At 71.4% G+C, this 111363-nt stretch carries 113 protein-coding genes, 1 pseudogene and 2 riboswitches (2 of these 116 cut by a window edge); of the genes and pseudogenes, 51 read left to right on the forward strand and 63 right to left on the reverse strand.

Annotation, left to right across the window (positions count from 1 at the left end; all coding sequences use genetic code 11):
- From ACN28F_RS07345 to ACN28F_RS07370, 6 genes are all read right to left on the reverse strand, one after another.
- Positions 1-1633 carry the 5' portion of a cellulase family glycosylhydrolase gene (locus ACN28F_RS07345; protein ID WP_421357295.1) on the reverse strand. 380 nt of this gene lie to the left of the window's left edge, so 1633 of the gene's 2013 nt are visible here — the first part of the coding sequence; its start codon is at positions 1631-1633; its stop codon lies beyond the left edge, outside the window.
- Between the two features lie 33 nt (positions 1634-1666).
- Positions 1667-2599, reverse strand: a complete 933-nt coding sequence (locus tag ACN28F_RS07350) for an ROK family protein (protein ID WP_289207307.1) — start codon at positions 2597-2599, stop codon at positions 1667-1669.
- Entirely contained in the window at positions 2596-5172 is a 2577-nt protein-coding gene (locus tag ACN28F_RS07355) for a glycoside hydrolase family 2 protein (RefSeq protein WP_421357296.1), read from the reverse strand. The genes ACN28F_RS07350 and ACN28F_RS07355 overlap by 4 nt, the downstream gene beginning before the upstream one ends.
- Positions 5173-5317: 145 nt before the next feature.
- Positions 5318-6160, reverse strand: coding sequence for a carbohydrate ABC transporter permease (locus ACN28F_RS07360; protein ID WP_289211058.1), 843 nt, complete (start codon positions 6158-6160; stop codon positions 5318-5320).
- Positions 6161-6252: 92 nt separating this feature from the next.
- Positions 6253-7266: a carbohydrate ABC transporter permease gene (locus ACN28F_RS07365; protein ID WP_289207309.1), complete on the reverse strand. Its 1014-nt coding sequence runs from the start codon at positions 7264-7266 to the stop codon at positions 6253-6255.
- Positions 7267-7386: 120 nt separating this feature from the next.
- Positions 7387-8667, reverse strand: coding sequence for an extracellular solute-binding protein (locus ACN28F_RS07370; protein WP_421357297.1), 1281 nt, complete (start codon positions 8665-8667; stop codon positions 7387-7389).
- 484 nt (positions 8668-9151) lie between these two features.
- On the opposite strand from ACN28F_RS07370, the gene ACN28F_RS07375 reads away from it, so the two are divergent.
- Positions 9152-10168, forward strand: coding sequence for a LacI family DNA-binding transcriptional regulator (locus ACN28F_RS07375; RefSeq protein ID WP_421357298.1), 1017 nt, complete (start codon positions 9152-9154; stop codon positions 10166-10168).
- Between the two features lie 124 nt (positions 10169-10292).
- Positions 10293-10378: riboswitch (ZMP/ZTP riboswitch) on the forward strand.
- A 70-nt stretch (positions 10379-10448) separates the two neighbouring features.
- Positions 10449-11717 (forward strand): serine hydroxymethyltransferase, encoded by a 1269-nt coding sequence (glyA, locus tag ACN28F_RS07380; protein ID WP_421357299.1) that lies wholly within the window; start codon positions 10449-10451, stop codon positions 11715-11717.
- Between the two features lie 66 nt (positions 11718-11783).
- Here glyA and ACN28F_RS07385 read toward each other — a convergent pair whose 3' ends face one another.
- Positions 11784-14450 (reverse strand): EAL domain-containing protein, encoded by a 2667-nt coding sequence (locus ACN28F_RS07385; RefSeq protein ID WP_421357300.1) that lies wholly within the window; start codon positions 14448-14450, stop codon positions 11784-11786.
- Between the two features lie 196 nt (positions 14451-14646).
- Between ACN28F_RS07385 and ACN28F_RS07390 the strand changes: the two genes are divergently transcribed.
- A complete protein-coding gene (locus ACN28F_RS07390) occupies positions 14647-15033 on the forward strand; it encodes a PH domain-containing protein (RefSeq protein WP_289207314.1) in 387 nt (128 codons plus the stop codon).
- On the opposite strand, the gene ACN28F_RS07395 is transcribed toward ACN28F_RS07390, so the two are convergent.
- The gene (locus ACN28F_RS07395; RefSeq protein WP_289207315.1) at positions 15027-15953 is read right to left on the reverse strand and encodes a 2-hydroxyacid dehydrogenase; all 927 of its coding nucleotides are present in this window, start codon (positions 15951-15953) and stop codon (positions 15027-15029) included. The two genes, ACN28F_RS07390 and ACN28F_RS07395, sit on opposite strands and share 7 nt — an antisense overlap.
- 224 nt (positions 15954-16177) lie before the next feature.
- Between ACN28F_RS07395 and ACN28F_RS07400 the strand changes: the two genes are divergently transcribed.
- From ACN28F_RS07400 to ACN28F_RS07410, 3 genes are read left to right on the forward strand one after another with little or no spacing between them, the layout of a single operon-like run.
- Positions 16178-16678, forward strand: a complete 501-nt coding sequence (locus ACN28F_RS07400) for an RCC1 domain-containing protein (RefSeq protein ID WP_421357301.1) — start codon at positions 16178-16180, stop codon at positions 16676-16678.
- Positions 16675-17148: an RCC1 domain-containing protein gene (locus ACN28F_RS07405; protein WP_421357302.1), complete on the forward strand. Its 474-nt coding sequence runs from the start codon at positions 16675-16677 to the stop codon at positions 17146-17148. The genes ACN28F_RS07400 and ACN28F_RS07405 overlap by 4 nt, the downstream gene beginning before the upstream one ends.
- 11 nt (positions 17149-17159) lie before the next feature.
- Positions 17160-17678, forward strand: a complete 519-nt coding sequence (locus ACN28F_RS07410; RefSeq protein ID WP_421357303.1) for a GNAT family N-acetyltransferase — start codon at positions 17160-17162, stop codon at positions 17676-17678.
- A gap of 73 nt (positions 17679-17751) precedes the next feature.
- Here ACN28F_RS07410 and ACN28F_RS07415 read toward each other — a convergent pair whose 3' ends face one another.
- A complete protein-coding gene (locus tag ACN28F_RS07415; protein WP_282226093.1) occupies positions 17752-18051 on the reverse strand; it encodes a DUF1540 domain-containing protein in 300 nt (99 codons plus the stop codon).
- A 243-nt stretch (positions 18052-18294) separates the two neighbouring features.
- Here ACN28F_RS07415 and ACN28F_RS07420 point away from each other — a divergent pair, with 243 nt between their 5' ends.
- Together ACN28F_RS07420 and ACN28F_RS07425 are read left to right on the forward strand one after the other, a co-directional pair.
- Positions 18295-19509: a PQQ-dependent sugar dehydrogenase gene (locus ACN28F_RS07420; protein ID WP_421357304.1), complete on the forward strand. Its 1215-nt coding sequence runs from the start codon at positions 18295-18297 to the stop codon at positions 19507-19509.
- A 45-nt stretch (positions 19510-19554) separates the two neighbouring features.
- Positions 19555-21246, forward strand: coding sequence for a metallophosphoesterase family protein (locus ACN28F_RS07425; RefSeq protein ID WP_421357305.1), 1692 nt, complete (start codon positions 19555-19557; stop codon positions 21244-21246).
- 231 nt (positions 21247-21477) lie between these two features.
- Here ACN28F_RS07425 and ACN28F_RS07430 read toward each other — a convergent pair whose 3' ends face one another.
- A complete protein-coding gene (locus ACN28F_RS07430; protein WP_421357306.1) occupies positions 21478-21786 on the reverse strand; it encodes a hypothetical protein in 309 nt (102 codons plus the stop codon).
- Positions 21779-22090: a hypothetical protein gene (locus tag ACN28F_RS07435; RefSeq protein ID WP_421357307.1), complete on the reverse strand. Its 312-nt coding sequence runs from the start codon at positions 22088-22090 to the stop codon at positions 21779-21781. Before ACN28F_RS07435 ends, ACN28F_RS07430 begins: the two co-directional genes overlap by 8 nt.
- Positions 22091-22327: 237 nt before the next feature.
- On the opposite strand from ACN28F_RS07435, the gene ACN28F_RS07440 reads away from it, so the two are divergent.
- From ACN28F_RS07440 to ACN28F_RS07450, 3 genes are read left to right on the forward strand one after another with little or no spacing between them, the layout of a single operon-like run.
- Positions 22328-23119, forward strand: coding sequence for a helix-turn-helix domain-containing protein (locus ACN28F_RS07440; protein WP_289207318.1), 792 nt, complete (start codon positions 22328-22330; stop codon positions 23117-23119).
- Positions 23110-23304, forward strand: coding sequence for a DUF397 domain-containing protein (locus ACN28F_RS07445; protein WP_289207319.1), 195 nt, complete (start codon positions 23110-23112; stop codon positions 23302-23304). Before ACN28F_RS07440 ends, ACN28F_RS07445 begins: the two co-directional genes overlap by 10 nt.
- A 57-nt stretch (positions 23305-23361) precedes the next feature.
- The gene (locus ACN28F_RS07450) at positions 23362-24078 is read left to right on the forward strand and encodes a hypothetical protein (protein ID WP_421357308.1); all 717 of its coding nucleotides are present in this window, start codon (positions 23362-23364) and stop codon (positions 24076-24078) included.
- Positions 24079-24125: 47 nt separating this feature from the next.
- On the opposite strand, the gene ACN28F_RS07455 is transcribed toward ACN28F_RS07450, so the two are convergent.
- The 12 genes from ACN28F_RS07455 to ACN28F_RS07510 all read right to left on the reverse strand — a co-directional run bounded on the left by ACN28F_RS07455 (position 24126) and on the right by ACN28F_RS07510 (position 38244).
- Complete coding sequence (locus ACN28F_RS07455; protein WP_421357309.1) at positions 24126-24650, reverse strand: hypothetical protein; 525 nt, start codon at positions 24648-24650, stop codon at positions 24126-24128.
- Between the two features lie 85 nt (positions 24651-24735).
- Positions 24736-26241, reverse strand: a complete 1506-nt coding sequence (gatB, locus tag ACN28F_RS07460; RefSeq protein WP_289207322.1) for an Asp-tRNA(Asn)/Glu-tRNA(Gln) amidotransferase subunit GatB — start codon at positions 26239-26241, stop codon at positions 24736-24738.
- Positions 26242-26267: 26 nt separating this feature from the next.
- Entirely contained in the window at positions 26268-27761 is a 1494-nt protein-coding gene (gene gatA / locus ACN28F_RS07465; protein WP_421357310.1) for an Asp-tRNA(Asn)/Glu-tRNA(Gln) amidotransferase subunit GatA, read from the reverse strand.
- Between the two features lie 3 nt (positions 27762-27764).
- The gene (gatC, locus tag ACN28F_RS07470) at positions 27765-28064 is read right to left on the reverse strand and encodes an Asp-tRNA(Asn)/Glu-tRNA(Gln) amidotransferase subunit GatC (RefSeq protein WP_282226084.1); all 300 of its coding nucleotides are present in this window, start codon (positions 28062-28064) and stop codon (positions 27765-27767) included.
- Positions 28065-28145: 81 nt separating this feature from the next.
- Entirely contained in the window at positions 28146-30407 is a 2262-nt protein-coding gene (locus tag ACN28F_RS07475; RefSeq protein WP_421357311.1) for a putative bifunctional diguanylate cyclase/phosphodiesterase, read from the reverse strand.
- A gap of 239 nt (positions 30408-30646) precedes the next feature.
- Positions 30647-32830 (reverse strand): NAD-dependent DNA ligase LigA, encoded by a 2184-nt coding sequence (gene ligA, locus ACN28F_RS07480; protein WP_421357312.1) that lies wholly within the window; start codon positions 32828-32830, stop codon positions 30647-30649.
- A 72-nt stretch (positions 32831-32902) separates the two neighbouring features.
- Positions 32903-33061 (reverse strand): hypothetical protein, encoded by a 159-nt coding sequence (locus ACN28F_RS07485; protein ID WP_421357313.1) that lies wholly within the window; start codon positions 33059-33061, stop codon positions 32903-32905.
- Positions 33062-33142: 81 nt separating this feature from the next.
- The gene (locus ACN28F_RS07490; RefSeq protein ID WP_421357314.1) at positions 33143-34189 is read right to left on the reverse strand and encodes a methionine synthase; all 1047 of its coding nucleotides are present in this window, start codon (positions 34187-34189) and stop codon (positions 33143-33145) included.
- 152 nt (positions 34190-34341) lie between these two features.
- Positions 34342-35415 carry a tRNA 2-thiouridine(34) synthase MnmA gene (gene mnmA / locus ACN28F_RS07495; protein WP_421357315.1) on the reverse strand — a complete coding sequence of 358 codons (1074 nt, stop codon included), beginning with the start codon at positions 35413-35415 and terminating at the stop codon, positions 34342-34344.
- Positions 35416-35475: 60 nt separating this feature from the next.
- A complete protein-coding gene (locus tag ACN28F_RS07500) occupies positions 35476-36663 on the reverse strand; it encodes a cysteine desulfurase family protein (RefSeq protein ID WP_289207329.1) in 1188 nt (395 codons plus the stop codon).
- Positions 36664-36745: 82 nt separating this feature from the next.
- The gene (locus ACN28F_RS07505; protein WP_289207330.1) at positions 36746-37399 is read right to left on the reverse strand and encodes a class F sortase; all 654 of its coding nucleotides are present in this window, start codon (positions 37397-37399) and stop codon (positions 36746-36748) included.
- A complete protein-coding gene (locus ACN28F_RS07510; protein ID WP_289207331.1) occupies positions 37396-38244 on the reverse strand; it encodes a DUF4397 domain-containing protein in 849 nt (282 codons plus the stop codon). The genes ACN28F_RS07505 and ACN28F_RS07510 overlap by 4 nt, the downstream gene beginning before the upstream one ends.
- A gap of 284 nt (positions 38245-38528) precedes the next feature.
- On the opposite strand from ACN28F_RS07510, the gene ACN28F_RS07515 reads away from it, so the two are divergent.
- Together ACN28F_RS07515 and ACN28F_RS07520 are read left to right on the forward strand one after the other, a co-directional pair.
- A complete protein-coding gene (locus tag ACN28F_RS07515) occupies positions 38529-39176 on the forward strand; it encodes an RNA polymerase sigma factor (RefSeq protein ID WP_289211062.1) in 648 nt (215 codons plus the stop codon).
- The gene (locus ACN28F_RS07520) at positions 39130-39918 is read left to right on the forward strand and encodes an anti-sigma factor (protein ID WP_421357316.1); all 789 of its coding nucleotides are present in this window, start codon (positions 39130-39132) and stop codon (positions 39916-39918) included. The genes ACN28F_RS07515 and ACN28F_RS07520 overlap by 47 nt, the downstream gene beginning before the upstream one ends.
- 67 nt (positions 39919-39985) lie before the next feature.
- On the opposite strand, the gene ACN28F_RS07525 is transcribed toward ACN28F_RS07520, so the two are convergent.
- The 3 genes from ACN28F_RS07525 to ACN28F_RS07535 form a co-directional block, all read right to left on the reverse strand.
- Complete coding sequence (locus ACN28F_RS07525) at positions 39986-40948, reverse strand: electron transfer flavoprotein subunit alpha/FixB family protein (protein WP_421357317.1); 963 nt, start codon at positions 40946-40948, stop codon at positions 39986-39988.
- A 14-nt stretch (positions 40949-40962) separates the two neighbouring features.
- Positions 40963-41742 carry an electron transfer flavoprotein subunit beta/FixA family protein gene (locus ACN28F_RS07530; RefSeq protein ID WP_421357318.1) on the reverse strand — a complete coding sequence of 260 codons (780 nt, stop codon included), beginning with the start codon at positions 41740-41742 and terminating at the stop codon, positions 40963-40965.
- A 169-nt stretch (positions 41743-41911) separates the two neighbouring features.
- Positions 41912-42316 (reverse strand): hypothetical protein, encoded by a 405-nt coding sequence (locus ACN28F_RS07535; protein WP_421357319.1) that lies wholly within the window; start codon positions 42314-42316, stop codon positions 41912-41914.
- 33 nt (positions 42317-42349) lie between these two features.
- Here ACN28F_RS07535 and ACN28F_RS07540 point away from each other — a divergent pair, with 33 nt between their 5' ends.
- Genes ACN28F_RS07540 through ACN28F_RS07550 form a run of 3 tightly spaced genes read left to right on the forward strand, consistent with a single transcriptional unit; the run spans position 42350 to position 43538 of the window.
- Entirely contained in the window at positions 42350-42739 is a 390-nt protein-coding gene (locus ACN28F_RS07540; RefSeq protein WP_289207336.1) for a YidH family protein, read from the forward strand.
- Complete coding sequence (locus ACN28F_RS07545; protein ID WP_289207337.1) at positions 42732-43034, forward strand: DUF202 domain-containing protein; 303 nt, start codon at positions 42732-42734, stop codon at positions 43032-43034. Before ACN28F_RS07540 ends, ACN28F_RS07545 begins: the two co-directional genes overlap by 8 nt.
- Positions 43035-43070: 36 nt before the next feature.
- Positions 43071-43538: a PLD nuclease N-terminal domain-containing protein gene (locus ACN28F_RS07550; protein WP_289207338.1), complete on the forward strand. Its 468-nt coding sequence runs from the start codon at positions 43071-43073 to the stop codon at positions 43536-43538.
- 33 nt (positions 43539-43571) lie between these two features.
- On the opposite strand, the gene ACN28F_RS07555 is transcribed toward ACN28F_RS07550, so the two are convergent.
- From ACN28F_RS07555 to ACN28F_RS07570, 4 genes are all read right to left on the reverse strand, one after another.
- The gene (locus ACN28F_RS07555; protein WP_421357320.1) at positions 43572-44399 is read right to left on the reverse strand and encodes an ABC transporter permease; all 828 of its coding nucleotides are present in this window, start codon (positions 44397-44399) and stop codon (positions 43572-43574) included.
- Positions 44396-45433, reverse strand: a complete 1038-nt coding sequence (locus ACN28F_RS07560) for an ATP-binding cassette domain-containing protein (RefSeq protein ID WP_289207340.1) — start codon at positions 45431-45433, stop codon at positions 44396-44398. The genes ACN28F_RS07555 and ACN28F_RS07560 overlap by 4 nt, the downstream gene beginning before the upstream one ends.
- Before the next feature lie 90 nt (positions 45434-45523).
- Positions 45524-47146: an acetolactate synthase gene (locus ACN28F_RS07565; protein WP_421357321.1), complete on the reverse strand. Its 1623-nt coding sequence runs from the start codon at positions 47144-47146 to the stop codon at positions 45524-45526.
- 141 nt (positions 47147-47287) lie between these two features.
- Positions 47288-48055 (reverse strand): enoyl-CoA hydratase/isomerase family protein, encoded by a 768-nt coding sequence (locus ACN28F_RS07570; protein ID WP_289211063.1) that lies wholly within the window; start codon positions 48053-48055, stop codon positions 47288-47290.
- 73 nt (positions 48056-48128) lie between these two features.
- Between ACN28F_RS07570 and ACN28F_RS07575 the strand changes: the two genes are divergently transcribed.
- Both ACN28F_RS07575 and ACN28F_RS07580 read left to right on the forward strand, forming a co-directional pair.
- Positions 48129-48752 (forward strand): DUF6232 family protein, encoded by a 624-nt coding sequence (locus ACN28F_RS07575; protein WP_421357322.1) that lies wholly within the window; start codon positions 48129-48131, stop codon positions 48750-48752.
- A gap of 71 nt (positions 48753-48823) precedes the next feature.
- The gene (locus ACN28F_RS07580) at positions 48824-49624 is read left to right on the forward strand and encodes a hypothetical protein (RefSeq protein WP_421357323.1); all 801 of its coding nucleotides are present in this window, start codon (positions 48824-48826) and stop codon (positions 49622-49624) included.
- Between the two features lie 226 nt (positions 49625-49850).
- Here ACN28F_RS07580 and ACN28F_RS07585 read toward each other — a convergent pair whose 3' ends face one another.
- Positions 49851-50876 carry an RNA-guided endonuclease InsQ/TnpB family protein gene (locus tag ACN28F_RS07585; protein WP_421357324.1) on the reverse strand — a complete coding sequence of 342 codons (1026 nt, stop codon included), beginning with the start codon at positions 50874-50876 and terminating at the stop codon, positions 49851-49853.
- Positions 50877-51031: 155 nt separating this feature from the next.
- On the opposite strand from ACN28F_RS07585, the gene ACN28F_RS07590 reads away from it, so the two are divergent.
- A complete protein-coding gene (locus ACN28F_RS07590; protein WP_289207345.1) occupies positions 51032-51565 on the forward strand; it encodes a hypothetical protein in 534 nt (177 codons plus the stop codon).
- A 71-nt stretch (positions 51566-51636) separates the two neighbouring features.
- Here ACN28F_RS07590 and ACN28F_RS07595 read toward each other — a convergent pair whose 3' ends face one another.
- From ACN28F_RS07595 to ACN28F_RS07610, 4 genes are all read right to left on the reverse strand, one after another.
- A complete protein-coding gene (locus tag ACN28F_RS07595) occupies positions 51637-52044 on the reverse strand; it encodes a YccF domain-containing protein (protein WP_282226062.1) in 408 nt (135 codons plus the stop codon).
- 95 nt (positions 52045-52139) lie between these two features.
- A complete protein-coding gene (locus ACN28F_RS07600) occupies positions 52140-53030 on the reverse strand; it encodes a ribokinase (protein WP_289211064.1) in 891 nt (296 codons plus the stop codon).
- Positions 53031-53085: 55 nt separating this feature from the next.
- Positions 53086-53919, reverse strand: a complete 834-nt coding sequence (locus ACN28F_RS07605; RefSeq protein ID WP_289207346.1) for an ABC transporter ATP-binding protein — start codon at positions 53917-53919, stop codon at positions 53086-53088.
- 75 nt (positions 53920-53994) lie between these two features.
- Positions 53995-55170 (reverse strand): ROK family transcriptional regulator, encoded by a 1176-nt coding sequence (locus ACN28F_RS07610; RefSeq protein WP_289207347.1) that lies wholly within the window; start codon positions 55168-55170, stop codon positions 53995-53997.
- Between the two features lie 207 nt (positions 55171-55377).
- Between ACN28F_RS07610 and ACN28F_RS07615 the strand changes: the two genes are divergently transcribed.
- Positions 55378-56829 (forward strand): glycoside hydrolase family 3 N-terminal domain-containing protein, encoded by a 1452-nt coding sequence (locus ACN28F_RS07615; RefSeq protein WP_289211065.1) that lies wholly within the window; start codon positions 55378-55380, stop codon positions 56827-56829.
- Positions 56830-56942: 113 nt separating this feature from the next.
- Here ACN28F_RS07615 and ahcY read toward each other — a convergent pair whose 3' ends face one another.
- Positions 56943-58412, reverse strand: coding sequence for an adenosylhomocysteinase (gene ahcY, locus ACN28F_RS07620; protein WP_289207348.1), 1470 nt, complete (start codon positions 58410-58412; stop codon positions 56943-56945).
- 116 nt (positions 58413-58528) lie between these two features.
- Positions 58529-59242, reverse strand: coding sequence for an NADPH-dependent F420 reductase (locus tag ACN28F_RS07625; protein ID WP_421361304.1), 714 nt, complete (start codon positions 59240-59242; stop codon positions 58529-58531).
- A 41-nt stretch (positions 59243-59283) separates the two neighbouring features.
- Between ACN28F_RS07625 and ACN28F_RS07630 the strand changes: the two genes are divergently transcribed.
- From ACN28F_RS07630 to ACN28F_RS07640, 3 genes are read left to right on the forward strand one after another with little or no spacing between them, the layout of a single operon-like run.
- Positions 59284-59622, forward strand: a complete 339-nt coding sequence (locus tag ACN28F_RS07630; RefSeq protein WP_421357325.1) for a PadR family transcriptional regulator — start codon at positions 59284-59286, stop codon at positions 59620-59622.
- Positions 59619-60443, forward strand: a complete 825-nt coding sequence (locus tag ACN28F_RS07635) for an ATP-binding cassette domain-containing protein (protein WP_421357326.1) — start codon at positions 59619-59621, stop codon at positions 60441-60443. The genes ACN28F_RS07630 and ACN28F_RS07635 overlap by 4 nt, the downstream gene beginning before the upstream one ends.
- Positions 60440-61123, forward strand: coding sequence for an ABC transporter permease (locus ACN28F_RS07640; protein WP_421357327.1), 684 nt, complete (start codon positions 60440-60442; stop codon positions 61121-61123). Before ACN28F_RS07635 ends, ACN28F_RS07640 begins: the two co-directional genes overlap by 4 nt.
- 65 nt (positions 61124-61188) lie before the next feature.
- Here ACN28F_RS07640 and ACN28F_RS07645 read toward each other — a convergent pair whose 3' ends face one another.
- A complete protein-coding gene (locus ACN28F_RS07645; protein ID WP_289207353.1) occupies positions 61189-62496 on the reverse strand; it encodes an NAD(P)/FAD-dependent oxidoreductase in 1308 nt (435 codons plus the stop codon).
- A gap of 175 nt (positions 62497-62671) precedes the next feature.
- On the reverse strand, positions 62672-63088 hold the full coding sequence (locus ACN28F_RS07650) for a CBS domain-containing protein (protein ID WP_289207354.1): 417 nt from the start codon (positions 63086-63088) through the stop codon (positions 62672-62674).
- Between the two features lie 249 nt (positions 63089-63337).
- On the opposite strand from ACN28F_RS07650, the gene ACN28F_RS07655 reads away from it, so the two are divergent.
- Positions 63338-64465 carry a PP2C family protein-serine/threonine phosphatase gene (locus ACN28F_RS07655; RefSeq protein WP_289207355.1) on the forward strand — a complete coding sequence of 376 codons (1128 nt, stop codon included), beginning with the start codon at positions 63338-63340 and terminating at the stop codon, positions 64463-64465.
- A 10-nt stretch (positions 64466-64475) separates the two neighbouring features.
- Here ACN28F_RS07655 and ACN28F_RS07660 read toward each other — a convergent pair whose 3' ends face one another.
- The 3 genes from ACN28F_RS07660 to ACN28F_RS07670 all read right to left on the reverse strand — a co-directional run bounded on the left by ACN28F_RS07660 (position 64476) and on the right by ACN28F_RS07670 (position 66711).
- The gene (locus ACN28F_RS07660; protein ID WP_289207356.1) at positions 64476-65501 is read right to left on the reverse strand and encodes an aspartate-semialdehyde dehydrogenase; all 1026 of its coding nucleotides are present in this window, start codon (positions 65499-65501) and stop codon (positions 64476-64478) included.
- Between the two features lie 110 nt (positions 65502-65611).
- Positions 65612-66235 carry a GNAT family N-acetyltransferase gene (locus ACN28F_RS07665; RefSeq protein WP_421357328.1) on the reverse strand — a complete coding sequence of 208 codons (624 nt, stop codon included), beginning with the start codon at positions 66233-66235 and terminating at the stop codon, positions 65612-65614.
- A 167-nt stretch (positions 66236-66402) separates the two neighbouring features.
- Positions 66403-66711 carry a TraR/DksA family transcriptional regulator gene (locus tag ACN28F_RS07670; RefSeq protein WP_289207358.1) on the reverse strand — a complete coding sequence of 103 codons (309 nt, stop codon included), beginning with the start codon at positions 66709-66711 and terminating at the stop codon, positions 66403-66405.
- A 390-nt stretch (positions 66712-67101) separates the two neighbouring features.
- Between ACN28F_RS07670 and ACN28F_RS07675 the strand changes: the two genes are divergently transcribed.
- The 3 genes from ACN28F_RS07675 to ACN28F_RS07685 all read left to right on the forward strand — a co-directional run bounded on the left by ACN28F_RS07675 (position 67102) and on the right by ACN28F_RS07685 (position 71354).
- Entirely contained in the window at positions 67102-67515 is a 414-nt protein-coding gene (locus ACN28F_RS07675; protein ID WP_289207359.1) for a PadR family transcriptional regulator, read from the forward strand.
- Positions 67499-68692, forward strand: coding sequence for a hypothetical protein (locus ACN28F_RS07680; RefSeq protein ID WP_421357329.1), 1194 nt, complete (start codon positions 67499-67501; stop codon positions 68690-68692). The genes ACN28F_RS07675 and ACN28F_RS07680 overlap by 17 nt, the downstream gene beginning before the upstream one ends.
- A 70-nt stretch (positions 68693-68762) precedes the next feature.
- Positions 68763-71354, forward strand: coding sequence for an ATP-binding protein (locus ACN28F_RS07685; RefSeq protein WP_421357330.1), 2592 nt, complete (start codon positions 68763-68765; stop codon positions 71352-71354).
- 14 nt (positions 71355-71368) lie between these two features.
- On the opposite strand, the gene ACN28F_RS07690 is transcribed toward ACN28F_RS07685, so the two are convergent.
- The 4 genes from ACN28F_RS07690 to ACN28F_RS07705 form a co-directional block, all read right to left on the reverse strand.
- A complete protein-coding gene (locus tag ACN28F_RS07690) occupies positions 71369-72715 on the reverse strand; it encodes a M16 family metallopeptidase (RefSeq protein ID WP_289207362.1) in 1347 nt (448 codons plus the stop codon).
- Positions 72712-74004, reverse strand: coding sequence for a M16 family metallopeptidase (locus tag ACN28F_RS07695; protein ID WP_289207363.1), 1293 nt, complete (start codon positions 74002-74004; stop codon positions 72712-72714). Before ACN28F_RS07695 ends, ACN28F_RS07690 begins: the two co-directional genes overlap by 4 nt.
- Before the next feature lie 57 nt (positions 74005-74061).
- Complete coding sequence (locus tag ACN28F_RS07700; RefSeq protein WP_421357331.1) at positions 74062-74289, reverse strand: hypothetical protein; 228 nt, start codon at positions 74287-74289, stop codon at positions 74062-74064.
- A gap of 180 nt (positions 74290-74469) precedes the next feature.
- On the reverse strand, positions 74470-75624 hold the full coding sequence (locus tag ACN28F_RS07705; RefSeq protein ID WP_421357332.1) for an alkaline phosphatase PhoX: 1155 nt from the start codon (positions 75622-75624) through the stop codon (positions 74470-74472).
- A gap of 334 nt (positions 75625-75958) precedes the next feature.
- On the opposite strand from ACN28F_RS07705, the gene ACN28F_RS07710 reads away from it, so the two are divergent.
- Entirely contained in the window at positions 75959-77041 is a 1083-nt protein-coding gene (locus tag ACN28F_RS07710) for a 3-deoxy-7-phosphoheptulonate synthase (protein WP_421357333.1), read from the forward strand.
- Positions 77042-77121: 80 nt separating this feature from the next.
- Here ACN28F_RS07710 and ACN28F_RS07715 read toward each other — a convergent pair whose 3' ends face one another.
- Positions 77122-77412, reverse strand: coding sequence for a GlsB/YeaQ/YmgE family stress response membrane protein (locus ACN28F_RS07715; protein WP_282226042.1), 291 nt, complete (start codon positions 77410-77412; stop codon positions 77122-77124).
- A gap of 168 nt (positions 77413-77580) precedes the next feature.
- On the opposite strand from ACN28F_RS07715, the gene ACN28F_RS07720 reads away from it, so the two are divergent.
- Both ACN28F_RS07720 and ACN28F_RS07725 read left to right on the forward strand, forming a co-directional pair.
- The gene (locus tag ACN28F_RS07720; protein WP_289207367.1) at positions 77581-77793 is read left to right on the forward strand and encodes a hypothetical protein; all 213 of its coding nucleotides are present in this window, start codon (positions 77581-77583) and stop codon (positions 77791-77793) included.
- Between the two features lie 5 nt (positions 77794-77798).
- Positions 77799-78005, forward strand: coding sequence for a hypothetical protein (locus tag ACN28F_RS07725; protein WP_289207368.1), 207 nt, complete (start codon positions 77799-77801; stop codon positions 78003-78005).
- Positions 78006-78020: 15 nt separating this feature from the next.
- Here ACN28F_RS07725 and ACN28F_RS07730 read toward each other — a convergent pair whose 3' ends face one another.
- From ACN28F_RS07730 to ACN28F_RS07740, 3 genes are all read right to left on the reverse strand, one after another.
- On the reverse strand, positions 78021-78551 hold the full coding sequence (locus tag ACN28F_RS07730) for a DUF1360 domain-containing protein (RefSeq protein WP_289207369.1): 531 nt from the start codon (positions 78549-78551) through the stop codon (positions 78021-78023).
- A 94-nt stretch (positions 78552-78645) separates the two neighbouring features.
- Positions 78646-78975: a hypothetical protein gene (locus ACN28F_RS07735; RefSeq protein ID WP_289207370.1), complete on the reverse strand. Its 330-nt coding sequence runs from the start codon at positions 78973-78975 to the stop codon at positions 78646-78648.
- A 3-nt stretch (positions 78976-78978) separates the two neighbouring features.
- The gene (locus ACN28F_RS07740; protein WP_421357334.1) at positions 78979-79341 is read right to left on the reverse strand and encodes a DUF6158 family protein; all 363 of its coding nucleotides are present in this window, start codon (positions 79339-79341) and stop codon (positions 78979-78981) included.
- 87 nt (positions 79342-79428) lie between these two features.
- Here ACN28F_RS07740 and ACN28F_RS07745 point away from each other — a divergent pair, with 87 nt between their 5' ends.
- On the forward strand, positions 79429-79875 hold the full coding sequence (locus ACN28F_RS07745; protein WP_289207371.1) for a hypothetical protein: 447 nt from the start codon (positions 79429-79431) through the stop codon (positions 79873-79875).
- A 53-nt stretch (positions 79876-79928) separates the two neighbouring features.
- Positions 79929-80258 (forward strand): DUF3817 domain-containing protein, encoded by a 330-nt coding sequence (locus ACN28F_RS07750; RefSeq protein WP_289207372.1) that lies wholly within the window; start codon positions 79929-79931, stop codon positions 80256-80258.
- A 99-nt stretch (positions 80259-80357) separates the two neighbouring features.
- On the opposite strand, the gene ACN28F_RS07755 is transcribed toward ACN28F_RS07750, so the two are convergent.
- The gene (locus ACN28F_RS07755) at positions 80358-80564 is read right to left on the reverse strand and encodes a DUF397 domain-containing protein (protein WP_289207373.1); all 207 of its coding nucleotides are present in this window, start codon (positions 80562-80564) and stop codon (positions 80358-80360) included.
- Between the two features lie 243 nt (positions 80565-80807).
- Between ACN28F_RS07755 and ACN28F_RS07760 the strand changes: the two genes are divergently transcribed.
- Positions 80808-81689: a DUF5753 domain-containing protein gene (locus ACN28F_RS07760; protein ID WP_421357335.1), complete on the forward strand. Its 882-nt coding sequence runs from the start codon at positions 80808-80810 to the stop codon at positions 81687-81689.
- Between the two features lie 25 nt (positions 81690-81714).
- Here ACN28F_RS07760 and ACN28F_RS07765 read toward each other — a convergent pair whose 3' ends face one another.
- Positions 81715-82356: a DUF6232 family protein gene (locus ACN28F_RS07765; protein WP_289207375.1), complete on the reverse strand. Its 642-nt coding sequence runs from the start codon at positions 82354-82356 to the stop codon at positions 81715-81717.
- A 474-nt stretch (positions 82357-82830) separates the two neighbouring features.
- A riboswitch (cyclic di-AMP (ydaO/yuaA leader) is annotated at positions 82831-82972 on the forward strand.
- Between the two features lie 10 nt (positions 82973-82982).
- Here ACN28F_RS07765 and ACN28F_RS07770 point away from each other — a divergent pair.
- Complete coding sequence (locus ACN28F_RS07770; protein WP_289207376.1) at positions 82983-83945, forward strand: C40 family peptidase; 963 nt, start codon at positions 82983-82985, stop codon at positions 83943-83945.
- Between the two features lie 93 nt (positions 83946-84038).
- Here the strand turns inward: ACN28F_RS07770 and ACN28F_RS07775 are convergent, their stop codons facing one another.
- On the reverse strand, positions 84039-84968 hold the full coding sequence (locus ACN28F_RS07775) for a sigma-70 family RNA polymerase sigma factor (RefSeq protein ID WP_421361306.1): 930 nt from the start codon (positions 84966-84968) through the stop codon (positions 84039-84041).
- 445 nt (positions 84969-85413) lie between these two features.
- Entirely contained in the window at positions 85414-86094 is a 681-nt protein-coding gene (locus ACN28F_RS07780) for a dTMP kinase (RefSeq protein WP_289207377.1), read from the reverse strand.
- A gap of 180 nt (positions 86095-86274) precedes the next feature.
- Here ACN28F_RS07780 and ACN28F_RS07785 point away from each other — a divergent pair, with 180 nt between their 5' ends.
- From ACN28F_RS07785 to ACN28F_RS07830, 10 genes are all read left to right on the forward strand, one after another.
- Positions 86275-86883 carry a nucleotidyltransferase family protein gene (locus ACN28F_RS07785; protein WP_289207378.1) on the forward strand — a complete coding sequence of 203 codons (609 nt, stop codon included), beginning with the start codon at positions 86275-86277 and terminating at the stop codon, positions 86881-86883.
- On the forward strand, positions 86846-87136 hold the full coding sequence (locus tag ACN28F_RS07790) for a hypothetical protein (protein ID WP_289207379.1): 291 nt from the start codon (positions 86846-86848) through the stop codon (positions 87134-87136). Before ACN28F_RS07785 ends, ACN28F_RS07790 begins: the two co-directional genes overlap by 38 nt.
- Complete coding sequence (locus ACN28F_RS07795; protein ID WP_289207380.1) at positions 87133-87876, forward strand: metallophosphoesterase family protein; 744 nt, start codon at positions 87133-87135, stop codon at positions 87874-87876. Before ACN28F_RS07790 ends, ACN28F_RS07795 begins: the two co-directional genes overlap by 4 nt.
- Positions 87877-87913: 37 nt before the next feature.
- A complete protein-coding gene (locus ACN28F_RS07800) occupies positions 87914-88057 on the forward strand; it encodes a GPGG-motif small membrane protein (RefSeq protein ID WP_199757467.1) in 144 nt (47 codons plus the stop codon).
- 117 nt (positions 88058-88174) lie between these two features.
- Complete coding sequence (locus tag ACN28F_RS07805) at positions 88175-88684, forward strand: TspO/MBR family protein (protein ID WP_421357336.1); 510 nt, start codon at positions 88175-88177, stop codon at positions 88682-88684.
- Positions 88685-88917: 233 nt separating this feature from the next.
- Complete coding sequence (locus ACN28F_RS07810) at positions 88918-90261, forward strand: ABC transporter substrate-binding protein (RefSeq protein ID WP_421357337.1); 1344 nt, start codon at positions 88918-88920, stop codon at positions 90259-90261.
- Between the two features lie 87 nt (positions 90262-90348).
- On the forward strand, positions 90349-91407 hold the full coding sequence (locus ACN28F_RS07815) for a carbohydrate ABC transporter permease (RefSeq protein ID WP_421357338.1): 1059 nt from the start codon (positions 90349-90351) through the stop codon (positions 91405-91407).
- A 4-nt stretch (positions 91408-91411) separates the two neighbouring features.
- The gene (locus ACN28F_RS07820; protein ID WP_282226025.1) at positions 91412-92380 is read left to right on the forward strand and encodes a carbohydrate ABC transporter permease; all 969 of its coding nucleotides are present in this window, start codon (positions 91412-91414) and stop codon (positions 92378-92380) included.
- A 51-nt stretch (positions 92381-92431) separates the two neighbouring features.
- Positions 92432-93469, forward strand: coding sequence for a LacI family DNA-binding transcriptional regulator (locus ACN28F_RS07825; protein ID WP_421357339.1), 1038 nt, complete (start codon positions 92432-92434; stop codon positions 93467-93469).
- A gap of 28 nt (positions 93470-93497) precedes the next feature.
- Entirely contained in the window at positions 93498-95177 is a 1680-nt protein-coding gene (locus ACN28F_RS07830; protein ID WP_421357340.1) for an alpha-amylase family glycosyl hydrolase, read from the forward strand.
- On the opposite strand, the gene ACN28F_RS07835 is transcribed toward ACN28F_RS07830, so the two are convergent.
- Positions 95146-96549, reverse strand: coding sequence for an MFS transporter (locus ACN28F_RS07835; RefSeq protein WP_421357341.1), 1404 nt, complete (start codon positions 96547-96549; stop codon positions 95146-95148). The genes ACN28F_RS07830 and ACN28F_RS07835 overlap by 32 nt on opposite strands.
- Before the next feature lie 101 nt (positions 96550-96650).
- Between ACN28F_RS07835 and ACN28F_RS07840 the strand changes: the two genes are divergently transcribed.
- The 3 genes and pseudogenes from ACN28F_RS07840 (at position 96651) to ACN28F_RS07850 (ending at position 99376) form a co-directional block, all read left to right on the forward strand.
- Positions 96651-97217: a hypothetical protein gene (locus tag ACN28F_RS07840; RefSeq protein ID WP_421357342.1), complete on the forward strand. Its 567-nt coding sequence runs from the start codon at positions 96651-96653 to the stop codon at positions 97215-97217.
- 2 nt (positions 97218-97219) lie between these two features.
- Positions 97220-97872, forward strand: a pseudogene (locus ACN28F_RS07845) (nucleotidyl transferase AbiEii/AbiGii toxin family protein).
- A gap of 205 nt (positions 97873-98077) precedes the next feature.
- Entirely contained in the window at positions 98078-99376 is a 1299-nt protein-coding gene (locus ACN28F_RS07850) for an MFS transporter (RefSeq protein ID WP_421357343.1), read from the forward strand.
- Here the strand turns inward: ACN28F_RS07850 and ACN28F_RS07855 are convergent.
- Positions 99367-100119, reverse strand: coding sequence for a DUF2306 domain-containing protein (locus ACN28F_RS07855; protein ID WP_421357344.1), 753 nt, complete (start codon positions 100117-100119; stop codon positions 99367-99369). The genes ACN28F_RS07850 and ACN28F_RS07855 overlap by 10 nt on opposite strands.
- An 81-nt stretch (positions 100120-100200) precedes the next feature.
- Between ACN28F_RS07855 and ACN28F_RS07860 the strand changes: the two genes are divergently transcribed.
- Positions 100201-100794, forward strand: a complete 594-nt coding sequence (locus ACN28F_RS07860; RefSeq protein ID WP_421357345.1) for a TetR/AcrR family transcriptional regulator — start codon at positions 100201-100203, stop codon at positions 100792-100794.
- A 161-nt stretch (positions 100795-100955) separates the two neighbouring features.
- On the opposite strand, the gene ACN28F_RS07865 is transcribed toward ACN28F_RS07860, so the two are convergent.
- The gene (locus ACN28F_RS07865; protein ID WP_421357346.1) at positions 100956-101141 is read right to left on the reverse strand and encodes a DUF397 domain-containing protein; all 186 of its coding nucleotides are present in this window, start codon (positions 101139-101141) and stop codon (positions 100956-100958) included.
- Positions 101132-101917 (reverse strand): helix-turn-helix domain-containing protein, encoded by a 786-nt coding sequence (locus ACN28F_RS07870; RefSeq protein ID WP_421357347.1) that lies wholly within the window; start codon positions 101915-101917, stop codon positions 101132-101134. Before ACN28F_RS07870 ends, ACN28F_RS07865 begins: the two co-directional genes overlap by 10 nt.
- A 189-nt stretch (positions 101918-102106) precedes the next feature.
- Here ACN28F_RS07870 and ACN28F_RS07875 point away from each other — a divergent pair, with 189 nt between their 5' ends.
- Together ACN28F_RS07875 and ACN28F_RS07880 are read left to right on the forward strand one after the other, a co-directional pair.
- Complete coding sequence (locus tag ACN28F_RS07875) at positions 102107-102493, forward strand: hypothetical protein (RefSeq protein WP_281553720.1); 387 nt, start codon at positions 102107-102109, stop codon at positions 102491-102493.
- Positions 102486-102761, forward strand: a complete 276-nt coding sequence (locus ACN28F_RS07880) for a hypothetical protein (RefSeq protein ID WP_281553719.1) — start codon at positions 102486-102488, stop codon at positions 102759-102761. Before ACN28F_RS07875 ends, ACN28F_RS07880 begins: the two co-directional genes overlap by 8 nt.
- A 479-nt stretch (positions 102762-103240) precedes the next feature.
- Here the strand turns inward: ACN28F_RS07880 and xylB are convergent, their stop codons facing one another.
- Together xylB and xylA are read right to left on the reverse strand one after the other, a co-directional pair.
- Positions 103241-104659, reverse strand: a complete 1419-nt coding sequence (xylB, locus tag ACN28F_RS07885) for a xylulokinase (protein ID WP_421357348.1) — start codon at positions 104657-104659, stop codon at positions 103241-103243.
- Between the two features lie 51 nt (positions 104660-104710).
- Positions 104711-105898: a xylose isomerase gene (gene xylA, locus ACN28F_RS07890; protein WP_289207396.1), complete on the reverse strand. Its 1188-nt coding sequence runs from the start codon at positions 105896-105898 to the stop codon at positions 104711-104713.
- A gap of 74 nt (positions 105899-105972) precedes the next feature.
- Here xylA and ACN28F_RS07895 point away from each other — a divergent pair, with 74 nt between their 5' ends.
- A complete protein-coding gene (locus ACN28F_RS07895) occupies positions 105973-107187 on the forward strand; it encodes an ROK family protein (RefSeq protein WP_421357349.1) in 1215 nt (404 codons plus the stop codon).
- Between the two features lie 91 nt (positions 107188-107278).
- Here the strand turns inward: ACN28F_RS07895 and ACN28F_RS07900 are convergent, their stop codons facing one another.
- From ACN28F_RS07900 to ACN28F_RS07910, 3 genes are all read right to left on the reverse strand, one after another.
- Positions 107279-108763 (reverse strand): sugar transferase, encoded by a 1485-nt coding sequence (locus ACN28F_RS07900; RefSeq protein WP_421357350.1) that lies wholly within the window; start codon positions 108761-108763, stop codon positions 107279-107281.
- A 244-nt stretch (positions 108764-109007) separates the two neighbouring features.
- Complete coding sequence (locus tag ACN28F_RS07905; RefSeq protein WP_289207398.1) at positions 109008-110711, reverse strand: VWA domain-containing protein; 1704 nt, start codon at positions 110709-110711, stop codon at positions 109008-109010.
- A gap of 251 nt (positions 110712-110962) precedes the next feature.
- Positions 110963-111363, reverse strand: partial view of a lactonase family protein gene (locus ACN28F_RS07910; RefSeq protein WP_289207399.1) — the 3' portion only. 664 nt of this gene lie beyond the right edge of the window; only the last 401 of its 1065 coding nucleotides appear in the window; its start codon lies beyond the right edge, outside the window; it ends in the stop codon at positions 110963-110965.

Raw genomic sequence — 111363 nt, forward strand, 5'->3', positions numbered from 1 at the left:
GCTCCCACGACGGCGGCCCCCACCCGTTGGCGCCGGTCTCGAAGGAGAACAGCACTTGCGTACCCGCCGGGTCGGGCTTCACCGTGACCACCAGGTCGGCGACGTTGGAGGCACGCCACGCCCGGTCCCACACCCGGTAGTGGGCGGTGGCCCGGCCGGCGAAGCCGTCCGCCGGGGTGAAGCTGACCACGCCGTCGTCGCCGAGGGCGAACTCACCCCCGGTGACCGCGATCCGGCGCTGCTGGCCGCGTACGGTCGGATCGAGGTCGATGGTGGCGGCGCGCACCGTACCCCGGTGGGCGATGTCGTTGGCCGCCGGCCGCAGCGTCGCTACCTGGCCGAACTCGACGGTGCTGGTGTCGTGGTCGGCGACCGGCGGCCACGGCCGCCTGTCGCCGCGTACCGCCGCGCCGGCGTTGGACAGCGTGGTGCAGACCGGGCTCGGGCAGTAGACGGTGTATCCGTCGTAGTCCGGGTAGAGGCTGCCGTCGTCCTGCACGCCGGAGAGGATCCAGTAGAGGAACCCGGCGGTGCTGCCGGCGATCGCGGTGTCGGTCCATTCCCGGTAGACGACGTTGCGGGTCGACTTGTCGTGGATGCCGAACTCGCCGAGCATCACCGGCTTGCCGGCCTGCTTCGCAGCGCGCGCGTGCCGGATGATCCACTCGTTGCCCCAGGCGGCGTCCTTGCCCCAGTGGTCCGGGTAGAGGTGGTAGGAGACGACGTCGACCGCCGGCAGCCTGCTCAGCGCGACGCTGTCGACGCCTTCGCCGCAGTTGGTGGTCCAGTCGCCGCTGGTCGGATCGTCGCAGAAGAAGCCTTCGTCGCCGACGCTGACCAACTGCCGGGGCGCGTTCGCCTTGACGTGCCGGGTCATCTCGTCGGCCCACGCGGTCAGCGTGTCGGTGGTGCAGTCCGGTGACGGCGGGTAGACCCCGGAGCCCTTGCAGCGGGGCTCGTTGCCCAACTCCCAGGTCATCACCGTCGGATCGTCTTTGTACTTCACCCCGGTGATGGTGTTGGTGCGGTCGAGCACGTGACTGATCCAGTCCTTGTACCAGCCACGGATCACCGGGTCGGTGTAGAAGTCGTCGTGGTACTGCCCACCGCGCCAACGTACGTACTGGTCCATGCCGCCGAAGTCGCGCCAGTTGTTGGTCAGCGGGATCACCAGTTTGATGCCGGCTTCGCGGGCGGCGGCGAGGACGTAGTCGAGGCGTTCCAGACCGTCCGGGCCGTCGTGGTACGCGGGTCGGTCGCCGTCGAAGTACTGGAAGTAGACACCGTCGGCGGGGCCGGCGACCGAGTCGGAACCGTCGGCGTTGCCGATGTCGAGAAATCCCCAGGTACGCAGCACGGTGAACCCGGCAGACTTCGCGTCGGCGAAGACGTCGTCGACCATCGTCGGCGACTTGTACATCAGGTAGTAGTTGTTGGTGCCGGCGAACCGGAACTTCCTGCCGTCGAGTTTGAGGTCGTCGCCGTGCCGGGTGACGAATCCGGCGGTCGGCGGACCAGGCGTACCGGGATGGCCGGGGTGATGGGCCGGCGGTGCGGCCTGGGCCGGGACTGCCGCTGCGGTGAGCAGCAGCCCGGCCAGGGCCAGCAGCAGGCCGGCGGAGCGTGGGCGCATTCGGGGGTCTCCTTGACCGTGGAGCGGTGGAGGTCACTGGTGCGCGGCGGCCTCCAGGGCGAGTGCGGCGGCACCGAGCAACCCCGCGTCGTTGCCGAGACTGCTGGTGTGGATCCGGACCCGACGGACGAAGTCGAGCCCGGCCAGCTCCGCGGCGGCCGCGCGCAGCGGAGCGAAGAGCAGGTCACCGGCGGCGGCGACCCCGCCGCCGATGACGACGTCGTCGAGGTCGATCAACGCGGTGGCGGAGACCACCGCGGCGGCCAAGGCGGTCGCGCCACGCCGAAAGGCGGCGACGGCGAGCGGTACGCCGGCCCGCGCGTCCTCGGCGAGGGTACGGGCGTCGCCCGGCCGCTGCCCCGACGTCCAGCCCTGGTCGACTGCCCAGCGGACCATCGCCGGGCCGCTGGCGATCGCCTCGACACAGCCGCGCCCGCCGCACGGGCAGGGCGGGCCGGACATGTCGACCACGATGTGTCCGATGTGGCCGGCGTTGCCGCTGCTGCCAGGGTGGATCCGGCCGTCGATGACCAGTCCGCCGCCGACGCCGGTGGAGACGACCATGCCGAGCAGGGCCCGACCGGGGTAGCCGCCGCGCCAGTGTTCGCCGAGGGCCATGCAGTGCCCGTCTCCGGCGAGCACCGCCGGGCGGCCGGGCAGCAACGGCCGCAGCGAGTCGAGGATGCCGAAGTCGCGCCAGGCGTGGATGTTGACCGGGCTGACGGTGCCGGCGGTCGGGTCGAGCGGGCCGGCCGAGCCGACGCCGAGCCCGGCCAGCGTGGCCGGGTCCCGGTCGCCGACGACCTGGTGGACCACCCGGTGCAGGGCGGCGGTCACGGTCGCGGTGTCACTGCCGGCCGGGGTCGGCACCGCGCCCTGTACGGCGATGGTGCCGTCCGGTTCGACGACGGCGGCGGCCAGTTTGGTGCCGCCGACGTCGACGGCGAGGACTGCGCCGCCGCTCACGCGTCGACCGCCGCGCCGGTGCCGGCTGCGATGTCGGTGCCGGCTGCGATGTCGGTGCCGGCCGCGATGTCGGTGCCGGCCGCGATGTCGGTGCCGGCCGCGATGTCGTTGACGCAGCGCAGCACCGGGCGACGGGTCAGGGCCGTCGGGTCCAGGTCGACGCCGGTGCGGACCACGAACCGGGCCGACTCGCCGGGCAGCAGGGTGACCATCGCCTGGTCCACCTCGGCCGCTGGGTCGAGCCGGTCGGCGTACAGGGTCAGGTCGCGCAGGATGGTCCGGGCGGTGACGGTCACCCGCAGCCCGCCGTCGGTCGGTTCGACCGTCGCGTCGTACCCGGCCACCGGGTAGTCGACCTCCCGGTCCTCGGCAAAGAACCACCAGGCCCGCTGGTCGCCGGCGGCGGCGAGCAGCAGCTCACGGCGCGGGTCGCCGCTGGTGGTCAGACCGGCGTCCAGCGGTACGGTGACCGCCGCGTGCGCCGGCACCGTCAGCTCGTGGCCGACCTTGGCCAGTGGTTCGCCGGCCAGGGTGAGCCGGGTGACGTCGACGGTCGGCCGCCACTGCGTACCGGTGTCGTTGACCGCGACCAGGGCGAGTCCACCGTCGCGCGGTTCGATGGTGAGCAGCCGGTCGGCGTAGGCGTGGCGCAGCGCGTACCACAGGGGTTTGCGCCGGCCGTCGCCGTCGATCGCCGCCCACGAGGTGACCGGCCAGCAGTCGTTGAGCTGCCACAGGATGGTGCCCATGCAGACGCCCCGGTGGGACCGGAAGTGCGTCACCCCGACGGCGATCGCGCGGGCCTGGTTGAGCTGGGTGAGGTAGTGCCAGTCGTCGAAGTCACGCGGGGCGGGCAGGTGTGCGTCGAGACCGCGCTGGAGCTTCAGGTCGCCGTCGGTGGCCTTCTGGTGGTGGGCCATGCCGGGCGAGTCGGGAGCGAGCGGATCGTCGCTGATCGCGCGGCGCAGCGTGGCATACGTCGGTGGCCCCTGGTAGCCGAACTCGGCGAGGAACCGGGGCACGTACTGCCGGTACTTCAGGTAGTCGTCGGTGTTCCACACGTCCCAGATGTGCATGGTGCCGTGCGCCGGGTCGTTGGGGTGCAGGTCGTCGCGGCCCGAGTACGGGCTGCCCGGCCAGTACGGGCGGGTCGGGTCGAGCGCGGCGACGATGCCGGGCAGCACGTCGAGGTAGTAGCCGAGGCCCCAGGTCCGGCCGTCGAGGACCTCCTGCCAGCCCCAGTCGTGCCAGCCCCAGATGTTCTCGTTGTTGCCGGTCCACAGCACCAGGCTGGGGTGCGGGGTGAGCCGGGTGACCTGGTAGCGGGCCTCGGCGGCGACCTCGCTGGCCAGCGGCTCCTCCTCCGGGTACGCGGCGCAGGCGAACAGGAAGTCCTGCCCGACCAGCAGCCCCCGCTCGTCGGCGAGGTCGTAGAAGTCTTCCGACTCGTAGCGCCCGCCGCCCCAGATCCGCAGGAAGTTGACGCCGGCGTCGGCTGCCTGGCTGAACCGGTGGGCGTAGCGGTCCCGGTCGACCCGGGTCGGGAACGCGTCGTCGGGGATCCAGTTGACGCCTCGGACGAAGACCGGCACCTCGTTGACGACCAGGGTGAACGCGGTGCCGTCGGCGTCGGCGCTGGTGTCCAGGCGGACCGAGCGGAAACCGATCCCCCGCGCCCAGGTGTCGAGGGTGGCACCGTCGGCCCGGTGCAGGGTGACGTCGAGGGTGTGGCGGGCGGGTTCGCCGTACCCCCGGGGCCACCACAGCGCGGGGTCGGCGACGGTGAGGGTCACGACGGCGCTGCGCGCCCCGGCGGGGACGACCGCCTCGGCGCGCACGTCGGCGACGGCGGCGACCACGGTGAGCGGCCCGTCGTGGTCGTCGGCACGGTCGACGTCGACGTGCACCTCGACGCGGCCGGTGGCGGCACCGTCGGTGTGCTCCACGGTGACCAGCGGTCGGACGGTGGCCAACCGGGCGTCGGTCCAGGCGTGCAGGCCGATCTCCTGCCAGATGCCGGCGGTGACCAGGTTCGGGCCCCAGTCCCAGCCGAAGTTGCAGGCCATCTTGCGGATGAAATTGAACGGCTCCGGGTAGGCGTTGGGCAGCTCGCCGAGCTGGTCCCGCACCGCTTCGGCGTGCCGGTACGCGGAGTCGAAACGCACCTGCAGGGTGTTGCGCCCGGTGTGCAGGGCCGCCCGCGCGTCGAACCGGTAGCCGCGGTGCATGTTGGCGGTGCGGCCGACCTCGACACCGTTGAGGGTGAGCGTGGCGACGGTGTCCAGGCCGGCGCAGACCAGGTCGACCCGGGCCGCGCCCGCGCCCGGGTCCAGGTACGGGTCCGCCCAGTCGAAGGTGGTCTCGTAGATCCAGTCGGTCCGGCCGATCCAGTCCAGCCGGGTCTCGTTGTCGTCGAGGTACGGGTCGGGGATGAGTCCGGCGGCGAGCAGGTCGGTGTGGACGCAGCCGGGTACGGTCGCGCCGACGGGCCGGTCAGCGATGCCGTCGGGTACGTCGAACCCGTCGGCGGGTCGCACGGTCCAGCCCTCGTGGAGCGGTCGTACGGAGTTCATCTGGTTCCTCACTCGTGCTCGATTGCCAGGTCGATTGCCAGGTCGGGTGCCGTGGTCGGGTGCCGTGGTCGGGTGCCGTGGTCGCCGCAGCCGGGGGGTGTGGACGGCGGGCCACGGCCGTCCACACCCCCACGTCGGCACCGGGTCAGTTCTTGACTGCGCCTTCCATGATCCCCCGGACGATCTGGCGACCGCCGATGAAGAGCATGATCAGCAGCGGGATGGTCGCCACGAACGCACCGGCGAGCACCCGCCGGTACAGCACGTAGTTGCCGCTGGCCAGGTCGGACAGGGCCACCATCGACGTCGGGTAGTAGGTGCCGCCGAGGGTGATCAGCGGCCACTGGAAGTCGTTCCAGGTGGCCACGAAGGTGAGCAGGCCGAGGACGGCCATCGCCGGACGGACCGCGGGCAGCACCACGCTCCAGTAGATCCGCACCGTGGTGGCGCCGTCGATGCGGCCGGCTTCGATCAGCTCGTCCGGCACGGCTTCGAGGATGAACTGCCGCATGTAGAACACGCCGAACGCGGTGACCAGGCCGGGCACGATGACCGCGATCAGCTGACCGTTCCAGCCGAGCTCGCCCATCAGGATGTAGAGCGCGACCACGCCGAGCTGGTTGGGCACAGTGAGGGTGAGCACCACGATCACCATCAGCACGTTGCGGCCGGCGAACCGCAGCTTGGCGAAGGCGAAGCCGGCCAGCGAGCAGAAGAACAGCACCGAGAACGTCACGACCGACGAGACGATGAAGCTGTTCACCAACGACTGGGCGAAGTAGACGTCCTCGAGGGTGAAGACCTCGTTGAGGTTGGTGAGCAGCTGCCCGCCGGGCAGCATCTGCGGTGGGATCTTCGCCAGGTCGGCGTCGGTGCCGGTGGCGATGACCAGCATCCAGTAGAGCGGGAACGCCGAGAAGAGGATGACCAGGCTGAGGAACAGGTAGTTCCAGAAGCTGCCCGGCGTACTGGCCGGGGCCCGGCCCATCAGCGCGGCGTTGCGCCGCCGTCGGGTCGGCGGCTTGCCGCCGCCGGGTGCGCCGGCGCGCTCGGCGGGCGGGCGGGGTGCGGTGTCGACGCTCACTTGCGTCCCCCTCCCAGGCGGTTGGCGACCAGCGCGTTGACGACCGCGATGATCACGATGATCAGGAACAGCGCCCAGGACATCGCGGCGGCGTACCCGAGGTTGAGGTCCTTCCAGCCGACCTTGTAGATCAGCTGGGCGATGGTCTGGAACTGGCCGTTGGATCCGCCGGTGGCGGCCTGCGAGTTCTGCTCGAACAGCATCGGCTCGGTGAACAGCTGCAACCCGCCGATGGTCGACAGGATCACGGTGAAGACCACCACCGGCCGGATCATCGGCACGGTGATCTGCCAGAGCTGGCGCCACGGGCCGGCGCCGTCGACGGCCGCGGCCTCGTAGATGTCGCGCGGGATCGACTGCATCGCGGCCAGGTAGATCAGCGCGTTGTAGCCGATCCACTTCCAGTTGACCATCGTGGCGATCGCGACCCAGGAGGCGGTCTTGGTGGAGCGCCAGTCGATCGGCGCCTCGCCGCGCAGGCCGAGCACGTCCAATGCCCAGTTGGCGATGCCGAAGTCGCGGGCGAAGAAGACCGCGAACAGCAGGGTCGACGCGGTGATCGGGGTGATGTACGGCAGCAGGATGCCGACCCGGAACCAGGTCTGGGCGCGCAGTTTGCGGTTCAGCAGCGACGCGATGATCAGGGCCAGGAACAGCTGCGGCACGGTGGAGAGGATGAAGATGCCGAACGTGTTGTACAGCGCGTTCCAGAACCGGTCGTCGGTGAGCAGCCGCTCGAAGTTCGCCAGCCCGGCCCAGCCGGTCAGGTCGGCGTTGTCGAGTCGCCAGTGCCGCAGCGCCACCACGCCGTTGAAGATGATCGGGAAGAGCCCGAAGACGATGAAGAGGATGAAGAACGGGGAGATCAGGATGTAGGGCATGTACCGCATGTCGAAGCGGTGCATGCGGTTGCGCCAGGTCGGGTTGGCCCGCGGGTCGGGGTCGGCCGCACGGGTGTGCGCCCCGGCGCGGTTGCGCGGCGACGGCGGTGCGGCGCGCGTTGCGGACATGGTTGCCTCCAGGGGTAGCCGTGCGGCGGCCGACCACGTGCCGGGGGTGGGCGGCGCGTCCGGTACGCACTTTCCGTGCGCCGCCCACCCCGGCCACGCGGTACGCGGCCCGCGACGTGGTTACGCGTTGGCCGCCTTCTCGGCTTCTGCGAGGGCTTCGGTCCATGCCTCGGCGGGCTTGCCTTCGAGGTCACCGCTCTGCATCCGGTTGAGGACGTTCTCCACCGCGACCCGGACCGGGCCGTTCTTGCGGCCGAGGTACTGCGGGGTGAGGTTCGCCGCGGTGGCGGAGAAGATCTGGCCGACCGGGGCGTCGTTGAAGAACGGGTTGGAGAAGTCGACGATCGCCGGGTCCTCGTAGAGCGCCGGCTGCGACGGCAGGTTGCCGACCTTCTTGAAGATCTCGATCTGCTGCTCCGGCTGGATCAGCCACTCCAGGAACTTGTACGCCTCGTCGACGTTCCTGCCCTGCGCCGGGATGGTCAGGAACGAGCCGCCCCAGTTGCCGCCGCCGCCGGGGATGGCGGCGACGTCCCACTTGCCGGCGGTGTCCGGCGCGGTGTTCTGGATGTGTCCCATCATCCAGGCCGGGCAGGCCAGTACGGCGAAGTCGCCGTTGACGAAGCCGTTGTTCCACTCCGGGGAGAAGGCCGCGAGGTTGGCGGAGAGTCCGGCGGTGACGACGGCGGTGGCGGTGTCGAAGGCGACCTTCGGGCCACCCTCCATGGCCAGGGTGTCGGTGGTGTCGAAGAGGCCGACCGGCTGCTGACCGAGCACCGGGTTGTAGATGTTGGTGGCCGAGTCGACGAACTTCTTTCCGCTGGCGGCGACGTAGTCCTCGCCGGTGGCGATGAAGGACTCCCAGTCCGGCCAGAGCGCGGAGACCTGTTCGCGGTCGGTGGGCAGGCCGGCGGCTTCGAACAGGTCGGTGCGGTAGCACATGGCCAGGCCGCCGACGTCGGTGCCGAGGCCGATCTGGGTGGAGCCGTCGACGGAGAGGGTCTGGCGCCACTTCCACTCCAGGTAGCGGTCCTCGTACTGGCCCGCACCCTTGTCCAGCAGGTTGACGAACTTGTCGGCCTGTTCACGGAACTGCACGACGAAGCCCTCGTCGATGGCGGCGATGTCGGCGGCGCCGGAGCCGGCGATCAGCTTCTTCTGCAGGTCCTCGTGCTGGGCGTTGTATTCGCCCGCGTTGAGGTTGATCCGGACGTTCGGGTTGTCGGCTTCGTACTGGGCCTTGAGGTCGCCCAGGCCGAAGTCGCCCCAGAACGCGATGGTCAGGGTGGTCTTGCCGTCGTCGCCGCCACCACCAGGTGCACCGCTGCAGCCGGCGAGCAGGAGCGCGCCGGCGGCCCCGACGGCCGCCGTCCGCACCCAAGGGGTCCAACGCCGTTCCATGCCATCCTCCGAAGACTGGAAACGCTCCCAACAACGAGGAACGTTGACTGAACCGGATAAGTGAAGCCACGGTACGAGCGCGTCTCACAAGTGTCAATGGCGTGTTAACGCCGTGGCCAACCCGTAACCTTGGTGAGGTTTGTCACGCCCAAGATCACGTGCCGTGACACTCCGGCCGACGCGATGTCGCACCCCTGGCACACGGGCCCCTGCGACCAGACCCGGCGCGCCGGTTATCGTTTCGGTAAGGCAACTTAACCGGGCAAGTTGGGGCGACCGGGGCACATGGTGTCCCCGTCACCGCCCGCGACGACCGACCGGGGCGGTCGGCCGACCGGGACAATCGACCGGCCTGGGTCGGCCGACCGGGACAATCGACCGGCCTGGGTCGGCCGACCGGGACAATCGACCGACCGACCGACCCGGTCGCCCGACCGGACACGATCACGCGTACGTGCACCACGGGACCGAAGGAGCGCCGCCGGTGAAACGGCCGACCATCGCCGACATCGCCCGCCGAGCAGGCGTCTCCAAGGGCGCGGTGTCGTACGCGCTCAACGGCCAGCCGGGCGTCTCCGAGTCCACCCGCCAGCGGATCCTCGCCATCGCCGCGGAGATCGGTTTCAACCCGAACAGCGCCGCCCGCGCCCTCTCCGGGGCCACCGCCAACGCCGTCGGCCTGGCGCTGAGCCGACCGGCGCGCATCCTCGGCATCGAGCCGTTCTTCATGGAGCTGATCAGCGGCGTCGAGGCGGAGCTGTCGGCCCGGTCGTACGCGCTGACCCTGCAGGTGGTGGCGGACACCGAGGCCGAGATCGCCGTCTACCGACGCTGGTGGGGCGAACGGCGGGTGGACGGCGTGCTCGTCTGTGACCTGCGGGTGGACGACGGGCGGGTGCCGGCGCTGGAGGCACTGCAACTGCCGGCGGTGGTGATCGGTGGGCCGGGGCGCACCGGATCGCTGGCCAGCGTCTGGTCCGACGACGCGGCCGCCCTGGTCGAGACCGTGGAGTACCTGGTCGCTCTCGGGCACCGACGGATCGCCCGGGTCGGCGGGCTGCCCGGCCTGCTGCACGCCGAGATCCGGGCGACCGCGTTCACCGACGCCTGCCGCTCGCTGGGCCTGGACCAGTGCGTCACGGTGCCGTCGGACTACACCGGGGAGGAGGGCGCCCGGGCCACCCGGCGGCTGCTCAGCACGCCGGCCCGGCCCACCGCGATGATCTACGACAACGACGTGATGGCGATCGCCGGCCTGGCCGTCGCCCAGGAGATGGGGCTGACGGTGCCGGGTGACCTGTCGATCGTGGCCTGGGACGACTCGCCACTGTGCCGCCTGGTGCACCCGCCGCTGACCGCGCTGGGCCGGGACATCCCGGGGTACGGCGCCCGGGCGGCCCGTCAGTTGCTCGCCACCATCGCCGGCGGTCCGGCGCAGACCTTCCAGGATGAGACGCCGCGGCTGACGCCGCGGGGCAGCACCGCCCCGCCTCGACCCTGAGCGACCAGATGACAACTGAACCGATTAAGTTACCGAGCTGTCAACTGCCGCAAATCGGTCAGTCGACGTACCGTCGCCGGTGCTGGGTCTCATCGCTGCGCGAACCCGGCACGGGTTATCCTCGATCCGGTCACGCGACTGGCGCAGCGAAGGTGGAACCGACCACCGGGGAGCGACCACTGACGTGCGCCGCGCGCCTGGGTGCACCGTCGACGGCACCGCCGTGCCCGGCACCCGGCCGGGGGCGACGGCGCCGCACCGACACCCAGGAGGGCACGTCGTGCACGTACCGCAGATTCCGTACCTGACCGCCGCCGATCCGCAGCTCGCCGCGCTCGTCGAGGGCGAGGCCCGCCGCCAGCACGACAAGCTCCGGATGATCGCCTCGGAGAACTACGTCTCCACCGCCGTGCTGGAAGCCAGCGGCACGGTGCTGACCAACAAGTACTCCGAGGGCTACCCGGGCCGGCGCTACTACGAGGGCCAGCAGTTCGTCGACCCGATCGAGACCCTCGCGATCGACCGGGCCAAGTCGCTGTTCGGCGTCGCGCACGCCAACGTGCAGCCGTACTCCGGCTCTCCCGCCAACCTCGCCGTCTACCTGGCGTTCCTCTCCCCCGGCGACACGGTGATGGGGATGTCGCTGCCGATGGGCGGGCACCTCACCCACGGCTGGTCGGTCTCGGCCACCGGCAAGTGGTTCAACTCGGTCCGCTACACCGTCTCCCGCGACACCGGCCGCATCGACTTCGACGAGGTCCGCGACGTGGCCCGCCGCGAGCGCCCGAAGGTGATCTTCTGCGGCGGCACGGCGGTGCCCCGTACCATCGACTTCCCTGCCTTCGCCGAGATCGCCCGCGAGATCGACGCGGTCCTGGTCGCGGACATCGCGCACATCGCCGGCCTGGTCGCCGGCGGCGCGCACCCCTCACCGGTCGGGCACGCCGACGTCGTCACCACGACCACCCACAAGACGCTGCGCGGCCCGCGCGGCGCGATGATCCTCACCACCGAACAGCACGCCACCGCGATCGACAAGGCCGTCTTCCCCGGCCTGCAGGGCGGCCCGCACAACCACACCACCGCCGGCATCGCGGTCGCGTTGCGCGAGGCCGACACCGACGACTTCCGCCGGTACGCCCACCAGGTGGTCGCCAACGCGAAGGCGCTGGCCGCCGCGCTGGTCGAGCGGGGCTTCGACCTGATCTCCGGGGGCACCGACAACCACCTGATCCTGGCCGACCTGACCGGCAAGGGTGTCGCCGGCAAGCCGGCGGCGCAGGCCCTGGACCGGGCCGGTATCGAGCTCAACTACAACACCGTGCCGTACGACCCGCGCAAGCCGTTCGACCCGTCCGGGATCCGGCTGGGCACCGCCGCGCTCACCACCCGTGGGCTGACCGAGGCACAGATGCCGCAGGTCGCCGCCTGGATGGACGACGCGGTCACCGCGGCCGTCAAGGACGACGACGCCGCGCTGGACCGGATCGCCGGTGAGGTCGCCGACCTGCTGGCCGGCTATCCGATGCCCGGCTACGCGTCGGCCTGACCGGGTCGGGACCGGTCTCGACAGCCCGATCACCCTGTCGTCGTCAGTACGACGGGGTAGGTCACGTCAGTACGACGGGGTGGGGAAGTCGGCGATGTACGCCTCGGTCCGCTCCGCCGGTGCGGGGCGGGCCAGGGCGTACCCCTGACCGAACCGGCAGCCGGCGGCCTGCGCCTGGCCGACCTGCCGGGTCGTCTCCAGCCCCTCGACGATGATCTCCAGGCCGAACCGGCGGCCCAGCTCCGCCACCACGTCCAGCACCGGCCGGGCCGGGTCGGACCGGCTCGTCGAGTCGGTCACCAGGGATCGGTCGATCTTGACGAAGTCCAACGGCAGGCGGCGGAGCTGGCCGATCGCCGCCTGCCCGGCACCGAAGTCGTCCAACGCGATCCGCACCCCCCGGGCCCGCAGCTCCGCCAGCTGCACGATGATCTCCTGCTGCTGATCGGCGGCCAGCGACTCGGCGACCTCGACGACCAGCTGCTCCGGCATCATCCCGTTGGCCTGCAGCACCGCCACCAGATCGGCGGCGAACCCCGGCGCGGCCAGCTCGACCGGGGCGACGTTGACCGACAGCCACAACTGATGGCCCTCCCGTGCCCAGGACGCCACCTGGCGACAGGCGGTCGCCCGCAGCCACCGCCCGATCTGTGGCAGCAACGACAGGTCGGTCGCCACCAGCAGCAGCTCCGCCGGCAGCACGGTGCCCAGCACCGGGCTACGCCAGCGCAACAACGCCTCCACCCCGACCGGTTGGCCGTCGGTGAGGTCGACGACCGGCTGGTAGACGACGTCCAGCTCGCCGCGTTCGGCCGCACCGGGCAGCTCACGCTCCAGATCGAGCCGGCGGACCAGCTGCTCCTCCAGATAGGAGTCGTACCACTCGACCCGGTTACGGCCGAGCTGGCGGGCCCGCCGCCGGGCCAGGTCCGCCCGGCGCAGGACGTCGTCCACCCCGTCGCCGTCGCCGAGGTCGGCCATGCCGATACTGGCCTGCAGGTGGACCAGGACACCGGGCAGCTGCCACGGCTCCCGCAGCACCGAGATCAGCCGGGCACCGACGCCGTACGCCAGCATCGGGCCCGCCACCGTGACGACCGCGAACTCGTCGCCGCCGAGCCTGGCCACCACGTCGTCCGGACCCACCGTGTCGCGCAGCCGGCGGCCCGCCTCGATCAGCACCGCGTCACCGGTCTCCCGGCCGTACTGCTCGTTGACGCTGGTCAGACCGTGCAGGTCGATGATCAGCAACGCCCCCGGCTGCCCGGGAAGTTCCCGTGACGTGGCGAGCTGACGCATCAGTTCCCGACGGTTCGCCAACCCGGTCAGCTGGTCGGTGAAGCCCAGTTTGTGCAGCCGGCGCTCCAGATGGACCCGCTCTCCCACGTCCCGCACATGGACGACGAGCGCCCGGACCTCGGGAACGTCGCGCTGGTCGGTGACGGTCGACTCGGTGTCGCGCCACCGGCCGTGGCCGTCGCGCAGCCGGGCGGTCACCAACGGCACCCGTCCGGACCGGGGCAGCCGGCCGGTCGCCACCCCGGTCAGAGCGACCATCACCTCGGCGGCGTCCTCCGGGTGCATCAGATCGGTGAAGGGCCGGCCGAGCACATCCGCGTCGGCCAGCCCGAACAGCCGGGCGGCGGCCGGTGACTGCCAGCGCACCAGCAGATCGTCGCCGAGGATCAGGGTGAGATCGTTGCCACCGGAGACCAGGGACCGGAAGTGCGCCTCCTGCTCCGCGAGCCGACGGGCATAGGCACGCACGTCGGCGGCGGCCATCACCTCGCGGACCACCAGCGTCGGGATCACCGCCAGGCCGAGCAGGATCGACGTACGGTCGAACGAGCCCTGCACCGCCAGGTGGTAGCCGGCCGCCACGGTCGCCACCATCGCCGGCACCGTCAACAGCGGGTACGCCGACAGCCGCCCGCGCAGCGGAACGACCCGGACTCCACCGGCACGCAGGGCACGCCACGCGCCGACCGCCAGCAGCAGCATGCCGCCGACCACCGGGGCCGCCGCCAGGCACCAGAGCCGGTCGTCGGTGCCGTAGGCGAAGCAGACCGTCAGCGCCACCAGGCCGACCAGTACGGCGATCGAGCCACCACCACAGAACGGCACCGACGGCAGTTGGCCCCGCACACTCAACACGGTCACCGCGATGACCGACCCGACGCCGATCACCCCGAGCTCGGCGACCAGCACGGTCGCCGGCACGCCGCTGGCCGGGGAGAGCAGCCAACCGGCGAATATCAGACTGGTCGCCATGCTCAGCCCGTCGAGCAGCCGCCGCCACCGCAACGGCCAGGTTTCCGCCACACCGGGCAGCAACAGGATCGCGACCAGGTGACCGGCCAACGTCGGGACCAGCCCGGCCACCGCCAGCTCGGCCCGTACCGCCGCCGGAGCGAACGCCGCGACGCAGACCGCTCCGACCCCGACCACGGTCGCCCCGACGAGCGCACCGGCGCACCGGCAGGCCCGGAAGTCCCCGGAGCGCGCGCGGACGGCGCGGGCGGTGCGCACCAATCGCCAGCCCGGACCGCAGACGCCGAACAGCATCGCGCCGAGCAGCGCGTGCGGGGCGGCGACGAGGCCGGTGCCACCGGCGACGAGCAGGGCGACGGCGAACAGGACCGAGGCCGGTAGCAGCAGACCGCCGTCGGCCGCCCGATGCTGACGCAGCCGCGCGCGCGGCAGCTGAGGGGATGCTTCAGGCACGACGGCCATCGCCTCCACGGGAGGGGTCGGGGCAGGCGGCACGCACACCCGGAGGCCAACCTGTGCCGGGAGCAACGAGACAGGTGGCGGTCGGGTGACGGGTCGACCGTACGAGATCTTTCCACAACGGTCGGTGTGGCCGACCCGACCACCGGCGACCGTACCCGCGCACCGGCGCTCACCAGCGGGATGCCAGGATTGTCGGATGAGTCGCAGGGTCATCGTCCGGTTCCGGCCCCATCAGGCGATCATGTTGGCGGCGATCCTCGCCTTCGTCGGATCGCTACCGCTGGCCAGCACCCGCTGGTACTTCCTGCCGATCCTGCTGGTGCCACTGGCGATCGCGCTCTGGGCGGTCCGCGCCGGCACCGACGCCGACGCCGACGGCCTGCACGTGCGGGCCCTGCTCGGCCAACGGCGGATCCCCTGGTCACGGGTTGCCGAGCTGACCGCAGACCCGCACGGACGGGCGGTGGCCCGGCTCACCGACGGGCACCGCGTACCGTTGCCGGCGGTACGCGCCGGGGACCTGCCCCGGCTGATCGCCGCCAGCGGACAGCCGCTCGATCCGGCCAGCCCGGCGGATCAGTAGCCGTCCACCACCACGTTGTCCAGCGGCTCACCCCGGACGAACCGACCGATCTGCCGACCGGCCAGCGCGTAGGCACGCGCCCGCAGCCCGCGTACCGAACCGGCGATGTGCGGGCTGATCACCACGTTCGGCATCCCCCAGAGCGGATGGTCGGGGGGCAGCGGTTCCGGATCGGTCACGTCGAGTACGGCGCGGATCCGGCCGGTGGCCAGCTCGGCGGTGAGCGCGTCGGTCTCCACCACCGGGCCACGGGCGGCGTTGACCAGCAGCGCCCCGTCGCGCATCGCCGCCAGCGTCGCGGCGTCGACCAACCCCCGGGTCTGCGGGGTCAACGGCACGATCAGCACCACGATGTCCGCGTGCGGCAGCAGTACGGGGAGTTCGTCGACGCCGTACACCTGCTCCTGCGGCCGTGCGGTCCGGGCCACCAGGGTGAACTCCACCTCGAACGGCGTCAACCGGGCCCGCAGCGCCGCGCCGATCGAGCCGGCACCGACGATGAGCACCCGCTTTCCGGCCAGCTCGTCGGTGGGGGCGAACCTGTCGTAGGACCACTCCCGGCGGTCCTGTGCCCGGATGAAGCCGGCGAAGTCGCGCAGGTCGGTGAGGATCGCCGCCACGATCCACTCCGCCGTGGACGAGTCGTGCACCCCTCGGGCGTCACAGAGGGTGACCTGCTCGGGCAGCCGGCCCGCCCAGGCGTCGGCCCCGGCGGAGAGCAGCTGGACCACCTGCAGGTCCGGCATCCTACCGACCAGCTCGGCGGCCTTCGGCCGGGCCAGGAACGGCGGCACCCAGAACCGCACACCGGCCGGCGACGAGGGCAGCTCGGCGGGGTCGGCGACGACCTCGACGGTCACCTCGTCGGGCAGCGGGCCGAGCAGTTCCCGACCTTGCCGGTGGGGGATCCAGACCTTCACCGCTCCGACGATAGCGGGCCGCTGCGGCTCGGCCGCCGATCGGGTCAGTCGGCCGCCGTCACCTGATGAATACTTCTCTGGCACACCACTTCATCGATCACGCCACATAGTTCTATATTCAGATGAGAGGTGACCGTCGCCCACACCTGGCGACAAAGTGAATTCCGATCACATTATCCGCGAATCTCGTCGCGGTCGTTTCTGTTCGCCGCGTGGAGGAACCGATGGACATTCGTCGACGGTGGGCAATCAGCGCCACACTGGTCATGGTCCTGGTGTCCGGGCAGCCCGCCGCCGCCGGCACCACGGGTGGTGCCGCAGCCGGTGCCCGACCGCTTACCGACGTCATCGGCCCGGTGACCGCCGTCGCCGCCGGCTGGGGACACAACCTCGGTCTGCGCCCGGACGGCACCGTCATCGCCTGGGGCTGGAACGACGCCGGACAACTCGGCAACGGCGACTGCGGCTGGTACCAGAGCGAAACTCCGGTGCCGGTGTGCGCCGTCGGGCAGACCGCGCCCTGCACCCGGTTCCTCACCGGCGTGATCGCCATCGTCGCCGGCGAATACCACAGCTTGGCGCTGCTGCGGGACCGTACCGTCGTCGCCTGGGGCTACAACATCGCCGGGCAGCTCGGCGACGGTAGCACCGTCGACCGACTCACTCCGGTCCGGGTCTCGCGCTCGACCAGACCGCCCCCTGCGACCAGGTCCTGTACGCGGTGAAGGAGGTGGCGACCGGCTACGCGCACAGTCTGGCGTTGCGCGGCGACGGCGGCGTGGTGGCCTGGGGCAGCAACACCTCCGGGCAGCTCGGCAACGGCCTGCGTACCGCCGGGATCCCGGTCCCGGCCCGGGTGTGCGCCCTGGCGGAGGTCGCCCCCTGCGCCCGGTTCCTGTACGGCGTCCGGCACATCGACGCCGGCCACAGCCACAGCCTGGCCCAGCTCAGCAGCGGCGGGGTCCTCGCCTGGGGCGCGAACAGAGCCGGCCAGCTCGGCGACGGCACCCACGAGCACGTGTACTCCCGGCCCGTCCCGGTCCGGGTCTGCGAGGTCGGCCAGACCGCCCCCTGTACGCAGTACCTGACCCTGATCAGGTCCATCGCCTCGGGCACTGATCGCAACGTGGCGCTGCGGGTCGACTACACCGTGGCCGTCTGGGGCGACTACCCGGGCAAACTCCTGTCGTACTAGGTTTGCCTGCCATGCGGATCGACGACGCGACGGCGACGGTACGGGTGCGGGCGATGCGCCCCGCCGACGCGGCCGAGGTGCTCGGCATCTACCAGGCGGGACTGGACACCGGGCTGGCCAGCTTCGAGACGACCGCCCCGGACTGGGCGACGTTCGACGCCGGCCGGCTGGCGGGACACCGGTGGGTGGCCGTCGACGACGCGGACGGATCGCTGCTGGGCTGGGCCGCGGTCAGCGCGGTGTCCAGCCGGCCGGTGTACGCCGGGGTGGTGGAGAACTCGGTGTACGTCTCCCCGGCCGCGCAGGGGCGCGGCGTGGGCACCCGGCTGATCGACGCGGTGATCTCCTCGACCGAGTCGGCCGGGATCTGGACGATCCAGGCCGGGATCTTTCCGGAGAACGGCGCGAGCCTGGCGGTGCACGCCCGCGCCGGTTTCCGTACGGTCGGGACCCGGCAGCGGATCGGTCGACGTGACGGCCGCTGGCGGGACGTGGTGCTGCTGGAACGGCGCAGCCCGGTCGTGGACTGAGCCCGACCGGACCTGCGCCGGTGGTTCGGCGGGTCGTGCGGCCGGCCGTGCGGCCAGCTGTCCGTGCGACAGGTCAGGCCGGCTCGTAGGTCATGCAGTCGGCCATGTCCCGGCTGGGTCCGACCCGGATCGACGGGGCCCGGCACTCCAGCTCGGCGTTGAACCGGCAGTCGGCCCGCTTGCAGGCACCGACCTGGGCGATCACCGCGTCCAGTCCGCCCTTGGCGGAGATGTCGAAGAAGGTGGTGCAGCTGGCGCTGTCCGCCTCGGTGCCGATGGTGATCGCAAAGGCGTGACAGCCTTCGTGCTGGTTGTACGCGCACTCCACAGCGGTGCACTCCTGCACCCGGGGCATCTCCATCATCGCGGTCATCGTGGTCCTCCTAGCTCGGCGGCATCCGACAGCGGCGGCCTCGCCACTGTGGTGAAACCGTATTCCACTACGACCGAGAATAGGGTGCTTATTCAATGGTTGCAATTTTGGAAACCCTCACCTAAGCCGATCGGCCACCCTTTTGGCTACCCTTACCTAAGGGACGGCAGAGCCATTTGGTTACCCTTACCTAAGAATTCAGGGACACCGTCGGATGCGGATATCGGGCAGCGGGCTAGTCTGGTGCGGGTGAACGCCCGTCTGCCGTCGCGCCGCCAGTCGTACCGCTGGTCGCCGTACCGCCGTCCGTCGCGCCGCACGACCACCGCGACCGTCGCCGCCAGCCTGACCGCCCTGCTGCTCGCCGGCGGGTGCACGTTCGGCGAGCCGGAGCCGGACCAGGCCGGCGCGCCCCCCACCTTCCCCGCCCCCACGGCGACCCCGACCGGCGGCGGCGTGGACCAGCAGATCGCGGTCACCGTGCTGGCCAGCGGGCTGGCGGTGCCCTGGGGGGTGGCGTTCCTGCCCGACGGGGCGGCGCTGGTCACCGAGCGGGACAGCGCCCGAATCCTGCAGGTCGGGCCCGGTTCCAGCACCGACGGGCTGGACGTCACCGAGGTGCAGACCATCGACCAGGCCGACAGCGGCGGTGAGGGCGGGCTGCTCGGCATCGCGGTCTCCCCCGAGTACGCCACCGACGAGACCGTGTTCATCTACTACTCCACGGCGCAGGACAACCGCATCGCCCGACTCACCCTCGGCGGCGAACCGGAGCCGATCGTCACCGGTATCCCGGTGTCCGGCATCCACAACGGCGGCCGGCTCGCCTTCGGCCCCGACGGGTTCCTCTACGCCACCACCGGCGACGCCTCCGACACCGGGCTGTCCCAGGATCCGGAGAGCCTCGGCGGCAAGATCCTGCGGATGACGCCGGACGGCGAACCGGCTCCGGGCAACCCGACGGCCGACTCACTGGTCTGGTCGTTCGGACACCGCAACGTGCAGGGCATCGCCTGGGACGCCCAGGACCGGCTGTACGCCACTGAGTTCGGCCAGAGCACCTGGGACGAGATCAACCTGATCGAACCGGGCGGCAACTACGGCTGGCCGCAGGTCGAAGGCACCGGCGACGACGACCGGTACGTCGACCCACTGGTCGTCTGGCCGACCGAGGAGTCGTCCTGCTCCGGGGCGGCCATGGTCGACCGGGTCCTCGTCGCCGCCTGCCTGCGCGGCGAGCGGCTGTGGCTGGTCGAGATGACCGACGACGGCACCGTGTTCGGGCAGCCCCGCGCGCTGCTCACCGAGGAGTACGGTCGGCTGCGTACCGTCGTGCAGGCACCTGACGGCTCGGTCTGGGTGACCACCTCGAACACCGACGGCCGGGGTGAACCGGCTCCGGAGGACGACCGGATCCTCCGGCTGGTCTTCGCCGACGGCGGAGCCGGCCGCAGTTGACCTGGCTGACCTTTCCCCTCCCTACCAGGCAGGCATGATTCGACCATGAGTGACGAGCAACCAGCCGACTCCCGTACGGCCGGGCGCGGCGAGGCCGGACCGGCCACGGCCGGCGGCCGGCCACGGCGCGCCGTGCGGCGGCTCGGACCCTTAGCCCGGGCCACGGCCCGCCAGCTCGGTCGGGCTGCCCGGTCCCGGCCGACCCGGCGGGCCGGTACGGCGCTGGCCGTGGTCGCGGTCAGCCTGGCCGGCATCGCCATCGGCATCCTGCTCGGGGCCCGTACGGAGGTCGACGTCGGGCCGTTCCGGGCCGAAATGGCGGTCACCCCGGCGGTCGACGGCGGCACCACCGTGGCCATCCCGCCGCTGGGCGCGCTGCACCTGGACAGCCACGAAGGGCCGGTGCAGTTGTCCATCCGGCTCGGCTCGCTCGACCAGGGCCGCACCCTGGCGCTGCTCGACGACCCGGCGGCGATCGCCCGGGCCAGCCAGACGGTGGTCAGCGACGTCACCGAGGGGGTGCTGCGGCTCGGCATCCGTACCCTGGCGGTGGCGGTGCTGGCCACCCTGATCCTCGCCGCGCTGGTCTTCCGCGACACCCGCCGGGTGGCCTGGTCCGGCACGCTGGCGCTGCTGGTCACCGGCGGTAGCGTCGGCGTCGCCGCGCTCACCCTGCGCCCAGAGGCGATCGAGGAGCCCCGGTACGAAGGTCTGCTGGTCAACGCCCCGGCGGTGGTCGGGGACGTGCAGCAGATCGCCAGCAACTACAACCGGTACGCCGAGCAGCTGCAGCACATCGTCACCAACGTCAGCCGGATCTACACGACGGTGTCGACGCTGCCGGTCTACGAGGCGGCCGAGGGCACCACCCGGGTGCTGCACGTCTCCGACATGCACCTGAACCCGACCGGCTGGTCGATGATCCGGACCGTCGTCGAGCAGTTCAACATCGACGTCGTCATCGACACCGGCGACATCACCGACTGGGGCAGCGAGCCGGAGGCCAACTTCGTCGCCTCGATCGGCCTGCTGGAGGTGCCGTACGTGTTCATCCGCGGCAACCACGACTCGGTCCGCACCCAGGAGGCGGTGGCCGGCCAGCCGAACGCAATCGTGCTGGACAACGAGATCACCGAGGTGGCCGGGCTGCGGATCGCCGGGATCGGCGACCCCCGGTTCACCCCGGACAAGCAGACCAGCCCGGCCGACGGCGGGTTGTCCAAGCCGGCGGCCGAACAGGTCATCGGGGTCGGCGAGCAGCTCGCCGCGACGATCCGGGCCGCCGAGGAGCCGGTGGACATCGCCCTGGTCCACGACCCGGTGTCGGCCGGCCCGCTCTCCGGCGTCACCCCGCTGGTGCTGGCCGGACACACACACAACCGGGAGGTACGCCGACTCGCCGAGGTGCCGGGCGAGCAGTCCACCCTGCTGATGGTGGAGGGCTCGACCGGCGGGGCCGGGCTGCGCGGGCTGGAGGGTGAGGAGCCGACCCCGCTGGCCATGTCGGTGCTCTACTTCGATGCCGAGGACCAGTTGCAGGCGCACGACGACATCCGGGTCGGCGGCACCGGTCAGGCGCAGGTCACCCTGGAGCGGCACGTGATCGCCGCGCCGGTCGACCCGGTCGATCCGTCCGCGACGCCCACCGCCGCCGACCCGGCCGGCACCGACCCGGCCGCCCCTGGGGCGGGGCCGGCCAGCCCGGTCCCCGGCCCGCCGGCGCCCAGCCCGTCCTGACCAGCGCACTGCCGCGCTGACCGCCGCCCGGCCGGCCCTGACCGCCGCCCGGCCGGCCCGGGCCAGTTCCCCATTGCGATCTAGAAGGATCTGGCCGGTATATCGACCACGATCCTTCTAGATCGCCTCCGTCGTGGCGCGCTGGCCGGCTCACGGTGCATCCGGGCACCCTTGACGACCTGCCCGCGTACCGGTTGCGGGAGTTGCTGGACGCGCGGATCGTCGTCGGCCTCACCCCGGGCCGGTTCGCCCGACCCCACCATCTGTCGCAGGATCGACCGACCACGCCGCCGGCCGGCTGACCGCGCCGGGGCGACGTAGCGCCGATGCCCGTACCGTCACCATCATCATCTGTCCTTCGCGGTCGCCGTGCAGACGGTTGCCGAGCAGATGAATCCACTCGATCCTCGGGTGATCGGCTTCCGCTCGGACGTGAATGACGCGGAGTCGCAGCATTCCGTCGCCGTTGAGATAGTCGGCCGCGCCAATCTCGATGATGTCCCACGGTTGCACCAGCGGCGGGATCTGCGGCTCAGTCATCGTCACCTGCCCCGGTCGTCGAGCTGTCGGTGTGCCAGATGCCGGCCGAGGCCAGCAGCCGGCGAATGGTCCGGGCGGCGTCGCGGTCGTACCGGTCCAGATAGGCCACTGCGAGTCGTAGCGCCGGACAGCTGATCGTGCCGCAGCGCGGACACCCGGTCACCGGGTCGGGCAGGTGCAACGCGGCCAGGTGCCGGGCGCGGGCGATCACCGGGTGGTCGACGTAGCCGGGCACGGCGCTGCCGGTCGGCACCGACATCCAGCCGAGTACGCCGTGCCGGCGCGCCGCGCCGGGCTGACGCACCACACCGGACCGACGTACCACTCCAACCGGTCGCAATTGATCTTTGCCATTCTTCCTTGCGCCATGAATCCCCCATAGGGACAACGATGGACGCCTTCTCAAATTCGCCACCCCTCCACCCTGGACTCCGCCACCCCCGCAATAGAAGATGGGCAGCACACCCGTACCGCCCGCATCCGGGCCCGGGTGAGCCCTGCCCACCGCCGATCGATTCTGTAGCGAAGATGGAGGAAGCGAATGTCTGGACCCGCAAGCGCTTATCTGGTAGCGGAGCTGCGCCGGCGACGCGAGTTGGCCGGGCTCACCCAGGAGCAGTGGGGGGCGGCCCTGCACTGGTCGGCCCAGCACGTCAGCTCGATCGAGCGCGGCGTCCGGCCGATCCGGCTCGACTACCTCGCCGCCATCGACCGGGTCTTCAACTGCGACTACAGCACCCTCTACGCGCTGCTGCTGCGGGCCGAGCGGGCCCCGGTCTGGCTGCGCCCGTGGCTGGAGCACGAACGGGAGGCGATCATGCTGCGCTGGTTCGAGCCGATGCTGGTCCCCGGCCTGCTGCAGACCGAGGCGTACGCCCGCGTCGTCCTGACCCAGGCCGGGGTGATGATCGACGACGTCGACACCACGGTCGGCGACCGGCTCAGCCGCCAGGAGATCCTGCACCGGGCCGAACGGCCGTGCCGCTTCGTCGGGGTGATCGACGAGGCGGTGCTGACCCGGGCGGTCGGCGGCCCGGCGGTGATGCGCGAGCAGATCCTGGCGCTGATCGCCGCCTGCGACCGGCCCAACATCTCGCTCCAGGTGGTGCCGGCCGGGGTCGGCGCCTACCCGGGGCTGAACGGCCCGTTCATCCTGGCCAGCCTGGAAGGCCGGGCGGCGGGTTTCCTCGACGGGCCGTTGGAGGGCCAGACCATCGAGTTGGAGGCCGATCTGACCAGACTGGAGCATGCCTGGGAGTCGCTGCGGGAGTACGCTCTGCCCGGTGACCAATCCATGGCGTTGATGCAGGAGGCGGCAGACAGATGGGCATGACCACCGACCCGCGACCGGCCTGGCGGACCAGCAGTCGTAGCAACGGCACTGGCGGCGCGTGCGTCGAAGTCGCCGACAACCTGCCCGGCCGGGTCCTGGTCCGCGACAGCAAGGACCGCACCGGCGGCACCCTCGCCTTCTCCCCCACCGCCTGGCACACCTTCGTCAGCCACACCGCCCGATAGCCGGTCCGGGGCGCGACCGACGACACCAGTCCGCCGATCGGCAGGGGCACCTACTACATGCTCGACGGCGGTTTCATGACAACGATGAGCGCCCTCACCGTCGATCTGCTCGACGGTGAGGGCTACAACGGGGCAACCCTGTTCCTGGCGACCGCCGCACTGATCTCCACCGTCGTTGCCGCGTACTTCGCTCGTGAAGCACTGTTCCCGCCGAGGCGACGGCTGGTTGTCCGGGTGCTCTCCCCGGTCAGCCTGCTCCACGCCGATGCAGGTCTCCTCGGTGGCGCCGAGGGCGTCGCAGGGATCACCGGTGCCGGCGGCGTCGAGGTGTCCCGAAACGGGGAGCCGATTCCCGATCCGTACGTGGTCACCGTGTTGTTACGCAACACCGGGCGGCATGCCATCTCGACAGCTCAGTTCGATCAGCAGCGACCGATCACAATAGACATTAAGACGTCGATCGTGGCGGTGCTGAGCCCAGCCGGACCCGTCGCGCCGGCCACGGTCGAGGCCGAGGGTACGACGCTGAGGTTCCACCCCGACCTCATCCGCCAGAAGCAGGAAATATCAATTCAGCTGCTCACCTCAGGCCGGCCCGGCCCGGACCTCACCGTATCCGAGCACCTGGTGGACACCAGAGTCGATGTCGAACGTGGCGGAGTCGACCAGCATCCCTCTGCCGGCCTCGAACAGCACCTGCCGATCGCATTCGCCATCGCCGGCACGGTCGGCCTGATCACGCTGATCATCGCGGACGTGCTACTGGGCGGCTGACCGCGCCGCACCGGCCGCTCGTCAGACCGGCAGGTAGCCGGGCCCGGTCACCTCGCCGAGCGCGTCCGCGTCGGCTCAGACTGTGCAAACCACGCCTGGGCAGACGCGGGTACGAGCAGGAGCACCACCAGGATCAGACCGACCGGCACCGACACGACACCGAGGATGATCGCGGTGATCAGCGAGCCGCGTCGGCCCTGCCACAGTCCATGCATCACCGAGCCGAAAATGGCTCCGATGACCACGCCTCCGATCGACAGCGCCCAGAACTCGATCAGCACACCGAGGACGATGAGCGCGAGTCCCAGCGCGACGCCGAGTGCGTAGCCGGCAACGGCGATGATCACCGGCACTGGTGGAGTCCTGCGGCGAGCCGCCGAGCCGACGTCCGTCACCGCTGCCGGTGACGCCGGCCGACCGGTAAGCCCAGAGAACCGCTGGTCGGTAGCGGCGGCCGCGACCAGCCATTCGATCTCGGCACGGCTCAGGTCGTACTGTCGCTCGAGCTCACCGACGTCGCGGCCCGCCGCGTATTCCGCGACCACCCGCTCATACTCGGCGTCCCACTGCATGTACAGAAAGTAACCGACTGCGCCATTTCACGAAAGGCCAGGTTCGATGCCGCCGACCTGTCGGCGCGGCGGCACCGCACCACCATCAGCCCTGCGCGCCGAGGCGGGACAGGATCAGCTCCCGGACGGTACGCGCGTCCGCCTGGCCCTTGGTCGTCTTCATCACCGCGCCGACCAGTGCACCGGCCGCCGCCACCTTGCCGTCGCGGACCTTCGCCGCGATGTCCGGGTTGGCGGCGATCGCCTCGTCGACGGCGGCGGTCAACGCACCGGTGTCGGAGACGACGCCGAGACCCTTCGCGGTCATCACCTCGGTCGGCGTGCCCTCTCCGGCGGCCACCGCCTCCAGGACCGTACGGGCCAGCTTGTCGTTGAGCTTGCCCGAGTCGACCAGCCCCTGCAGTTCGGCGACGTGTGCCGGGGTGACCCCGAGCGCCGCCAACTCCACACCGGACTCGTTGGCCCGGCGGGCCAGCTCCCCCAGCCACCACTTGCGGGCACCGGCCGGCGTGGTGCCGGCCGCCACGGTCTGCTCGATCAGCTCGACCGCGCCGGCGTTGACCACCGACTGCATGTCGTGGTCGGTCAGCCCCCACTGCTCCTGCAGCCGCTTGCGGTGCACCCGGGGCAGCTCCGGCAGAGCCGCCTTCAACTCGGCCACCCAGGCGGCGTCCGGGGCGAGCGGCACCAGGTCCGGCTCCGGGAAGTAGCGGTAGTCGGTGGCGGTCTCCTTGGACCGCCCCGACGTGGTGTCGCCGCTGTCCTCGTGGAAGTGCCGGGTCTCCTGCACGATCCGGCCACCGGCGTCGAGCACCGACGCCTGGCGCAGCATCTCCGCGCGTACCGCCCGCTCCACCGACCGCAGCGAGTTGACGTTCTTGGTCTCGGTGCGGGTGCCCCACTCGGTCTGCCCGACCGGGGTCAGTGAGGTGTTGACGTCGCAGCGCAGCGAACCCTGCTCCATCCGTACGTCGGAGACGCCCAGCGAGCGGATCACGTCCCGCAGCTCGGTGACGTACGCACGGGCGACCTGCGGTGCCCGGTCACCGGTGCCGGGGATCGGCTTGGTGACGATCTCCACCAGCGGGATGCCGGCCCGGTTGTAGTCGACAAGCGACTCGGTCGCCCCGTGGATCCGTCCGGTCGCGCCGCCGACGTGCAGCGTCTTGCCGGTGTCCTCCTCCAGGTGCACCCGTTCGATGCCGATCCGCACCAGCTCGCCGTCGACCTCGACGTCCAGCCAGCCGTCCACACACAGCGGCTCGTCGTACTGGCTGATCTGGTAGTTCTTCGGCATGTCCGGGTAGAAGTAGTTCTTCCGGGCGAACCGGCACCAGTCGGCGATCGAGCAGTTCAGGGCCAGCCCGATCCGGATCGTCGCCTCGATCGCCGCCTTGTTGGCCACCGGCAGCGAGCCGGGCAGCCCGAGGCAGACCGGGCAGACCTGGGTGTTCGGCTCGGCGCCGAACCCGGTCGGGCAGCCGCAGAACATTTTGGTGTTGGTGCCCAGCTCGACATGCGTCTCCAGGCCGATCACCGGCTCGTAGCGGGCGACGACGTCCTCGTACGTGGGCAACGCGGTCGTGCTCATCACAAACTCCAACTCTCGATCGCAGGTCAGCGCGTCGCCGCAGAGAGCTCCGGCGGGGTGAGGGTGCCGACCGCCGACTCCAGGGCGGCCGCGACCCGGTACATCCGGTCGTCGGCCATCGTCGGCGCCATCACCTGCAACCCGACCGGCAGCCCGTCGGCCAGCCCGCACGGCACCGAGATGGCCGGACCGCCGTACAGGTTGGTCGGGATGGTGAACAGGTCGGCCAGATACATCTGGTACGGGTCGGCGGTGCGTGCCCCGAGCGGGAACGCCACGAACGGCGTGGTCGGCGAGATCAGCACGTCGACCTGCTCGAACGCGGCGGTGAAGTCCCGGGTGATCAGCGTACGGACCTTCTGCGCCTGGCCGTAGTAGGCGTCGTAGTAGCCGCTGGACAGCGCGTACGTGCCGAGCATGATCCGCCGCTTGACCTCCGGACCGATGCCCTGGTCGCGGGTCAGCGACATGACCTCCTCCAGCGACCGGTTGCCGTCGTCGCCGCTGCGCAGCCCGTACCGGACGCCGTCGTAGCGGGCCAGGTTCGACGAGCACTCACTCGGCGCGATCAGGTAGTACGCCGGCAGGGCGTAACCGAAGTGCGGGCAGGAGACCTCGACGACCTCGGCCCCGAGCTTGGTCAACGCGTCGACGGCGTCGCGGAACGCGGCCTGCACGCCCGGCTCGACGCCGTCGCCGGTGGCGAACTGGGTGACCAGGCCGAGGCGCACCCCGGTCAGGTCACCGGAGGCACCGGCGCGGGCGGCCTCGACGACCGGCGGTACGGCGGCCGGGATGGAGGTGGAGTCACGCGGGTCGTGCCCGGCGATCGCCTCGTGCAGCAGCGCGGCGTCGAGCACGGTCCGGGCGCACGGGCCGGGGGTGTCCAGCGAGGAGGAGAAGGCGATCAGCCCGTACCGGGAGGTGCCGCCGTAGGTCGGCTTGGCACCGACCGTACCGGTGACCGCGCCCGGCTGGCGGATCGAGCCGCCGGTGTCGGTACCGATCGCCAGCGGCGCGGTGTAGGCGGCGATCGCGGCCGCGCTGCCGCCGCCGGATCCGCCGGGGATCCGGGTCAGGTCCCACGGGTTGTACGTCGGCCCGTACGCCGAATACTCGGTCGACGAGCCCATCGCGAACTCGTCCATGTTGGTCTTGCCGAGGATCGGCATCCCGGCGGCGCGCAGCCGGGCGACGATCGTGGCGTCGTACGGCGGTCGCCAGCCGTCGAGGATCTTCGACCCGGCGGTCGTCGGCACCCCCTTGGTGGTGACGACGTCCTTGACCGCGATCGGCACCCCGGCCAGCGGGCCGAGCGGCTGCCCGGCGGCGCGGGCGGCGTCGACGGCCTGCGCGGCGGCGAGCGCCCCCTCGCCGTCGACGTGCAGGTAGGCGTGGACCCGCTCGTCGACACCGGTGATCCGGTCCAGGTGGGCGCGGGTGACCTCGATGGCGGAGGTGCTGCCGTCGGCGATCAGGCCGGCGAGCTGCGCGGCGGTCATCCTGGTGAGTTCGGACATGGCTCAGACCTCCTCGTCCAGGATGCGCGGCACCCGGAACCGGCCGTCCTCGGCGTCGGGGGCGGCGGCGAGCGCGGCGTCCCGGTCCAGGCCGGGAACGACGACGTCCTCGCGCAGTACGTTGGTCAGCGGCACCGAGTGCGAGGTGGGCGGGATGTCGTCGGCGGCGACCTCGCCGACCCGGGCCACAGACTGCAGGATGACGTCGAGCTGGCCGGCGAACGTCGCCAGTTCGTCCTCGGTCACGGCCAGCCGCGACAGTCGCGCCAGGTGCGCGACCTCCTCGCGGGAGATGGCGGCCATCTGCGCCCCCTTCGTACGGTGGTGGAACGGTCGTCCCGGATCGTCGCGCGGCGTGGCCCGCCGGCGCCGGACCCGACGAGTCTATTTCTCGGCCGCGCCGGGCGGCTCATCGGGCGGGCCCGGCGGGTCGTCCGACGTCGCACCCAGCGGCTTCGCGGGCGGGCCCGGCGGGTCGTCCGAGGGCTCGTCGCCCGGGGCGGCGGGGTCGTCGCCCGGGGCGGCGGGGTCGTCGCCCGGGGCGGCGGGGTCGTCGCGCGGGCCGGGGGCCAGCGGTCGGTAGCGGGCCAGCCAGCTGACCAGTTCGTCGGCCGGCATCGGTCGGGCGTAGAACCAGCCCTGGGCGACGTGGCAGCCGAGGGCGTGCAACCGCCGCCAGGACGCCTCGTCCTCCACCCCTTCGGCGACCACCCGCAACCCCAGCGCGCGGGCCAGCTCGATCACCGACCGGACGATCGCCGCGTCGTCGGTGTCGGTCGACATCCCGAGTACGAACGACCGGTCCACCTTGACCTCGGACAGCGGCAGCCGGCGCAGGTGCTGCATCGACGAGTAGCCGGTCCCGAAGTCGTCCAGCGCGATCGCCACCCCGATGGCGTCCAACCGGGAGATGGTGGCCAGCACCCGGCGCGGGTCGGCCATCAACGCCCCTTCGGTGATCTCCAGCTGCAGCTGGTCGGGCGGGAGGTTGTAGCGGGTCAGCCGGTCGGCGATCTGGTCGGCGATCTCCCCGGTGTGCAGGTCGCGGACGCTGACGTTGACGGCGGCGCGCAGCGAGATCCCGGTCGCCGCCCACTTGGCGATCTGCTCGACGACGTCGTCGACGACCCGGCGGGTGAGCAGGCGCATCACCGCGCTCTGCTCGGCCACCTTGATCAGCTCCTCGGGGTCGACCATGCCCCGGCGGGGGTGCCGCCACCGCAGCAGCGCCTCGACCCCGACCACCTCGCCGGTGGCGACCTCCACCTGCGGCTGGTAGTACATGGTGATCTCGCCGACGTCGTCGACCTCCCGGCCAGGGTCGACGGCGTGCGCGCCGTTGACGTCGAGCACCCGGCGCAGGTCGGCCAGCAGGCCGAGCCGTTCCGGGGAGTTGTGGTCGGACTCGGCAGCGTAGACGGCGGTGCCGTCGCCGGTGTCCTTCGCGTCGTACATGGCCACGTCGGCGTGCTGCAGCAGGGTGGCGAAGTCCTCGCCGTGCTCCGGGTAGAGGGCGATGCCGACCGAGCCGCCCACGTCCAGCGGCAACCCGTCGAGAGCGACCGGCTCCGCCAGGGCGGTCACCACCTGGTCGGCGATGTCACGGGCCTGGTCGGCACCAGTCAGCCGGGTGGCGAGGATCGCGAACTCGTCACCGCCGAGGCGTACCACCAGGTCCTGCGGCCGGACCACCATCGCCAGCCGCAGCCCCACCTCGACGAGCAACCGGTCCCCGACCAGGTGGCCCAGCGCGTCGTTGACGTGCTTGAAGCGGTCCAGGTCGAGCAGCAGCAGCGCCATCTGCGCGTCGGCCGCGCCGCGTCGACGCGCCTCGGCGTGCACCGGCACCTGGTCGGCGATCTCGACGATCAGCGCCTTGCGGTTGGCCAGCCCGGTCAGCGGATCCAGCCGGGCCGAGCGCTCCTGCTCGCTGGCGAGCGCGGCCATCCGGTACACGGCGTACAGCGGCACCAGGACCAGCGGGATCAACGCCGGATCGGCCTGTGCGGCCACCACCAGGACCGGCCCGAGCAGCAGCAACGACCCGGTGGAGAGCAGCTCGAACCCGACGCCGCGCTGCGCCGCCCGCCACCACCGGCCGCCGAAGCGCAGCCGGATCGCCAGAGTCACGGTGCTGTAGTTGACCGCCGACCAGGCGGCGGCCGCGCCGACCGCCACCGCAACGTCGATCCACCGCAGGTCGGTGACGCCGGCGAAGGCACCCGGCCCGGCCAGCCCGGCGACCAGCGCGGCGGCGGCGAGCGCCAACGCGTACTGCGAACTGTTGAACAGCGCCCGCCACGGCACGTGCCGGGCCCGCCAGGCGAACACCGTCACCGCGACCGCCTGCACCGCGACGGCCGGGCCGAGCCCCCAGGCGAGCAGGATCGCGAACGTGAAGCAGACCGACGGGAAGACCTCGGAGCGCCGCCGCCGGCCCGGCGGGGTGAACGGCCGGGCGTCGCCGACCACCGCGAGCGCGGCCATCAGCCAGAATGCGACCGGCAGCTGCGGGACCTGCGCCGGGAGCGTGATCAGCGGTACGGCGCAGACCGCGACCGCGGCCGCGGTGACACCGCCGACGTAGCCGAAGAACAGGGGCGCACGCTCCGGAGGTACGGAGTTCCGCAGTGCCGCGGCCTCCATCTGCCCCTCCCGTCGCGCGTGGGTGGCCGTCGCCGGCTCGCCCGGTCGGGCACCGCGCCGACGCCATACACCTTAGGGACGCCCAGCGACCGGGTCAGGGCCGAAGCGCGGTCGTGATTGATTTGAGACGCGGTCAGCGGTCCCCGGTGGGAAATACTGCGGTCCCGACGGCAATGGCGTACACCAATTGTTGCCGGCGCAAGATATTCACCCTGGCCGGTCGGCTCACGGCGCTGCTGTCACTGCGGTGCGGTGGCCCCGGCGGACGCGGCGGGCTCGCCTGCCTTCGCCGACTCGGCGGACTCCGGCGCGGGGCGGACGAGCGCCCCGGCCGCCGCCGGACCGTCGGCGAGCAGGACGCCGAAGCCTTCCTCGTCGAGGACCGGTACGCCGAGCGACACCGCCTTGTCGTACTTCGACCCCGGGTTGTCGCCGACCACCACGAACCCGGTCTTCTTCGACACCGAGCCGCTGATCTTGCCGCCCCGGGACTGGACCGCCTCGGCGGCCTCGTCGCGGGAGTAGCCGGTGAGCGATCCGGTGACGACCACGGTCACCCCGGCCAGTGGACGCGGTGCCGTGTCGTCGGCGGCGTCGTCGGCCATCCGCACCCCGGCGTCGCGCCAGCGGCGCACCACCTCCTGGGCGTGCGGGGCGGCGAACCAGTCGGCGGCGGCCGCGGCGATCACCGGACCGACCCCGTCGACGTCGACCAGCTGCTCCACGGTGGCGGCGGCAATGGCGTCGATCGACCGGAACTCGCGGGCCAGCGCCTGGGCGGCGACCGGGCCGACGTGTCGGATGGAGAATGCCACGATGATCCGCCACAGCGGGCGTTGCTTGGCCTCGTCGAGGTTGGCCAGCAGTTTCTTCGCGTTCTCGGTCAGCTCGCCGCTCTGATTGCGGAAGAACTCCACCGCCGACAACCGGTCGGCATCCAACTCGAAAAGGCCGCCGATGCTGGTGACCGCACCGGAATCGACAAGCGCGATCGCCGACCGTTCGCCGAGCGCTTCGATGTCGAGCACACCACGGCCGGCGATGTACTCCAGCTTGCGGGTCAACTGCGCCGGGCAGTCCAGGTTCGGGCACCGGATATCGGCGTCGCCCTCCTTCTCGTACCGCAGCTCGGTGCCGCACTCCGGGCAGTCGGTCGGCATCACGAACTCCCGCTCGGTGCCGGTCCGCAGGTCGACCACGGGGCTGACCACCTCGGGGATCACGTCACCGGCCTTGCGGATCACCACCATGTCGCCGATCAGCACCCCCTTGCGGGCCACCTCGCCGGCGTTGTGCAGGGTGGCGAAACCGACCGTCGACCCGGCGACCTTGACCGGGTCGAGCACCGCGTACGGGGTGACCCGGCCGGTCCGCCCGACGTTGACCTTGATGTCGAGCAGCCGGGTGTTGACCTCCTCCGGCGGGTACTTGTAGGCGATCGCCCAGCGGGGGGCCCGGCTGGTCGAGCCGAGCCGACGCTGGATGGCCACCTCGTCGACCTTGACGACCACCCCGTCGATCTCGTGCTCGACCTCGTGCCGGTGCGCGGCGAAGTAGGCGACGACCTCGCGCACCCCGGCCAGGTCGTCGACCACCTGCCACCGTTGGCTGATCGGCAGCCCCCAGGCGGCCAGCCGCTGGTACGCCTCGGACTGGCGTACCGCTTCGAAGCCCCGCCGGGCACCGATGCCGTGCACCACCATGCGCAGCCCGCGCCCGGCGGTGATCCGGGGGTCCTTCTGCCGCAGCGAACCGGCGGCGGCGTTGCGCGGGTTGGCGAACGGCGCCTTCTCCTGGGCGACCAGGCTGGCGTTGAGCTCGGCGAACGCGGCCACCGGGAAATAGATCTCGCCGCGCACCTCGAGCAGCTCGGGGGCCTCACCGGCCAGTCGCTCCGGGATCTGCCGGATGGTCCGCACGTTCGGGGTGATGTCCTCGCCGACCCGGCCGTCGCCGCGGGTCGCCGCCCGCACCAGCACGCCGCGCTCGTAGGTGAGGTTGACCGCCAGACCGTCGACCTTCAGCTCGCACAGGTAGCCGACCGGGCCGCCGGCGTCGCGCTCGACCCGCTCCGCCCAGGCCGACAGCTCGTCGTCGTCGAAGGCGTTGTCCAGGCTCATCATCCGCTCGGCGTGGGTCACCGGCGCGAACTGGTCGGCGTAGGCGTAGCCGACCCGCTGGCTGGGCGAATCCGGGGTACGCAGCGACGGGTACCGCTCCTCCAGCTGGTTCAGCTCGCGGATCAGCTGGTCGTACTGCCCGTCGGAGATCTCCGGGGAGTCGAGCACGTGGTAGCGGAACTGGTGCCGGTCGATCTCCTCGGCCAGGGTGGCGTGCCGCTCCCGCGCCACCGCGTCTGGCTCCTGGCCCGCCTGCGCCTGCTGGGCGGCGCTGACCTGCTGCGGGACGGTTTCCTCGGACACCGGCTGACCTCCGTGATCGGATCTACCTGCGCACCGTATCGCCCGGCACCGACAACTCCGGCCACCGCCTCGTCAGCCGCCCTGCACCAGGCTGAACACGGCCACGCCGGCGCACCACAGGAAGCAGAGCACGAACACCACGGCGACGATCGCGACGATCAACCCGCGGTACATCGTCCACCAGCCGCGGCGCTCCGGCGGGCCGTCGACGCCGTCATCGTGATAGCTCATCGCCACCAACCGTAACCGCTGCCACGGCAGCGCGCGACGATCCGGCGGCCCTCCCCTCGTCGCCGCTACATCTCGTCGCCGCTACGTCTCGGCGAGACGTCGGCCGGCGTCGCGGCAGGCGGCGAGCGCGGTCCGCGCGTACGCCGGGGTCGCGCCGGCCAGCCCGCAGGCCGGCGTCACCACGACCTGCGCGGCGGCCTGAGACGCCGGAAAACCGAGCTTCGACCAAAGGGTACGCACGGCGTCGGCCGCCTGCGCCGAGGTCGGCGCGGCACCCGGCTGCCGAGGGGCGCCCGGCACGGCACCGGCGAACAGGCCGAGCCCGGCGTCGATCGCCTCACCGAGCGGATCCAGGTCGGTGACCAGGTCGAGGTCGACGGCGACCGCCACCGCACCGGCGGCCCGCAGCAACGCCAGCGGCACCGCCGGCGCGCAGCAGTGCACCACCACCGGTACGCCGACCGTACCGATCACCTCGGCGAGCAGGTCCCGGACGACACTGGCGGCCACCGCCCGGTAGGTGTGCAGCCCGCTGTCGGTGCGCACCGCTCCGGCCAGTACGGCGGGCAACGACGGTTCGTCGAGCTGCAGCAGCACCTGTGCACCCGGCACCCGGCGGGTCACGTCGGCGACGTGCGCCCGCAGCCCTTCGGCGAGGGAGGCGGCCAGGTCACGGACCGCACCGTGGTCGCGGACCAGCCGGCCCCCGAGCCCGACGTCGAGGTTGGCCGCCAGTGTCCACACTCCGGCGGCCTGCAGTTTGACCGGCCCGACGTACCCGTCGGCCTGCTCGGTCAGCTGGTCGAGGTCGCGTTCCCGCAGGTCGAGTGCGTGTCGCAGGTCGCGCCCCGGCCGGCCGGCGACCCGCCAGCGGCCGGCGTACAGCTCGATCGGCAGGTCGACCAGGAAGGCCGCGCCGCGCCCGATCAGCTCCGCGCCCGGGCCCCTGGCCGGCAGCTCGGCCAGGTGCGGCAGCTGCGGCAGTTCACCCAGCACGATCCGCTGGGCTTCGGCGACGTCGGTGCCGGGCAGTGAGCCGATGCCGGTGGCGGCACCCGCCGGCCATGGCCAGGGCTCGCTGCGGCGGGCCGGATCGTCCGTCCGGGAAGACTCACTCGGGTCGGTCACGGCCACGGACTCTACCCAGTCGCACCCGCCCACCACCCCATGATCGCGACGATCTTGCACTTATCGATGGACAAGTCGGACAAAAGCTCTCGACAACTGCAAGATCGTCGGGGAGGTGGTCCGGGAAAGGGAGGGGTGGAACGGGCGGGGGGTCAGCCGGTGATGGTGGCCGAGCCGAGCACCACGTCGCCGGCCGGGTCCGGCCGGTAGACGACCATCGCCTGCCCGGCGGCCACGGCTCGCAGCGGCCGGCGCAGCTCGGCCCGGATCCCGTCGGCACCCACCTCGACCACCGCCGGCACCACCGAGCCGTGCGCCCGGACCTGCAGCATCGCCTCGACCGGGCCGTCGGGGCGGGGCCCCCCGATCCACACCGGACGCTCACCGACCACCGTGCTCACGTCGAGGGCCTCGGCCGGGCCGACGGTCACCGTGTTGCTGACCGGCGTGATCGACAGCACGTAGCGGGGCCGCCCGTCCGGTGCCGGTGCTCCCAGGCCGAGGCCACGGCGCTGCCCGACGGTGAAGCCGTACGCCCCGTCGTGGCTGCCCACCACCGCCCCGGTGGCCGCGTCGACCACGTCACCAGGGGCGCTGCCGAGGCGCTCGGTGAGGAACCCACGGGTGTCACCGTCGGCAATGAAGCAGATGTCGTGCGAGTCCGGCTTGTCAGCCACCGCCAGGCCACGCTCGGCGGCCTCAATACGCACCTGCGCCTTGGTCGAGTCGCCGAGCGGGAACATCGCCCGGTCCAGCTGCGCCCGGTCCAGCACCGCGAGCACGTACGACTGGTCCTTGGCCTCGTCGACGCTGCGGCGCAGCAGACCGTCGGGGCCCAGCCGGGCGTGGTGGCCGGTCACCACCGCGTCGAAGCCCAGCGCCACCGCCCGGTCCAGCACCGCCGCGAACTTGATCTTCTCGTTGCAGCGCAGGCACGGATTCGGGGTACGCCCGGCGGCGTACTCGGCGACGAAGTCGTCCACCACGTCGGCGTGGAACTGGTCGGCCATGTCCCACACGTAGAACGGAATGCCGATCACGTCGGCGGCCCGGCGGGCGTCCCGGGCGTCCTCGACCGTGCAGCAGCCCCGGGCCCCGGTGCGGTACGTCTGCGGGTTGCGGGCCAACGCCAGGTGCACCCCGGTCACGTCGTGCCCGGCCTGCGCCGCACGCGCGGCGGCCACCGCCGAATCGACCCCGCCGGACATCGCCGCCAGCACCCGCACCGTACCCACTCCTGCCCGCTGTCGCTTCGCTGTCGAGCCTAGCCGGTGAACGAGTCGAGCCTAACCGGTGACCGGCCGGCTGTTCCGGACCGCGCCGGCCCGCCGGGCCCGGTCCACCGCGCCCGGCAACGCCGCCAGCAGCGCGTCCACCTCGGCGGAGGTCGAGTCGTGGCCCAGGCTGAACCGCAGCGACGACCGGGCCCGGTCGTCGTCGGCCGCCATCGCCAGCAGGACGTGCGACGGCTGGGCCACGCCGGCCGAGCAGGCCGAGCCGGTCGAACACGCGATGCCCTGCGCGTCGAGCAGCAGCAGCAACGCGTCGCCCTCGCAGCCGGGGAAGGAGAAGTGGGCGTTGCCCGGTAGCCGGTCGACCGGGTCACCGTTGTAGACCGCGTCCGGCACGACCGCGCGTACCCGGTCGACCAGGTCGTCGCGGAGCGCGCCGACCCGCGCCGCGTGCTCGGCCTGCCGCTTCACCGCTATCTCGACCGCGACGGAGAACGCCGCGATCCCGGCCGTGTCGAGGGTGCCGGAACGCACGTCGCGCTCCTGGCCGCCGCCGTGCAGCAGCGCGGTGCAGGCGACGTCGCGGCCGAGCAGCAACGCCCCGACGCCGGCCGGGCCGCCGACCTTGTGCCCGCTGACGGTGAGCGCGGTCGCGCCGCTGGCGGCGAAGTCGACCGGCAACTGTCCGACCGCCTGGACGGCGTCGGTGTGCAGCGGTACGCCGGACCGGGCGGCCAGTGCCGCGAACGTCGCCACCGGCTGGACCGTGCCCACCTCGTTGTTCGCCCACATGACGCTGACCAGCGCCGTGCTGTCGGCGGCCGTGTCGAGGGCGGCCCGCAGGGTGTCGACGGCGACCCGCCCGTCGGCGTCCACCGCGAGCCAGGTCACCTCCGCCTGCTCGTGGGTGGCGAGCCACTGCACGGCGTCGAGGACCGCGTGGTGCTCGACGGCGCTGGCCAGGATCCGGCGGCGCTTCGGCGCGGCCGCGACCCGGGCCCAGAAGATGCCCTTGACCGCGAGGTTGTCACTCTCGGTGCCGCCGGCTGTGAAGATCACTTCCGATGGTCGCGCGCCGAGCGCGGCGGCGACCCGCTCCCGCGCCTCCTCGACCGTCCGCCGGGCCGCCCGGCCGGCGGCGTGCAGCGAGGACGCGTTACCGACCCGACGGGCGGTGGCGACGTAGGTCTCCACCGCCTCGTCGAGCATCGGCGTGGTCGCGGCGTGGTCGAGGTAGGCCATCGTCGACAAGCCTATCCGTCGGTCCGGGCGCGGCGGCGGCGGCGGCCGTACCGGTGCAGGTCCGCCCCGTGACGCGCGGCGGTCAGACCGGTACGGCGGTGACCACGACGTTGTTGCGGTACCGCCGGGCCGCCTCGTCGAACGGTCCGCCGCAGGTGATCAGGGTCAGCCGTACCTCGCCGTCGCGGGCGAAGTAACGCTCCAGCGGGATCACCGACTTGTCGTACTCCTCGCGGCCCACCACCCGGAACTCGCGCACCTGGTCGCCGGCGACCACCTCGATCCGGTCACCGGCGTCGAGCTCACGCAGCCGGAAGAAGGCACCCGGTCCCTGACCGGCGCCGTCGACGTGCCCGGCGATCACCATCGACCCGGACCGCGCCTCCAGGCCGGGGCCGAACTTGTACCAGCCGACCTCGTCGACACTGGGCGGCACGTCGAACTCGCCGGTGTCGGCGGCGACGCCGACCGGGTCGACCCGGGCGACGACGTCGATCGCCGGGATCGCCAGCCGGGTCGGGGCGAGCGCGGCGACCGGGTCGGGCAACGCGCCGGGGCGTACCGGCACCGTCGCGGTCGACGCCGGTGCCGTGGCCGACGTCGACGGTTCGGCCAGTTGCCGTACCTCGTCGGCACCGACGGTGGAGTCGGTGCCGCAGCCGGCCAACGTGACGCTGAGCAGGGCGGCGGCGCTGGCGGCCACGGCCGCCAGCGCCCCCTTGGTGGAAACCGTCACCGACGCGCTGCCGGCCCGGCCACGGCCCGCCGCCGGACCGCGAACAGCCCGCCGCCGGCCAGGAGCAGGACGCCGACCAGAGCGGCCAGGGTCCAGACGGCGGTGTTGGACCCGGTGTCGGCCAGGCCGCCGGTGCCGCTGGGCACCCCGTCCGGTGCCGAGTGCAGCCCGGAGATGGTCTGGGCGACCACGTTCAGGGTCTCCTCCTCGGCGGAACCGATGGCGTAGACGATGGTGGCGGTGCCTTCGTTGAGGTTCAGGTCGGTCGGCCCGAGCACCACCGTGTCGGTGCCGGTCAGCACGACATCCGCGGCGACGGTGCCGGCCGGCAGGTCGGCCGATTCCTCGTTGGGGTTGGTAAGGTTCCGGAACACCGGCTCCCCACCGGCCCGTACGTCGACCCCGGGGGCCGCCGCCGTGTGCCGGACGATCAGCCGGGCCTGCCCGGCGTCGGTCGCCGAGACGTCGTTGACGAACGGGGTGATCGTCGGCGCGCCGTCGGCACCCAGATGGGCGACGATGCTGATGTTCGCGCCACCCGGTACGGCGGCGTCGTCGGCGGTCAGGATCGCGTCCGCGACCGGCTCACCGGGACGGGTCAACGCCAGGTCGTACGAGCCTTCCGGAAGCTCCAGGGGTCCGGCGACGTCACCGGGCTGGAAGTTCTCCAGGGTCCGCTCGCCGTTTACGTACACGTCGACCGGGGTGCCCGGGATGCCGTGCACCACCGAGACGTCGGACGTCGCGGCGAACGCCGGGGTGGCGGTCACGGCACTGAGCCCGACGAACGCGGCGAGGGCGGCGGCCGCTCCGACAGCGGCCCGGCGAGAGTACGTTGCGCGCATTTCTCCTCCTCGGAAACGATTGGCAGCTCTGCTCCGGCGCCGGGGCCCTCGGCGGTCGGCCTTGCGATGAGGGATTCGACCGGGCCCGGGCAGGCGGATGCAGGGTGGCCGGATCTTTTTTCCGCCGCACCGGGCCGGGCCCCGGACGAACGGTCCGGATCGGCCGGGTGCATCCGTTCGGCGGCCGACGGCCGAACCGTGTGGTGACCTGGATTTCCCAGCAGGGCGGCACGGTCGGAGCGAGAACGGTGGGAGTTACAGTCAGGCATGCCCCACAGATGGCGATGTCCCGGGTGAGCGGGGACACCGACGGCGGTCGCCGTGCCGACCGTCACCCGGCGCCACCCGACGTCGGTGACGACGAACTGCTGGCACAGCGGTTCGCCGCCGGCGACGAGAAGGCGTTGCGGCAGGTCTACGACCGGTACGGCCGCGCGGTGCTGCACCTGGCGACGGCCACCCTGGTCACCCGGGCCGACGCGGAGGACGTGGTGCAGGCCACGTTCGTGGCCGCCTGGCTGGGGCGTGACGGGTTCGACCCGGCCCGGGGGTCGCTGCTCGGCTGGCTGCTCGGCATCGCCCGGCGCAAGGTGGTCGACCGGATCCGGGCACTGACCCGCGAGAACCGGGTCACCGACTCGGTTCGGCAGGCCAGCGCCGCCGCACCGGCCGTCAGCCCGGATCCGGCCCGGGTGGTGGACCGGTTGGTGATCGCCGACGAGTTGGCGCGGTTGCCCGCCGAGCAACGCCGGATGCTCGAGTTGGCGTTCTTCGACGACCTGACCCACCAGCAGATCGCGGCGGTCACCGGGGTTCCGCTCGGCACGGTCAAGAGCCACATCCGCCGTGGCATGGCGGTTCTGCGACGACGTTGGGAGGTGGACGGTGCCGCACCTGGAACACGACCGGCTGGTCTTCCTGGCACTCGGTGAGACCGAGGCGGACGCCGGCGAGTCCGGTCACCTCTCCGGCTGCCCGCGCTGCCGTACGGAACTGGAGACGATCCGCTATGTCGGTCAGGTCGGCGCGGAGACCCAGGATCTGACCGACCTGCCCGAACCGGCCGACCACGTCTGGCAGCGCATCGTTGCGGAGCTCGACGAGCCGGCTGCCGGCCACGACCCGGTGCCGTCAGGGGTGGACGAGCCGACCGCCGCACCGGCACCGGCACCGACGAGCGCCGTACCGGCCCCGGCACCGGTCGTGCCGCTGCGGCCCGGTCGCCGGTCGCGGCGCTGGCCGCGTCAGTGGGTGCCGGTCGTCACGGCGATCGCCGCCGCGATCGCCGGGGTCGTCGGTACGGTGACCGTGGTCCGGCTGGTCTCCCCGCCACCGGCGGGGTCCGAGGTGGTGGCCAGCGCCGCGCTCGCCGCGTTCGGCGACGCACCGGCCGACGCCGCCGGTGAGGCCCGGGTGTTCGACGACGGCCGGCTGCACCTGCACGTCGCCGGTCTGCCCCGGCCGGCCGGCTACTACCAGGTCTGGCTGATCGACCCGGACACGATGCAGATGTTCCCGGTCGGCACGCTGGCCGACGCCGCCGACGTGCTGATGCCGCTGCCGACAAACGTCGATCTCGACGCCTACCGGCTGGTCGACGTGTCGGCGGAGGAGTACGACAACGATCCGTCGCACTCCGGGCAGAGCTTGCTGCGCGGCACGTTGTCCGGCTGAGCACCCGGGTACGCCGGCGGGCCGGGACCTTGTCAGGTCCCGGCCCGGTGGGTGGACACCGTTGGTGTCACTTGCGCTTGCGGATCTCCTCGGCGGCCTGCGGGACCACCTTGTTGAGGTCGCCCACCACGCCGAAGTCGGCGAGTTCGAAGATCGGTGCCTCGGCGTCCTTGTTGACCGCGACGATGGTCTTCGACGTCTGCATGCCGGCCCGGTGCTGGATCGCCCCGGAGATGCCGAGCGCGACGTAGAGCTGCGGGGATACCGTCTTGCCGGTCTGCCCCACCTGGAACTGGTGCGGGTAGTAGCCGGAGTCGACGGCCGCCCGGGAGGCGCCCACCGCGCCGCCGAGCAGGTCGGCCAACTCCTCGACCAACTTGAAGTTGTCACCGCTGCCGATGCCGCGGCCGCCGGAGACCACCACCGACGCCTCGGTGAGCTCCGGACGGGAGCCGGACTGCTCGGCGACCCGCTCGACGACCGTGGCGAGCTTGTCGGTCTCGGTTACCTGCACCGTGAGCTGCTCGACCTGCGGGGTGGCCGGGGCCGGTTCGGGGGCCACCGAGTTGGGCCGCAGCGTCACCAGCGGCAGCCCCCGGGTCACCCGGGAGGTCACGATGGTGGAGCCGGCGAACGCGACCTGGGTCGCGGTGCCGTCGGCTGCCAGGTCGACCACGTCGGTCAGCAGGCCGTTGTCCAGCCGTACGGCGAGCCGCCCGGCGATCTCCTTGCCCTCCTGGGAGGAGGCGAGCAGGACGGCGGCCGGCTGGACCCGACCGATCAGCTCGGCCAGGACGGTCACCTTCGGGGCGACCAGGTAGCCGTCGATCTCCTCGCTCTCGGCGGCGTACACCGTGGTGGCGCCGTACTCGCCGAGTTTGTCGGTCATCGCGGCGGCCGCGCCGGGCCCGCCGAGCACCACCGCCGATACCTCGCCGCCGAGCCGGCGGGCGAGGGTCAGCAGTTCGAGGGTGACCTTCTTGACGCCGAATTCACCGGTGGCCTCGACGACGACGAGAATCTCTGCCATTTCATCCACCCCGCTCACACGAACTTCTCGGACGCCAGGAACTGGACCAGCCGTACGCCGCCGTCGCCGTCGTCGACGAGCTTCTCCCCTGCCGAACGCGGCGGACGCTTGTGGTGGTCGACGACGGTGCTGGTGGCGCCGTCGAAGCCGACCTCGTTCGCGGCGACGCCGAGATCGGCCAGGGACAGGGTCTGCACCGGCTTCTTCTTGGCGGCCATGATCCCCTTGAACGACGGGTACCGGGGCTCGTTGATGGTGTCCCAGACCGAGACGACGGCCGGGGTGGCGGCGCGGACCACCTCGTAGCCCTCCTCGCTCTGCCGCTCGACGGTGAGGGTGCCGCCGTCGACGGTCAGTTTGCGGGCCCCGGTGAGCGCGGCGATTCCGAGCCGTTCGGCGAGCATGTGCGGCATGACCTGCACCCGGCCGTCGGTGGACTCCGCACCGCAGAGGATCAGGTCGGCGTTCAGGGTGGCCAGCGCGGTGGCGAGCACCTTCGACGTGGCGACGGCGCAGGAGCCGTGGAGTGCGTCGTCGACGACGTGCACGGCCTTGTCCGGGCCCATCGACAGCGCCTTGCGGATCGACTCGGCCGCCCGGTCCGGGCCCATGGTGAGGATGGTCACCTCACCGCCGTTGGCCTCCTTGAGCCGCAGCGCCTCCTCGATCGCGTACTCGTCCATCTCATTGATCACGTTGTTGGCCGAGCCGCGGTCGACGGTGTTGTCGTCACCACGTAGGGCGCGTTCCGCGCCGGAATCGGGCACCTGCTTGACGAGTACGACGATGTTCATCGCGCTTCGACACCCCTCCTGTAGGTGGTGCTGTTTGCCGCTCTCGGCGCAGCCTGCCGCTTACCTTAACGATCGGTCAACCGAGCAGCGGTGTGGAATGTCCCACGGGCTATGTTACCCGCTAGTAGCCAAGGGCGAAACGTCACCACCGCCCGGGCCGGACGACAGGTCAGGAGGGGTCGGCCAACGCCTGGGTGATCTTGTCGATCATCTTCTGCTCCGCCGGGTCGACCCCGGAAGCGGCCCGCGCCACCCGGTCCACCGCGCCGAGCACCGTCGACCGGTACTCGTCCAGGTCGTGCGGGGACTTCGCGGTGAGAACGGCCACCGAGCGCCGCAGCAACGGCAACACCAGTCCCTCCACCGCCGCCGGCGTGTCGCGAGGAAGTTTCGGCAGCTCACCGCTGGTCAGTATGTCCTTGACCAGACCACTGGCGCCAGCGAAGGCGTCCGAGGCGGCGAAGCTCTCCCGCACCATCGAAAAGATCCCCGGGTCAGCGTTCGACACCAGGTAGACCGCGCCGAAGGCCCCGGTCTTCAGAGTGCTGCGCTCGTCATCGGTCAGCTCCGCCACAGTCGGTGAGTCTAGTCGTCGATAATCGGCCAGGTGTGGAGTGCGCTGCGCCAATGGTTCGATCCCAGCCAGACCCGGCAGGTGGGTACCGCGCCGGACTACCGGTTCTCGTTGGCCAACGAACGAACTTTCCTGGCCTGGATCCGTACCGCCCTGGCCCTGGTCGCCGGCGGCCTGGCCGTCGCGCAGTTCCTCCCGGAGCTGTCCGTCGCGCACCTGCGGGAAGCCCTCGCCGTCATCCTGATGCTGCTCGGCGGGGCCGTGGCGGTACGGGCGGTCGACCACTGGGCGCGCACCGAACGGGCGATGCGCCTCGGCGCTGAGCTCCCGGCGTCCCGATTCCCCGCTTTCCTGGCCATCTGCGTCGGTATCGGAGCCGCTGTCCTCACCGTCGTCGTGGTGATCGAGGCCGCCCGTGGCTGAGCCGAACGATCCCGGCCTGCAGCCGGAGCGGACCCGACTGGCCTGGCGGCGCTCCGCCCTGGCCCTGACCCTGGTCGTGCTGCTGACCGTCCGGTTGGCGATCGACCGGGGCGGGCCGGCGCTGCTCGCCGCCCCGGCGGCGGTCGTCGGCTGGGCCACGCTGATCGGCTACGCCTACCGCCGGGCACGCGGGCCACGCCGGCCCGCCGCCGGACAGATCGGTGCCGAGGTGCCGCTGCTGGGGCTGGTCACCGCCGGTTACGCCCTGCTGGGTGCACTCCTGATCCTGCGCTGACTAGGCTGCGCCGCCGCAGCGGGGCATCATTGCGGGATGGCCCGCGTGTTCATCGTCCTCTTCATGCTCCACGTCGTGCTCATGGCAGTGGCGTTGATCAGCTGCCTCTCGGCTGAGAAAGGTGAGGTCCGCGCCCTGCCCCGTGCGCTCTGGGTGCCGGTCATCATTCTCCTCCCCTTACTCGGGCCGGCTGCCTGGTTCCTCAGCCGCCGGCCCGCCTTCGGCAGCGGTGCACCGCTCACCGGCCCCGGCCGACCAGGGCCGACGACGCCACGTAACCGCCCACTCGCCCCCGACGACGACCCGGAGTTCCTTCGCGCTCTCGACGCCGAGCAGTCGAAGCAGGACCGGGAGCTGTTCGAGCGGTGGGAGGAGGATCTGCGTCGTCGCGAGGACGAGATCCGCCGGGAGGCACAGACCCGGCAGCCCGACGAGCCCGGTCCGGAGACCGACACCCACAGCCGGGACGCCGCCGACCGGGAGGACCGGCGCCCCGAGCAGTGAGCGCACCGGGTCCGCGCCGGCGGCCGACGCGGGTCAGGTCCGCCGCTTGAAGCGGGCCAGGGCCAACGGTGCGAAGACCACGGCGATGCCGGCTGCCCAGAGCAGGGAGTACGCGACCGGTCCGGCGGCAGCCTCACCGCCGAGCAGCCCCCGCAGCGCGTCGGCCAGAATCGTCACCGGGTTGACCTCCACCCACGCCTGTAGCCAGCCGGGCATCGTCTCGGTCGGGACGAAGGCGTTGCTGGTGAAGCTGAGCGGAAAGATCACCATGAAGCCGAAGATCTGCACCTTCTCCGGCTCGCTGACCAACACCCCGACCAGCACCGAGATCCACGAGGCGGCCAGGGTGAACGCCAGGATCAACGCGAACGCACCGAGCAGCCCGAGCAACCCACCGCCGATGCGGAACCCGAGGATCATCCCGACCCCCAGCAGCAGCGTCACCGACCAGGCCTGCTTGACGGTGTCGGCGAGAATCCGCCCGGCCAGCGGTGCCCACCGTGCGATCGGCAGCGACCGTAGCCGGTCGAACACGCCCTTGGTCAGGTCGGTGTTCAGGCCGAACCCGGTCGTCATCGTGGCGAACAGGGCGTTCTGCACGATGATGCCGGGCAGGGCGAAGGTCAGATAGTCCCCCGGGGAACCGGCGATCGCGCCACCGAACACGTATGTGAACAGCAGGACGAACATCAACGGCTGGATGCTGAGGTCCAGCAGCTCCATCGGGTTGTGCTTGATCTGCACCAGGCTGCGCCAGGCCAGGGTGCCGGTGTGGCGTAGCCCGGCGACCGGGCCGACCCACTGTGACCCGGCGGGACGTCGCGGACCGGCGGTGGTCGCGGTGGTCGCGGTGGCGGTCATCGGATCTGCTCCATCGTGGCGTCGGGTCGTGGCCCGGACCCGGTCGGGGAGGTCCGGTCGGTCGGCTGCTGGCCGGTGGTGGTCTCGGGACCGGTGCCGCCCGGCTCGGCCCGGTGACCGGTCAGCGACAGGAACACCTCGTCGAGGCTCGAACCCCGCAACGCCAGCTCGCCCACCTTGACCCCGGCCTCGTCGAGGCGGCGCACCACGGCGGGCAACAGCTCGGAATCGGCGGTGCTGACCGTCACCGTCGTCTGCGACAGCGCCGGCTCGTTACCGGACAGCTCCCGGAGCGTGGCCAGCACCGTCGGCAAGGTGGTCGGGTCCGTCGGACGCACCGCCAGCACCTGTGCCCCGGTCTTGGCCTTCAGCTCCTCCGGGGTGCCGCTGGCGATGACCCGGCCGTGGTCGACCACGGCCAGCTCGTCGGCGAGCTGGTCGGCCTCCTCCAGATACTGGGTGGTGAGCAGCACCGTCACACCGGAGGCGACCAGGCCACGGACCAGCTCCCACAGCTCGTTGCGGCTGCGCGGATCCAGACCGGTGGTCGGCTCGTCGAGGAACAGCACCTGCGGCCGACCCACCAGGCTGGCGGCCAGGTCGAGCCGGCGGCGCATGCCGCCCGAGTACGTCTTCGCCGCGCGGGACCCGGCGTCGGTGAGGTGGAACTCGGTCAGCAGCTCACGGGCCCGGGACCGGGCGTCGGCCCGGGACAGCCCGAGCAGCCGACCGATCATGATCAGGTTCTCCGTACCGGTCAGCGTCTCGTCGACCGAGGCGTACTGACCGGTCAGGCCGATCACCTGGCGGACCTGGTGGGCCTGGCGCACCACGTCGAACCCCTGGACCCGGGCCTGCCCGGCGTCCGGCTGCAGCAGGGTGGCCAGCACCCGTACCGCGGTGGTCTTGCCGGCACCGTTCGGCCCGAGCAGCCCGAACACGGTGCCGGTCCGTACCGCCAGGTCCACCCCGGCCAGGGCGGTCGTCGGACCGAACCGCTTGACCAGCCCTTCCGCCCAGATCGCGTGCGACATCCCCGCTCCCGTCATTGGTCTCCGCACACAATGAACGACGGGTATGACATTCCGCCACGCATTTGCCGACCCGGACGGGTCGGCAACCCGTCAGGCGAGGTTCGACGAGCGGGGGTACGCGTCGGCCGGGTCGGTCAGCACGTTGACCAGATAGGGCACGCCGGCGGCGAACGCCCGGCGCAGCGCCGGCCCGATCCCGTCGGCCCGGTCCACCGTCTCCCCCGCCCCGCCGAGAGCGCTGACGATCTCGTCGTAGCGCAGTCCGGGCTGCAGGTCGGCGGCGACGTCGTAGCCGTACATGGCCCGCATCGGGTGCTTCTCCAACCCCCAGATGCCGTTGTTGCCGACCACGATCACCACCGGCAGCTGCTGCCGTACCAGCGATTCGACGTCCATCAGTGAGAAGCCGGCGGCGCCGTCGCCCATCAGCACGCACACCTGCCGGTCCGGATAGGTCAGCCGGGCACCCATGGCGTACCCCATGCCGGTACCGAGGCAGCCGTACGGGCCCGGGTCGAGCCAGCTGCCGGGCACGGACGGTTCCAGATAGCGACCGGCGTACGAGACGAAGTCGCCGCCGTCGCCGATGGTGACGGCGTCCGGTTCGAGCACCGCGCGCAGCTCGCCGTAGATCCGCCCCGGCCGGATCGGGTCGCTGTCCGCGGCGAGTTCGGCGGCGTCGCGGGCCTTGGCCTTGTCCTCGGCGGCGCGCAGGTCGGTCAGCCAACCGGAGTGGTCGGCCCGGTCGCCGCCGTGGTCGGCCAACGCCGACAGGATCAGCCGCAGGTCACCGGCGGGTGACACCGCCGGCTGTACGTGGGTCGCCCGCTGGCTGGGCGCGTCGACGATGTGCACGACCTGGGCGGCGCCGAAGTCGCCGAAGCCCAACCGGAAGTCCAGCGGGGTGCCGATCACCGCGACGACGTCGGCACCGCCGAGCGCGACCCGCCGTGCCTTGGCGAACGCGAGCGGGTGGCCTGGCGGCAGCGCTCCCCGGCCCATGCCGTTGGTGAAGACGGGCACCTGCAGCGCCTCGGCCGCCTCCCGCAGCGCGGCGACGGCGTCGGCGGCGTACACGTCGGATCCGGCGACGATCACCGGGCGGTGCGCGGCGGCGAGCAGCCGGGCCGCAGCGGCGACGTCGTCCGGGTCCGGTTCGATCACCGGCACCGGCGCGGCGACCGGGGCCGGCAGGTCCGCGGTCGAGAAGATCACTTCGAGGGGGAGGTCGAGGAAGGCCGGCCCCCGGTGCGGGGTGAGCGCGGCGGTCAGCGCCGCGGCGACCGCCGCCGGGATCTCCTCGGTCGAGGTGACGGTGGCGGCGTGCTTGGTGACCGGGGCGACCAGCGGTACGTGGTCGATCTCCTGCAGGCTGCCCGATCCCCAGCGGAACGCCGGCGCGCGACCACCGAGCACCAGCACCGGAGCGGCGTTGAAGAAGGCGCTGGTCAACCCGGAGATGCCGTTGGTGACGCCCGGCCCGGCGGTGAGTGCGGCCAGCCCGGGACGCCGCTGCAGCTTGGCGATCGCCTCGGCGGCGAAGACGGCGGTCTGCTCGTGCCGGACGTCGTAGATCGGGAATCCGGCGGTGTGTGCGGCGTCGTAGAGCGGGAACAGGTGACCACCGGAGAGGGTGAACAGCTCCTGTACGCCGTACGCCCGCACCGCGGCCAGGGTGAGTGCCCCGCCGTGCCCGTCGATCCGTTCCACCATCGCCGATGCCTCCCGTCGATCGGGCCGGGCCGATCGACCCGGCCCGTGCAGGTTACCGCCCGGTACACAAGGCCGGCAGGCCGGCAGCGCCGTAGGCCGGCAGCGCCGGGCCGACATCCTTCACCGGCAGCGGGCCGGGGCTCAGCGGCCGGTGAAGTCCGGCTTGCGTTTGGCGACGAACGCGGCCATGCCCTCGGCCCGGTCCTCGGTGGCGAACAGGCCGGCGAAGAGCTGGCTCTCCCAGGCCAGGCCGGAGCCGAGATCCATCTCCAGGCCACCGTCGATGGCCAGTTTGGCCGCCTTCACCGCCTGGGCCGGGCCGGTGACGAAGGGACGGACCAGGTCGAGCGCCGTGGCGTACACCTGGTCGGCCGGGACGACCCGGTCGGCCAGCCCGATCCGCTCGGCCTCGGCGGCGTCGACCATCCGGCCGGTGAGGATGATGTCCTTGGCCCGGGCCGGACCGACCAGTCGGGCCAGCCGCTGGGTGCCGCCGGCACCGGGGATGACGCCGAGTTTGATCTCCGGCTGGCCGAGCTTGGCGTCGTCGGCGACCACCCGCCAGTCACAGGCCAGCGCCAGCTCACACCCCCCGCCGAGGGCGTAGCCGGTGATCGCCGCGACCACCGGCTTGGGGATCCGGGCGATCGCGTCGAACGCGCTGGACAACCGGGCGGCCCGCGCCGACATCGCCACGTACGACATCTCGGCCATTTCCTTGATGTCGGCACCGGCGGCGAAGACCTTGTCGCCGCCGTACACCACGACCGCCCGGACCCGCTCGTCGTCGGTGACGGTCCGCGCGGCGTCGCGCAACTGCTCCTGTACGGCCGCGTTCAGCGCGTTCATCGGCGGACGGGCGAGCCGGATGGTGGCGACGCCCTCCTCGACCCCGACCTCGACCAGCATCGGACCGGACACGTCAGACCTCCCGTCGTCGCGTTGTGGGACAGCCTACGACGATCACCGGAGAGTGGGTAACGTGATCCACAAGCGTGAGGAGGTAGCCGGGGTGTTCACCTACTACGATGACAAATCCGTACGGATCACCTCCGTCGAGTTCCGGTCCGACCAGCAGCGGTACCCGCTGACCGAGGTGGACCGGATCTGGCAGCGGCGCGGTGCCCGCCACTGGCGGGCGTACGCCGGTCGGGGCATGGTCGGCATCGCCTTCGTCGCCCCGGTGGTCACCGCGATCCTGGGGCTGGTCACCGCGCTGAGCATCAACGCCTCGCCGACCGTCACCATCGCACTCGTCGGCGGCTCCATCCTGGTCGGACTGATCGTCGTCCCGCTGGCCGACCTGCTGCTCGGGCTGCTCGACGACTCCTACGACCGGGGCGCGCACCAGCTCGAACTCTGGGCGCAGGTACGTCAGACGCCGGTGCTGCTGGTGTCCAGCCGCGACGCGCTACGGATCGGGCGCATCCACCGGGCGCTGCGCCGAGCCGTCGAGGCCGCGTTGGAGGCCGAGGCGACCGGCTCCGCGCCCGCCCGGGCGGTAGCAGCGAAACGACCGACCCGCCAGTTGACCGCCGGACAGCCGCAGCGGCAGACACGGCAGGCACAGCCACAGGCACAGCGGCAGCCGCGTCGCCGTACCTAGACCGGCTGCGACCGGGACGATTCGCCTCCGCTGGCGAGCGGATGGTGGCCGATGGGCCGCACAATGGTGGGATGCCCTTCCCGCTGCCCACGCCGGCGAGCCTCTACGCACTGACCAGGTCCACGGTCGGACAGGTGACCGATGCCGTCACCGGGACTGTGAGCGGCACCGTGAGCGCGGCGGCCGGAGTGGCCGGTCGGGCCACCAGCCAGGCCGGCCAGGCGGCAGCACAGGTCGGGCAGCTGGCCGCCGGGTACGCGGCGGTGCCGGGCCGGGCGTTCGCCGTACTGGACGAGATCGAGGCGCTGGTGCAGCGGGTCGGCACGGTGGTCGACCGGGTCGAGGTGCTGCTGGAACGCAGTGAGCGGGTGGTTGAGGAGACCGAGGAGGCGACCCTCCGGGTGGAGTCGATCGCGACGGCGGCCACGACGGCGGTGCAGGCGGCGACCCGGGTCGCGGCGGCGGCGGAGACGCTGCTCACCGACGCCGACCGGGTCGCGGTCGGGGCGAGCCGGGTCGTCGGGCGCAGTGAGCAGATCGCCGACCGGTCGGCCGAACTGCTCGGCGAGTTCGAGCCGGCGTTGCGGCGCGGTGCGCCGATGGCCCGGCACTTCGTGGAGCAGCTCAGCGAGGACGAGGTCGAGGCGGCGGTACGGCTGGTCGACGAGCTGCCCCGGCTGACCCGGCACCTCACCGCCGACGTCCTGCCGATCCTGGCGACCCTGGACCGAGTCGGGCCGGACATTCACAGCCTGCTGGAGGTGACCCGGGATCTGAAGCTGGCCGTCGCCGGCATCCCGGGGTTGAAGATGCTGCGCCGGCGGGGCGCGGACCGGCTCAGCGAGGAGGAGGAGCCGCCGGCGACGAGTTGACCGCCGCGCCTACCCTGCCCGGTTTGACTTCCTCCCCGCCCTGAAGGACGGGGATTCCCTTGGTCACCCTCGGGGTTTCCTGTTTCACCGACGACCGCCCCGTCCGAGAGGAGGACTCCCGGTGAGGTCTTACACCGCCTCCACAGGCAATCACGGAGAGCCCCTCCGCGAGGATGTTGCGTGCCGCGTTGACGTCCCGGTCGTGGGCCTGCCCGCACCGGCAGGTTCACGACCGGACGGCCAACGGCATCCGGTCAGCGATGGCGCCGCAGGCGGAGCATCGTCGGGTCGACGGGAACCAGCGGTCGACTACCACCAGGTCCCGGCCGTACCAGTCCGCCTTGTAGGTCAGCATGGTGCGGAACTGCCGCCAGGCCGCGTCGGAGATGGCGCGGGCCAGACTGTGGTTGGCCATCATGTTGCGGACGGTCAGGTCCTCGATCACGATCGTTTGGGTGTCACGAACGAGCCGAGTGGTGAGTTTGTGCAGGTGGTCGTGTCGGCGGTCGGCGATCCGGGCATGGATGCGGGCGACCTTCAGCCGTGCTCTGGCCCGGTTCGCCGAGCCTTTGGCCTTGCGGGCGAGGTTGCGTTGGGCGCGGGCCAGCCGATCGCGGTCGCGGCGTTCGTGCCTCGGGTTGGGGATCTTCTCCCCGTCCGAGAGGGTGAACAGGCTGTCGAGGCCGGCGTCGACCCCCACCACAGCAGTGGTGGCCGGCAACTGTTCGATCCGGTCGTCGCAGAGCAGGGCGACGAACCAGCGGCCCGCCGGGTCCTGCGACACCGTCACCGTCGACGGCACCGCGCCCTGCGGGAGTGGCCGGGACCAGACGATGTCCAACGGTGCGGACATCTTCGCCAGGGTGAGCCGGCCGTCGCGCCAGCGGAACGCGCTGGTCGTGTACTCCGCCGACCGCCGCGACCGCTTCTTCGACTTGAACGTCGGATACCGGGCCCGTTTCGCCCAGAAGTTGGTGAACGCGGTCTGCAGATGCCGCAGCGCCTGCTGCAGAGGGACGCAGGAGACGTCGCCGAGGAACGCGAGTTCGTCGGTCTTCTTCCACCCGGTCAGCATCGCCGACGACTGGTTGTAGGTGATCCGTTCCTGGCGTTGGGTCCACGCCTCGCTGCGGGCGGCCAGGGCCTTGTTGTAGACCAGCCGGACACAACCGAACGTCCGGGCGAGCTCGGCGGCCTGCTCCGGGGTGGGGTAGAAGCGGTACCTGAACGCCCGCTTCACGGTCCTGGACACAGTCCACAGTCTAACAATCCCGTCATGAGCCCAGGGGATGGCGTGTAGGCGGACGCCGATCCGCCCCGGCGGCGGATCGGCTATCCCTGCCCTGCTCCCTAGGGGTTCCGTTTCCTCTCTGACCTGAAGGCCGAAGTATCCACGGAAGGACTCTGATGACTGGATCGAGCATCGGGCGCGGCACTACGATCGGCGGTGTGCTGGCCGCGCTGGTCGCGACGGCGGCGTTCGGTGGCTGCGGGGTGGTGGGCACCGGTGCGGGTCGCGCCGCCGACCGTACTGTGGACCGGGCCGCCGGTGACCCCGGCGGCGGGGACCGGGACGTGCGCACCTTGAGCGCCGCCGAGGTCGAGGCCAACGCCAAGGTACGGCTGCCGCCGGGCACGGTGCTGTTGTCGACGTCGTTCGCCAGCGCCCTGGACTGGCACCTGACGGCGATGTTCCGCATCCCCGGCGACGAGCTGCCCGGGTTCCTGGACGACAGCCGGTTCCCCGCTCCCGAGCCGGGGTTGCGGGCGGTGCGGACCGCCGATCACCCCGGCGGCGACACCTGGCGGCCGGACGACGCGGTGTCGGTGTCCGGCATCGACCAACGCGACGAGCCGGTGGACGGGGTGTTCCGGACGGTGCTGCTCGATCTCGACGCGCCGGACGAGGTGACGGTCTACCTGGTGGCGTTCACGACCTGACCCGTCTCACCGGACGTCAGGGGCCACCCGCCGCAGCGGGACGACCCGACGCCGCCCCGACCGCCGACGCGTCAGGCGCTGACCAGGCCGGGCCGACGTAGGTCCTCGACGTCGACCACCTCGCGCCCCAGCGGCCAGAACGCGGCCGGCACCAACTTGAAGTTGGCGATGCCGAACGGGATCCCGATGATCGTCAGGCAGAGGGTGATCCCGGTGACGATGTGGGTGAGCGCCAACCACCAGCCGGCGAGCAGCACCCAGAGGATGTTCGCCAGCCCGGAGCCGATCCCGGCGCCGGGCTTGGCCACCAGCGTCCGACCGAACGGCCAGAGGGAGTAGTAGGCCAACCGCAGCGAGGCCACCCCGAACGGGATCGTGACGACCAGCACGAAGCAGATCAGCGCGGCCAGCCCGTACGCGACGCCGAGCACGATGCCGCCGCCGAAGAACAACCAGAGCAGGTTGAGAATGACTCGCATGACTCGATGATCCCGTACCCGCGCCACCCGCCGCCGGCCAATGGCTGCGACACCGGCGCGGGCGCTGCGGCGGGCGCTTCCGCTGGCGCGGGCGCTCAGCCGGCCAGGGCGTCGATCTCGGCCCGCTGCGGCAGCGACACCGAGGCCCCCAACCGCCGTACGCAGGCCGCCCCGGCCGCCGACGCCCACCGTACGGCCGACACGAGGTCCCGGCCCTCGCCCCAGGCGACGGCCAGCGCACCGGTGAACGCGTCACCGGCGGCGGTGGAGTCCACCGTCTCGACGGCGAACGCCGGCACGTGCTCATGGGTACCGTCCCGGTCGACGTACCAGGCACCCTGCGCACCGAGGGTGAGCACCGCACGGCGTACCGCGGTCAACAGTGCCGCCGGGTCCTCCTGACCGGCACCGGCGATCGCCCGGGCCTCCGCGTCGTTGACCACCAGCAGGTCGACGGTGTCCAGCAGTTCGGCGGGCAGCGGCCGGGCCGGCGCCGCGTTCAGGATCACCCGGGCACCCGCCTGCCGGGCGGCCGTGGTGGCGGCCAGTACGGTCTCCAGCGGGATCTCCAACTGCGCGACCAGGACGTCGGCCGCGCGGACCGCCGCCAGCTCCGGTTCGGTCAGCCCGTGGAACGCGGCGTTGGCTCCCGGAGTGACGACGATGGCGTTCTCGCCGGCCGCGTTCACCATGACCACCGCGACCCCCGACGCGCCGTACACCACGCGCAGTTGCCCGGTGTCCACGCCGGAGCGTGCCAGTCGGCCGGTGAGGGTGACCCCGAAGGCGTCCGAACCGACCGCGCCGAGGAAGACACAGTCGCCGCCGGCCCGCGCGGCGGCGATCGCCTGGTTGGCACCCTTACCACCGGGGACCATGACGAAGTCGCTGCCGAGCAGGGTCTCCCCCGGTTGCGGCAGTCTCGGCGCGGTGGCCACCAGGTCCATGTTCGCGCTGCCCACCACCGCGATCCGGGGACGCGGCACGGGAGCCGGCCGGGCACCGGCGTCGGGTGCCGGCACGGGTTCGGATTCCACCGGCTCAGGCGGCCCGGGCGGTGTAGCGCGCACCGACCCGGTCCAGGACCAACGGCAGACCGAACGTCTTGGACAGGTGCTCACCGGTGAGCGTCGCGGCAAGTTCCCCGGCGGCGACCACCGCGCCCTGGCGTAGCAGCAGCGCGTGGGTGAAGCCGGGCGGGATCTCCTCCACGTGGTGGGTGACCAGCACCAGCGCCGGGGCGTGCGGGTCGCGGGCGAGGCCGCCGAGGCGGCCGACGAGGTCCTCGCGGGCACCGAGGTCGAGGCCGGCGGCCGGCTCGTCGAGCAGCAGCAGCTCCGGGTCGGTCATCAGGGCGCGGGCGATCTGCACCCGCTTGCGTTCCCCTTCGGACAGGGTGCCGTACTCGCGGGCGGCGAATCCGCCGACGCCGAACTGGTCGAGCAGGTCCCGGGCCCGGTCGGCGTCGAGGGCGTCGTAGCTCTCCCGCCACCGGCCGACCACCGACCAGGCGGCGGTGAGCACCACGTCGAGAACCCGCTCGGTCGCGGGGATCCGCTCGGCGAGCGCCGCCGTGGTCAGTCCGATGCGGGTACGCAGCTCGGCCAGGTCGGTGCGGCCCAGCTGCTCGTCGAGGACACGTACGGTCCCGGTGGTCGGATGCATCCGGCCGGCGGCCAGGCTGAGCAGGGTGGTCTTGCCGGCACCGTTCGGGCCGAGGACCACCCACCGCTGCTCCGGGCGTACCTGCAGGGTGACGTCCTGCAGCAGGGCCGTGCCGGAGCGGGTCACGCCCACGGAGTCGAACTCGATCACCAGGTCGTCTGCAACGGTAGGCACCGGACCATCCAACCACGCCGACTGGCGGACCGGCACCGGGCCGCGTCGGCGGTGGCGCGGGCCACCACCCGGCCCGGTCGGTCCGGCGGGACCCGCAGGACGGAGGTCGGTTCAGGCCACGGTGGAGGCGAAGACCTCGTCGCGGACGGCGTCCAACGCGATTCGCAGCGCGCCCTGCAGGACCGGCTCGTCGACCACCTCGGTGACCACCACTCGGGGGGCGACCAGGGTGATCGCGGCGACCTCGTGCTGCACCCGTTCGGCGAGCGCGCTGCCGCCGGCCCGGCCGACCTCACCGGTGAGCACGACCAACGGTGGGTCGAGCACGACGCAGCTGCTGGCGACACCGAGGGCGAGCCGGCGGGCCAGCTCGTCGAGGAACGGGCCGCCCCGGGTGCCGGCGGCGATCGCGGCCTGGACGGCCTCGCCGGCGCTGGCCGCCCGGAAGCCGTGCTCGCGGGCCACCGCCCGGACCGCGTCCGCCCCGGCCACCTGCTGGAACGCCGGCTTCGCGCGACGCGACACGTCGCGGGGAATGGGTGCGCCCGGCACCGGCAGGTAGCCGATCTCGCCGGCGGCACCGGTGCTGCCGTGGTGCAGCCGGCCGCCGAGCATGATCGCCAGGCCGACGCCGACACCTGCCCAGACCAGCACGAAGTCCGGTACGTCGCGGGCGGCTCCGGCGTGGGCCTCGGCGACGGCGGCGAGGTTGACGTCGTTTTGGAACACGACGGTGGTGTCCAGGTCCTCGCGCAGGGCGGCGAGCAGGCCGCGGTGCCAGCGGGGCAGGTTGTACGCGAAGGTGATGTCGCCGGTGCCCGGGTCGACCAGGCCGGGGGTGCCCAGCACCACCCGCCGGACGCTGGCGAGCGGGGTGTCGGCGCTGCTGGCCGCCTGGACCACCGCGCGGTGCACCACGCCGACCGGGTCGTCGGTGTCCTTGGTGGAGTGTTCGACGGTTCCGGTGACCGCGCCGGTGATGTCGGCGCAGGCGGCGACCACCCGGTCCGGGCCCACGTCGACGCCGATCACGTGTGCGCTGCCCGGTTGTACGGCGTACAGCTGGGCGTTGGGTCCTCGCCCGCCGGCCTGCTCGCCGACCCGGGTCACCAGCCCGCGCCCCTCGAGTCGTTCGACCAGTTGCGACGCGGTGACCTTGGACAGGCCGGTCAGCTCGCCGAGCTGCGCGCGGGTGAGCGGCCCCCGGGCGATGAGCAGTTCCAGCGCGGCCCGGTCGTTGAGTGCGCGTAGCAGGCGGGGTGTGCCGGGCAGGCGCGGAGAACCCATGTGTCGTCCTCTAGTTTTTAGGAAAGTTAACTATTATCTTGGTTAACCTAGCGGAAGTAGCCGTAGCGTAGTCGGCGTCGACACCCTCAGCGGTCGGTCGACCCGGCAGACGCGGGCAACGACAGTGCCTGCCCGGTGCGACACTCGGACCGCGCGGACCTCACGGAGGGGGACACGATGTCGAACGACCCAGGGGCGCGCGGACCGGTGGCGGCCGATCCCGGACTACGCCGCCTGGCGCTGCGCACCCTGCTCGCCGCCTTCGACGGCACCACTGTTCCACAGTGGGCGGTGGAGCTGGTCGGCGACGGACTCGCCGGGCACACGCTCTTCGGTGGCAATGTCACCGACCCCGACCAGGTCCGGATCGGCACCGCCGCACTGCGGGCCGCCCGCGCCGACGTCCTCGTCGCCATCGACGAGGAGGGCGGCGACGTCACCCGGCTGGCCCACGCGACCGGCAGCCCCTACCCCGGCAACGCCGCCCTGGGTGCGGTCGACGACCCGGCGCTGACCCGGCAGGTGTACCGGGCGATCGGCGACGAACTCGCCGGCTGCGGAGTCAACCTCAACCTCGCGCCGACCGTCGACGTCAACACCGCCGACGACAACCCGATCATCGGCACCCGGTCCTTCGGCGCCGACCCGACGCTGGTCGCCACGCACGCGGCCGCCGCCGTCGCCGGGCTCGCCGACGCCGGCATCGCCGGCTGCGCCAAGCACTTCCCCGGGCACGGGGCCACGGTCACCGACTCGCATCTCGAACTGCCCACTGTCGACGTACCGATGGCGGTGCTGCGGGCCCGGGACCTGCCGCCGTTCGCGGCGGTGATCGCCGCCGGCGTCGCCGCGATCATGACCGCGCACATCCGGGTCCCCGTGCTGACCGGCCAGGCACCGGCCACCTTCAGCCGCGCCGCCCTGACCGGCCTGCTCCGCGAGGAGTACGGGTACCAGGGGGTGATCGTCACCGACGCCCTGGAGATGCGCGGCGCCACCTCGGCCACCGGCGGCATCGTGCCCGCGGCGGTCGCCGCCCTGACCGCCGGTGCCGACCTGCTCTGCGTCGGTGCCCGCGTCGACCGGCAGCTGGTCGAACGGATCGCCGCCGGCATCGCCGCCGCCGTCACCGACGGTGTCCTGCCGGTGGCGCGGGTGGAGCAGGCCGCAGCCCGGGTCGCCGCGCTCGCCAGCGCCGTGCGGCCGGCGCCCTCCGACGCCGGTGCGGCCACCGATCTGGGGTACGCCGCCGCCCGGCGGGCCGTGAAGGTCGAAGGGGTGCTCGATGGGCTGGCGTCGGCGCTGGTGGTGCAGCTCACCGCCGGCTCGACGATCGCCGAGGGTCGGGTGCCCTGGGGGCTCGGCCCGCACCTCGACGGCACGACGCAACTGCGGGTGGTCGCGACCGGAACGACCGCCGACGAGGTCGCGGTGATTGCCGGATGCCGGCCGGTGGTGCTGGTCGGCCGGCATCTGCACCGGGTCCCCGGCGCGCCGGAGCTGATCGAGGCGCTCGCCGCCCGCTGCCCGGTCTCGGTGGTGGAGATGGGCTGGCCGTCGGCCTGGCGGCCGGCCGGTGTGCGGGCCTTCGTCACCACGTACGGCGCGAGCCACGCCAACGGCCGGGCCGCCGCCGAAGCCCTCGGACTGGCCGCCTGAGCCGCTGCTCCCGCTCTCCCCCGTGTTCGACGATCTTGCGCTTATCGACGGACAAATCGGAAAAATGTTCTCGATAAGCGCAAGATCGTCGGAGGAAGAGGCGGGATGGTGGGTCAGTAGCGGTAGTGCTCCGGCTTGTAGGGGCCGGCCACGTCGACGCCGATGTAGTCGGCCTGGGCCTTGCTGAGCACCGTCAGCTTGGCGCCGAACGCGTCCAGGTGCAGCCGGGCCACCTTCTCGTCCAGGTGCTTCGGCAGTACGTAGACCTTCTTCTCGTACTCGCCAACCTTGGTGAACAGTTCGATCTGGGCGATCACCTGGTTGGAGAAGGAGGTCGACATCACGAAGCTCGGGTGACCGGTGGCGTTGCCCAGGTTGAGCAGCCGCCCCTCGGAGAGCACGATCACCGCGTGGCCGTCCGGGAACCGCCAGACGTCGACCTGCGGCTTGATGTTGACCTTCTCGATCCCCGGTACCTTGGCCAGCCCGGCCATGTCGATCTCGTTGTCGAAGTGGCCGACGTTGCCGACGATCGCGTTGTGCTTCATCTTCGCCATGTGCTCGGCCAGGATGATGTCCTTGTTGCCGGTCGTGGTGATGAAGATGTCGCCCCGCTCGACGACGTCGTCCAGGGTGACCACGTCGAGGCCGTCCATCGCCGCCTGCAGCGCGCAGATCGGGTCGATCTCGGTCACCACGACCCTGGCCCCCTGGCCGCGCAGCGACTCCACCGCGCCCTTGCCGACGTCGCCGTAGCCGCAGATCACCGCGAGCTTGCCGGCGATCATCACGTCGGTGGCCCGGTTGATCCCGTCGACCAGCGAGTGCCGGATGCCGTACTTGTTGTCGAACTTGCTCTTGGTCACCGAGTCGTTGACGTTGATCGCCGGGAAGAGCAGGTTGCCCTCACGGGCCAGCTCGTAGAGGCGGTTGACACCGGTGGTCGTCTCCTCGGAGACCCCGATGATCGGCTCGGCCATCTCGGTGTACTTGGTCGGGTTCGTCGCCAGCGAACGCCGCAGCGTGTCCAGGATGATGCCGTACTCGTGCGAGTCGGTCGGTGCCGTCGACGGCACCGCCCCGGCGGCCTCGAACTGCTTGCCCAGGTGGATGAGCAGGGTCACGTCACCGCCGTCGTCGACGATCGAGTCCGGCCCGCTGCCGTCCGGCCAGGTGAGCATCTGCTCGGTGCACCACCAGTACTCCTCGAGCGTCTCGCCCTTCCACGCGTACACCGCGACACCCTGCGGGTCGTCGATGGTGCCGTTCGGGCCGACGACGACCGCCGCGGCGGCGTGGTCCTGGGTGGAGAAGATGTTGCAGGAGACCCAGCGCACGTCGGCGCCGAGGGCGGTCAGGGTCTCGATCAGTACGGCGGTCTGCACGGTCATGTGCAGCGAACCGGCGATCTTCTTGCCCTTGAACGGCTGCTGGGCGGCGTACTCGCGGCGCAGCGCCATCAGGCCGGGCATTTCGTGCTCGGCGAGCTCGATCTCCTTGCGACCGAACGTCGCCAGGGACAGGTCGGCGACCTTGAAGTCGCTGACCTGTCCGGCGCTGTCGGCGGTCAGAGTGACGGTCACTACAGCTCCTCGGGTTTCAACGGATGCGTCCGTCCTGCCGGGTACGGCGCGCACGACACCCGTCCACCATACGGCCAGCCGATGGTGTTTCCGACCCGAGGCGGTCGAGGAGGGGCTCAGTCGCGGGCGATCGCGAAGCCGACCGTCGGGCCGGCCCCGCCGCCGTACGCCAGCTGGATGAGCAGCGCGGCGACCGGCTCCAGATAGCGGGCACTGGTCAGCGGGCCGGCGTCGACGGCGTCGAACCCCAGCTGGGTGCCGAGCTCCTGGACCGTCTTCTTCGCCACCAGGTCGTCGCCGGCCACCGGGACGGACTGCCGTACGCCGCCGAGCACCGGCCGGGCGTGGTTGGGGGCGAGCACCGTGTTGAATGCCTTCACCACGTTGGCCTCCGGGATCATCGCCGCGACCTGCTCGGCGGCGGAGGTGTCGTGCCCGATCCGCAGTGACATGTGATCCGGTCCGAGCGGATTCGTCACGTCGATCACCGTGGTCCCGGTGAGCGCGTCGGCGACCGGGCCGGTCAGGGTGTCGGCGATCCCGGCGTACGGCACCGCCAGCACCACCAGTTCGGCGGCGGCGGCCTGGGCCGGATCGCCGGCGGTCACCCCGGTACCCGTCGTGGCGTCGGCCAGCCGGGGTGAATCCGGGCTGGACGCGGAGATCGTCACCTGGTGGCCCACCTCGGTCAGTCGGCGGGCCAGCGCGGATCCGACGTTGCCAGCCCCGATGATGCCGATGTCCATCAGTCTCTCCCTCCGGCGGTTGCCTTGTCGGTGAGGTACCCCGTGGGTCGGGGCGAAAACGGCGGGCCGGGGCGATCCACGAATAGGTTGTGGTGCTACCTAGATGGCGCTGCTATCTTCACCCGGTGGACCAGGACCGGCGCGGCCAGTGGCTACGGGGTGTGCTGGAGCTGTGTGTGCTGGCCGCGCTGCGCCAGCGGGAGTCGTACGGCTACGAGCTGGCCCAGTCGCTGCAGGCCGCCGGGATCGGCCCGATCAAGGGCGGCACCCTCTACCCCGTCCTGCTGCGGCTGCAGCGCACCGGGCTGGTGAGCGCCCAGTGGCGCGAGGGCACCAGCGGACCGGCCCGCAAGTACTACCGGCTCACCCCGGCCGGCGCGCAGACCCTGCGCCACGTCGCTGCCGACTGGCGGGCCTTCGCCACCGGCGTCGACACGATCCTGCAGGAGGTGACCGACTCGTGAACCACCAGTCCTGGCTGGCCGCCCTCACCGGCGAACTGCACCGGCACGGCGTCGACCGCGAACTGGCCGGGCACGTCGTCGCTGAGGCGGCGGCGCACCTGTACGACAGCGGCGAAGCCCCGCTGGCGGTCTTCGGCACCCCGGCCGACTACGCCGGCGCCGTGGTCCGCAGCGTCGGCGGCCCGGCACACATGCCACGCCGCACCGGCCCCGGCCCGGTCCGGCTCGACGTCCGCGACGTCAGCAAGCGGTACCGCCGGCAGCAGGTCCTCGACCGGGTCCGGCTGACCGTGCGCGCCGGCGAGGTCGCCGCCGTGGTCGGCGCCAACGGCAGTGGCAAGAGCACCCTGCTGCGCATCTGCGCCGGCCTGGTCAGCCCGGACAGCGGGTCGGTGCACGTCCACGGCACGGTCGGCTACTGCCCGCAGGACGGTGGCACCGCCGACTTCCTGTACCCCGACGAGCATTTCGCGCTGGTCGGCGCCGGTCGCGGCCTCGACCGCGCCCGGTCCCGCGCCCAGGGCCGGACGCAGGCGGCGGTCCTCGACTGGGACGCCTCCGCCGCCGTCGCGGCCCGACAGTTGTCCGGCGGCACCCGGCAGAAGCTCAACCTGGTGCTGGCCGGGCTCGGCGATCCCGACCTGCTCCTGCTGGACGAGCCGTACCAGGGCTTCGACCGGGGCACCTACCTGGACTTCTGGCACCAGGTGTGGCGCTGGCGCGACGACGGCAGGGCGGTGGTGGTCGTCACCCACCTGCTGAACCAGCTCGACCGGGTCGACCTGGTGCTCGACCTCAGCCACCGGGAGGCGACGCGATGACCAGAGTGCTGACCGTGGCCGAGATGACGCTGCGGGAGACGGCGCGGCGGCGCGGCGTACTGGTGATCCTGCTGCTCTTCCCGCTCTGTTTCTACCTGGCCCGGCGCGGCGACCACGCCGGACAGTCGATCCGGTTCGTCTGTCTCGGGCTGGGCTGGGCGCTGAGCACGGCCGCGCTGTTCGCCGGCAACGCGAACCGTGGTCTGGAGACCCGGCTGCGGTTGACCGGCTACCGGCCGGTGCACCTGTGGTCGGGCCGGATGGCCGCGCTGTGGGTGGTCGGCGTGCTGCTGTCGGTGCCGTACTTCCTGCTGGTGCTGATCGACCAGCCGCAGGTCCGACACGGTGCGATCGCCCTGATCATGCTGATCATGGTGCTGGTCGCGGTGCCGTTCGGGCTGGCCGTCAGCGCGGTGCTGCCCCGCGAACTGGAGGGCACGCTGGTCCTGCTGACCATCGTGGGCCTGCAGATGGTGATGGACCCGTCCAGCCCCGCCGCCCGGGCCCTGCCGTTCTGGTTCAGCCGGGAGATCGCGACCTACGCGATCGACCACACCGACAGCGGATACCTCGACCGGGGTCTGCTGCACGGCGTGGTCGTCGCCATGGTCCTGGTCGCGCTGGTCGCGCTCGCCACCGGCGTACGGCTGCGCCGCCGCCCCCACCTGCGCTTCGGCTGAACCGACCGTCCTTACCGGGGCGACGCCGCGCGGGGCGAGCGGCCGACGTCGCGCGCGGGGGGCGGTCAGCGGCCGACCGGGTGGACCAGCTCCGGAGAGGCGGTGTCCAGCGGCACCGCCGACGGCGGCACCAGACCCAGCTGCACCCCCTGGCGCGACAGCAGCGACTCCAGCATCCAGTCGGCCGCCACCCGCACCCGGTTGCCCGGGATCGACGCCAGGTGGTAGCCCCGGGTCACCACCTTGGCCAACGGGCCGGAGATCGGCACGTGCAGCGGGTTCGCCGCCGCCTGGGCACCACCGAGGTCGACCACGAAGCCGAGGTCCTTGTGCCGGTACGGGCGGAACGACCCGTGTCCGTACGAGGCGGCCACGTTCTGCGCGGCCAGCCGACCCTGCCGTACGGCGTGCTGTGCGGTCATCGGGGTGACCTCGCCCGGTGCGCTCGGGTCCGGTACGGCGGCCGCGTCACCGCAGGCGTACACCTCCGGATGCCGTGGTACGGCGAGGAACTCGTCGACCACCAGCCGCCCCTTGACCGTGTCCAGCCCGAGCGCGTCCACCACCGGGTCCGGCCGTACCCCGACACACCAGATCAGTGACCGGGTCGGAATGAACTCGCCGTCGGACAGATGCACCCCGTCGCCGGTCGCCTCCCGCACCGAGGTGCCGAACCGGGTCTCGACGCCCCGGCTGTCGAGCACCCGCTGGGCGGTGACCGACATCCGTTGGTCGAGTTCCGGCAGCACCCGGTCGGCGAGGTCGAGCAGCAGCCAGCGCACCTGCTGTCCGGCGAGCCGCGGATGGCGACGCACCAGCAGGTCGGTCGCGGTCACGCAGTGCGCGGCGACCTCCGTACCGGTGTAGCCGGCCCCGACCACGACGAAGGTACACCGGGCGGCCCGCTCGGCCGGGTCGTCGGACAGGTCGGCCAGCTCGATCTGCCGGGTCAGGTGGTCGCGCAGGTAGAGCGCCTCGGGCAGGGTACGGAACCCCTTCGCGTGCTCGTTGGCCCCGGGGATCGGCAGCAGCTTGTTGACGCTGCCGACGGAGACGATCAGCCGGTCGTAGCGCAGATCGGCCCGACGGCCGTCCCCGTCGAGGTAGCAGATCCGCCGGCCCGGCAGGTCGATGTCGTCGACCTCGCCGAGCACGACCCGGACCCCGGGCAGGGTGTCCGGCAGCGACACGGTCACCCGACGCGGTTCCAGCACCCCGGCGGCGACCTCGGGCAGCAGCGGTACGTACAGGAAGTAGTCGGTGGGGTTGACCAGGACGATCTCCGCCGCGCCACGGGCCAGCCGGGACAGGGTGCGGGCCGCCTGGTAGCCGGCGAATCCGGCGCCCACGATGACGATTCGCGGTCGACTCATCTGCTGAACTCCGATCGGTTGCGAGGCCTGCGGTGCCCCGGGCGTCGACGGCGGGTGCCGTGGAACGTCCGGAAGAGGGTGTCCCTGCCGTCTACCGGACCCGGGCGCCGGGGAGACCGGGCAGACGTGCGAGGACACCCACCAGAGGGTTCCGGCACCACTCGTCGATGAGCGGTCAGTTGTTGGGCTCGTCGGTGCTGATGTCGGCGAGCACCGAGTCCGGTTCCCACTCGACGGCGAGGTCACCCATGGAGACCACACCCACCAGGCGGCCGTCGTCGACGACCGGCAGTCGCCGTACCGAGTAGGTCCGCATCAGTTCGGCGGCGGCGACCGCGTCGTCGTACGGTGAGACCACCACGACGTCCTCGGTGATGATCTGGTCGAGCGGGGTGCTCGCCGGGTCCATTTCGGACGCTACTGCCCGGACGGTGATGTCCCGGTCGGTCACGATCCCCTGGATCTCACTACCGTTGGTGACGATGATGTCGCCGATGTCCGCGTCACGCATCTGTCGCGCCGCCGCGGTCAGCATGTCGCTGGCGTCCATGGTGAACGGCCGGGCTGTCATGAACTCTCCGACGGTCGTCATCATGTGCTCCTCTCGGTGTCGGCGCCATGCTCGGGGTACCCGCAGTGGTAGCGGGAAAACCCCGGCCCGCCCGGCCGGACGCAGGCGGGCAGCGGGGCGGGTAGCGGGGCGGGTGCGTGCGCGGGACCGGCCGGGTGCGGGCTGATCGGCTAGGCTCGCAGGCAGGTACGGCTGCCGGCACCTGGGGTGCCCGGCACGGGCAGGCCGAGTAGGGAGCAGGACGTGTGGGCACGCCGGAGCAGCTGGCGCATGCCCTATTTGTCAGCTTTGCGGCGCCCGCCGTTGGCCGACCGGTCACTCTGGCAACGCACCGAGCGCTGGCGCGGCATGCCGGCGGCGCTGGCCCTGATCGCCGTGATCACCGTGATCGACGTGGTCACCCAGACCTCGGCGGTCGTCCTCGGGTTCCTCTCCCTCGCCCCACTGCTCGCCGCCGCCGTGGAGAAGACCCGCCGTACTGCCCTGGTCACGGTCGTCGCCTGCCTGGTCGCGCTGATCGCCGGGCTGCCCAGCGGCATGTTCGGCAGTCTGGACCACCTGTTGCGCAGCAGCGTCGTCTTCGCCGTCGGCATCGTGTCGATCTACGTGGCCCGGTCCCGCAACCTGCGGGAGGCCCGACTGCGCCGGATGACCGAGATCGCCGAGGTCGCGCAACGCGCGGTACTGCGTTCCCCACCGCCGGTGCTCGACGACGTCGCGCTGGTCGCCCGGTACCTGTCGGCCTCCGAGGCGGCCAATGTCGGCGGTGACCTGTACGCCACCGTCGCCAGCCCGTACGGCGTCCGCCTGATCATCGGCGACGCCTGCGGCAAAGGGCTGCAGGCGGTCCAGATGGCGGCGACCGTGATGGGGGCGTTCCGCCAGTCCGCCTTCGTCCAGCCGGAGCTGACCGCCGTCGCCGCCGACCTGGATCAGGCGGTGCACCGGGACGCGGTCAGCACCGGGCAGCCGGCCCAGTTCGTCACCGCCGCACTGGTGCAACTGCACGGCGACACCGTCACCGTGATCAACTGCGGCCACCCGGCTCCGGCGCTGCGGACCGCCGAGGGCACGCTGGAGATTCTCGAACCGGCGGACCGGCACCCACCGTTGGGGCTGCGCCGCGACGCGCCCGACCCCGCACCGGTGATCCGCGTCTGGCATCCCGGCGACCGGCTGCTGCTCTACACCGACGGGCTGATCGAGGCGCGCAACGGCGGCGGCGAGTTCCTCTCCTCCACCCGGGTCACCGCCTGCCTGGACCTGCCCGACCGTTCCGAGGCGTTGGACCGGATCGTCGCTGAGCTGCAACGGCATGCCGGCGGTCAGATCAGCGACGACGCCGCCCTGCTGCTCGTCGAGCGGCAGGGCGGCGCGGGGTCGCACCAGCAGCGATGACGCGGCTGGCTCAGGCGGTGCCGGCGATGAGCAGTTCGGCGATCTGCACCGCGTTGAGCGCCGCGCCCTTGCGCAGATTGTCGTTGGAACAGAACAGCGCCAGGCCGTGCTCGACGGTCTCGTCGACCCGGATCCGGCCCACGTAGGTCGGGTCCTGCCCGGCGGCCAGCAGCGGCGTCGGCACGTCGGCCAGCGCCACGCCGGGCGCACCGGTGAGCAGCTCGACCGCCCGGCGCGGGCTGATCGGCCGGGCGAACCGGGCGTTGATCTGCAACGAGTGACCGGTGAAGACCGGCACCCGGACGCAGGTGCCGGAGACCTTCAACTGCGGGATGCCGAGGATCTTGCGACTCTCGTTGCGCAGCTTCTGCTCCTCGTCGGTCTCGGCGGAGCCGTCGTCGACCAGCGCGCCGGCCAGCGGCAGCACGTTGAAGGCGATCGGCGCGGCGAACGACCGGGGTGCCGGGAACTCCACGGCGGCACCGTCGAACGCCAGCCCGGCCGCGCCCTCGGCGACCTTGCGGACCTGCTCGTCCAGCTCGGCGACGCCGGCCAGGCCGGCACCGGAGACCGCCTGGTACGTGGACACGACCAGGCTGACCAGGTCGGCCTCGACGTGCAGCGGCCGCAGCACCGGCATCGCGGCCATCGTGGTGCAGTTCGGGTTGGCGATGATGCCCTTCGGCCGGTCGGCCGCCGCCTGCGGGTTGACCTCGGCGACCACCAGCGGTACGTCCGGATCCATCCGCCAGGCCGACGAGTTGTCGACCACCACCGCGCCGGCCTCGGCTACCCGGGGCGCCAGCTCCTTCGACGTACCCTTGCCGGCCGAGAAGAGCGCGATGTCCAGCCCGCGGTAGTCGGCGCTGGCCGCGTCCTCGACGACCACCTCGCCGCCACGCCACGGCAGCGTCCGCCCGGCCGACCGCGCCGAGGCGAACAGCCGCAGCTCGTCGACGGGCACCTGCCGCTGCTCCAGCACCTGTCGCATGACGCCACCGACCTGTCCGGTGGCACCGACGATCCCGATCCTCATGTCGCAACCCCGATCCTCATGTCGCGAAGGTTACCGACGGGCCGGGGTGCGACGGAACCGAGTTGGTCCCACATCACCTCCGGCCCATCGGTGACCACCGATCGGACGGGTCAGCCGTAGCGGCGGGTGAGCTGCGGTTGACGCCACATCGGCCACAGCAGCGGACCGCCGTCGGGCAGGTGGAACGGCGCCGCCGCAGTGACCCGGTAGCCGAGCCGGGCGTACAGGTCACGGGCACCTCGGGTGCTCGCCACCACGTAGGCGGCGCTGCCGGCGGTGTCGAAGATCGCGTGCCGGTGGGTCAGCAACGCCGTACCGAGGCCGTAGCCCTGCCGGTCCGGCGCGACCCCGAGGTACGCCAGGTAGTGGTGCTCCCCCACCGGGTGCCGCTCGGCAAGCGCGTTGTCCAGCAGCCGGAACCGGTAGGCGTACTCACCGCAGGTGTCGTCGAGCAGCTGCTCGTACTCGACCGGGTTGGGCAGGATCAGGCTGCACGGGCGCCAGACTGCGACCGCCTGGTAGTCCTCGGTCAGGTAGATGCTGCCCTGCCGCAGTCCGTAGTCGATCAACGCTGGGCAGAACCGCTGGAACACCTGCCGACGTGCGACGGGATCCGGGATCAGCCAGGTGGCCTCGGGGGTGTCCAGGAATGCCTCCACCAGTGTCTTGGCCACTCGCGGGGTGTCGGTGTAGGTCGCGTAACGGATCATCACCGACGTGTGGAGCTGGGGCATCAGCGCTCGCCTCTCTGCGGCACATTTGCGGACACCCGGGTACAACGGACGACACACCGTCAGGGGTTCGAATGTATTTGTCCGCCTACTTTCGGCGAGGCGGTAGCCGTTACGTCACCGTCCGACCGGATGCCAGGTCGGACGGCGACGTTCTCCTCGGCGGCGACTCAGCTGGTGCAGGGTACGCAGTACCGGGCGTGCGGCAGGATCTCCAACCGCTCCCGGGGGATGTCGCCACCGCACCTGTCGCAGCGACCGTAGCGGCCGTCGGCGATCCGGCCCAGCGCCTCCACGGCCTGGTCGTAGCCGCGCCGGGCGGCCACGATCAATGCGGCGCGGGTGTGCGCCTCCTGCGGGTCGCCGGTGTCGGCGGTGAGTTCGGTCAACTGGGCCCGGTGCAGGTCCAGTTGATCAGCCAATTGCACTCGTGCCTGCTCGATCCATTCACTGTTCCTGCCCTGCAGTTCGGTGCTCATGATGTGCTCCTCGAAAAGAAAAAGGGCCGAAGCTGATGCGCTTCGCCCCTGGCGGCCGTTCGGGTGGATGGAATCCGGCCGCCGGGGGACCCCGGTCGGCGGGATTCGGCCGCCCCGGCCGCCCCTCGGCGGTTGCCACGGCGGTCGATCCGGCGGCGCGCACGCCGATGGGAGCCGTGACAGTCACGGCTCCGTCGCGCTGCGCAGACCCAGCCATCCGGCAACCATAGGCCGGCCCTACCGGAAAGCCAACCCGGTTACCCGTCACCAGACTTGACGGGGCAATTCGCCCAGAACTCCGCAGTTGCGCGACCCCACTAGTCTGAGATACAACTAGTTGACAAGCGATCTACAGCCGGATGTGGACTAGTCAGGGAAGGGAAGTGCATGATGGGCGGCGCGACCGATCCGGCGGCGAACTGGATCCGGGCCGGACTCGGGCTGGCGATCATGGCGGCCCTCACCGAGGGCGACCGGCACGGCTACGCACTGGCACAGCGGCTGGCCGAGTTCGGGCTCGGCCCGATCCGGGGCGGCGCACTGTATCCGGTGCTCAACCGACTGGAGGCCGAGGAGGCGGTGCGCTCCGACTGGCTGCCGGGCGAGGGCGGCCCGGGGCGGAAGGTCTACGCGATCACCGAGGCCGGCCGACGACGACTGGCGGACGAACGGACCCGGTGGGGCGAGTTCACCGACGCGTTCGACCGGCTGCTCACGGCGACCGGCGACGGCGACGGCGACGACCAGCGGCACCTGAAGCAGGACAGTGAACTGGGGAGGATTTCCGATGACGAAGACCACTGAACCGTTCGAGCGGTGGGAGATACCTGCCCGGCTGGCGCTGAGCGACCAGGGCGTCGGGCACCACCTGGCGAACCCGATCATCGCCGACGTGCAGGCGCACTGCGCGTACACCGGGCAGAGCCCGTACGACGCGTTCGGCTCCCCTGAGGAGCTCGCCATGGTCGCGGCGGCCGAGCAGCCGGCGCACCTGCGTGAGAATCCGGACCGGCACGGCCTGACCGCAGCCGACTACCTCTCCGGCGGTCTGCTGAGCCTGGGGCTGATCGGGCTCGGCGGATCGCTGTTCTACGCCGTGCTGGAACAGACGCTCACTTTCCCGGCCAACCCGGCGGCGTTGACCGGGACGGCCTTCGTCGGCCTGGCGGTGTTCGTCGTCCGTGGCGTACCGGGCGCGCTGCGCGCCGTCGGCCGGCCACGGCTGGCGACCGCGTCGTTCGCCCTCGTCGTGCTGCTGGCCGGGCTCGCCGTCACGGCGTTCTTCACGCTGCCCCGTGAGCCGGCGCTCCCGGTTCCGGTTCTCGCGGTCGCCGCCGCGTCGCTGCTGGTGCTGCTGTGGCAGCTACGTGGGCCGGGCAAGCCGAAACAGCCGATCGAGCACACCCCACCCACCCCACGCACGGCGGAACACGACACCGACGAGGCGGACGCCGACGCCTGGTTCCGCCGGCTGACCGGCCTGCTGGTCGGCCGCTACGACCTCACCCCGCAGCGGGCCGGCGAGCTCGCCCGGCAGGCCCGCAACCACCTTGTCACGGCTGGGGGCACCGCCCCGGACAGCGAGTTCGGTCCGGTCGAGGAGTACGCCCGGGAGATCGCCGAGTACGAACCGCAGCGACGCGTACCGTTCTGGCGGACCGCGCCGGCCGGCCTGATCGGCAGCCTCGCCGGGCTCAGCCTCTCGGTCAGCGCGTTGCTGTCCTGGACCGCCGAGGGCCACTACTGGGCGGCGTACGGGGTCGCCCTGCCGGTCGGCCCTCGGCTCGGTCTGGTACGCCGGTGTCCACCTGCTCCGCACGCTGCGCCTGCTGCGCTGAAGCTGACCACCACGTGGACGCGACGATGGCCGGTACCGTTGCGCACCGGCCATCGTTCACCGACGGGCAAGGCTGGGCATCGACGCTCGCCTTTGTCGACACTCTTTTACCCATCAGCCGTGGCGCACCGCCGATACACTTGATGACAGAGGGCGCCACAAATCGGAATAATAAGCCACCAACAGGACCTCGGAATGATTTCGGGAGTCCCGCATGGACAGCACACCACCTCAGCGGCGACGGACTCGCCTGGCCAGGGCGGCGATGGTTTCCGCCATCCCGCTCACCAGCGCGGCTGTCGGAATAACGACAAACCTCGTCACCGCCGCCTGGAATTGGGCTCTGGCTGGCGCGCTGCTCGCCTTCGTCATCGGCAGCATCATCGCGACCGTACTGGTCGACTGGGGGGAGGCCGGACCGGACACATCACGTCGGGAGCAATCCGACCGGCAGCAGCACACCCGGCCTGTCACGACAGAACAACCGCCGACCACCGTAGCCGGCGTCAATACTCTTCCCCGCGACCTCGGCGTCTTCACGGGTCGACACGAGGAGGTGCGACTCCTCGTCGAGGCCGCCACCAGCCGAGCCGAATCCGCCCTTGCGATCCATGCGGTCGACGGGATGGGCGGCGTCGGCAAGACCACCCTCGCCGTGCACGTCGCACATCTACTCGCCACCGAATATCCGGATGCGCAACTGTACGTGAATCTACGCGGCTATCTCAGCGACCAGGCTCCGATGCGACCCGGCGAAGCACTCGAGGTGCTCCTTGTCGCACTCGGCCTACCATTGGATCGGATCCCACCCAGCCCAGATGCCAGATCCGCGTTGTGGCGAGCCCAGATCTCACGTCGACGCGCCGTGGTCGTCATCGACAACGCATCGGACGCGGAGCAGGTCCGTCCGCTGCTGCCCGGCTCCGGCGGATGCCTGGTGATCATCACCAGTCGTCGGCGACTCACCCTGCCGGACGTACGCCCACTGTCGTTGGCCGCGATGCCGGCCCGGGAAGCAGCCACGCTGTTCATCTCGACTGTCGGGGCGATTCGCACGGCGGACCAGTTGCCGATGGTAGACGCCGTGGTGAGCCGATGCGGGCATCTCCCGTTGGCCATCGAGGTCGCAGCGGCGTGGCTGGCACATCGTCCATCGAAGAAGATCGACGACCTGCTCGCCGCGTTGGACACACCGCTCGACGCCGTGACCGCCACCCTGGAGCTGTCGGTCCGCAGCCTGCCGACAGCCGCCAGACAGGTGTTCCTGCATCTCGGGCAGCACCCGGGACCGATCATCACGGGTGCGGTGGCCGCCGCCCTCACCGGCCTCGACGTCACTTCCGCCAGCCGAGCGATCGACGTCCTGTACGAACACAACCTGCTACAGGAGATCTCCCGCAGCCGTTACCAGTTCCACGACCTCGTACGTGAGTTCGCCCGGCAAGCTGCCGTCGAACTGGACAGTAGCGGCGTGGAGCGCCTGCTCCGCAGCTATCTCGAAGCGGCGGCAGCAGCCGACAGGCTGCTCGGCCCGGGCGTACCGGGCACCCCGGAGCCCGCCGACGAGGAGTGGACAAAGCCACCCACCGACACCGCCGCTCGCGCGTGGTTCGAGGCGGAGCTGCCCAACCTGCTGGCCTGCGCGCGTCACGCCATCGAGCATCGCGTCGTTCCGCACGCGTGGATGCTGCCGTCGGTGATGTCCCGATATTTCCGAGAGCGCGGCTACGCCCTTCAAGCGAGGCCGTTGCTGATCGGCGCGCTGCGGATCGCGACCACCGCCGGCGATCCTCTGGCGCAGGCCAACTGCCACCTCGGACTCGGCACGCTTGATCAGATCGCCGGCAACCACACCGCCGCCCGGAGCCACTTCAACGAGGCGAACGCCCACTACGAGCAGGTCGACAGCGCGCTCGGCAGCGCAAACGCATCGATGGAGCTGGGCGTGCTCGACCAGATTTCCGGCGACTACGCCGCCGCTCAGCGCAGATTCGAGAAGGCAATGCAGGGCTACCAACAGCTCGGCAACGTACTGGGTCAAGCCTATGCGCATGCAGAACTTGCCGCAGTGGCGAAGCTGCTGAACGCATACGCGGAGGCTAGGAGACACGTCAACTCGGCACTGACGTACTACGACCAGGCCGGAAGCCAGGCCGGGCAGGCCGAGGCGTACTCGAGCCTGGGCGGGATCGATCGACTGACCGGCGACTGGGATGCCGCACGGGTGCACCTCAGTCGAGCGCTGCACCTGCACACCGCTCTGGGCCACGGCCGGGGACAGGCCTATGCGCAGGTCCAGCTCGGCGCGTTGCACAGGGCGACAGGAGAGCACACCGCGGCACGCAAACTGCTCTACGACGCGCTGACCAGCTACCACGATGCCGGCGACCGGATGGGGATGGCGTTCGCCTACAGCCAGCTCGGCATGCTCGACCGTGTGATCGGCGAGCATCCGGCCGCGCGCGGTCACTTCGAACAGGCGTTGAGCTTGTACCGTGGTGTCGGTAGCCTCGCCGGCGAAGCCAACACCCTGACCAGCCTGGGCATTCTCGAACGGTTGATGGGCGACTACACCGCCGCGTTGAGCAACCTCGATCGCGCACTCGCCCTCTACACCACGTTGCACGACCGTGCCGGGCAAGCTGACGCGCACACCGAACTCGCCGCCACCTACCGGGAGAGCGGGGACGCCGCATCGGCCCACGCCGAGCTCTCCCTCGCCCTGCCGCTGTGGATCGCGGTCGACAACACCGCCGCCGCAGACCGGGCAAGGACCGCTCTGGCAGCGTTACAGGAATCAACCTGACGGTGTCACCGTCATCAAGCGGATTCGTCGAGCAGCTCCCCCAGGCCGGAGGCGGCCAGCTCGTCGCGGATCTGCGCCGCGTCGCCCTCCACCACCAGGGTCAGCCCCTGGGCGTGCAGGTGGGTCGCGGCGGCGGCGGAGACCTGCTCGACGGTCGCCGACAGCAGCTGTTCCCGCAGCGTCGCGTGATAGTCGTCCGGCAGCCCGTGCACCACCAGGGTCGCCAGGGCACTGGCGATCGCCCCCGGGGTCTGCAACTCGACGGAGAGCTGCCCGGCCCGCCAGGACCGGGCCACCGCCAGCTCCTCCTCGGTCACCCCGTCGGCCTGGGTCCGGGAGACCTCGCCGACCGCGTCGACCAGGGCCGGCGCGGTCACCCCGGTCTGCACACTGGAGCTGACCGAGAACCGGCCGAACCGGCGGGACATGCCGAAGTCCGACCGGATGCCGTACGTGTAGCCGCGCACCTCACGGATCAGGTGGTTCAGCCGCGACGTGAACGCACCACCGAGGACGGTGCTGGCCAGGCTCATCGGCACGTAGTCCGGATGGGCGCGGTGCGGAGCCGGGTGCCCGAGCCGCAGGGTGGACTGCACCGCCCCGGGCCGGTCCACCAGGATGATCCGCCGGCTGTCGCGCAGCACGACCGGCAGCGCCGGCTCGACCTGCGGCGACGCGCCGCTGGCACCGCCGAAGGCTGTCGCACCCAGTGCGTCCAGGTCGATCAGGTCCAGGTCACCGGCGACGAGCAGGGTGCCGGGCCGGGTGAACCAGGCACGGTGGAAGTCGACCACGTCGGCCACGGTCACCGCGGCCACCGAAGCAGGGTCGCCGCCCATCGGCCGGCCGTGCCGCTGGTCGGCACCGAACAGGTCGGCACGCAACGCGGCGTCGGCCCGGGGGCCGGGGTTGGCCCAGTACATCCGCAGCGCGGTGGCCTCGTCGTCGCGGACCCGCTCGACGTCGGCCGGGTCCAACGCCGGGGTGCGGACCGCTTCGGCGAGCAGCTCGACGGCAGCGCCCAGCCGGTCGGCGGGCACCTGCACACCGACCCGGAACGCGTCCCAGTCGGCGGAGTAGAACAACTCGGTGCCGAGCCCTTCCAGGGCCAGCGCGTACGCCCCGGAGTCCCGCCTCGCGGTGCCCTCCTCCAGGGCCTTGCCGAGCACCCCGGCGAGACCTTCCCGGCCGGCCGGCTCCCGGCCGGCGCCGGCGTCGAGCAGCAGAATCGCCACCGCGAGCCGGTGGCCGGGCAGGTGCGCGGCCACGACCTCGCCGCCGCCGACCGCGCGGCGGGCCACCTCCGGGAAGCGGTACGGCCGGGCGGCGCCCGGTTCGGGACGCTGCGCGATGATGGTCACTTGTCGCCCTCCGGCAGGTAGCTGAGCTGAACCCGGTGCTGCGGCCGCAGCAGCCGCGCGGCTTCGTCGTTGACCGCCTCGGCGCTGACCGACAGCCAGCCGGGCAGCCGCTCACCGGCGCGGGCCGGGTCGCCGAACTGGGTGGCGTAGCGGCCGAGGATGTCGGCCCGACCTTCGCAGGTGGCGACCTGCCGCCACCAGGCGGTCGCCAGCAGCGCCTTGGCCCGGTCCACCTCCGCGTCGGTGACACCGTCGCGGGCCACCTCGTCGAGCACCTCGATCAGCCCGTCGGCGAGCCGTTCGGCGCTCACCTGCGGCTGGGCGGTCGCGGTGATGATCAGTGGGGCGGGGGCGTGGGCGAGGTCGACCCCGTACGCACCGAGGTAGTCCGGCTGGGCGATCCGCGCGCCGTCGGCGAGCCGCTGGTAGAGCCGGCTGCCCCGGCCGCTGCCCAGCACGGTGCTCAGCACCGTGGTCACGTCGTAGGCGGGGGTGCCGAACGGATGGGTGCGGTAGGCGACGTACTGCCGGATGCCGGGCACCTCGGCGGTGACGGTCTCGACGACCGGGCCGGTCAGCGGTGCCGGGGCCCGCCCGTCGGGTGCCGGTGGGATGTCGTCGCGGGCGGGAATGCCGCCGAAGTACTTGTCGGCGAGGCTGAACACCTCGTCGGCGTCGGTGTCACCCACGACGGTCAGCACCGCGTTGTTCGGGGCGTAGTACATCTCGTGGAACGCCTGGAAGGTGGCCAGGTCGGCGGCGTTCAGGTCGTCCATGGAGCCGATCGTGGCGTGATGGTACGGGTGCCCCGGCGGGTAGAGCAGCGGCAGCAGCCGCAGCCAGGCGTCGCCGTACGGCACGTTGTCGTAGCGCTGCCGCCGCTCGTTCTTGACCACCTCGCGCTGGTTGTCCAGGGTCTCCTGGGTCAGCGCCGGCACCAGCCCGCCCATCCGGTCCGCTTCCAGCCACAGGGCGAGCGCCAGGTGTTCGGCCGGTACGGTCTCGAAGTAGTTGGTCCGGTCGGGATTGGTGGTCGCGTTGAGCGAGCCACCGGCACCCTGCACCAGTTTCATGTGTTCGGTCTTGGCGACGTTGACCGAGCCCTCGAACATCAGATGCTCGAACAGGTGGGCGAAACCGGTCCGGCCAGCCGGCTCGTGGCGGGAGCCGACGTCGTACCAGAGATTGACCGCGACCACCGGCACGCTGGAGTCGGTGCTCACCACGACCCGGAGGCCGTTGTCCAGCCGGGTGGTCTCGATCGGCCAGGGGTACCCGTTCGGCGACATGTGCCCGACGTTAGCCGATCCGGACGCTGGGCGAGCGCACCGGCCCGCCCGGCCCGGTCAGCCCGGCGGTTCCTCGCGCCGGTCGGAGTCGCGCAGGATCGCGGCGGCCTGACCGACGGGGTCGTCGCTGCCGGCGGACTCCTCCTCCGGGAGCAGGTGTCCGGCGCGGGACTCGATCCGGTCCGACTCGATCCGGTCCGACTCGGGCGGGGGCGCTGTGACGTCGGTGCCGTCCGTGGCGGGCGGTGGTGGGCCGGTGAACGTGTCTTCGGTGTCGGTGCTCATGGCCCTCGCAGTTACCCCGTCGGCCCACCGGTCATGCCTGTACCCGGTGGGCCGGTGGGCCGGTGGGCCGGCGTCCTGGTGGACGGGTACCACACCAGCGCGTTATTCCTCTGAGGAATATCGTCCGGGCCGATGCCCCGATGAGGTCCCATCACGCACAGTGACATCACCGGGCGGGTGTCATCGGCGGAACGGGCCCCGCACCTCGTAGGTGATGCCACCGGAGGACAGCCCCGAGGTGCCGCGCTGCGACGAGAAGTACAGCCGGGTGCCGTCCGGGGAGAACGCCGGCCCGCAGATCTCCGACGCCGACTGCCCACTGATCCGCGCGAACGGCGCGACCCGGCCGTCCGGCGTGATCAGGCAGATCTCCATGTTGCCGCCGTCCTCGGCCACGTACAGGTCGCCGCCGGGCGTACCCGTTATGTTGTCGACGCCGGTCAGCGGCGCCGTGCCGGTCACCAGCGAGTCGTCGTATGCCAGGTCGATCCGCTGGGCGACGGCGTCGTACGCCCAGACCCGGTTGTCGCCCTTGGTCGTGAACCAGCAGGTGCCGTCGGCGTAGTGGCAGCCCTCGCCACCGTTGAACCGCTTCGCGCCGGCGACCTGGTTGCGGGTGGCCGTCGGTGCGCCGTCCGGGTCGGGCACCCGCGACCAGCTCACCGGGCCGCTGGTGGCGGTGCCGGCGACGAGCACCTCCAGGGTGCCGGCGGACAGGTCGCCCCAGGTGTCCGGCCGGAACCGGTAGAAGCAACCGTTGGACTCGTCCTCGGTGAGGTAGACCACCCGACGGTCCGGGTCGACGGCGGCGGCCTCGTGGTTGAACCGGCCCATCGCGTCGTGCCGCACGGCGGCGGTGCCGCCCAGCGGGTACGTCTCGTAGACGTACCCGCGGCTGACCTCCTCGCAGGACAGCCAGGTCCCCCAGGGGGTCGCGCCACCGGCGCAGTTGCGGTTGGTGCCGGCCAGGATCCGGTACGCCGAGACGACGTCGCCGTCGGAGTCGAACCGGATCGCCGAGGCACCGCCGGTGCGGGAGATCTCCGAGTTGGAGACGTACACCCAGCCGGAGCCGGCGGGGAAGCAGGCGCCACCGTCCGGGGCGTCGTGCCAGACGTACGAGGTGGCGCCGACCCGCTGTCGGGAGCGGGCCACGACCCGGCTGCTGAAGCCGCCGGGAAGCGCGATGCCGTTGGCGTCCGGGCTGCCCAGGGCGCCGTACGGGCTGACCCCGGGCTGCGCGGGGGCGGCGAACGCCCCGGTCCACAGGCTGCCGGAGAACGCGGCGGCGCCGGCGCCGACCACGGCGGTACGCAGTACCGTACGACGATCCATCTCGACCTCCATCGACGTGGGTGACAATCGACGAAGGTAGGCTGCGACGGTGGCCGCAGACATCGACGAAGGTTAACGGCGAACGAGGTCCGATCGAAGTCCGGTGGTGTCGTCCGGCACGAAATCCGGTACAGTGTGCGTCGTGGTGCACACGTATCGATGGTTTAGGCAGCCGGCCCTGATGCCGGTGACGCGGCCTTGACCTGACGTCACCCCACCAGAGCCGGCCAAGGGCAGAGGGCATCGGGCCCCTGCCCTTTTGCATGCCAACGAACAGCCGGCTCGGGCTGGGGGCGCCGGCTCCCCAGGCGGCTGGCGAAAGGAAGAGCACCGCATGATGACCTCCGGACGGATCACCGATCAGCGCATCGACCGAGTCGTCCCACTGACCACCCCCGCCCTGCTGCACCACGAACTGCCGCTGGACGATCAGCTCACCGCCCGGGTGCTGGCCGGTCGACAAGCCGTGGCCGGAGTGCTCGACGGCCAGGACGACCGGCTGCTGGTCGTGGTCGGGCCCTGCTCGGTGCACGACCCGGCCGCCGCGCTGGAGTACGCCCAACTGCTCGCCGCCGCCGCGCAGCGGCACGCCGAGGACCTGTTGATCGTGATGCGGGTCTACTTCGAGAAGCCCCGCTCCACCGTCGGTTGGAAGGGCCTGATCAACGACCCCGGCCTGGACGGCTCCGGGGACGTCAACTCGGGGCTGCGGATCGCCCGGTCGCTGCTGCTGGAGGTGCTGCGGACCGGTCTGCCGGTGGGGTGCGAGTTCCTCGACCCGATCACGCCGCAGTACATCGCCGACACCGTCGCCTGGGGTGCCATCGGCGCCCGTACGGTGGAGAGCCAGGTGCACCGGCAGCTCTCCTCCGGTCTGTCGATGCCGATCGGCATGAAGAACCGTCCCGACGGCAGCATGGCCACGGCCGTGGACGCGATCCGGGCCGCAGCCGTACCGCACGTCTTCCCCGGCATCGACATGTCCGGGACCCCGGCGATCCTGCACACCCGGGGCAACGCCGACTGTCATCTGGTGCTGCGGGGCGGGGCCGGCGAGCCGAACTACGACGCCGCGTCGGTGGCCGCCGCACTGGACCTGCTGCGGGCCAGTGACCTCCCGCAGCGGCTGGTCATCGACGCCAGCCACGGCAACAGCGGCAAGGACCACCGTCGGCAGCCGCTGGTGGTCGAGGACATCGCCGGTCAGCTCGGCGGCGGCCAGCGGGGCATCGTCGGCGTGATGCTGGAGTCGTTCCTGGTGCCCGGCCGGCAGGATCTGGACCCGACCGGGGAGCTGGTCCACGGCCAGTCGATCACCGACGCCTGCATGGGGTGGGAGCAGACCGCCGAGGTGCTGCAGCGGCTCGCCGCCGCGGTCGGTGACCGGCGGGCGACGCTCGCCACCGCCTCACGGTGACCAGGACCGGGACCGCCACCGCCTCGCGCTGACCTGCACCGGGATCCGGCCGGCCCCCGGCCGGATCCCGGTGATCGCCGTCAGCGGGTGGCCCGCCCCGGCGCGTCGGTCGGCCGGTGCCCGGCCGCCCGGGCGGCGATCCAGACGAAGAAGACGGCCAGCGCCACCTGGATCGCGTGCCGCAGCCAGTCGACCCCGGCGGTCTCGCCGATGCCGAGCCAGGTCGCGATCACGCCGCCGAGCAGCGCGGCGGCGATGCCGACCCCGATGGTCAGCCAGATCGAGATGTTCTGCCGGCCCGGCAGCAGCAGCCGGCCGAGTGCGCCGATGACGGCGCCGGCAATGAGCGCCCACAGGATGGTGCCGATCATGATTCCACCTCCGGGGCCGAGCCTAGGTGCCAGGTCGGGCCGGCCGAGGGAGAACGGGCAAGCCTGCGCCGCGGCTCTCCGGCCGAACGTTTCCCGTCCGGGTGTGTGCCGGGTCACCCTCACCCGTCCGCGTTGTTTGCCACCGGACGCCCGGGGTAGCACGCCGGGGTGACCGATGAGAGTTCGCGGGTCGGGCTGTACGAGTTGCTCGACGACATCTATCTCGGCAAGGAGCGGGTGAGTCGGGGTGAGATCGCCCGCCGGGCGGTCGCCGCCGAGCTACCTGCCCACCTGCTCACCAGGATCAACGCCATGCCCGAGGGCGAGTACGCCCAGGACGAGGCGGAAGAGGTCCTGCACTCCTCGACGGAAGGCAGCTGATCGCGATGACCGACGACGACGACCGGAGCACGTCACGCCCCGCTCTGGGCCAGAGCCCGGACGGCAGCCCACCGCCGGACGATCCCGACTTCGCCGGCGAACACGACGACACGGCGGTCGCCAACGACATCATCGAGGGCACCGACACCCGCGAACCGGAGTCACCGCGAGGCTGGTCCGGGATGGAGAAACCGGGCGTCACCGTCGACTGACGGACCGGGTGGTGGTCAGTGGTGGGTGTCGGCGTGCCGCGCCGCCGCGTACGCCATCTGGAGAAAATCGGATCCGGCCACCGCGGTGAAGCAGGTCGCCACCAGGCGGGTCGCCCGTGGGGCGAAGACCAGTCCGATGGTCAGCCCGGTCGCGACCCACACGGCCAGGCAGAACGGGCAGCTGACCATCTCACCGAACACGTGTCGGGAGCCGCTGCCGTCGTCGCGGACCTCCTCGGCCACCTCGCCAGCGCCGGTCGGCCCGTCGTAGCGGGTGAACGGGGCCCGCAACGGGCTGGTCACCGCGTCCTTGCTGACCAGTCGGCTCAGCTTGTGGGTGGCGACGCTGATCAGCACGACGTCACCGAGCCCCACCCGGGGCGGTAGTTGCCGTCCGGTGAGCAGCACGGCCGCACCGGCCCCGGCCACCACCGACGCGTACACGGTCAACGCCCGGGCGTACCCGCCGAGCGGACGGTCGCCGCCTGGCGCGTACGCCCGTAGCAGCGCGGCACCTCGGCCGCGTACCCGGTCACCCACCGCCATGTCGCACACTCCCCCGCTCGCTCGATGCCGCTCGCTCGATGCCGCTCGCTCGATGCCCGCCCGCTCGGTCCTGGACAGGCACAGGTGGTCCACCTCAGCCCGCGTTGAGGTTGTCGGTGACGGCGCGGGCCAGCCCGGTCAACGTCTCGTCGGCGATCCGGGTGAGATCCTCGTGGGGCAGCTCGGCGTCCAGTTCCAGCCGCAGCATCGCCCCGCCGGCCTGCACCGGGTAGACCCGCAGCACCGCCGACCACGGCGCGTCCGGGGCGGTCCAGCGGGCCTGCAGCGGGCCGTCGCCGGCCGGTTGCGCGCTGGCCCGTTTCAGCATTTCAGGCAACCAGGCGGTACGGCGGTCCGGGTCGGTCGCGGTGCCGTAGGCCACCTCGGGGGGAGCGGAGACGCCCCGTTCGGCGTACGCCGGCACGGCTCACCGCCCGTCACGTAGCCGGGCCGGATCGATCTCCCGCCCCGGGTTGCGGGTGAGGTACTCGGTCTCCAGATCGGCGGTCCGCCGCAGGTGGTTCGCCAGCGCCGCGTCGGTGCCGTGCCGCAAGGTGTCCAGCCGGGTGCGGTGCAGGCTGCCCATCTCCCGGATCAGGTCGCCGTCGGTCAGTTCGACCGCGTCGATGCCGGGGTCGACCTCCGGGGCGGCGTCGTCGACGCCGAGGCAGCCGTCGTCAGCCTGGTCGCCGTCCCAGCCGGTCATCTCGGGCGGGTGGCCGGTGCGGGGTGGGAACGGGGTGCCGGCTGATGCCGGCGAGTAGTCGCCGTAGCGCGCTGGTCCGGTCATCTCCGGCCTCCGGGGAGTCGACGAGGCGTCATCGTCGGGGAATTCCCCGCAGACCGGCAGGCAAACCCGGCCGGTACCCTTTCGGACATGCGGCAGCTCTGGACCCCCGCGTGGATCCTGCGCCACCTCGCGATGCTGGTCGTGGTGGCGGGCTTCCTCGCGCTGGGCTGGTGGCAGATCAGCCGGGCCGCCGCCGGCAACACCCTGAGCTGGGCGTACGCGGTGGAGTGGCCGGTGTTCGCGGCGTTCGTCGTGTTCGTCTGGGCCCGCGAGGTACGGCAGGTGCTGCGCCGGGCCGCTCCGGCGGCCGACCGGCCGGAACCGGCGCCGGTGCCCGCCCCGACAGCCCCGGTGTCGGCCCCCGCCCCGGTCCCGGCGGTCCCGGCCCCGGCGATCAGACGGCCGGTGCGGATCCGGTCGACCGGCTCTGCGCCCGTGACGGAGCCCGACGATCCGCAGCTGGCCGCCTACAACGACTACCTGGCCTGGCTGAACGCCAATCCGCACGCCCGGGCCAGTGACTATCCCGGCTGACCGTCGGGGCGACAGGTGACGACCGGGCGCCAGCCCGGTGAGAAAGGACGACCGTGTCTGGTGCACTCATCCGCTACCGGCTGATCGCGTACGTGGTCGGTGTGGTGCTGATCCTGCTGATGGTCGTCGGGATGCCGATGAAGTACCTGTTCCACGACGCCGTGGTCGTGGAGACGATCGGCCCGGCGCACGGCTTCCTCTACATGGTGTACCTGGTGGCCGCCTTCGACCTGGCCCGGCGGGCGAACTGGTCACTCGGGCGGATCGTGGCGATCATGCTCGCCGGTACGGTGCCGTTCGTGTCGTTCTGGGCGGAGCGGGTGGTGTCCCGCTGGGCGCAGCAGGTGATCAAGGCCGAGCCGCAGACCGTGACGACGGGCTGAGCCGGGTCCGTCGTCGGCTGCCGGGTCCGTCGGGCGGGTCCAGGTGTGCCGACCGGGTGCGGTGCCGGGCGACGCGAGCGCCGGCCCGACACCGGGTGATCATCCGGCCGTACGACCGGCCCGGTCGTGGTCGAGGCCGGCCACGAAGGCCGTCCACGCCGACGCCGAGAATCGCAGGTGCACGTCGGGGTCGGTGGAGTTACGGACCCCGACCGCCGGGCCGAACGTCGCCACCTCGACACAGGTCGTCGCCTCGCAGCGGCGGCTCTTGCGCCAGGCAGGACCGGCAGTGCTGATCACAGTCACCCAGACTCCTCTATACGGATATTTTGGGGCATTTGCCTTCTAAGACCTCAGGCAATTCGCGCGGACACTATCAGTCGTGGATCTTGCTCCCACCGGGGGCGACCGGGCCGCCCGAAGTCCGGAACGCCGTACCCCGGTTGGTAAGGGCCAGCCGTCCATAGCAGACCGGACGGCACCGGTGTAGCGTCAAGAGACGGCAACCAGCCAGGTGGCATTCTGCTAGGCACTCCCCCGGAGCGATCCATGCCAGCCCGACACCAGGGTCCGACCATCGGGCGCCGCCGACTCCGCGCGGCGCTGCGCCGGGCACGCGAGGCGGCCGAGCTGACCCAGGAGTACGTCGTCACCCAGATGGACTGGTCGCTGTCCAAGCTCATCCGGATCGAGTCCGGCTCGGTCAGCATCTCGACCAACGACGTCAAGGCCCTGCTCGACCTCTACGGGGTCCGCGACCAGCAGCAGGTCCAGGAACTGGTCGAACTGGCCCGGGCAGCCCGGCGACGGGCCTGGTGGAGCGGGTACAAGGACCGGGTGCCGGCGGCCTACGCCGCCTACATCGGGCTGGAGGCCGAGGCTTCGGCGCTGCAGTACTTCCAGCCGATCAGCTTCCCCGGCCTGCTGCAGACCGAGGAGTACGCGCGGGCGGTGATCCCCGCCGACGGCCCGCACCACGTACCGGCCGAGGAGATCGAGGGTCGGGTACAGATCCGGATGGCCCGCCAGCACGCGGTGCTGGACGGTGCCGACCCGCCCCGCATCGAGGTGATCCTCGACGAGGCCGCGCTCCGTCGGATGACCGGCGGTCGGCGCATTCTGCGCGAGCAGCTGCGCCACGTGGCGAAGATGTGCGCCGCCCCGCACGTCTCGGTCCGGGTGCTGCCCTTCGCCGCGGGCAGCAACACCGTCCTCGGCCCGTTCGTCATCCTGCACTTCGCCGATCAGGCCGACGCCGACGTGGTCTACGTGGAGAGCGCGCTGGTCGAGGAGGTCATCGACCGGGCCGGCGAGGTCCGGTCGTACCAGCATGTCTTCGATCGACTCCGCGCGGAGGCGCTGTCCGCCAACGAATCGGTGGCGATGCTGCTCGACCTCGCCCGGCAGTTGGACGAGGACATTGCGGGCTGACCGGCGGCGGGGGCCGCCGGCCGGCTCACCGCTGGTCGGGCACCCAGGGCTCGATCGTCACCGGCTCGGACAGGCCGGCCAGCCGCGACATCTCCCGGGCCCGCATCAACGCCCGGCTCACCTGCCCGTACTGGCGTTCCTCGTCGGTGCTGAACAGCAGGACCAGCAGGCCCTCGTGTCGGCCCCAGAGCTCGTAGGACCGTGGCCGTACCTTGTCGCCGAGCCAGCCGAGGCCGACCGGGACGAACGCCGCCACCAGCATCGCGAAATAGGCAGCAGCGCTGACCTCGGCGAGCCCCTGGGTGAAGCCGATGGTCACCGCGATCGCCGAGAGGATGACGACGGTCACTGCCACCAACCGCCCGGTCAGCCGGTCCCGGGCGCCACGGGCGGTACGCAGTTCGGTGAGGTCCCGGATCGCGAACCGACGCCCGGCGACGACGAACCAGTCGGCGGTGACGCAGATGCCGGGCTGGCGGTAGAAGGTCGGCCCAGCGGCGGCGGGTCGGGTGACCGGGGCGCCGGGTGCCGCGCCACGGGCGGGCGATCGGCGCCCGGGTGTCCGGGGGATCAACGGTGTCGTGGTGCTGCTGCGGTCGCCCGGCCGGGCGGCCCGGCGAAGGGTCGGGGATCCGCGTAGTGGCGGGGTCCGGCGGGTGGCACGCATCGGCTGCCTCCGAAGGTCGGGTACGGCACTGACCTTGCGCGTCCATTGTGCAAACGGCGAGCTACTCGATGGAAGATACGCATTCTGCCACCTAGCTGATTGACGTACGGCAGGACGCTTCCTGGACTCCGATACGACACTTTTGTTCTTATTTACCCTAGTGGATGCCCACCAGCAACCGCGTAGAGCGACTTATCGAGCATTTCGCCCAGTCGATCGAAACCTGGCGCCCGGTCACCGTGCGACCACCTCGCGAAGCCACCCGATTCGCCATTGCATGACGCAGCGCCACTGTGCACTACATTCTGTGACTATCGGCGCCACTCCACCATGGTCGATGCCACGGATCACGACGAGCGAGGGTTTCCGCGAGCAACCGTTGCGGCTAGGTTAGATTCGCTGGTCCGGTTACCAGTCACCGACCCCGGTGACGCCGGCCCGGTGCCGCCGAATCACCATCCGGCAATCACTGAAAGTAGTTGTTCGGTGATCGCATGGTGGTGACCCGGGGACCCACCGAGCACGTCTGGGGTGAATCCGCGTGTCACACGCGGTAGGGCGACACCTTCCCGCCCGAATCCGTCAGCTAACCCGGTAGGCGGCGTGGGAAGAAGGGTTCTGCGTTCTTGTCAACAGCGCGGATTCTGCTGCGTACCCTCGTGCTGGCCGGCGTGACCGCCGGGCTGGTGGTTCCGGCCGTCGCCGTCTCCGCCCAGCCCTCGGTCAGCGAACTCACGCAGCAGATCAACAAGGAATCCGAGGAACTGGCCAAGGTCGTCGAGTCGTACAACCGGCTCACCGAGGAGTCCAAGACCACCCGGGCGGCGGTCGAGGAGCTCGACACCAAGCTGGGTCCACTGCAGGACGAACTCGCCCGGGCCGAGGTCGAGGTCGGGCAGATCGCCATCACCGCCTACAAGTCCGGCGGGCTGAGCACCGCCAGCGCGCTGCTCGACAGCGGCTCGTCGGACGGTTTCCTGGACCGGCTGGGCACCCTCGACCACCTCGCGCGGGACCGTCAGCAGCGGCTCAGCAACTTCACCAGCACCCAGGCGACGTACCTGGCTGAGCAGGAGAAGCTGCAGGCGACGCTCGCCAAGCAGGAAGCCCAGGCCAAGGAGCTCGCCGACCGCAAGAAGTCCATCGAAGCCGACATCGACAAGCTGATGGACAAGCGGGAGGAGGCCTACGGTGCGGCGACCGAGTCCGGCTCGTCGTACACCGGGACGATCCCGTCGGTCGCCGGCGCCGCCGGCGTCGCGGTCGAGTTCGCGTACGGCGCCATCGGCAAGCCGTACGTGTGGGCGTCCAGCGGGCCGAACGGCTACGACTGCTCCGGTCTGACCCTGGCTGCCTGGCGGGCCGCAGGCAAGAGCCTGCCGCACAACGCCGCCATGCAGTGGGACCGGGTCGCCAAGATCAACCGTGGCGACCTGGCACCGGGCGACCTGGTGTTCTACCGGAACCTCGCACACGTCGCCCTGTACGTCGGCGACGGCAAGGTCATCCACGCACCGACGTTCGGCCAGCCCGTCCAACTGGCCAGCGTGGACATGATGGCACCGTACGGGTACGGCCGGGTGCGCTGACCGACCGGCACCGACACGAGGGCCCGGCATCCGCTTACGGATGCCGGGCCCTCGTCGTCACAGGGGACCGTGGTCGTGGCAGCGACCGACCGGTCAGGCCGCCTGCAGCCCCTCGGCCCGGGCCAGCTCACGCAGCCGGCCGAGGGCCTGGATCTCCAGCTGGCGGATGCGCTCGCGGGACAGCGAGAACCGCGAGGCGACCTCGGTGAGCGAATGCTCCCGGCCGTCCTCCAGCCCGTAGCGGGCCCGCATGATGCCGGCGGACCGGTCGTCGAGGTGGTTCAGCAGGCCCTCGATGCGCTGGCGCTCCAACCCGGTCAGCACGATGTCCTCCGGCGACGGCGCGTCGCTGTCGGCCACCAGGTCACCGAGGTTGGTGTCACCGTCGTCGCCGACCGGGGTGTCCAGCGAGACGGTGTCCTGCGACCAGCGGACCAGCTCGTGCACCCGCTCGACCGGCACTCCGAGCGATGCCGCGATCTGCTCCGGCTCCGGATCCGAGCCGAGCTCCCGGGTGAGTTGGCGGGCGACGTTGCGCATCCGGTTGACGTCCTCGACCAGGTGCACCGGCAGCCGGACGGTCCGCTCCTGCTGCGCGATGGCCCGACTGATCGCCTGCCGGATCCACCAGGTGGCGTAGGTGGAGAACTTGAAGCCGCGCTCGTAGTCGAACTTCTCGACCGCCCGGACCAGACCGGTGTTGCCCTCCTGGATCAGATCCAGCATCGGCATCCCGGACCGGACGTAGCGGCGGGCGATCGACACCACCAGCCGCAGGTTGGCCCGGATGAACAGGTCCTTGGCCCGCTCACCCTCGATGACCAGCCGCTCCAGCTCCTCGCGGCTGACCCCGGCCCGCGGGGTGCCCTCCTCGAGCAGGTGCTCGGCGTACAGCCCGGCCTCGATCGCCTTGGACAGCTCGACTTCCCGGGCCGCGTCGAGCAGCGGCGTACGGGAGATCTCATGCAGGTAGACGCCAACGAGGTCCCGCTCCTCGGCCACCTCGTCGGTCCGCAAAGCCATCGTCTTCTCCACGTTGCTCACGGTCCCCTCGTTAACCCCACTTGCCCTGGCACCTGCGATGCGCATCTCCATCAGCCTCTCCCCCGTCACGTCGCCACCGACCGGCGTACCCGGATGTGCGGGTCCCGCCGAACGATGCCGACACCTGCACAACAGATAAGACGCGTCAGGGATTCCGTCTCGTGAGTCGAAGCTGACACGATTGCCTGAGTAATTGCTGTGAGCAGGATTGATGTTTCCTGCCAGGCACCTCGGTCGCGCCGTCGCGACGGGTCTGCCCATGGTGCGTTTCGCGGAGGTCCGCGGCCTTTCGCGGGCCCGCACGAGAGCATGACGCCGGACGCGGCGCCGGCATTCCCGTCACCGCGTCCCCTGCGATCCTCGTCACTGCCAGACCGTCACGTCCCACGCCCGGATGTACGGGCTGAGCAGGGTGTGCGGTTCATCACCGCCCGAGGCGGCCACCATGGTCGGCCGGTAGCCGGTCGACCAGGTGCTGACGCAGCCGCGCGGCGACCTGGGCCGCGCTGCCCCGCGCGTCGATCACCACGAACTCGGCGGCCTCGGGCAACGACCGGTAGGCCGCCGCGCTGCGCACCAGATGCTCCAGCGACTCGCTGTCGGTGCCCCGCGCCTCGATCCGGTGCCGGGCCTCGGCCGGCGGCAGCCAGAGCAGGAAGGTCAGATCCGGCCGGGGAAAGATCCGGTACGCCAGCCGGGCCAGCCGCTCCCAGGCAGCGGCGGCACCGTGGCGGCGGATGCTGACGTACTGGCAGACGGCGTACCGGTCCATCACGGCGACGCCGCCGGGCGAACGCAGGACCGACCGGGCGATCGCCAGCCACCGCAGCAACGCTTCACAGAACATCAGCCCGTTGCGTCCGACCAGCCGCCGGGCGTCCGGCCGGCCCAGTCGCACCGCCAGCCGGTCCAGCCACCGGCGACCGCCGGCGTTGCGCCGGTAGTGGGCGGGCAGGCCGGCGGCGGTGAGCGCGTCGGCGAGCAGCCGCGCCTGGGTGGTCTTGCCGACGCCGTCGATGCCCACCAGGGCGATCCGGCGGACCCGGCGGGTCGGGGCGGTCGGAGTGATCGGGGCGCTGATCGCCGGCGCAGCCGGCGGTGCCACAAGTGAATCCAGTGTGGAGCTCTCAGGGACGGGGGACGGATGCGCCGGAGTCTCAGTGACGAGCACCTTTCCAACGGTAGCGAGTCTCCGCACCTTCGCGTCGGCGACGCGAAGGTGTGAAGCCGTCACGCCCCGGGTACCGGTGGAACCCGTCACCATCACCACCCATCGGAGAGACAGATGGCTCAACAGGGAGACGACGGTCTGCTGCACACCCTCAAGCGGGTGGCGGCCGTACTGAAGCAGTCGGAGATCCCCTTCGTTCTGGGTGGCAGCTTCGCCGTCTACGCGCACGGCGGGCACTCCAGCGATCACGACGTGGACTTCCTGATCCGCGAGTCGGACGTGGAGGCGGCGCTGGCCGCCCTGGTCGCGGCCGGGTTCACCGCCGAACGGCCGCCGGAGGACTGGCTGGTCAAGGTCTTCGACGACGGCCGGATGGTGGACCTGATCCACCGGCCGATCGAGACTCCGGTCACCGACGCGACCTTCGCCGAGAGCATGGTCCGGCCGGTCGACGCGATCCACCTGCCGGTCCTGTCCGCCACCATGCTGATGGTGCACAAACTGCTCAGTTTCTCGCAGCACTACTGCGATTTCACCCGTGCGCTGCCGTTGGCCCGCTCGTTGCGGGAGCAGATCGACTGGGAACGGGTACGTAAGGAAACCGCGCACTCGCCGTACGCCGAGTCCTTCCTGGTGCTGCTGGACCGGCTGGCCGTGGTGCCGGACAACCAGCAGGAGGTGGGCGATGACCAGGACAGACGGGCAGGCAGCAGGCCGGTCTGAGCCACAGCGGCTCGACGAGTACACCGAGTCGGCGGTCCAGCGGCTGCTCAGCGAGCACACCGGGATCGCCGAGCAGGGCGTGACGGTCACCCGCCGCGACCACACGTTGGTGCTGCGCGGCGAGGTCGAGAGCGGGCACCGTCGGGACGAGATCGTCCGGCTTGTGTCGCAACGATTCCCCGGTGTGGCGCTGACCACCGACATCGCGGTGACCCGGGCCTCGGCTCCGAGCGAGGCGGAGGATCTGTCATGATCCGGATCGCCGCGGTGGGTGACGTGCACATGGACACCGACGTCGTCGGCCGGTTCCGTCCGGCACTGGCCCAGCTGCCCGACCAGGCTGACGTACTGCTGCTCGCCGGGGATCTGACCCGGCACGGCACCGAGTCGGAGGCGCGCTGCGTGGCGCAGGAGTTCGGCGACCTCGCGGTTCCGGTCGTCGCGGTGCTCGGCAACCACGACCACCACTGTGACGAGGTTCCACAGCTGGTGAAGGTGCTCACCGACGCCGGGATCACCGTGCTGGAAGGTGACGGGGTCGTCCTGGACAGTCCCGGTGGCCGGCTCGGGGTGGCCGGGGTCAAGGGTTTCGGCGGCGGCTTCGCCGGCCGCTGCGCCAGCCGGTTCGGCGAACCGGAGATGAAGGCCTTCGTCTCCACCACCGCCGAGTCCGCGGACCGGTTGCGGTCGGCGCTGGTGGAGCTGGACTGTGACGTACGGGTGGCGCTGACGCACTACGCCCCGGTGCCCGAGACCCTCGCCGGTGAGCCGCTGGAGATCTACCCGTTCCTCGGCTCGTACCTGCTGGCGGAGGCGATCGACGCGGCGCCGACCGATCTTGCGGTGCACGGGCATGCCCACTTCGGCAGCGAACGCGGCACCACCCCGGGCGGGGTACGGGTCCGTAATGTCGCCCACCCGGTCATCAAACAGGCATACAGCGTGTTCGTGCTGCACCCGGCGGAGCCGGTCGCAGACCGGTCGGACCGCTGAAGGTTTCCCGAGCCAGGCGGAAGGGTACTCAGCAACCATGGAGCTACTTCTCTGGATTCTCGCAGTCGTACTGGTAGTCGCCGGCGTTCTCGCCCTGTTCCGCCGGCAGCTGCTCTGGGGCATCGTCCTGATCGTCGTCGGTCTGCTGGTCGGACCTGGCGGCGTCAGCCTGTTCGCTTGACGTGCCCCGGGCCACCACACCCCCGTATTCACCTGACCCCCCGTATCCGCCGGGGCCACCGGAGCTGGTCCGATCCTCCCTGACAGGACCGGCGACGGTGGCCCCGGCACCTTTTGGATGACCCGTGCCCGTCTGCGCTCTGGAGTAGCTGTGTCTGACTCTGCGGTTCGCCGCCCGTGGTGGGGACTGGCCGTGTTCGCCGCCGCCGTCGCCGTGGCCGCCGCGTTCGGTGCCCTGGCCGCCAGCGACGCCGGCAGCCGGTACGCCGACCTCGCGCAACCTTCCTGGGCCCCGCCGTCCTGGCTGTTCAGCCCGGTCTGGACAGTTTTGTACGTACTGATCGCGGTGGCCGGTTTCCTGGTCTGGCGGCGGGTCGGCATCGGGCCGGCGATCGGCCTGTGGGTGGCGCAGCTGGTGCTCAACGCCGCCTGGACCCCGTTGTTCTTCGGCGCCGGCCAGTACGGCCTGGCGTTCGCCGAGATCGTGCTGCTCTGGCTGGCCATCGGTGCGACGGTGCTGCTGTTTCGGCGGGTGTCCCGGCTGGCGGCGGCGTTGCTGCTGCCGTACTGGGCCTGGGTCACCTTCGCGGCGGCCCTGAACCTGGCGATCTGGCGGCTGAACAGCTGACCGACCTGCCCCACGCCCTGGCTGATGCATCAGTCAGGGCGCTGCCGCGTGTCGTGCGTCACCACGCAGCCGCCGACGGAGGTTTCCGAATTGTTACTGCCTCGTGGCTGCCCAGGACTGGACGCGCTTCCATTGCAAGCGCTTACATGTGAGGACGCCCAGACAGCAAACGACCGGCGGCCGGACCGTGGCAGATCACGGAGCCCGCCGGGCTAGGAAGGGAGAGGACGCCCATGGCGGTCTTCACCAGACCACGTCAGGCCTTCGCGCTCGTTGGCGCACTCGGCCTGGCACTCGCCTCGACGGCGTGCGTTTCCGAAGGTGGCAGCAGCGCGGACCCGGACTCCGAGGAATGCGCCCCATACAGTGACTACCAGGGCAACGAGGGCGAGGTGACCATCTACGCCTCGATCCGCGACGCCGAAGCGGACCTGCTCGAGCAGTCGTGGAGTCAGTTCGCCGACTGCACCGGCATCGACATCCGCTACGAGGGCAGCGGCGAGTTCGAGGCCCAGCTGCAGGTGCGGGTCGACGGCGGCAACCCGCCGGACATCGCCTTCATCCCGCAGCCCGGCCTGCTCGGCCGTTTCGCCGAGTCCGGCCAGCTGCAGGCCGCCTCGGACGAGACCAGGGCGATGGCCGAGGCCAACTACAGCGAGGACTGGCTGGCGTACGGCACCGTCGACGGCACCTTCTACGGCGCCCCGCTCGGTTCCAACGTCAAGTCCTTCGTCTGGTACTCCCCGAGCATGTTCGCCGACAACGGCTGGACCGTGCCGGAGACCTGGGACGAGCTGATCGCGCTCAGCGACCAGGTCGCCGCCAGCGGCACCAAGCCGTGGTGCGTCGGTGTCGAGTCCGGTGACGCCACCGGCTGGCCGGCCACCGACTGGATCGAGGACATCATGCTCCGGACCCAGACGCCGGAGGTCTACGACCAGTGGACCACCCACGAGATCCCGTTCAACGACCCGCGGGTCGCCGAGGCCGTCGACCAGGCCGGCTCGATCCTCAAGAACGAGGAGTACGTCAACGGCGGCTTCGGTGGCGTCTCCAGTATCACCGCGACCGCGTTCCAGGAGGCGGGCACCCCGATCCTCGACGGTGAGTGCGCGCTGCACCGCCAGGCCAGCTTCTACGCCAACCAGTGGCCGGAGGGCACCGAGGTGGCCGAGGACGGCGACGTCTTCGCGTTCTACTTCCCGACCAACGACCCGAGCGCCGGCCAGCCGGTCCTCGGCGGTGGCGAGTTCACCGTGGCGTTCGCCGACCGGCCCGAGGTCCAAGCGGTGCAGACCTACCTGGCCTCGCCGGAGTACGCCAACAGCCGGGCGTCGCTGGGCAACTGGGTGTCGGCCAACACCGGGCTGGACATCGCCAACGTGGAGAACCCGATCGACCGGCTCTCCGTGGAGATCCTGCAGGACGAGAACACCACGTTCCGCTTCGACGGGTCGGACCTGATGCCGGCCGCCGTCGGCGCCGGTACCTTCTGGCGCGGCATGGTCGACTGGCTCAGCGGTCAGAGCACCGCCGAGACCCTCGACTACATCGAGGGATCCTGGCCGACCAGCTGACAGCACGCGGCCGGCCCACCCCGGGGTACCGGGGTGGGCCGGCCGCACCGTCACGGGGGATCAGTCGACGCACCGTTGGGAGGGCGGATGTACTTCGACTTCGAGGAGCAGTTCCCGAAGCTGGTGATGCTGCTGTACGGCCTGATCGCCTTCGCGGTGATCGTCGGTGGCCTGCTGCTGTTGCTCGACGTGGTGCCGAGCCGGTTGGCCCGGCGCCGCGAGCAGCGGATGCTCGCCATGGCAGGCGCCGGTGGCACGGTGCCGATGCGCCGCAGCGGGCGCGGCAGCGAAGGGCTGTTCGGGCTCTTCTTCCTGCTCCCGGCCCTGATCCTGCTGGGGATCGGGCTGGTCGTCCCGGCCCTGCGGACCACCGTACTGTCGTTCATGGACGGACGCAGCGAGAACTGGGTCGGCCTGGACAACTACCAGTGGATGTTCTCCCAGGACGAGATCATCCAGGTGCTCACCAACACCCTGATCTGGGTGTTCCTGGTGCCGACCGTGGCCACCACGGTCGGTCTGATCTACGCGGTCCTGGTGGACAAGGCCCGGTTCGAGTCGCTGGCCAAGTCGCTGGTCTTCATGCCGATGGCGATCTCGTTCGTCGGCGCCAGCATCATCTGGCGGTTCGTCTACGCCTTCCGGGGCGGCGAGCAGGAGCAGTACGGTCTGCTCAACTACGTGGTCACCCTGTTCGGCTTCGAGCCGCAACGCTGGCTGCAGCTCAACGCCCCACTCAACACCCTGCTGCTCATCGTGGTGATGATCTGGATCCAGGCCGGCTTCGCGATGGTGGTGCTCTCCGCCGCGATCAAGGCCATCCCGGGTGACATCATCGAGGCCGCCCGGCTCGACGGGGTGAACGCCTGGCAGATGTTCTGGCAGGTCACCATGCCGAGCATCCGGCCGGCGCTGATCGTCGTGGTGGTGACCATCTCGATCGCCACGCTGAAGGTCTTCGACATCGTGCGGACCATGACCAACGGCAACTACGACACCGGCGTGATCGCCAACGAGATGTACAACCAGGCGTTCCGCTACGGCCAGAACGGCTACGGATCGGCGCTGGCGGTCTTCCTGTTCGTCCTGGTCATCCCGATCGTCATCTACCAGATCCGTAACCTGCGCAAGCAGCGGGAGGTGTAGACCAATGACCACCACCACGCCCCCCGTGGCCGCCCCGGCGACCAGCGGGGACGAGCAGCCCCGGACCCGCACCGGCCGGGTCCGCAAACGGCTCAACACCCCCTTCGCGACGATCGCCGCGATCGTCATCGCGGTGATCTGGACCATCCCGACGTTCGGGCTGTTCGTCTCGTCGTTCCGACCGGCGGAGGAGATCCGGACCACCGGCTGGTGGACCTTCTTCAGCGACCCGCAGGTGACCCTGCAGAACTACCAGGACGTGCTGTTCGGCCGCTCCTCGTCGTCCGGGCAGTTGTCCAGCTACTTCATCAACTCGCTGGTCATCACCATCCCGTCGGTGCTGTTCCCGCTGGCTTTCGCCGCGCTGGCGGCGTACGCCCTGGCCTGGATCAACTTCCGCGGCCGGGACCTGATCTACATCGGCATCTTCGCGTTGCAGATCGTGCCGTTGCAGATGGCGCTGGTGCCGTTGCTGCGGTTCTTCTCCCAGGGCACCACGATCGCCGGCATCACGATCACCCCGGCGTGGGGGCTGGACAGCTACGAGCGGTACGTCCAGGTGTGGTTCGCGCACACCTGTTTCGCGCTGCCGCTGGGCATCTTCCTGCTGCACAACTTCGTCTCGCAGCTGCCGAAGGACCTGATGGAGGCGGCCCGGGTCGACGGGGCCACCCACCCGAAGATCTTCCGGACCATCGTGCTGCCGCTGATCACGCCCGCGCTGGCCGCGTTCGGCATCTTCCAGTTCCTCTGGGTCTGGAACGACCTGCTGGTGGCGTTGATCTTCGCCGGTGGGGAGAGCCGGGTCGCGCCGCTGACGGTACGGCTGGCCGAACTCGCCGGCACCCGGGGCGACGAATGGCAACGGCTGACCTCCGGCGCGTTCGTCTCGATCATCGTGCCGTTGATCGTGTTCCTGTCCCTGCAGCGGTACTTCGTCCGAGGGCTGCTCGCCGGCAGCGTCAAGGGCTGACCACGAGGCAACGCCGGCCGCGTGACGCGCGGAGGGCGAGGTGCTGATCCGATGACCAGAATCGACGACGTCGCCCGGCTCGCCGGGGTGTCCACGGCGACCGTCTCGCGGGCCCTGCGGGGCCTGCCGACGGTCACCGAGGCGACCCGGCTGCGGGTCCTCGACGCCGCCGCGCGGCTCGGATACATCGCCTCGCCCAGCGCGTCGCGGCTGGCCGGCGGCAAGACCCGGGCGGTCGCGGTGGTCGTCCCCCGGATCACCCGGTGGTTCTTCAGCACCGTCGTCGAGGCCGCCGAGGACACGTTGCAGCAGGCCGGCTACGACCTGCTGCTGTACAACCTCGGCGGCCGGGAGAACGCCCGGCAACGGATGCTGCACACCGCCAACCTGCACCAACGGGTCGACGCGCTGATGCTGGTCGCCACCCCGCTGCACCGGTCCGACTTCGCCGCCATCAGCGCGCTGAAGATGCCCGGCGTCACGGTCAGCTCCGGCACCGGCGTACCGGGCTGGCCGAGCGTACGCATCGACGACGTGGCCGCCGCCCGTACCGCCACCAACCACCTGCTCGGGCTCGGACATCGCCGGATCGCGCACATCTCCGGCAGCTCCACCGACGAGCTGGCCTTCACCACCCACCTGGACCGCCGCCGCGGCTACCAGGAGGCGCTGACCGCCGCCGGTCTGGCCCCGGACCCGGCGCTGGACGTGGAGAGCGACTTCACCCTCGGCGGCGGCGGCCGGGCCACCGCCGAACTGCTGCGCCGCGACCCGCTGCCGACCGCGATCTTCGCCGCCTGCGACGAGATGGCGCTCGGCGCGATCGCCGCACTGCGCCAGGCCGGCCTGCGGGTACCGGCCGACGTCAGCGTCATCGGCGTGGACGACCACGACGTGGCCCGGGTCGTCGGGTTGACCACCGTCGCCCAACCCGCCGCCGAGCAGGGCCGGCTGGCCGCCCGTACGCTGCTCGGGCCGCTCACCGGCGCCGCCGCCCGGGAACCGGCCGAGGCCAGCGTGATCCTGCCCACCCGGCTGGTCCTGCGGGAATCGACCGCGCCGCCCCGGGAAACCGTCAGACCGAACTGAACCGACGCTGAGCTGAGGAGTACCACCGGTGAACACGCCACTGACCCGTGCCCGCGACGAGGGTGCCGACACCGAATGGTGGCGGGACGCGGTCATCTACCAGATCTACCCGCGTTCGTTCGCCGACTCCGACGGCGACGGCCTCGGTGACCTGCCCGGCGTCGTCGCCCGCCTGGACCACCTGGCCTCCCTCGGCGTCGACGCCGTCTGGCTGTCGCCGTTCTACCCGTCGCCGCAGGCCGACGCCGGCTACGACGTCGCCGACTACCGCGACGTGGACCCGATCTTCGGCCGGCTCGCCGACGCCGACCAGCTGATCGCGCAGGCCCACCAGCGGGGCATCCGGGTCATCGTCGACCTGGTGCCCAACCACACCTCGTCGGCGCACGCCTGGTTCGTCGAGGCGCTCGCCGCCGCGCCGGGCAGCCCGGCCCGCGACCGGTACGTCTTCCGCGACGGCCGGGGGCCGGGCGGCGACGAGCCGCCGAACAGCTGGCGGTCGGTCTTCGGCGGCCCGGCCTGGACCCGCACCACCGACCCGGACGGCACCCCCGGCCAGTGGTACCTGCACCTGTTCGACGCCGGCCAGCCCGACCTGAACTGGGACAACCCGCAGGTCCGCGACGAGTTCGTCGACATCCTGCGGTTCTGGCTGGACCGGGGCGTCGACGGGTTCCGGGTCGACGTCGCGCACGGCCTGGTCAAGCAGGCCGACCTGGCCGACTGGCACTACCCGGCGGAGACCACCACCGGCGACCACGTCGCGCAGGCCCGACCGCCGATGTGGGACCAGGACGGCGTCCACGAGATCTACCGGCAGTGGCGGGCCGTCCTCGACGCCCACCCCGGTCAGCAGATCCTGGTCGCCGAGGCGTGGGTGCAGCCGGCAGAGCGGCTCGCCGCGTACGTCCGCCCCGACGAGATGCACCAGGCGTTCAACTTCGAACACCTGGAGGCGGCGTGGAGCGCCGCCGCGCAGCGTACGGTGATCGACCGGTCGTTGGCCGCCGCCGACGCGGTCGGCGCGCCCACCACCTGGGTGTTGTCCAACCACGACGTGCTGCGCCACGCGACCCGGCTGGCGCTGCCGGTCGGCACCCCCCGGCCGAACGGCATCGGCGCCGACGACCCGCAGCCGGACACCGCGCTGGGGCTGCGCCGGGCCCGTGCCGCGACCCTGCTGATGCTGGCCCTGCCCGGCTCGGCCTACCTCTACCAGGGTGAGGAACTGGGCCTGCCGGAGCACACCACGCTGCCCGACGAGGCCCGGCAGGACCCGACGTGGCGACGCACCGGCCACACCGAACGCGGCCGCGACGGCTGCCGGGTGCCGATCCCGTGGGAGGCCGACAGCCCGTCGTACGGCTTCGGCCCGACCGACGCCAGCTGGTTGCCGCAGCCGCCGGTCTGGGCCGAGTACGCCGTCGACCGGCAGGTCGGGGTGCCCGGCTCGACGTACGAGATGTACCGCACGGCGCTGCGGCTGCGCCGCGACCACGGCCTCGGCCGCGGTCCGCTGCGCTGGTTGGACTCCCCCGACGACGTGCTCGCCTTCGCAGTTGGCGAGGTGATCGTGGTGACGAACTTCAGCGACGCGCCGGTGCCGCTGCCGCCGGGGGTCGAGCTGCTGCACGCCAGCGGACCGCTGACCGACGACGGTCAGCTGCCCACCGACGTCACCGTCTGGGCTCGGCAGCCCGCTCGCTGAGCAGCGTGTGCACGTCGTCGATGTCGCGCGGGGCGGTCCGCGACGCCAGCCAGTACATGATCCCGGTCGGGATGAAGAACAGCTGGAACACGGCGAGCCCGACCGCGTAGTTCATCGGCGGCGGCACCGCACCACCGATGGCCCGCAGGGCGACCGGCAGCAGCGCGTTGCCGGTCGCCCGACCGACCCCGTTGACCAGGTTGCCGAGGCTGTAGACGGTGCCCCGGTGCTCCGGCGGGTTGACGTCGGCGATCAACGCGAACCAGTTCGGCGAGTTCGCCGAGGTCAACGCCAGGGCGAGCAGGGCGGTCAGGAAACTCAGCCCGATCGTCGGCTCGGTGAACACGCCGCGCAGCACGGCGGCGGTCACCGCGCCCGCGCCGGCACCGTCGGGCACGTCGATGCGCATCGGGACGAAGAACAACACCAGGTAGAACGGCACCGCCGCGAGGATGCCGACGGCCGCGACCAGGGCCCGACCCCGAGGGGTACGCCGTTGCAGCCGGTCGCCGACGAGCCCACCGATGATCGACAACGCCCCGCCGAGCTGGAACAACGTGGCGAAGACGCTGCCGACGATGATCGCCGTACCGGCGGTGTAGCCCTGCTCCTCGGCGCGGGCCCGGAACAGCGCCGGCAGCCACACCAGCGAGCCGAACGCCACCTGGGCGGTGAGCCCCTGCGCCACCAGCCAGACGTTGGTCCGCCGCCGGGCGATCGTCGGCAGGTCGGCCCGGCTGATCCGGTGCTCGTACTCGCCGCCGGCGGCGAACCGGTCGGCCAGCTCCGGCTGGCTCTGTCCGCGCCGCACGTCGACGGTGAACAGGTACGCGACCGTGGCGACCAGCCCGGCGGCGGCGAGCACCAGGAACGGCCGCCGCCAGTCGGCGTGCCCGAGCAGCCCGCCGAGCAGGGTGCCGGCCAGCGTGCCGACGCCCTGCGACAGCCCCCAGAAACTCATCACCAGGCCCCGCCGGCCGGGGGTGATCAGGTCGCTGACCACGGAGAAGCCGACCGAGGCGACCGCGCCGAGGCCGACGGCGGCGACCAGCTGCGCGGCGAAGAACACCGGGTAGCTGCCGGCGAGGGCGGTACCGGCCGCGCCGAGCCCCCAGATCACCGTACCGGCCATCAGCAGCGGCTTGCGGTCGCCGCGGTCGCCGACGTACGCCCAGCCGACCGCGGCGACCGCGCTGACCAGGAAGGTCGCGGCGGTGACCGCGCCGATCGCCCCTTCCGGTACGGCGTACGTGTCGGCGATGCTGCCGTACAGCGGCGGGACCAGCCCGATCGCCACGTTGTCCAGCGAGGCGAGCACGATGAACACGACGACGCTGTAGACGCGGTGCACCCGCCCGCCGGTCAGCGACATGCCGATGAGTATGAGTCAGCGCGCCGTCGATCGGTGCGCGGGCCACCGTCAGCAGAGCAGAATGTCCAGCACGCTTGGCCCAGCCTGATAGGCTTCTCTGCGTGGGTCAGCACTCCGAGGACGATCTGCGTGCGTTGGTCGCGACCTACGAGGCGACCAGGTCGGCCGCTCTGACCTCACGAGACGAGCAGTTGCGGGCGTTCCACGCGGCCGGCTGGCGGCCGGTGGACCTGCAGCGGGTAACCGGATACAGCCGGGAGACGATCCGCCAGGCCCTGCGACCGGAGGTCCGGCAGGCGTCCAACCGCAGCCGACGCAAGACCGCACCGCAGCCGCCGGCGGACTACCGCCCCTACGGGGACCGCAAGCCGTACGTCGTGGCCGACAACCTCACCGCGCTGACCGGCCCGACCGCAGGCGTGGTCACTCTTCCCCGGCATATGGACTGGTCCGGCAACGCGGAGTACGACCTGAGCCGGCCCGCTCGCCTCGCCAGTATGTACAAGGTGGTGCTCGCCGAGGCCGCCACGGTCGACGACCTGAACACCTGGATCAACGCCGACCTGCTCCGGCGGCTGTGGCCCACGCTCTGGCTGCCGCCCCAACTGCGGCGACTCTGGGAGGAGACCTTTCCCGAACTCGTCGCCACCGGCACGAACGCCGCATAGCAGTGGACGCCTTTCACGAACGACTCGCCCGCACCGGGCTTGCCGCCGCCCGCCGGTACGGTTTCGCACTCGCCGGCGGCTACGCCGTCCAAGCCGCCGGCCTGCTCGAACGCCCCAGTGAGGACGTCGACCTATTCACGGCCTCGGACCGCCGCGACGAATTCAGCACCGCAGTCACGGCCGTCGTGGATGGCTACCGCGACGACGGCCTGACCGTCGACATTGAGCGACGTACGACACGTTCGCCCGGCTGACGGTCTCCGACAGCACCCGTGTCTCGAAGGTGGAGCTGGGTGTGGACTGGCGCGCCAACGAACCCATCCTCATGGCGATTGGACCGGTGCTCCACCCTGACGACGCGGTCACGAACAAGATGAGCGCTCTCTACGGGCGAGCATACGCCCGCGACTTCATCGACATCGACGCCACGCTCCGATCCGGCCGCTACACCCAGGAAGCCCTCCTCGATCTCGCACAGCACGCCGCCCGCGGCTTCGACCGACGCATCTTCGCCGACGCGCTGGGACAAGCCAGTCGGCTCGATCCCGACGAATTCGCTCCGTACGGCGTCACCGACCAGGCGCTGGACGACCTCCGCGATCAGTTCGCCGCATGGCGCCGCAAGCTACTCGACGGGCAGCACCCAACGTCTTGACCCGCAAGGTCGTCGAGGCCGGCGGCGAGTTGACACGTCCGTTGCGACCGGATTTCGGCATTGATATGTCCGGCGACGCGGCTCGCGTCTGCTTTCCGCTGGGGCGAGAACCTACTGGCGGCGTGACCGACGGTGTTGGAATGCTATCGGGATTGCCGTTCGGGAAGCTGTGCCGTCGTTCGTCCGGTCTTCGCCGTACTGGCCGGTGGTGAGGCATCGGGTTCTACAGCGGCTGCTTCCCGGGTTCGCGTTGTCGTATGTGGGCGAAGGCATGAGCCTGCTCGCGGTCAGTTGGCTCGCGATCCAGTTGGTGCCTGAGCGCAGCGCCGGGGTCTGGGTGGCGGTGGCGGTCGCCGCATACACGCTGCCGGGCGCGCTCGGCACCGTGCTGTTCGGCCGGCTGCTGAACGGTCGCAGTGGTGCCCCACTAGCGGCGTGGGACGCAGTCCTGCGGGCGGTGGTACTGGCGATGATCCCAGTGGTGTATCTCGCCGGCGTACTCGACATCGCGCTGTACGCCCTGCTGTTGGGGCTTTCCTCGCTGTTGCGGTCCTGGGGGTCGGCGGGCCGGTTCACCCTCATCGCCGAACTGCTGCCGCAGGAACACCGCCTGGCGGGCAATGCGCTCATCGGCCTGTTCGCCGAGACGTCGATGCTGGTCGGTCCGGCATTGGCGGCGATCCTCATCGGTGTCGGCGGTCCCGTCCTCGTCATCGCCGTCACCGCCGCGACCTTCGCCGTCCTCGCGATCACCTACCTGGTCGCCGTGCCGAGGACCGCCCGTGCCCCGATCGAGCAGCGGCAGGCGTCGAGCCTGGCCGGCTTCACCGCGATTTGGCGCGACCGCACCCTGTTGGGCCTGTCCGCCCTGACCTTCGGATTCTTCTTCCTCTACGGACCGGTGCAGTTGGCGCTACCGATCCACGCCGTGCAGACACTCGGCGGCTCGGTCGGTGCCCTCGCCGCGTTCTGCACGGTGTTCGGGGTCGGAGCGATCGTCGGCGGCTTCGCCGCCGGCTACCTCCGCCGCTGGCCACTGTGGCCGACCACCATCGCCATCGTGCTCGGTTGGGGGGCGGCGCTGCTGCCACTCGGCCTCGGCGCACCCACCGGCATCGCCCTCGCCGCGTTCGCGATCGGCGGACTGATCTGGGCACCGTTCCCCGCCACCACGATGGCCCTGCTGCAACGCTCCACCGACGGCACCATGAGAGCACCCGTACTCGCCGCGTACGCCTCCATCGTGACCCTGTCCGTGCCGCTCGGCACCATGGCCGGCGGGCCACTGATCACCGGCATCGGCGCCCAACCCACCATCGTCGCCTCGGCCGTGCTGACACTGGCCTTCGGCGCGGCGGCGGCAGGTATCGCGTTGTTCAGGGCGTACCGATCGAAGCGCGGCAGGCAGGAAGTCCACGACCAGCCAGGCGAGCCCATACAAGGTGCTGACGGCTCGGTCCCGATCGCCGCAGGCACCAGTGCGGCGCACCAGGATCAGCCCTGATCCACGGGCTTCAGGTCGACGAGCCGGAATGAGGGCAGCCCGCGTCGGCGGATCAGCCACTCGGCGACGATCACGTTGGGCAACCAGGACAGGAACGGCACGGCGGCGTAGGCGGTCTCGAACAGCAGGTCCGGGTCCGCGTCCGGTCCGGCGAACGGCAACTGTACGACGATGAGGACGCCGACCCACGAGCGCAGGGTCACAGCAGCGAACGTCAACGCGTAGTTGCGGATCATCCAGGCCTGATGCTGACGCAGGTCCCGCCGCCGCGCGGTGTCGAACCCGCGCCACGCCGTGAACGCCCACAGCAGCGCGACTGCGCCGAACCCGAAGAAGCCGACCATCCGGGCCTGGTTGAACGGCAGCATCACCAGCGCGCTCACCGCCGCGACGCCGACGGTGAGCAGGTACGCCACGCCGACCGAGCGGTGGGCCATCGGCCAGCGGCGGCGCAGTCGCTGGGAGAACTGCCACGGCCCGAGCAGCAGCGCGAGCGACCCGAGGGCGACGTGGACGTAGAAGGCCCACCGGACCGGCAGCGGCGCGTCCACGTAGGTGCGGGCCAGCCCGGCACCGTCGTCGGCGAGGGCGCGCAGGTCGGCGCTGGCGTAGGTGTACAGCGAGAATCCGCCGATCGCGAGCGAGGTGAGCAGCACCGCCGTCCAGCCGGTGCGGGACCGCCGCACCGGTCTTCTGCTGGTCGTTCGCACCGGTGGTGACGCCACCACTGCCGTGTCGCTCATGACCGCCCCCTTGGCAAGTATGTAAGTGCCATTCACAATGTAAGTGACGTCAACATACGGCCTGATGTTAATGTCGTCAACATGGCAGCTGGGGCCACTCGCCGGACGTACCACCACGGAGCGCTACGCGATGCGCTGCTCGCCGGTGCCCGGGAGTTGCTGGCCGAACGCGGCGCGGAGGCCTTCAGCCTCAACGAGCTGGCCCGGCGGGTCGGCGTCAGCTCCGCAGCGCCGTACCGGCACTTCACCGACCGCGAGGCGCTGCTGTCCGCGCTGCGTGACGAGGGGTACGACGCATTCGGTGCCGCTCAGCGCGCAGCCGCCGCGCAGGCAACCGACCCCGCCGACCGGATCATCCGCCTGGTCGCCGCGTACCTGCGCTTCGCCGAGGAGAACAGCGCGATCTTCGGCATGATGTTCCGGTACTGGTCGTGGGCCGAGGTGCGGCCCGACACCTTCGCCCCTCTGGTGGGGGCGGTGGCCGAGGCGCAGGAGGCGGGTTTCCTGCCCGCCGGTCAGTCCGCCACCACGCTGGCCCGCACCATCTGGTGCACCGTCCACGGCCTGACCACCCTGCGTCTCACCGGTGGCCTGACGAAACTCGGCCTGGACGCCCCGACGGACCAGCTGATCCGCGACACGTTCGCGGCGATCCTGCGCGACCCGGACAGCTGAGATTGACGTCGTCGAGGTGACGCTGACGCACGTTATTTCGCCGGTTTGACGTGCGTCAGCGTCACCTCGACGGACACAGAGAAAGCCCCGGGACCGTGGCGACTGGGGCGGGGTCCCGGGGCTCGGTGTGCTCCGGCTGCGGAAAGCGGATCGGTGCGGGCTCAGGCGTACGTCTTGGCCAGCTCGACGAAGCTCGACCACGACGACGGGGCGAACGCCAACGAGCCGCCGTCGCGGTTCTTGGTGTCCCGGACGTAGACGCGGCCCGGCAGGTTGTCGGCCACCTCGACACAGTTCGCCGAGTCGGACCTGGTGCTCTTGCGCCAACGCGCCTCGGTCAGCTCCATGTCTCGATCGCCTCCATGATCATCTCGTGGGACTGCTGGCCGGGCAGAGCGTACCCCCGGATCGTCTCCCAGTCCTCTTCCAGCGCCTCGGTGGCATCCGTGGCTTCGATCAGCCGCCCTTCCAGGTGGCCTTCGAGGAAGCCGACCGTCCGGCCATCCACGGTCGCGAGCACCATCGGCCCGAGCACCCCTGGATAGCCTCCGGTGGTGAACGGCACGATGTGCACCTGCACGTTCTGCCGTTGGTTGGCGTCGGCGATCGCCTTTAACTGGTCGCGCATCACCTCCGGCCCGCCCACCGACCGGCGTAACACGATTTCGTCGAGCACCACCACCAGTCGGCAGGCGTTGGTGGCCCGGGTGACGATTTCCTGCCGGTCCAGTCGGGCGGCCAGGGTCGGCTCAAGCTCCTCCGGCCTGGTGTTGAGCGCCTGCAACAGAGCACGCGCGTACGCCTCGGTCTGCAGCAGGCCGGGCATCACCATCGGTTGGAAGATCCGCAGCAGTTTCGCGCGGCCCTCGTACTCGACGAACGGGCGGTACCACACCGGGGTCCACTCGCCACGGATGAACTCCCGATAGAACTTCATGAACGCGGTGCCGTACACCCGGTCCACCGCCCCGAGGTAGTCCGGCAGCGCCGGCCGCTCGCCGCGCTCCACCGCTCCGACGTGCGACGCCGAGAAGTGCAGGCGCTCACCCCAGGACTCCTGGGTGAGCCCCAGCATCTCTCGGACGCGACGGAGGTCCTCTACCAGATACTCGCTCGCAGACATAGCCTTTCACGTCCCCCAATTCATCACGGCGCACCACTGACCGGTGCCGGACGATTGCTGGAGCCACCCGTCGGAGCGCCATGGCCACCTAGTCACCCTCGGTCGCCATTCATCTTCCGCCGAGTGGGGCTGGCAGTCCAGGGTGGAAATTGACGGATACCTCGATCGTCTTCACCCGAAGGGGGAACAGTGCCCAGGAACGACGGCATCGGCGGAACTCCCCGCCTCGCCCGGTACATCTCGTTCAGATCTGCGGACCATTCGGCAGCATCCATTCCCGACCCGCCGGACCGGCTCACCCGGTCCCCCGAGCTGTCCCGGGTGGTCCACGACGCGAACTCGACCGCCCGTACCCACATCCCGAACCGGACCACCGGCGAGTGTCACCGGTGCGGCGGCGTACCCGGCCCCTGCCGGCCGTTCCTGCGGGCGATCGCCATCCTGGACCGCTGGGACCCCAGTAGCGCCCGGCGGATCCGAGCCGTGCTCCATCTCTCCGGGCTGATGACCGCCGGCTACCCGCACGACGACCAGGACGAGTCCGCCGGATCGTACGGAGCGTCGGACGATGCCTGACGACGAGGCTCTGGTGTGCCCCGGTGATCTGGTGGCGCTGCGGCAGTGCGACCACGTGGACGGCAAGCGCCCGGTCCGGCTCCGGGTCCAGGAGGTCTGGCCCTCCCCCGAGTGGCGCTCGTGGGTGCTGCTCTACGGCAGGGAAATCAACGACGAGGAACCTGACCGCGACGGCAAGGCGGTCGGGGTCCAGGCGTTCAAGGACGTGCTCGGCCGGCCGGGCGTTGTGATCAAGGCGGACCGGAGGCTACCGCCCGGTCCCTGCTGAACGCCCGTCGGTCGGCCCGCCGAAATCTCCCCGGGCGGGCCGACCGACGGGTCAGCGGCGGGGTGCCGACGACGGCAGCACAGGCCCCACGCCGCCTGGCTGAGCGCCGCCGCTTTGCGTAACCGCCGGAGTTCCTTTACCAGAAACCTGCTGCCGCTCATAGACCTTCGCGCCCCTCAATTCAACACCGGACGCCACGCGCCGGCCACCGGCACTCCCGACCCCACCCACAACCCTTCCGCGTCACCACCGAGTCACTCCGGGTGGTCATCCATCTTCCGTCGGCCGGGGGTGGCAGTCCAGGATGGAAATTGACGGACAGCGTCCCCTGAACGCCCCGGGGCGCAGCACATCCCACCGGTCTTTGGAACCCCGAGGGGGGCCGGCAACCCCCGACCGGGTGTCTCGGACGGGAGACCCGGGAAGCTGCGCCTCGGGGTCCGCACCTGCGATGCCAGGGAGAGGGCTCCGCCGCGAGATCAGCCGGCGGTGACCCGGTTCAGGACGTGGTCGCGGGCGTCGGCGTACCGGGTGCGGACGGAGGGCACCGCGTCGGCGGCGTACTCCTCGGTGTCGGCCGGGGTCCAGTCCGGCGCGTCGGCGGTGCCCAGCGCCAGCCAGGCGGCCTGCCGGGCGGCACCGTCGGCGACGTACTCCCCCGGCGGCGGCACCAGCACCGGGCAGCCGAACACCTCGGGCGCGATCCGGCGTACCGCCGCAGAGCGCGCCCCGCCGCCGACCAGGATGACCCGGTTGACGGTCGCGCCCTGCGCGACCAGGGCGTCCAGCCCGTCGGCCAGCGCGCAGAGCATGCCCTCGACGGCGGCCCGCGCCAGGTGCGCGGGGGTGCTGCTGGCCAGGGTGAGCCCGTGCAGCGACCCGCTGGCCGTCGGCCGGTCCGGGGTGCGTTCCCCTTCGAGGTACGGCACCAGCACCAGCCCGTCGGCGCCGGCCGGCGCGCTCAGCGCCAGCTCGGCCAGCCGCTCGTGGTCGACGCCGAGCAGCTTCGCGGCGGCGTCGAGCACCCGGGCGGCGTTGAGGGTGGCGACCAGCGGCAGGAACCGGCCGGTGGTGTCGGCGAAACCGGCGACGGTGCCGCTGGGGTCGGCGGCCGGGGTGTCGGCGACGCTGAACACCGTGCCGGAGGTGCCGATCGAGACGATCACGTCGCCGGGGCGGGCACCGACGCCGAGGGCGGCAGCGGCGTTGTCACCGGCGCCGGGGCCGAGCGGAGCGCCGGAGCGCAGCGCGCCGGCCGGGTCGGTGGGGCCGAGCACCGTCGGCACCAGCGGCGTCCGGCCGAAGGCATGCTCCAGCAGGTCGGGGCGGTACTGGCCGGTCGCCGCCGACCAGTAGCCGGTGCCGCTGGCGTCGCTGCGGTCGGTGCGCAGCGCGGCCAGGTCGCCGGTGCCGGCCAGCCGCCAGGTCAGCCAGTCGTGCGGCAGGCAGACCGCAGCCGTACGGTCGGCCGACGCCGGCTCGGTGCGGGCCAGCCAGCGCAGTTTGGTGATGGTGAAGCTGGCCACCGGCACCAGGCCGACGGCGTCGGCCCAGGCCTGCCGGCCGGCGGTGCCGCCGCCGAACTCGTCGATCAGTTCGGCGGCGGCACCGGCCGAGCGGGTGTCGTTCCACAGCAGGGCGGGGCGGACCACGTCGCCGCCCTCGTCCAGGCAGACCATGCCGTGCTGTTGGCCGGCGACGGCGGCGGCGGACACGTCGTCCAGCCCGCCGGCGGCGTCGACGGCTTGTTGCAGCGCCGCCCACCATGCGTCCGGGTGCACCTCGGTGCCGTCCGGATGCGCCGCCTGGCCCTCACGGACCAGTTTGCCGGTGTCCGCGTCGCGGATCACCACCTTGCACGACTGGGTCGACGAGTCGACGCCGGCGACGAGGGTCACGGCTGGTCCTCCATGAGGGGGTCGGGCGGGTTCGCGGTGGACGGTACGGGATCAGCGGGCGCCGAGCAGGTGCTCGACCGCGAGCTGGTTGAGGCGGACGAAGTGGAAGCCCTGCTCGGCGACGGCCTCCGGGTCGAAGTCCTCGAAGCTGGACCGGTCGGCGAGCAGGTCGGTGTAGGTCTCGCCGGGGTTGAGGGTGGGCACGGCCAGGTCCGGGACCTTGCTGGCCGCGAGGGCCTCCTGCACCTCGGGGTCGGCCCGGAACGCCGCCGCCCGCTCCTTGAGCAGCAGGTACGTCCGCATGTTGGCGGCGGCCGACGCCCAGACGCCGGTGTAGTCCTCGGTGCGTGACGGCTTGTAGTCGAAGTGCCGGGGGCCGTCGTAGGCCGGGCCGCCGTCGGGGCCGCCGTTTTCCAGCAGGTCGACCAGGGAGAACGCGTTGAGCAGGTCGCCATGGCCGAAGACCAGGTCCTGGTCGAACTTGACGCCGCGCTGGCCGTTGAGGTCGATGTGGAACAGTTTGCCGTGCCACAGCGCCTGGGCGATGCCGTGGGTGAAGTTGAGCCCGGCCATCTGCTCGTGGCCGACCTCGGGGTTGAGGCCGACCATCTCCGGGCGGGCCAGGCTGGAGATGAAGGCGATCGCGTGCCCGACGGTCGGCAGCAGGATGTCGCCGCGCGGCTCGTTCGGCTTGGGCTCGATGGCGAAGCGCAGGTCGTAGCCGCGGTCGACGACGTACTGGCCGAGCAGGTCGACGGCCTCGCGGTAGCGGTCCAGCGCGGCCCGGATGTCCTTGGCGTGGTCGTACTCGGAGCCTTCCCGGCCGCCCCACATGACGAAGGTCTTCGCGCCCAGCTCGGCGGCGAGGTCGATGTTGCGCAGCACCTTGCGCAGCGCGAACCGCCGGATGGCGCGGTCGTTGCTGGTGAAGCCGCCGTCCTTGAAGATCGGGTGGCCGAACAGGTTGGTGGTGACCATCGGCACCACCAGGCCGGTCTCCTCCAGTGCCTTGCGGAACCGGGCGATGTGCTGGTCGCGGCTGGCCGTGTCGGAGCCGAACGGGATCAGGTCGTCGTCGTGGAAGGTGATCCCGTACGCGCCGAGGTTGGCGAGCTGGTGCACCGCCTCGACCGCGTCGAGCGGGCCCCGGCTGGCGTCGCCGAACTGGTCACGGGCCTGCCATCCGACGGTCCAGAGCCCGAAGGAGAATTTGTCGGCCGGTGTGGGCTGGACTGTCATGGTGACCTCCGCGTAACACGACAGATTTGTTTAGTGATTGAATTATTTTCCTGTGGTGTGGCATTGTCAAGGCCATGCGCACGCCAGAATCTCCGCTACGCCAGGCTGGCCTGCGCGAGCACCACCTCGGCCTGGTGGTCCGCCAGGTCGCCGCCGCCGGACGACCACCGTCGCGGGCCGAGATCGCCGCCACCACCGGGCTCACCCGGGCCACCGTCTCGGCGCTCGTCGACGAACTGATCGGCGGCCGGCTGCTGACCGAGGTCGACCCGGTGCCCCGCGTCGGTGCCGGCCGACCCGCCACCGGGCTGGCCCTCGCCGCACACGGACCCGCCGGCCTCGGCCTGGAGATCAACGTCGACTACCTGGCCGCCTGCGTCGTCGACCTGACCGGCGCGGTCCGCCACCGCGCCGTACACCGCGCCGACCAGCGCCCGGAAACCCCCGAGGCGGTGCTGACCCGGCTGGCGACGCTCGCCGGCACCGTCCTGGCCGCTCCGGAGGTCGCCGAACTGCCGATCGCCGGTGCGGCGCTGGCCGTACCCGGCCTGGTGACCAGCGAGGGCGTCGTCCGGCTGGCCCCCAACCTCGGCTGGCAGGACGTCGCGGTGCCGGCCGCCCTGGCCTCCGCCGGCACCCCGCTGGCCGACCTGCCGTTGACCGTCGACAACGAGGCGAACCTCGCGGCCCTGGGTGAACTACACGCCCGCAGCGGCGAGCTGGCCACGTTCGTCTACGTATCCGGCGAGATCGGCATCGGTGCCGGCATCGTCGTCGACGGGCAGCTGTTCCGGGGCGCCCGTGGTTGGAGCGGCGAACTCGGTCACCTCGCGGTCCGCCCGGACGGCCCGACCTGCCGCTGCGGTGCGCGCGGCTGCCTGGAGCAGTACGCCGGCCAGGAGGCGATCCTGCGGGCCGCCGGGCTCGCCGACCAGGGGCTGACCGCCGCCGAGGCGCTGCGGCAGCTGGCCGGGCGCGCTGCGGACGGCCAACCGCAGGTACGCCGTGCGCTGGCCGCCGCCGCCGGGGCCCTCGGTGTGGTCCTCGCCGGAGTGGTCAACCTGCTGGACGTGCAGACGGTGCTGCTGGGCGGGATCTACGCGCCGCTGGCCCCCTGGCTGTCGCCGGTGGTCGAGGCGGAAATCGGTAGGCGGGTGCTCACGGCCGGCTGGTCTCCGGTGGCCGTACAGCCGTCGGTTCTCGGCCCTGAGGCCGCCGCGACCGGCGCGGCCGGAGCGGTGGTACGGGCGGTCCGTGACCACCCGGCCCCCTGGCTCGCCCTCCCCTGACCCATGATCGCGGCGATCTTGCAGTTATCGTTGGACAAACTGGACAAGAGTTCGCGATAAGCGCAAGATCGTCGCGAAGGCAGGCGGGTCGTCAGTAGGCGCCTCGGCCGTTGACGACGGCGCCGAAGGTCTTCCACAGGATGGTCAGGTCGCTCGCCAGGGACCAGTTCTCCACGTAGTAGAGGTCGAGGCGGATGCCGTCCTCCCACGACAGGTCGGAGCGCCCACTGACCTGCCACAGGCCGGTCATCCCCGGCTTCACCAGCAGCCGCCGGGCGACGTCGCCGTCGTAGCGGGCGACCTCCGACGGCAGCGGCGGCCGGGGACCCACCAGGCTCATGTGCCCGAACAGCACGTTGGCCAGCTGCGGCAGCTCGTCGAGGGAGAACTTGCGCAGGAACCGGCCCACCCGGGTGATCCGGGGGTCGTCGCGCATCTTGAACATCAACCCGTCGGTCTCGTTCTTCGCGACGAGCTCGGCGAGCAGGGCGTCGGCGTTGACGACCATGGTCCGGAACTTGTAGACGTGGAACTCCCGGCCGCCCTGACCGACCCGTACCTGCTTGAAGATCACCGGACCCCGGTTGTCGAGCTTGATCGCCAGGGCGATCAGCGTCAGCACCGGCAGCAGCACGGTCAACGCCAGCAGCGAAACCGACCGGTCGACGAAGCCCTTGACCAGCTTGCGGGTCCCCCGGAACTCCGGTGCCTCGACGTGGATCAGCGGCAGCCCGGCGACCGGCCGGGTGTGGATCCGGGGGCCGGCGACGTCGGTCAACGCCGGAGCCAGCACCAGGTCGATGCCGGTGCCCTCCAACTGCCAGCCGAGCCGGCGAAGCCGGGTCGCGGTCAGCTCACCGGAGGCGGTCACCGCGACGGTGTCGGCCCCGGTCGCGGCGGCGGCGTCCGGAATGTTGCGGAACGAACCGGCGACCGGTACGTCCCCGAGCCGCTGCGGCACCGGGGCCAGCAACGCGTCCGGGATGCAGGCACCGACCACCCGGTAACCGGCGTACGGCTCGCGGCGCAGGGTGTGCACCAGCTCCAGCACGTGCGGGGTGTCGCCCACCACCAGCACCTTGCGGAACCAGCCGGCCCCGACGGCCCGCCGCCGGTGCAGGTACTTACGGGCACCGAACCGCCCGGCCACCAGACCGACGGTGCCCACCGAGAAGGCCACCGCCAGGAAGCCGCGGCTGATGCCGACGTTGGCGACGTACCCGATGATCGCCACCGTGCCGGCGAGCCGCAGGCTGGCGGTGATGACCCGGCGGTACTCGTCGGCGCCGTAGCCGAGCACCCGGTCGTCGTAGCAGCGCAGCAGCTTCAGCGAGGCCAGCCACGCGATCAGCAGGCAGGGTGTGACCAGTACGTAGGACAGGGCCGCGCCGGTGGCCTCCTCGGTGCCGAAGCGGACCAGGTAGCCGGCCAGCACGGCCGTGCAGAGGATGCTCATGTCCAGGGCTGCGATCGCCCGGACGTAGGCACGCTGTCGTGCGTGCAGAACCGCAGTCGGTGCCTCCGGAACGGAGTCCGGTTGCACCACCGCAGCGTTGACCAGTGTCGCCGACGTCACTAGCCCTCCCCAGCTCGCTCGAGTCGACGCATCCCCCGGGCACCGTACTGGCCCGTCGTTGGTACCGGCGGTGCCAGGGCACCCCGATATCTTGGCCCACCCGAAGGTCGGGCCGAAGCTTGCGACAGATTAACGTCACTTGTCGTGATCAATTCACGATGAGAAGTACAATATGGAGCCGCTGTTGAACGGTAGAACATCGGGGCGAGTCGGCGGATCATCCGAAACCCCCAAATTCACCAACTCAGCGGACGGTTGTGGGCCGCAGCGCGATCGCCTTCAGCAGGATGTCGCCGATGTTCGCAGGGTCCTCGGTCACGAAGACGCCGCCACCGGTCACCTCGGTGATCGACTCCAACTCCTCCTGACTCACTCCGTCGCCGATGCCGACATAGATCATCTGGATCGGTCGCTGCGGGTCCGCCACCTCGGCCAACTCGGCAAGCAACTGATCCTGGGTCATACCTTCGTCGTCCTCGTTCCTACCATCCGTGAACATGACCACCGAGTTGACACGCCCGGCTGCCCACTCGTCCTGCACCGCCAGATAGGCGGCCAGTGTCGTGTCGTACAGACCGGTGTTTCCATTCCGTTTCGGCACCACCTCGGCCAGGGACGCCTCGAGGGCGGACCGGCGGCTACTCAAGGGGCTGATCGGCACCAGTTCGCGCCAGTCCTGCGCCCCCTCCAGCTCAGTGGAGAAGATCCATAGACCGAGCGCCCAGGAATCGTCGAAAAGGGCGAGTCCGCGCCGAGCCGCTTCCCGGGTGACGTCGGCGCGGGTGGCCCCGCCGGCGGTCGGCACCGGGTCCAGCATCGACCCGGAGACGTCGATCACCGCCAGCATCCGGGCCGGCAGGGTGACCGAGGTCCAGCTGGCCAGCACCCGGTCGATGACGACCGGGTCGAGCCCACCGGCCGCCGTACCACCGGTCTGCGGGGTGGCTGCGGCCGGCGCGGTGCCCGCCGGGCTGGGCGCACCCTGCGGGGCGCTGAACCCGGCTCCCCAGGTGCCGTCGGCGCTGCGCAGCCCTTGGTCACCGAGGCGGTCACGGAACGGGGCCTGGCCGAGTCGGGCGAAGAATCCGGCTGCGGCGGCGGAGGTGGCCGGGTCCGCGCCGGGCAGCACGGCGTACGGGTAGTCCAGCGAGGTCGGCGCGGGTTCCAGGTACAGCGCGGCCAGCGGGATCGGCGGCTGGGTCGCGTTGTACTCGATCACGTCCTCCTCGCTCAACGCGGCGGCGCTGAGCGACGAGGCGACCGACGCCGGATCCGCCGAGCGCGGGAACCGGGCCAGCAGGTCCTCGCGCAACGCCGACCGCCCGGTCGCCAGGGCGCGCAGCGCGGCGGTCGTCGCCTGCTGGGCGTTCTCGCCGGCCTCGCTGGCGGCCGCGCCGAGGGCGAGCAGGCCGGAGAGCCCGGCCGCGTCCCGGGTCGGGTCGACGATGCCGGTACGCAGGTCGGTGCCGGTGGTGATCTGCTGCAGCAGGTCGGTCCAGGTGAGTTGCTGCTCGGGCCAGCCGAGGTTGGCCGCGACCGGTTCGGGCATGGCGACCACGACCGGGCTGCGGGCGACCGAGGCGTTGTTGTCCGGGGCGAACCCGGGTGCCAGCGAGCTCAGCCGGGCCAGCCAGGTCGACGAGTCCGGCACCCAGACGTGCGGGGCGACCGCCGTACCGCTGGCCTGGCCCACACCCGCCAGGGCGACGCCGTGCTGCCCGGCGACGACGGCGGCCACGTCGACCGGGTCGGCCGCAGCGACCTGGACCGCGACGCAGGTGTCACCGACCGCGCCGGCGTCGGTGCGCCACTCCTCGGCGGCGGCCTGCAGGGCCGGGGCGATCTCCGGCGCGGCCGAGACCACCAGCGGCAGTTCCCCGGAGCACGACGGTGCCGACAGCCGTTGGTAGCCGAACCAGACGCCGGCGACAACGACGACGAGCGCCATCGCGGCTGCGACGGCGCCCGTTGCGCTGACATGACTTCGCATCCGGTGACGGCCTGGCACGGTCCCATACTCCGGATGCATCGGCGGATCTGGTAGGTACGTTCGGACGATAGTTACGGAGGAGAAACACTTGCGCGGGATTTCGTGACTTCGCGTAGTCGGACCGTTTCCGTATGTTTCGAGGAACTGTTCGACCCACCCCTACCTCGTCAAACACCCGATCGAGGCGGGGCAGGACGAGCCGGTGAGGACTACCAGGAAACGGGCAGCACGCAGGTCGGGGTGGGTGCCGGCACCGGCGCGCCGGATGCCTGTGGCACTCCTGACTCCGGGTCGATGACATAGACGCCAATCGAATCGGAACGTTCGTTCGCCACGTACAGGTGCGGGCCGACGAGGGCGAAGTGCCGGGGCCACCGGCCGCCCGTCGCCACCTCCGTCACGTACCGCGGCTGGTCCGGCGTGGCCAGCGAGAAGACGGCGACGGTGTCCGGACCCCGGTTGGCGACGTACAGGTGACGACCGTCCGCGTCGACGGCGATCTCGGACGGCTGGACCGGTCCGTCCGCCGCGCTCGCCGCGACCCGGCTGCGCTCCGTGAGTCGCCCGGTCTCGTCGACCTGGTACGCGGTGACCGAGGCGTCCAGTTCAC

It is taken from the genome of Solwaraspora sp. WMMA2101 (genome assembly GCF_049179175.1).
Taxonomy (GTDB): domain Bacteria; phylum Actinomycetota; class Actinomycetes; order Mycobacteriales; family Micromonosporaceae; genus Micromonospora_E.

Excerpts from the sequence above, each read along its gene's own strand:
- ACN28F_RS07355 (WP_421357296.1), bottom strand. The coding sequence starts at position 5,172 with ATGAACTCCGTACGACCGCTCCACGAGGGCTGGACCGTGCGACCCGCC.
- ACN28F_RS07360 (WP_289211058.1), bottom strand. The coding sequence starts at position 6,160 with ATGGGCCGGGCCCCGGCCAGTACGCCGGGCAGCTTCTGGAACTACCTG.
- ACN28F_RS07365 (WP_289207309.1), bottom strand. The coding sequence starts at position 7,266 with ATGTCCGCAACGCGCGCCGCACCGCCGTCGCCGCGCAACCGCGCCGGG.
- ACN28F_RS07370 (WP_421357297.1), bottom strand. The coding sequence starts at position 8,667 with ATGGAACGGCGTTGGACCCCTTGGGTGCGGACGGCGGCCGTCGGGGCC.
- ACN28F_RS07385 (WP_421357300.1), bottom strand. The coding sequence starts at position 14,450 with ATGGCCGTCGTGCCTGAAGCATCCCCTCAGCTGCCGCGCGCGCGGCTG.
- ACN28F_RS07390 (WP_289207314.1), top strand. The coding sequence starts at position 14,647 with ATGAGTCGCAGGGTCATCGTCCGGTTCCGGCCCCATCAGGCGATCATG.
- ACN28F_RS07400 (WP_421357301.1), top strand. The coding sequence starts at position 16,178 with ATGGACATTCGTCGACGGTGGGCAATCAGCGCCACACTGGTCATGGTC.
- ACN28F_RS07410 (WP_421357303.1), top strand. The coding sequence starts at position 17,160 with ATGCGGATCGACGACGCGACGGCGACGGTACGGGTGCGGGCGATGCGC.
- ACN28F_RS07415 (WP_282226093.1), bottom strand. The coding sequence starts at position 18,051 with ATGACCGCGATGATGGAGATGCCCCGGGTGCAGGAGTGCACCGCTGTG.
- ACN28F_RS07425 (WP_421357305.1), top strand. The coding sequence starts at position 19,555 with ATGAGTGACGAGCAACCAGCCGACTCCCGTACGGCCGGGCGCGGCGAG.
- ACN28F_RS07430 (WP_421357306.1), bottom strand. The coding sequence starts at position 21,786 with ATGACTGAGCCGCAGATCCCGCCGCTGGTGCAACCGTGGGACATCATC.
- ACN28F_RS07440 (WP_289207318.1), top strand. The coding sequence starts at position 22,328 with ATGTCTGGACCCGCAAGCGCTTATCTGGTAGCGGAGCTGCGCCGGCGA.
- ACN28F_RS07445 (WP_289207319.1), top strand. The coding sequence starts at position 23,110 with ATGGGCATGACCACCGACCCGCGACCGGCCTGGCGGACCAGCAGTCGT.
- ACN28F_RS07450 (WP_421357308.1), top strand. The coding sequence starts at position 23,362 with ATGCTCGACGGCGGTTTCATGACAACGATGAGCGCCCTCACCGTCGAT.
- ACN28F_RS07455 (WP_421357309.1), bottom strand. The coding sequence starts at position 24,650 with ATGCAGTGGGACGCCGAGTATGAGCGGGTGGTCGCGGAATACGCGGCG.
- gatB (WP_289207322.1), bottom strand. The coding sequence starts at position 26,241 with ATGAGCACGACCGCGTTGCCCACGTACGAGGACGTCGTCGCCCGCTAC.
- gatA (WP_421357310.1), bottom strand. The coding sequence starts at position 27,761 with ATGTCCGAACTCACCAGGATGACCGCCGCGCAGCTCGCCGGCCTGATC.
- gatC (WP_282226084.1), bottom strand. The coding sequence starts at position 28,064 with ATGGCCGCCATCTCCCGCGAGGAGGTCGCGCACCTGGCGCGACTGTCG.
- ACN28F_RS07475 (WP_421357311.1), bottom strand. The coding sequence starts at position 30,407 with ATGGAGGCCGCGGCACTGCGGAACTCCGTACCTCCGGAGCGTGCGCCC.
- ACN28F_RS07485 (WP_421357313.1), bottom strand. The coding sequence starts at position 33,061 with ATGAGCTATCACGATGACGGCGTCGACGGCCCGCCGGAGCGCCGCGGC.
- ACN28F_RS07500 (WP_289207329.1), bottom strand. The coding sequence starts at position 36,663 with ATGGCCTACCTCGACCACGCCGCGACCACGCCGATGCTCGACGAGGCG.
- ACN28F_RS07510 (WP_289207331.1), bottom strand. The coding sequence starts at position 38,244 with ATGCGCGCAACGTACTCTCGCCGGGCCGCTGTCGGAGCGGCCGCCGCC.
- ACN28F_RS07515 (WP_289211062.1), top strand. The coding sequence starts at position 38,529 with ATGTCCCGGGTGAGCGGGGACACCGACGGCGGTCGCCGTGCCGACCGT.
- ACN28F_RS07525 (WP_421357317.1), bottom strand. The coding sequence starts at position 40,948 with ATGGCAGAGATTCTCGTCGTCGTCGAGGCCACCGGTGAATTCGGCGTC.
- ACN28F_RS07530 (WP_421357318.1), bottom strand. The coding sequence starts at position 41,742 with ATGAACATCGTCGTACTCGTCAAGCAGGTGCCCGATTCCGGCGCGGAA.
- ACN28F_RS07550 (WP_289207338.1), top strand. The coding sequence starts at position 43,071 with ATGGCCCGCGTGTTCATCGTCCTCTTCATGCTCCACGTCGTGCTCATG.
- ACN28F_RS07555 (WP_421357320.1), bottom strand. The coding sequence starts at position 44,399 with ATGACCGCCACCGCGACCACCGCGACCACCGCCGGTCCGCGACGTCCC.
- ACN28F_RS07560 (WP_289207340.1), bottom strand. The coding sequence starts at position 45,433 with ATGTCGCACGCGATCTGGGCGGAAGGGCTGGTCAAGCGGTTCGGTCCG.
- ACN28F_RS07565 (WP_421357321.1), bottom strand. The coding sequence starts at position 47,146 with ATGGTGGAACGGATCGACGGGCACGGCGGGGCACTCACCCTGGCCGCG.
- ACN28F_RS07570 (WP_289211063.1), bottom strand. The coding sequence starts at position 48,055 with ATGCTGGTCGAGGTCGGGGTCGAGGAGGGCGTCGCCACCATCCGGCTC.
- ACN28F_RS07580 (WP_421357323.1), top strand. The coding sequence starts at position 48,824 with ATGCCCTTCCCGCTGCCCACGCCGGCGAGCCTCTACGCACTGACCAGG.
- ACN28F_RS07590 (WP_289207345.1), top strand. The coding sequence starts at position 51,032 with ATGACTGGATCGAGCATCGGGCGCGGCACTACGATCGGCGGTGTGCTG.
- ACN28F_RS07595 (WP_282226062.1), bottom strand. The coding sequence starts at position 52,044 with ATGCGAGTCATTCTCAACCTGCTCTGGTTGTTCTTCGGCGGCGGCATC.
- ACN28F_RS07610 (WP_289207347.1), bottom strand. The coding sequence starts at position 55,170 with ATGGGTTCTCCGCGCCTGCCCGGCACACCCCGCCTGCTACGCGCACTC.
- ACN28F_RS07640 (WP_421357327.1), top strand. The coding sequence starts at position 60,440 with ATGACCAGAGTGCTGACCGTGGCCGAGATGACGCTGCGGGAGACGGCG.
- ACN28F_RS07645 (WP_289207353.1), bottom strand. The coding sequence starts at position 62,496 with ATGAGTCGACCGCGAATCGTCATCGTGGGCGCCGGATTCGCCGGCTAC.
- ACN28F_RS07650 (WP_289207354.1), bottom strand. The coding sequence starts at position 63,088 with ATGACGACCGTCGGAGAGTTCATGACAGCCCGGCCGTTCACCATGGAC.
- ACN28F_RS07655 (WP_289207355.1), top strand. The coding sequence starts at position 63,338 with ATGCCCTATTTGTCAGCTTTGCGGCGCCCGCCGTTGGCCGACCGGTCA.
- ACN28F_RS07660 (WP_289207356.1), bottom strand. The coding sequence starts at position 65,501 with ATGAGGATCGGGATCGTCGGTGCCACCGGACAGGTCGGTGGCGTCATG.
- ACN28F_RS07665 (WP_421357328.1), bottom strand. The coding sequence starts at position 66,235 with ATGCCCCAGCTCCACACGTCGGTGATGATCCGTTACGCGACCTACACC.
- ACN28F_RS07670 (WP_289207358.1), bottom strand. The coding sequence starts at position 66,711 with ATGAGCACCGAACTGCAGGGCAGGAACAGTGAATGGATCGAGCAGGCA.
- ACN28F_RS07675 (WP_289207359.1), top strand. The coding sequence starts at position 67,102 with ATGGGCGGCGCGACCGATCCGGCGGCGAACTGGATCCGGGCCGGACTC.
- ACN28F_RS07680 (WP_421357329.1), top strand. The coding sequence starts at position 67,499 with ATGACGAAGACCACTGAACCGTTCGAGCGGTGGGAGATACCTGCCCGG.
- ACN28F_RS07685 (WP_421357330.1), top strand. The coding sequence starts at position 68,763 with ATGGACAGCACACCACCTCAGCGGCGACGGACTCGCCTGGCCAGGGCG.
- ACN28F_RS07695 (WP_289207363.1), bottom strand. The coding sequence starts at position 74,004 with ATGTCGCCGAACGGGTACCCCTGGCCGATCGAGACCACCCGGCTGGAC.
- ACN28F_RS07700 (WP_421357331.1), bottom strand. The coding sequence starts at position 74,289 with ATGAGCACCGACACCGAAGACACGTTCACCGGCCCACCACCGCCCGCC.
- ACN28F_RS07705 (WP_421357332.1), bottom strand. The coding sequence starts at position 75,624 with ATGGATCGTCGTACGGTACTGCGTACCGCCGTGGTCGGCGCCGGCGCC.
- ACN28F_RS07710 (WP_421357333.1), top strand. The coding sequence starts at position 75,959 with ATGATGACCTCCGGACGGATCACCGATCAGCGCATCGACCGAGTCGTC.
- ACN28F_RS07715 (WP_282226042.1), bottom strand. The coding sequence starts at position 77,412 with ATGATCGGCACCATCCTGTGGGCGCTCATTGCCGGCGCCGTCATCGGC.
- ACN28F_RS07725 (WP_289207368.1), top strand. The coding sequence starts at position 77,799 with ATGACCGACGACGACGACCGGAGCACGTCACGCCCCGCTCTGGGCCAG.
- ACN28F_RS07730 (WP_289207369.1), bottom strand. The coding sequence starts at position 78,551 with ATGGCGGTGGGTGACCGGGTACGCGGCCGAGGTGCCGCGCTGCTACGG.
- ACN28F_RS07740 (WP_421357334.1), bottom strand. The coding sequence starts at position 79,341 with ATGACCGGACCAGCGCGCTACGGCGACTACTCGCCGGCATCAGCCGGC.
- ACN28F_RS07745 (WP_289207371.1), top strand. The coding sequence starts at position 79,429 with ATGCGGCAGCTCTGGACCCCCGCGTGGATCCTGCGCCACCTCGCGATG.
- ACN28F_RS07760 (WP_421357335.1), top strand. The coding sequence starts at position 80,808 with ATGCCAGCCCGACACCAGGGTCCGACCATCGGGCGCCGCCGACTCCGC.
- ACN28F_RS07765 (WP_289207375.1), bottom strand. The coding sequence starts at position 82,356 with ATGCGTGCCACCCGCCGGACCCCGCCACTACGCGGATCCCCGACCCTT.
- ACN28F_RS07775 (WP_421361306.1), bottom strand. The coding sequence starts at position 84,968 with ATGGCTTTGCGGACCGACGAGGTGGCCGAGGAGCGGGACCTCGTTGGC.
- ACN28F_RS07785 (WP_289207378.1), top strand. The coding sequence starts at position 86,275 with ATGGCTCAACAGGGAGACGACGGTCTGCTGCACACCCTCAAGCGGGTG.
- ACN28F_RS07790 (WP_289207379.1), top strand. The coding sequence starts at position 86,846 with ATGACCAGGACAGACGGGCAGGCAGCAGGCCGGTCTGAGCCACAGCGG.
- ACN28F_RS07795 (WP_289207380.1), top strand. The coding sequence starts at position 87,133 with ATGATCCGGATCGCCGCGGTGGGTGACGTGCACATGGACACCGACGTC.
- ACN28F_RS07800 (WP_199757467.1), top strand. The coding sequence starts at position 87,914 with ATGGAGCTACTTCTCTGGATTCTCGCAGTCGTACTGGTAGTCGCCGGC.
- ACN28F_RS07805 (WP_421357336.1), top strand. The coding sequence starts at position 88,175 with ATGACCCGTGCCCGTCTGCGCTCTGGAGTAGCTGTGTCTGACTCTGCG.
- ACN28F_RS07810 (WP_421357337.1), top strand. The coding sequence starts at position 88,918 with ATGGCGGTCTTCACCAGACCACGTCAGGCCTTCGCGCTCGTTGGCGCA.
- ACN28F_RS07815 (WP_421357338.1), top strand. The coding sequence starts at position 90,349 with ATGTACTTCGACTTCGAGGAGCAGTTCCCGAAGCTGGTGATGCTGCTG.
- ACN28F_RS07820 (WP_282226025.1), top strand. The coding sequence starts at position 91,412 with ATGACCACCACCACGCCCCCCGTGGCCGCCCCGGCGACCAGCGGGGAC.
- ACN28F_RS07825 (WP_421357339.1), top strand. The coding sequence starts at position 92,432 with ATGACCAGAATCGACGACGTCGCCCGGCTCGCCGGGGTGTCCACGGCG.
- ACN28F_RS07835 (WP_421357341.1), bottom strand. The coding sequence starts at position 96,549 with ATGTCGCTGACCGGCGGGCGGGTGCACCGCGTCTACAGCGTCGTCGTG.
- ACN28F_RS07855 (WP_421357344.1), bottom strand. The coding sequence starts at position 100,119 with ATGAGCGACACGGCAGTGGTGGCGTCACCACCGGTGCGAACGACCAGC.
- ACN28F_RS07860 (WP_421357345.1), top strand. The coding sequence starts at position 100,201 with ATGGCAGCTGGGGCCACTCGCCGGACGTACCACCACGGAGCGCTACGC.
- ACN28F_RS07865 (WP_421357346.1), bottom strand. The coding sequence starts at position 101,141 with ATGGAGCTGACCGAGGCGCGTTGGCGCAAGAGCACCAGGTCCGACTCG.
- ACN28F_RS07870 (WP_421357347.1), bottom strand. The coding sequence starts at position 101,917 with ATGTCTGCGAGCGAGTATCTGGTAGAGGACCTCCGTCGCGTCCGAGAG.
- ACN28F_RS07880 (WP_281553719.1), top strand. The coding sequence starts at position 102,486 with ATGCCTGACGACGAGGCTCTGGTGTGCCCCGGTGATCTGGTGGCGCTG.
- xylA (WP_289207396.1), bottom strand. The coding sequence starts at position 105,898 with ATGACAGTCCAGCCCACACCGGCCGACAAATTCTCCTTCGGGCTCTGG.
- ACN28F_RS07895 (WP_421357349.1), top strand. The coding sequence starts at position 105,973 with ATGCGCACGCCAGAATCTCCGCTACGCCAGGCTGGCCTGCGCGAGCAC.
- ACN28F_RS07905 (WP_289207398.1), bottom strand. The coding sequence starts at position 110,711 with ATGGCGCTCGTCGTCGTTGTCGCCGGCGTCTGGTTCGGCTACCAACGG.